At 60.7% G+C, this 110,189-nt stretch carries 117 protein-coding genes and 1 pseudogene (2 of these 118 only partly in view); 36 read left to right on the forward strand and 82 right to left on the reverse strand.

The window, feature by feature from the left end:
* The 12 genes from MK6180000_RS09185 to MK6180000_RS09240 all read right to left on the reverse strand — a co-directional run.
* On the reverse strand, nucleotides 1-1,076 hold the 5' portion of the coding sequence (locus tag MK6180000_RS09185; RefSeq protein WP_138934451.1) for a LysR substrate-binding domain-containing protein. 79 nt of this gene lie to the left of the window's left edge; 1,076 of the gene's 1,155 nt are visible here — the first part of the coding sequence; it begins with the start codon at nucleotides 1,074-1,076; the stop codon falls past the left edge of the window.
* 119 nt (nucleotides 1,077-1,195) lie between these two features.
* Complete coding sequence (locus tag MK6180000_RS09190) at nucleotides 1,196-2,125, reverse strand: LysR family transcriptional regulator (RefSeq protein ID WP_138934452.1); 930 nt, start codon at nucleotides 2,123-2,125, stop codon at nucleotides 1,196-1,198.
* Nucleotides 2,126-2,199: 74 nt separating this feature from the next.
* Nucleotides 2,200-3,357 (reverse strand): acetylornithine deacetylase, encoded by a 1,158-nt coding sequence (gene argE, locus MK6180000_RS09195; RefSeq protein WP_138934453.1) that lies wholly within the window; start codon nucleotides 3,355-3,357, stop codon nucleotides 2,200-2,202.
* A gap of 4 nt (nucleotides 3,358-3,361) precedes the next feature.
* Nucleotides 3,362-4,039 (reverse strand): DUF1028 domain-containing protein, encoded by a 678-nt coding sequence (locus MK6180000_RS09200; RefSeq protein WP_138934454.1) that lies wholly within the window; start codon nucleotides 4,037-4,039, stop codon nucleotides 3,362-3,364.
* A 14-nt stretch (nucleotides 4,040-4,053) separates the two neighbouring features.
* Complete coding sequence (locus tag MK6180000_RS09205) at nucleotides 4,054-4,467, reverse strand: RidA family protein (protein WP_138934455.1); 414 nt, start codon at nucleotides 4,465-4,467, stop codon at nucleotides 4,054-4,056.
* Entirely contained in the window at nucleotides 4,468-5,619 is a 1,152-nt protein-coding gene (locus MK6180000_RS09210; RefSeq protein WP_138934456.1) for an aromatic ring-hydroxylating oxygenase subunit alpha, read from the reverse strand. It abuts the gene before it with no gap.
* A 19-nt stretch (nucleotides 5,620-5,638) separates the two neighbouring features.
* Complete coding sequence (locus MK6180000_RS09215; RefSeq protein WP_138934457.1) at nucleotides 5,639-7,159, reverse strand: 4-hydroxyphenylacetate 3-hydroxylase family protein; 1,521 nt, start codon at nucleotides 7,157-7,159, stop codon at nucleotides 5,639-5,641.
* 273 nt (nucleotides 7,160-7,432) lie between these two features.
* Nucleotides 7,433-9,529 (reverse strand): oxidoreductase, encoded by a 2,097-nt coding sequence (locus MK6180000_RS09220; protein ID WP_138934458.1) that lies wholly within the window; start codon nucleotides 9,527-9,529, stop codon nucleotides 7,433-7,435.
* 250 nt (nucleotides 9,530-9,779) lie between these two features.
* Complete coding sequence (locus tag MK6180000_RS09225; protein WP_246040475.1) at nucleotides 9,780-10,181, reverse strand: YbaN family protein; 402 nt, start codon at nucleotides 10,179-10,181, stop codon at nucleotides 9,780-9,782.
* A 141-nt stretch (nucleotides 10,182-10,322) separates the two neighbouring features.
* A complete protein-coding gene (locus MK6180000_RS09230; protein WP_138934459.1) occupies nucleotides 10,323-11,102 on the reverse strand; it encodes a gamma-glutamyl-gamma-aminobutyrate hydrolase family protein in 780 nt (259 codons plus the stop codon).
* Nucleotides 11,103-11,156: 54 nt separating this feature from the next.
* Nucleotides 11,157-11,324, reverse strand: coding sequence for a DUF2256 domain-containing protein (locus MK6180000_RS09235; RefSeq protein WP_138934460.1), 168 nt, complete (start codon nucleotides 11,322-11,324; stop codon nucleotides 11,157-11,159).
* Between the two features lie 96 nt (nucleotides 11,325-11,420).
* Nucleotides 11,421-11,633 carry a hypothetical protein gene (locus MK6180000_RS09240; protein ID WP_138934461.1) on the reverse strand — a complete coding sequence of 71 codons (213 nt, stop codon included), beginning with the start codon at nucleotides 11,631-11,633 and terminating at the stop codon, nucleotides 11,421-11,423.
* Nucleotides 11,634-11,750: 117 nt separating this feature from the next.
* Here MK6180000_RS09240 and pepN point away from each other — a divergent pair, with 117 nt between their 5' ends.
* The gene (pepN, locus tag MK6180000_RS09245; RefSeq protein WP_138934462.1) at nucleotides 11,751-14,315 is read left to right on the forward strand and encodes an aminopeptidase N; all 2,565 of its coding nucleotides are present in this window, start codon (nucleotides 11,751-11,753) and stop codon (nucleotides 14,313-14,315) included.
* An 8-nt stretch (nucleotides 14,316-14,323) separates the two neighbouring features.
* On the opposite strand, the gene MK6180000_RS09250 is transcribed toward pepN, so the two are convergent.
* A complete protein-coding gene (locus tag MK6180000_RS09250) occupies nucleotides 14,324-15,010 on the reverse strand; it encodes a transglycosylase SLT domain-containing protein (protein ID WP_138934463.1) in 687 nt (228 codons plus the stop codon).
* A 251-nt stretch (nucleotides 15,011-15,261) separates the two neighbouring features.
* Between MK6180000_RS09250 and MK6180000_RS09255 the strand changes: the two genes are divergently transcribed.
* The 4 genes from MK6180000_RS09255 to MK6180000_RS09270 all read left to right on the forward strand — a co-directional run bounded on the left by MK6180000_RS09255 (nucleotide 15,262) and on the right by MK6180000_RS09270 (nucleotide 19,126).
* On the forward strand, nucleotides 15,262-16,536 hold the full coding sequence (locus MK6180000_RS09255) for a hypothetical protein (protein ID WP_138934464.1): 1,275 nt from the start codon (nucleotides 15,262-15,264) through the stop codon (nucleotides 16,534-16,536).
* Between the two features lie 70 nt (nucleotides 16,537-16,606).
* Nucleotides 16,607-18,118 (forward strand): Asp-tRNA(Asn)/Glu-tRNA(Gln) amidotransferase subunit GatB, encoded by a 1,512-nt coding sequence (gene gatB / locus MK6180000_RS09260; protein WP_138934465.1) that lies wholly within the window; start codon nucleotides 16,607-16,609, stop codon nucleotides 18,116-18,118.
* On the forward strand, nucleotides 18,115-18,606 hold the full coding sequence (locus MK6180000_RS09265; RefSeq protein ID WP_138934466.1) for a thioesterase family protein: 492 nt from the start codon (nucleotides 18,115-18,117) through the stop codon (nucleotides 18,604-18,606). Before gatB ends, MK6180000_RS09265 begins: the two co-directional genes overlap by 4 nt.
* A gap of 76 nt (nucleotides 18,607-18,682) precedes the next feature.
* The gene (locus MK6180000_RS09270) at nucleotides 18,683-19,126 is read left to right on the forward strand and encodes a DUF4177 domain-containing protein (protein ID WP_138934467.1); all 444 of its coding nucleotides are present in this window, start codon (nucleotides 18,683-18,685) and stop codon (nucleotides 19,124-19,126) included.
* Between the two features lie 63 nt (nucleotides 19,127-19,189).
* On the opposite strand, the gene MK6180000_RS09275 is transcribed toward MK6180000_RS09270, so the two are convergent.
* On the reverse strand, nucleotides 19,190-19,447 hold the full coding sequence (locus MK6180000_RS09275) for a BolA family protein (RefSeq protein ID WP_138934468.1): 258 nt from the start codon (nucleotides 19,445-19,447) through the stop codon (nucleotides 19,190-19,192).
* 76 nt (nucleotides 19,448-19,523) lie between these two features.
* On the opposite strand from MK6180000_RS09275, the gene MK6180000_RS09280 reads away from it, so the two are divergent.
* Nucleotides 19,524-20,150: a J domain-containing protein gene (locus tag MK6180000_RS09280; RefSeq protein WP_138934469.1), complete on the forward strand. Its 627-nt coding sequence runs from the start codon at nucleotides 19,524-19,526 to the stop codon at nucleotides 20,148-20,150.
* 115 nt (nucleotides 20,151-20,265) lie between these two features.
* Here the strand turns inward: MK6180000_RS09280 and MK6180000_RS09285 are convergent, their stop codons facing one another.
* The 5 genes from MK6180000_RS09285 to MK6180000_RS09305 all read right to left on the reverse strand — a co-directional run bounded on the left by MK6180000_RS09285 (nucleotide 20,266) and on the right by MK6180000_RS09305 (nucleotide 23,356).
* Complete coding sequence (locus MK6180000_RS09285) at nucleotides 20,266-20,688, reverse strand: OsmC family protein (RefSeq protein ID WP_138934470.1); 423 nt, start codon at nucleotides 20,686-20,688, stop codon at nucleotides 20,266-20,268.
* A 114-nt stretch (nucleotides 20,689-20,802) separates the two neighbouring features.
* Entirely contained in the window at nucleotides 20,803-21,285 is a 483-nt protein-coding gene (gene msrB, locus MK6180000_RS09290; protein WP_138934471.1) for a peptide-methionine (R)-S-oxide reductase MsrB, read from the reverse strand.
* Nucleotides 21,286-21,426: 141 nt separating this feature from the next.
* Nucleotides 21,427-21,981, reverse strand: coding sequence for a fasciclin domain-containing protein (locus MK6180000_RS09295; RefSeq protein WP_138934472.1), 555 nt, complete (start codon nucleotides 21,979-21,981; stop codon nucleotides 21,427-21,429).
* A 140-nt stretch (nucleotides 21,982-22,121) separates the two neighbouring features.
* Nucleotides 22,122-22,820 carry an anti-sigma factor gene (locus MK6180000_RS09300; RefSeq protein WP_138934473.1) on the reverse strand — a complete coding sequence of 233 codons (699 nt, stop codon included), beginning with the start codon at nucleotides 22,818-22,820 and terminating at the stop codon, nucleotides 22,122-22,124.
* Nucleotides 22,817-23,356 carry a sigma-70 family RNA polymerase sigma factor gene (locus MK6180000_RS09305; RefSeq protein WP_138934474.1) on the reverse strand — a complete coding sequence of 180 codons (540 nt, stop codon included), beginning with the start codon at nucleotides 23,354-23,356 and terminating at the stop codon, nucleotides 22,817-22,819. The genes MK6180000_RS09300 and MK6180000_RS09305 overlap by 4 nt, the downstream gene beginning before the upstream one ends.
* Before the next feature lie 166 nt (nucleotides 23,357-23,522).
* On the opposite strand from MK6180000_RS09305, the gene cobS reads away from it, so the two are divergent.
* The 4 genes from cobS (at nucleotide 23,523) to MK6180000_RS09325 (ending at nucleotide 28,698) form a co-directional block, all read left to right on the forward strand.
* Nucleotides 23,523-24,509 (forward strand): cobaltochelatase subunit CobS, encoded by a 987-nt coding sequence (gene cobS, locus MK6180000_RS09310; RefSeq protein WP_138934475.1) that lies wholly within the window; start codon nucleotides 23,523-23,525, stop codon nucleotides 24,507-24,509.
* 76 nt (nucleotides 24,510-24,585) lie between these two features.
* Nucleotides 24,586-26,460, forward strand: coding sequence for a cobaltochelatase subunit CobT (cobT, locus tag MK6180000_RS09315; RefSeq protein WP_138934476.1), 1,875 nt, complete (start codon nucleotides 24,586-24,588; stop codon nucleotides 26,458-26,460).
* Complete coding sequence (locus tag MK6180000_RS09320; RefSeq protein WP_138936432.1) at nucleotides 26,460-28,274, forward strand: aminopeptidase P family protein; 1,815 nt, start codon at nucleotides 26,460-26,462, stop codon at nucleotides 28,272-28,274. The genes cobT and MK6180000_RS09320 overlap by 1 nt, the downstream gene beginning before the upstream one ends.
* Nucleotides 28,275-28,356: 82 nt before the next feature.
* Nucleotides 28,357-28,698, forward strand: coding sequence for a DUF427 domain-containing protein (locus MK6180000_RS09325; protein ID WP_138934477.1), 342 nt, complete (start codon nucleotides 28,357-28,359; stop codon nucleotides 28,696-28,698).
* Between the two features lie 100 nt (nucleotides 28,699-28,798).
* On the opposite strand, the gene MK6180000_RS09330 is transcribed toward MK6180000_RS09325, so the two are convergent.
* Nucleotides 28,799-30,487 (reverse strand): chloride channel protein, encoded by a 1,689-nt coding sequence (locus MK6180000_RS09330; protein ID WP_138934478.1) that lies wholly within the window; start codon nucleotides 30,485-30,487, stop codon nucleotides 28,799-28,801.
* Nucleotides 30,488-30,612: 125 nt separating this feature from the next.
* Between MK6180000_RS09330 and MK6180000_RS09335 the strand changes: the two genes are divergently transcribed.
* The 9 genes from MK6180000_RS09335 (at nucleotide 30,613) to MK6180000_RS09375 (ending at nucleotide 39,391) form a co-directional block, all read left to right on the forward strand.
* The gene (locus MK6180000_RS09335) at nucleotides 30,613-31,140 is read left to right on the forward strand and encodes a tellurite resistance TerB family protein (protein WP_342777713.1); all 528 of its coding nucleotides are present in this window, start codon (nucleotides 30,613-30,615) and stop codon (nucleotides 31,138-31,140) included.
* A gap of 70 nt (nucleotides 31,141-31,210) precedes the next feature.
* The gene (locus tag MK6180000_RS09340) at nucleotides 31,211-31,651 is read left to right on the forward strand and encodes a tellurite resistance TerB family protein (protein WP_138934479.1); all 441 of its coding nucleotides are present in this window, start codon (nucleotides 31,211-31,213) and stop codon (nucleotides 31,649-31,651) included.
* A gap of 23 nt (nucleotides 31,652-31,674) precedes the next feature.
* A complete protein-coding gene (locus MK6180000_RS09345) occupies nucleotides 31,675-32,433 on the forward strand; it encodes a phosphate/phosphite/phosphonate ABC transporter substrate-binding protein (protein WP_138934480.1) in 759 nt (252 codons plus the stop codon).
* Between the two features lie 138 nt (nucleotides 32,434-32,571).
* The gene (locus tag MK6180000_RS09350; protein ID WP_138934481.1) at nucleotides 32,572-33,888 is read left to right on the forward strand and encodes a glutamine synthetase family protein; all 1,317 of its coding nucleotides are present in this window, start codon (nucleotides 32,572-32,574) and stop codon (nucleotides 33,886-33,888) included.
* 160 nt (nucleotides 33,889-34,048) lie between these two features.
* Nucleotides 34,049-34,672, forward strand: a complete 624-nt coding sequence (locus tag MK6180000_RS09355) for a type 1 glutamine amidotransferase (protein WP_246040607.1) — start codon at nucleotides 34,049-34,051, stop codon at nucleotides 34,670-34,672.
* Between the two features lie 2 nt (nucleotides 34,673-34,674).
* Nucleotides 34,675-36,033 carry a glutamine synthetase family protein gene (locus tag MK6180000_RS09360; RefSeq protein WP_138934483.1) on the forward strand — a complete coding sequence of 453 codons (1,359 nt, stop codon included), beginning with the start codon at nucleotides 34,675-34,677 and terminating at the stop codon, nucleotides 36,031-36,033.
* A gap of 10 nt (nucleotides 36,034-36,043) precedes the next feature.
* The gene (locus tag MK6180000_RS09365; RefSeq protein ID WP_138934484.1) at nucleotides 36,044-37,348 is read left to right on the forward strand and encodes an NAD(P)/FAD-dependent oxidoreductase; all 1,305 of its coding nucleotides are present in this window, start codon (nucleotides 36,044-36,046) and stop codon (nucleotides 37,346-37,348) included.
* 75 nt (nucleotides 37,349-37,423) lie between these two features.
* Nucleotides 37,424-38,062 (forward strand): hypothetical protein, encoded by a 639-nt coding sequence (locus tag MK6180000_RS09370; protein ID WP_138934485.1) that lies wholly within the window; start codon nucleotides 37,424-37,426, stop codon nucleotides 38,060-38,062.
* Between the two features lie 93 nt (nucleotides 38,063-38,155).
* Nucleotides 38,156-39,391 (forward strand): DegT/DnrJ/EryC1/StrS family aminotransferase, encoded by a 1,236-nt coding sequence (locus tag MK6180000_RS09375; RefSeq protein ID WP_138934486.1) that lies wholly within the window; start codon nucleotides 38,156-38,158, stop codon nucleotides 39,389-39,391.
* Nucleotides 39,392-39,444: 53 nt separating this feature from the next.
* Here the strand turns inward: MK6180000_RS09375 and MK6180000_RS09380 are convergent, their stop codons facing one another.
* The 4 genes from MK6180000_RS09380 to MK6180000_RS09395 all read right to left on the reverse strand — a co-directional run bounded on the left by MK6180000_RS09380 (nucleotide 39,445) and on the right by MK6180000_RS09395 (nucleotide 43,542).
* Nucleotides 39,445-40,416 (reverse strand): LysR family transcriptional regulator, encoded by a 972-nt coding sequence (locus tag MK6180000_RS09380; protein WP_138934487.1) that lies wholly within the window; start codon nucleotides 40,414-40,416, stop codon nucleotides 39,445-39,447.
* Nucleotides 40,417-40,422: 6 nt separating this feature from the next.
* Complete coding sequence (gene phaR / locus MK6180000_RS09385) at nucleotides 40,423-40,983, reverse strand: polyhydroxyalkanoate synthesis repressor PhaR (protein ID WP_138934488.1); 561 nt, start codon at nucleotides 40,981-40,983, stop codon at nucleotides 40,423-40,425.
* A gap of 148 nt (nucleotides 40,984-41,131) precedes the next feature.
* Nucleotides 41,132-41,575, reverse strand: coding sequence for a phasin, PhaP (locus MK6180000_RS09390; RefSeq protein WP_138934489.1), 444 nt, complete (start codon nucleotides 41,573-41,575; stop codon nucleotides 41,132-41,134).
* A 140-nt stretch (nucleotides 41,576-41,715) separates the two neighbouring features.
* Entirely contained in the window at nucleotides 41,716-43,542 is a 1,827-nt protein-coding gene (locus tag MK6180000_RS09395) for a PHA/PHB synthase family protein (RefSeq protein ID WP_138934490.1), read from the reverse strand.
* A 107-nt stretch (nucleotides 43,543-43,649) separates the two neighbouring features.
* Here MK6180000_RS09395 and phaZ point away from each other — a divergent pair, with 107 nt between their 5' ends.
* On the forward strand, nucleotides 43,650-44,942 hold the full coding sequence (phaZ, locus tag MK6180000_RS09400; RefSeq protein WP_138934491.1) for a polyhydroxyalkanoate depolymerase: 1,293 nt from the start codon (nucleotides 43,650-43,652) through the stop codon (nucleotides 44,940-44,942).
* Between the two features lie 18 nt (nucleotides 44,943-44,960).
* Here the strand turns inward: phaZ and MK6180000_RS09405 are convergent, their stop codons facing one another.
* From MK6180000_RS09405 to MK6180000_RS09420, 4 genes are all read right to left on the reverse strand, one after another.
* A complete protein-coding gene (locus MK6180000_RS09405; protein WP_138934492.1) occupies nucleotides 44,961-45,671 on the reverse strand; it encodes an alpha/beta fold hydrolase in 711 nt (236 codons plus the stop codon).
* An 83-nt stretch (nucleotides 45,672-45,754) separates the two neighbouring features.
* A complete protein-coding gene (locus MK6180000_RS09410; protein WP_246040476.1) occupies nucleotides 45,755-46,387 on the reverse strand; it encodes a hypothetical protein in 633 nt (210 codons plus the stop codon).
* Nucleotides 46,387-47,148 carry an alpha/beta fold hydrolase gene (locus MK6180000_RS09415; RefSeq protein WP_138934493.1) on the reverse strand — a complete coding sequence of 254 codons (762 nt, stop codon included), beginning with the start codon at nucleotides 47,146-47,148 and terminating at the stop codon, nucleotides 46,387-46,389. The genes MK6180000_RS09410 and MK6180000_RS09415 overlap by 1 nt, the downstream gene beginning before the upstream one ends.
* Nucleotides 47,149-47,154: 6 nt before the next feature.
* Entirely contained in the window at nucleotides 47,155-47,376 is a 222-nt protein-coding gene (locus MK6180000_RS09420) for a hypothetical protein (RefSeq protein ID WP_138934494.1), read from the reverse strand.
* A gap of 169 nt (nucleotides 47,377-47,545) precedes the next feature.
* On the opposite strand from MK6180000_RS09420, the gene thrS reads away from it, so the two are divergent.
* The 5 genes from thrS (at nucleotide 47,546) to MK6180000_RS09445 (ending at nucleotide 52,279) form a co-directional block, all read left to right on the forward strand.
* Entirely contained in the window at nucleotides 47,546-49,492 is a 1,947-nt protein-coding gene (gene thrS / locus MK6180000_RS09425) for a threonine--tRNA ligase (RefSeq protein ID WP_138934495.1), read from the forward strand.
* A 212-nt stretch (nucleotides 49,493-49,704) separates the two neighbouring features.
* Nucleotides 49,705-50,007 carry a BufA1 family periplasmic bufferin-type metallophore gene (locus MK6180000_RS09430; protein WP_138934496.1) on the forward strand — a complete coding sequence of 101 codons (303 nt, stop codon included), beginning with the start codon at nucleotides 49,705-49,707 and terminating at the stop codon, nucleotides 50,005-50,007.
* A 93-nt stretch (nucleotides 50,008-50,100) separates the two neighbouring features.
* On the forward strand, nucleotides 50,101-50,970 hold the full coding sequence (bufB, locus tag MK6180000_RS09435) for an MNIO family bufferin maturase (protein ID WP_138934497.1): 870 nt from the start codon (nucleotides 50,101-50,103) through the stop codon (nucleotides 50,968-50,970).
* On the forward strand, nucleotides 50,967-51,725 hold the full coding sequence (locus MK6180000_RS09440; RefSeq protein ID WP_138934498.1) for an HvfC/BufC N-terminal domain-containing protein: 759 nt from the start codon (nucleotides 50,967-50,969) through the stop codon (nucleotides 51,723-51,725). The genes bufB and MK6180000_RS09440 overlap by 4 nt, the downstream gene beginning before the upstream one ends.
* Nucleotides 51,722-52,279, forward strand: coding sequence for a DoxX family protein (locus MK6180000_RS09445; RefSeq protein WP_138934499.1), 558 nt, complete (start codon nucleotides 51,722-51,724; stop codon nucleotides 52,277-52,279). Before MK6180000_RS09440 ends, MK6180000_RS09445 begins: the two co-directional genes overlap by 4 nt.
* On the opposite strand, the gene MK6180000_RS09450 is transcribed toward MK6180000_RS09445, so the two are convergent.
* Nucleotides 52,276-52,587 (reverse strand): arsenate reductase family protein, encoded by a 312-nt coding sequence (locus MK6180000_RS09450; RefSeq protein ID WP_138934500.1) that lies wholly within the window; start codon nucleotides 52,585-52,587, stop codon nucleotides 52,276-52,278. The genes MK6180000_RS09445 and MK6180000_RS09450 overlap by 4 nt on opposite strands.
* Nucleotides 52,588-52,802: 215 nt before the next feature.
* Between MK6180000_RS09450 and MK6180000_RS09455 the strand changes: the two genes are divergently transcribed.
* Nucleotides 52,803-53,009 (forward strand): cold-shock protein, encoded by a 207-nt coding sequence (locus MK6180000_RS09455; RefSeq protein ID WP_138934501.1) that lies wholly within the window; start codon nucleotides 52,803-52,805, stop codon nucleotides 53,007-53,009.
* A gap of 84 nt (nucleotides 53,010-53,093) precedes the next feature.
* Here the strand turns inward: MK6180000_RS09455 and MK6180000_RS09460 are convergent, their stop codons facing one another.
* The 4 genes from MK6180000_RS09460 to meaB all read right to left on the reverse strand — a co-directional run bounded on the left by MK6180000_RS09460 (nucleotide 53,094) and on the right by meaB (nucleotide 55,638).
* Nucleotides 53,094-53,540: a copper chaperone PCu(A)C gene (locus tag MK6180000_RS09460; protein ID WP_138934502.1), complete on the reverse strand. Its 447-nt coding sequence runs from the start codon at nucleotides 53,538-53,540 to the stop codon at nucleotides 53,094-53,096.
* A gap of 42 nt (nucleotides 53,541-53,582) precedes the next feature.
* Entirely contained in the window at nucleotides 53,583-53,939 is a 357-nt protein-coding gene (locus MK6180000_RS09465; protein WP_171054588.1) for a DUF2946 family protein, read from the reverse strand.
* Nucleotides 53,940-54,075: 136 nt separating this feature from the next.
* Nucleotides 54,076-54,366, reverse strand: a complete 291-nt coding sequence (rpmB, locus tag MK6180000_RS09470; protein ID WP_138934504.1) for a 50S ribosomal protein L28 — start codon at nucleotides 54,364-54,366, stop codon at nucleotides 54,076-54,078.
* A 264-nt stretch (nucleotides 54,367-54,630) separates the two neighbouring features.
* Nucleotides 54,631-55,638, reverse strand: coding sequence for a methylmalonyl Co-A mutase-associated GTPase MeaB (gene meaB, locus MK6180000_RS09475; RefSeq protein WP_138934505.1), 1,008 nt, complete (start codon nucleotides 55,636-55,638; stop codon nucleotides 54,631-54,633).
* 155 nt (nucleotides 55,639-55,793) lie between these two features.
* Here meaB and hrpB point away from each other — a divergent pair, with 155 nt between their 5' ends.
* The gene (hrpB, locus tag MK6180000_RS09480) at nucleotides 55,794-58,232 is read left to right on the forward strand and encodes an ATP-dependent helicase HrpB (protein ID WP_138934506.1); all 2,439 of its coding nucleotides are present in this window, start codon (nucleotides 55,794-55,796) and stop codon (nucleotides 58,230-58,232) included.
* Between the two features lie 69 nt (nucleotides 58,233-58,301).
* On the opposite strand, the gene gndA is transcribed toward hrpB, so the two are convergent.
* The 4 genes from gndA to MK6180000_RS09500 all read right to left on the reverse strand — a co-directional run bounded on the left by gndA (nucleotide 58,302) and on the right by MK6180000_RS09500 (nucleotide 62,817).
* The gene (gene gndA / locus MK6180000_RS09485; protein ID WP_138934507.1) at nucleotides 58,302-59,702 is read right to left on the reverse strand and encodes an NADP-dependent phosphogluconate dehydrogenase; all 1,401 of its coding nucleotides are present in this window, start codon (nucleotides 59,700-59,702) and stop codon (nucleotides 58,302-58,304) included.
* Between the two features lie 64 nt (nucleotides 59,703-59,766).
* Nucleotides 59,767-60,693, reverse strand: coding sequence for an ornithine carbamoyltransferase (argF, locus tag MK6180000_RS09490; RefSeq protein ID WP_138934508.1), 927 nt, complete (start codon nucleotides 60,691-60,693; stop codon nucleotides 59,767-59,769).
* 67 nt (nucleotides 60,694-60,760) lie between these two features.
* The gene (locus MK6180000_RS09495; RefSeq protein ID WP_138934509.1) at nucleotides 60,761-61,936 is read right to left on the reverse strand and encodes an aspartate aminotransferase family protein; all 1,176 of its coding nucleotides are present in this window, start codon (nucleotides 61,934-61,936) and stop codon (nucleotides 60,761-60,763) included.
* Between the two features lie 77 nt (nucleotides 61,937-62,013).
* Entirely contained in the window at nucleotides 62,014-62,817 is an 804-nt protein-coding gene (locus MK6180000_RS09500; protein ID WP_246040477.1) for an ABC transporter permease, read from the reverse strand.
* 172 nt (nucleotides 62,818-62,989) lie between these two features.
* Between MK6180000_RS09500 and MK6180000_RS09505 the strand changes: the two genes are divergently transcribed.
* Complete coding sequence (locus MK6180000_RS09505; protein ID WP_138934510.1) at nucleotides 62,990-63,598, forward strand: GcrA family cell cycle regulator; 609 nt, start codon at nucleotides 62,990-62,992, stop codon at nucleotides 63,596-63,598.
* Between the two features lie 83 nt (nucleotides 63,599-63,681).
* On the opposite strand, the gene MK6180000_RS09510 is transcribed toward MK6180000_RS09505, so the two are convergent.
* Nucleotides 63,682-65,769, reverse strand: coding sequence for an AsmA family protein (locus MK6180000_RS09510; protein ID WP_138934511.1), 2,088 nt, complete (start codon nucleotides 65,767-65,769; stop codon nucleotides 63,682-63,684).
* 124 nt (nucleotides 65,770-65,893) lie between these two features.
* On the opposite strand from MK6180000_RS09510, the gene rimO reads away from it, so the two are divergent.
* The gene (gene rimO, locus MK6180000_RS09515) at nucleotides 65,894-67,270 is read left to right on the forward strand and encodes a 30S ribosomal protein S12 methylthiotransferase RimO (RefSeq protein WP_138934512.1); all 1,377 of its coding nucleotides are present in this window, start codon (nucleotides 65,894-65,896) and stop codon (nucleotides 67,268-67,270) included.
* A 14-nt stretch (nucleotides 67,271-67,284) separates the two neighbouring features.
* On the opposite strand, the gene MK6180000_RS09520 is transcribed toward rimO, so the two are convergent.
* The gene (locus tag MK6180000_RS09520; RefSeq protein WP_138934513.1) at nucleotides 67,285-67,641 is read right to left on the reverse strand and encodes a YigZ family protein; all 357 of its coding nucleotides are present in this window, start codon (nucleotides 67,639-67,641) and stop codon (nucleotides 67,285-67,287) included.
* Nucleotides 67,642-67,649: 8 nt separating this feature from the next.
* Entirely contained in the window at nucleotides 67,650-68,360 is a 711-nt protein-coding gene (locus MK6180000_RS09525) for a M48 family metallopeptidase (RefSeq protein ID WP_138934514.1), read from the reverse strand.
* Between the two features lie 261 nt (nucleotides 68,361-68,621).
* On the opposite strand from MK6180000_RS09525, the gene MK6180000_RS09530 reads away from it, so the two are divergent.
* The gene (locus MK6180000_RS09530) at nucleotides 68,622-69,194 is read left to right on the forward strand and encodes a nitroreductase family protein (protein WP_138934515.1); all 573 of its coding nucleotides are present in this window, start codon (nucleotides 68,622-68,624) and stop codon (nucleotides 69,192-69,194) included.
* Nucleotides 69,191-69,895 carry an EI24 domain-containing protein gene (locus MK6180000_RS09535; RefSeq protein WP_138934516.1) on the forward strand — a complete coding sequence of 235 codons (705 nt, stop codon included), beginning with the start codon at nucleotides 69,191-69,193 and terminating at the stop codon, nucleotides 69,893-69,895. Before MK6180000_RS09530 ends, MK6180000_RS09535 begins: the two co-directional genes overlap by 4 nt.
* On the opposite strand, the gene MK6180000_RS09540 is transcribed toward MK6180000_RS09535, so the two are convergent.
* Together MK6180000_RS09540 and mce are read right to left on the reverse strand one after the other, a co-directional pair.
* Nucleotides 69,846-70,145 (reverse strand): DUF1467 family protein, encoded by a 300-nt coding sequence (locus MK6180000_RS09540; RefSeq protein ID WP_138934517.1) that lies wholly within the window; start codon nucleotides 70,143-70,145, stop codon nucleotides 69,846-69,848. The genes MK6180000_RS09535 and MK6180000_RS09540 overlap by 50 nt on opposite strands.
* Nucleotides 70,145-70,549 carry a methylmalonyl-CoA epimerase gene (mce, locus tag MK6180000_RS09545; protein ID WP_138934518.1) on the reverse strand — a complete coding sequence of 135 codons (405 nt, stop codon included), beginning with the start codon at nucleotides 70,547-70,549 and terminating at the stop codon, nucleotides 70,145-70,147. Before mce ends, MK6180000_RS09540 begins: the two co-directional genes overlap by 1 nt.
* 212 nt (nucleotides 70,550-70,761) lie before the next feature.
* Here mce and MK6180000_RS09550 point away from each other — a divergent pair, with 212 nt between their 5' ends.
* Nucleotides 70,762-71,478 (forward strand): response regulator, encoded by a 717-nt coding sequence (locus tag MK6180000_RS09550; protein ID WP_138934519.1) that lies wholly within the window; start codon nucleotides 70,762-70,764, stop codon nucleotides 71,476-71,478.
* Nucleotides 71,479-71,651: 173 nt separating this feature from the next.
* Entirely contained in the window at nucleotides 71,652-72,374 is a 723-nt protein-coding gene (locus tag MK6180000_RS09555) for a GNAT family N-acetyltransferase (protein WP_138934520.1), read from the forward strand.
* 54 nt (nucleotides 72,375-72,428) lie between these two features.
* Here MK6180000_RS09555 and aspS read toward each other — a convergent pair whose 3' ends face one another.
* Together aspS and MK6180000_RS09565 are read right to left on the reverse strand one after the other, a co-directional pair.
* A complete protein-coding gene (gene aspS / locus MK6180000_RS09560) occupies nucleotides 72,429-74,204 on the reverse strand; it encodes an aspartate--tRNA ligase (protein WP_138934521.1) in 1,776 nt (591 codons plus the stop codon).
* 354 nt (nucleotides 74,205-74,558) lie between these two features.
* Nucleotides 74,559-75,674 carry an aminodeoxychorismate synthase component I gene (locus MK6180000_RS09565; RefSeq protein ID WP_138934522.1) on the reverse strand — a complete coding sequence of 372 codons (1,116 nt, stop codon included), beginning with the start codon at nucleotides 75,672-75,674 and terminating at the stop codon, nucleotides 74,559-74,561.
* A 223-nt stretch (nucleotides 75,675-75,897) separates the two neighbouring features.
* On the opposite strand from MK6180000_RS09565, the gene carB reads away from it, so the two are divergent.
* On the forward strand, nucleotides 75,898-79,200 hold the full coding sequence (gene carB, locus MK6180000_RS09570; protein WP_138934523.1) for a carbamoyl-phosphate synthase large subunit: 3,303 nt from the start codon (nucleotides 75,898-75,900) through the stop codon (nucleotides 79,198-79,200).
* Between the two features lie 767 nt (nucleotides 79,201-79,967).
* Here carB and MK6180000_RS09575 read toward each other — a convergent pair.
* The 15 genes from MK6180000_RS09575 to MK6180000_RS09645 all read right to left on the reverse strand — a co-directional run bounded on the left by MK6180000_RS09575 (nucleotide 79,968) and on the right by MK6180000_RS09645 (nucleotide 96,428).
* Nucleotides 79,968-81,665: an ABC transporter ATP-binding protein gene (locus MK6180000_RS09575; RefSeq protein ID WP_138934524.1), complete on the reverse strand. Its 1,698-nt coding sequence runs from the start codon at nucleotides 81,663-81,665 to the stop codon at nucleotides 79,968-79,970.
* Nucleotides 81,666-81,671: 6 nt separating this feature from the next.
* The gene (locus MK6180000_RS09580; protein ID WP_138934525.1) at nucleotides 81,672-82,772 is read right to left on the reverse strand and encodes an ABC transporter permease; all 1,101 of its coding nucleotides are present in this window, start codon (nucleotides 82,770-82,772) and stop codon (nucleotides 81,672-81,674) included.
* A gap of 12 nt (nucleotides 82,773-82,784) precedes the next feature.
* Nucleotides 82,785-83,741, reverse strand: a complete 957-nt coding sequence (locus tag MK6180000_RS09585; RefSeq protein WP_138934526.1) for an ABC transporter permease — start codon at nucleotides 83,739-83,741, stop codon at nucleotides 82,785-82,787.
* A gap of 188 nt (nucleotides 83,742-83,929) precedes the next feature.
* A complete protein-coding gene (locus MK6180000_RS09590) occupies nucleotides 83,930-85,540 on the reverse strand; it encodes an ABC transporter substrate-binding protein (protein ID WP_138934527.1) in 1,611 nt (536 codons plus the stop codon).
* Nucleotides 85,541-85,820: 280 nt separating this feature from the next.
* On the reverse strand, nucleotides 85,821-87,431 hold the full coding sequence (locus MK6180000_RS09595) for an ABC transporter substrate-binding protein (protein ID WP_138934528.1): 1,611 nt from the start codon (nucleotides 87,429-87,431) through the stop codon (nucleotides 85,821-85,823).
* A 320-nt stretch (nucleotides 87,432-87,751) separates the two neighbouring features.
* Complete coding sequence (locus tag MK6180000_RS09600; RefSeq protein WP_138934529.1) at nucleotides 87,752-89,068, reverse strand: replication-associated recombination protein A; 1,317 nt, start codon at nucleotides 89,066-89,068, stop codon at nucleotides 87,752-87,754.
* 2 nt (nucleotides 89,069-89,070) lie between these two features.
* Nucleotides 89,071-90,450 (reverse strand): trypsin-like peptidase domain-containing protein, encoded by a 1,380-nt coding sequence (locus MK6180000_RS09605; protein WP_138934530.1) that lies wholly within the window; start codon nucleotides 90,448-90,450, stop codon nucleotides 89,071-89,073.
* Nucleotides 90,451-90,593: 143 nt separating this feature from the next.
* Nucleotides 90,594-91,019 (reverse strand): 50S ribosomal protein L17, encoded by a 426-nt coding sequence (rplQ, locus tag MK6180000_RS09610; RefSeq protein ID WP_138934531.1) that lies wholly within the window; start codon nucleotides 91,017-91,019, stop codon nucleotides 90,594-90,596.
* 122 nt (nucleotides 91,020-91,141) lie between these two features.
* Nucleotides 91,142-92,158, reverse strand: a complete 1,017-nt coding sequence (locus tag MK6180000_RS09615) for a DNA-directed RNA polymerase subunit alpha (protein WP_138934532.1) — start codon at nucleotides 92,156-92,158, stop codon at nucleotides 91,142-91,144.
* Between the two features lie 113 nt (nucleotides 92,159-92,271).
* The gene (rpsK, locus tag MK6180000_RS09620) at nucleotides 92,272-92,661 is read right to left on the reverse strand and encodes a 30S ribosomal protein S11 (RefSeq protein WP_138934533.1); all 390 of its coding nucleotides are present in this window, start codon (nucleotides 92,659-92,661) and stop codon (nucleotides 92,272-92,274) included.
* 15 nt (nucleotides 92,662-92,676) lie between these two features.
* The gene (rpsM, locus tag MK6180000_RS09625) at nucleotides 92,677-93,045 is read right to left on the reverse strand and encodes a 30S ribosomal protein S13 (protein WP_138934534.1); all 369 of its coding nucleotides are present in this window, start codon (nucleotides 93,043-93,045) and stop codon (nucleotides 92,677-92,679) included.
* A gap of 240 nt (nucleotides 93,046-93,285) precedes the next feature.
* Nucleotides 93,286-93,933: an adenylate kinase gene (locus MK6180000_RS09630; protein ID WP_138934535.1), complete on the reverse strand. Its 648-nt coding sequence runs from the start codon at nucleotides 93,931-93,933 to the stop codon at nucleotides 93,286-93,288.
* Nucleotides 93,934-95,301: a preprotein translocase subunit SecY gene (gene secY, locus MK6180000_RS09635; RefSeq protein ID WP_138934536.1), complete on the reverse strand. Its 1,368-nt coding sequence runs from the start codon at nucleotides 95,299-95,301 to the stop codon at nucleotides 93,934-93,936.
* A 113-nt stretch (nucleotides 95,302-95,414) separates the two neighbouring features.
* Nucleotides 95,415-95,888, reverse strand: a complete 474-nt coding sequence (rplO, locus tag MK6180000_RS09640) for a 50S ribosomal protein L15 (RefSeq protein ID WP_138934537.1) — start codon at nucleotides 95,886-95,888, stop codon at nucleotides 95,415-95,417.
* A gap of 156 nt (nucleotides 95,889-96,044) precedes the next feature.
* On the reverse strand, nucleotides 96,045-96,428 hold the full coding sequence (locus MK6180000_RS09645; protein ID WP_138934538.1) for an ectoine synthase: 384 nt from the start codon (nucleotides 96,426-96,428) through the stop codon (nucleotides 96,045-96,047).
* Between the two features lie 97 nt (nucleotides 96,429-96,525).
* Here MK6180000_RS09645 and MK6180000_RS09650 point away from each other — a divergent pair, with 97 nt between their 5' ends.
* Nucleotides 96,526-96,717 carry a hypothetical protein gene (locus MK6180000_RS09650; RefSeq protein ID WP_138934539.1) on the forward strand — a complete coding sequence of 64 codons (192 nt, stop codon included), beginning with the start codon at nucleotides 96,526-96,528 and terminating at the stop codon, nucleotides 96,715-96,717.
* A gap of 61 nt (nucleotides 96,718-96,778) precedes the next feature.
* Here MK6180000_RS09650 and rpmD read toward each other — a convergent pair whose 3' ends face one another.
* The 11 genes from rpmD to rpmC form a co-directional block, all read right to left on the reverse strand.
* On the reverse strand, nucleotides 96,779-96,967 hold the full coding sequence (gene rpmD / locus MK6180000_RS09655) for a 50S ribosomal protein L30 (protein WP_138934540.1): 189 nt from the start codon (nucleotides 96,965-96,967) through the stop codon (nucleotides 96,779-96,781).
* Between the two features lie 3 nt (nucleotides 96,968-96,970).
* Nucleotides 96,971-97,558 (reverse strand): 30S ribosomal protein S5, encoded by a 588-nt coding sequence (rpsE, locus tag MK6180000_RS09660; protein ID WP_138934541.1) that lies wholly within the window; start codon nucleotides 97,556-97,558, stop codon nucleotides 96,971-96,973.
* 112 nt (nucleotides 97,559-97,670) lie between these two features.
* Complete coding sequence (gene rplR, locus MK6180000_RS09665; protein WP_138934542.1) at nucleotides 97,671-98,030, reverse strand: 50S ribosomal protein L18; 360 nt, start codon at nucleotides 98,028-98,030, stop codon at nucleotides 97,671-97,673.
* A gap of 11 nt (nucleotides 98,031-98,041) precedes the next feature.
* Entirely contained in the window at nucleotides 98,042-98,575 is a 534-nt protein-coding gene (gene rplF / locus MK6180000_RS09670; protein WP_138934543.1) for a 50S ribosomal protein L6, read from the reverse strand.
* Between the two features lie 12 nt (nucleotides 98,576-98,587).
* Nucleotides 98,588-98,980, reverse strand: a complete 393-nt coding sequence (gene rpsH, locus MK6180000_RS09675; protein WP_138934544.1) for a 30S ribosomal protein S8 — start codon at nucleotides 98,978-98,980, stop codon at nucleotides 98,588-98,590.
* A gap of 12 nt (nucleotides 98,981-98,992) precedes the next feature.
* Nucleotides 98,993-99,298, reverse strand: a complete 306-nt coding sequence (gene rpsN / locus MK6180000_RS09680) for a 30S ribosomal protein S14 (protein ID WP_138934545.1) — start codon at nucleotides 99,296-99,298, stop codon at nucleotides 98,993-98,995.
* Nucleotides 99,299-99,317: 19 nt separating this feature from the next.
* On the reverse strand, nucleotides 99,318-99,881 hold the full coding sequence (gene rplE, locus MK6180000_RS09685) for a 50S ribosomal protein L5 (protein ID WP_138934546.1): 564 nt from the start codon (nucleotides 99,879-99,881) through the stop codon (nucleotides 99,318-99,320).
* A complete protein-coding gene (rplX, locus tag MK6180000_RS09690; RefSeq protein ID WP_138934547.1) occupies nucleotides 99,874-100,185 on the reverse strand; it encodes a 50S ribosomal protein L24 in 312 nt (103 codons plus the stop codon). The genes rplE and rplX overlap by 8 nt, the downstream gene beginning before the upstream one ends.
* 1 nt (nucleotide 100,186) lies before the next feature.
* Nucleotides 100,187-100,555, reverse strand: a complete 369-nt coding sequence (rplN, locus tag MK6180000_RS09695) for a 50S ribosomal protein L14 (protein WP_076532302.1) — start codon at nucleotides 100,553-100,555, stop codon at nucleotides 100,187-100,189.
* 76 nt (nucleotides 100,556-100,631) lie between these two features.
* Nucleotides 100,632-100,862 (reverse strand): 30S ribosomal protein S17, encoded by a 231-nt coding sequence (gene rpsQ / locus MK6180000_RS09700; protein ID WP_138934548.1) that lies wholly within the window; start codon nucleotides 100,860-100,862, stop codon nucleotides 100,632-100,634.
* 12 nt (nucleotides 100,863-100,874) lie between these two features.
* Entirely contained in the window at nucleotides 100,875-101,078 is a 204-nt protein-coding gene (gene rpmC, locus MK6180000_RS09705; RefSeq protein ID WP_138934549.1) for a 50S ribosomal protein L29, read from the reverse strand.
* Between the two features lie 295 nt (nucleotides 101,079-101,373).
* Here rpmC and MK6180000_RS09710 point away from each other — a divergent pair, with 295 nt between their 5' ends.
* Complete coding sequence (locus MK6180000_RS09710; protein WP_138934550.1) at nucleotides 101,374-101,994, forward strand: TIGR02466 family protein; 621 nt, start codon at nucleotides 101,374-101,376, stop codon at nucleotides 101,992-101,994.
* Nucleotides 101,995-102,372: 378 nt separating this feature from the next.
* Here MK6180000_RS09710 and rplP read toward each other — a convergent pair whose 3' ends face one another.
* The 12 genes and pseudogenes from rplP to fusA all read right to left on the reverse strand — a co-directional run.
* Nucleotides 102,373-102,786, reverse strand: coding sequence for a 50S ribosomal protein L16 (gene rplP, locus MK6180000_RS09715; RefSeq protein WP_138934551.1), 414 nt, complete (start codon nucleotides 102,784-102,786; stop codon nucleotides 102,373-102,375).
* 13 nt (nucleotides 102,787-102,799) lie between these two features.
* The gene (rpsC, locus tag MK6180000_RS09720) at nucleotides 102,800-103,507 is read right to left on the reverse strand and encodes a 30S ribosomal protein S3 (RefSeq protein ID WP_138934552.1); all 708 of its coding nucleotides are present in this window, start codon (nucleotides 103,505-103,507) and stop codon (nucleotides 102,800-102,802) included.
* Nucleotides 103,507-103,887 carry a 50S ribosomal protein L22 gene (gene rplV, locus MK6180000_RS09725; RefSeq protein WP_138934553.1) on the reverse strand — a complete coding sequence of 127 codons (381 nt, stop codon included), beginning with the start codon at nucleotides 103,885-103,887 and terminating at the stop codon, nucleotides 103,507-103,509. Before rplV ends, rpsC begins: the two co-directional genes overlap by 1 nt.
* 3 nt (nucleotides 103,888-103,890) lie before the next feature.
* A complete protein-coding gene (rpsS, locus tag MK6180000_RS09730; RefSeq protein WP_138934554.1) occupies nucleotides 103,891-104,169 on the reverse strand; it encodes a 30S ribosomal protein S19 in 279 nt (92 codons plus the stop codon).
* A gap of 3 nt (nucleotides 104,170-104,172) precedes the next feature.
* On the reverse strand, nucleotides 104,173-105,015 hold the full coding sequence (rplB, locus tag MK6180000_RS09735; protein ID WP_138934555.1) for a 50S ribosomal protein L2: 843 nt from the start codon (nucleotides 105,013-105,015) through the stop codon (nucleotides 104,173-104,175).
* 472 nt (nucleotides 105,016-105,487) lie between these two features.
* Nucleotides 105,488-106,087, reverse strand: a pseudogene (locus tag MK6180000_RS09740) (class I SAM-dependent methyltransferase); the annotation flags it as partial.
* Between the two features lie 263 nt (nucleotides 106,088-106,350).
* Nucleotides 106,351-106,647 (reverse strand): 50S ribosomal protein L23, encoded by a 297-nt coding sequence (locus MK6180000_RS09745; protein WP_138936436.1) that lies wholly within the window; start codon nucleotides 106,645-106,647, stop codon nucleotides 106,351-106,353.
* Between the two features lie 11 nt (nucleotides 106,648-106,658).
* Nucleotides 106,659-107,276, reverse strand: coding sequence for a 50S ribosomal protein L4 (gene rplD, locus MK6180000_RS09750; protein ID WP_138934557.1), 618 nt, complete (start codon nucleotides 107,274-107,276; stop codon nucleotides 106,659-106,661).
* Nucleotides 107,273-108,157: a 50S ribosomal protein L3 gene (gene rplC / locus MK6180000_RS09755; RefSeq protein WP_138934558.1), complete on the reverse strand. Its 885-nt coding sequence runs from the start codon at nucleotides 108,155-108,157 to the stop codon at nucleotides 107,273-107,275. The genes rplD and rplC overlap by 4 nt, the downstream gene beginning before the upstream one ends.
* A 15-nt stretch (nucleotides 108,158-108,172) precedes the next feature.
* Nucleotides 108,173-108,481, reverse strand: a complete 309-nt coding sequence (gene rpsJ / locus MK6180000_RS09760) for a 30S ribosomal protein S10 (RefSeq protein ID WP_138934559.1) — start codon at nucleotides 108,479-108,481, stop codon at nucleotides 108,173-108,175.
* 116 nt (nucleotides 108,482-108,597) lie between these two features.
* A complete protein-coding gene (gene tuf, locus MK6180000_RS09765) occupies nucleotides 108,598-109,773 on the reverse strand; it encodes an elongation factor Tu (RefSeq protein WP_138934560.1) in 1,176 nt (391 codons plus the stop codon).
* A gap of 89 nt (nucleotides 109,774-109,862) precedes the next feature.
* Nucleotides 109,863-110,189: the 3' end of an elongation factor G gene (gene fusA / locus MK6180000_RS09770; protein WP_138934561.1), read on the reverse strand. Its footprint extends 1,797 nt past the window's final position; 327 of the gene's 2,124 nt are visible here — the last part of the coding sequence; its start codon lies off the right edge, out of view; it ends in the stop codon at nucleotides 109,863-109,865.

Raw genomic sequence — 110,189 nt, forward strand, 5'->3', positions numbered from 1 at the left:
AGCACGATACCGCTAGCCTCTGACGCCCCCGCAAGTGGCCGCGTGACCAGCGCCTTGCCATCATAACTCATCGGGGATGCAGGCTTGGTCGCCAATAGGGCGTAACCCATGCCGTGGCCCACCATGGCGCGCACCATTTCCAACGACGATGTGCGATGCGCCACCTTCGGCGTGACGCCAGCACCTGTCATCAACCCGGTGAAATAATCGCGGCTGGGGTCAACATCCAGCAAGATCATCGGCACGTCCGCCAGATCCTCAGGCGATACTTCGCGCTGCGCGGCAAGGGCATGCCCCTCTGGCAGCAGAACGTATGGCTCCAGCGAGGTCAGCCGTTCGGTCGTCAGCCCATCGCCCAGCGCCATATCATAGAGCAGTGCGATCTCGCTCTCGCCCGACGCAAGGCTTTCGCGGATGCGGCGGTGATCGCCCTCGATCAGCTTTACCCTCAGGTTCGACGCATCGCTCAGCAGCTGCGGCATCATGAAAGGCGCGAACGTCTGGAAACAGCCCACCGTTACCTTGGCCGCGCTTGCCTCGGTGGCCAGCTTTAGCGTGCTGGTCCCCTCAATCTGGCTGGACGCGCCATAGGCGCGGTTGGCGTAAATCAGCGGCGATCCCGCGCGGCTGGCGTGGATATCCTGCACCTCGCCGATGAAAATATGATGCGTGCCAATCTGCTGTGACGATTGCAGTGTGCAATCGAAGGCGACCAGCGCGTCCGTCATCCGCGGTGCGCCGCCCTCGCACGCCTCCCATGTGGTGCAGTCGAATTTGTCGTTAACCTCGTCCTTAAAGCGGCCCGCGAATGTGTCAGAAACATAGGACTGATCATCACGCAGCACGTTGACGCAGAATGTGCCGTTGGCCGCGATCCGTTCTGCTGCGAGGCTCCTGTGATGCACGCAGACCAGCAGGGTTGGCCCCGCCCCATCGGCCGATACGGACGACATGGCCGATACCGTGACGCCTGCCCGCCCAGCATCGCCGCCAGTGGTGACAACATTGACGGTGCAAGCCGCGTAACTCATGCCCGACACAAAACGCGTCCGCAGGTCGAGTGTCATGTCGTTCATCGGCTGGGCCCTTTCCGGGGGTTGGTCGCAAAACTACCGCGCCCAGTGTGCCCGCCGCGCAGCTCTGCGCAAAGACGGATTTATCTTGGCTGGCCTTCAGAAATCCCAAAGCAGCAGTATCAGCCGCACATGCCCGGGATCGCGCCAGTGCGCACCGTCCCCTCGCAGTGCTGGCGAAACGCATCCAGCAGCCGGGTCGCCTGCATGTCGCGCAACATGGCGAGGCCCACGGTCATTGAAGCGGCATCATCGCCGATCCGCTCCAGCGGAACATAGGCCAGCGGGCGGTCCGTTTCGGCGCGCATATTCAACGGTTTGGACGTCATTAGCGAAAATCCGATCCCTGCCGCCACGAATGAGCGCAGCATTGACGGATCTGCGCACTCGGCTTTGATCTGCGGCTTTAGGCCCGACTGCTCAAACAGCGAGATGAAGTATTGGCGACTTATAGGCAGATCAAGCAGCACATAAGGCTCCTCCGCTACATCGCTCAGGCTGAGCGAGGCGCGCGACGCAAGCGGGTGGTCCGCCGCTAGCAGCACATAGGTCGGCATTTTTGCCAGCGGATAAAATACCATTTCGGGGCTTAGATGGCTCTCGTAGGTCAGTGCTACGTCGATTTGCGCGCGGCGCAACCCCTCCATCAGTTCGGCCTCGCTGCCTGCCGTCACCTTTAGTGTCACGTCTGGATACAGCCCTGTGAACGAGCTCCAGATTTCCGGCAGGATCAGCGGCGCGAAGGTGTGAAACGTTCCGATATGCAGCGGGCCAGACACCAGCCCTGCCGTCTCGCCCGCCACCTCATAAAGGCGATGGGCGGTGCGCAGCGATTCCTTGGCCGCCTTTAGCATCCGTTTTCCCGCAGGCGTCAGGACGAGCCCTTGGGCGTGTTGGCGGACAAATAGCTGCACGCCCAGCTCTTCCTCCAAATGCGATATCGCGGACGAGACTGAGGGCTGCGAGATGTTGATCGCCTCGGCGGCGCGCGTGACGCTGCCAGTCTCGCCCGCTGCAATGAAGTAGCTAAGCTGGCGCAGGGTAAATCGCATGATGCGGCGGTCCTATCAGGGCAACTGGCCGCACTGTGCCGCATGACGGACGCCGGTATCAATCACAATTGGTGCTAAAGCCCTGCTTCGAGCCGGTCCAGCACCCTGTCCAGCATTCTGTCGCAGGCATCCAGCTGGGCGGCATCGATATACTCGTCCGGCTTGTGCCCCTGCGCCATGTGACCCGGCCCGCAGACCGCCGTGGCAATGCCGAGGCGATTGTGGAAAAGGCCCCCTTCGGTGCCGAACGCAACCTTGATCGCCGGATCATTGCTGCCTGTGACATCGCGCAAAAACGCAACGATGGCGGCATCTTCGGGCGTCTCAAGCCCCGGATAGGTATTAGTTTCGGCAAAGTTAATGGCAACATTCGGGTGGCTGTCGCGGTACGGCGCAACGATCTGCATCGCATCCCCGCGCAGGCCTTCGACGATCACGGCGGGGTCATCGGCGGCAATGTTACGGATCTCGAAATCCAGCGTGCAGTTGTCAGGCACGATGTTCAGTTGCACGCCACCATGCATGATCCCCGCGTGCAGGGTTGTGTAGGGCACCGAATATGCACCATCCTGCGCGCCGTTTGTAGCCAGATCCGCCTGACGGGCGCGCAGGCACGTCATGAAATCGGCCGCCAGATGCAGCGCGTTGACCCCTTCGGGCGCCAGCGCGCTATGGCTGGCATGGCCGGTGCAAGTTGCGCGCAGGGCCGTCTTGCCCTTGTGGCCCGTGGCGATCGCCATGCCGGTCGGCTCACCCACAATGCACAGGCTAGGCTTGATACTACGCGGCTCCAGCGCGTCCAGTAGGCTGCGCACACCGACACAGCCGATTTCCTCGTCATAGGAAAAGGTCAGATGGAGGGGGGTTTTGAGGTCTCGCTGACTTGCCAGCCGGGCCGCGCGGACCGCGCAAGCGACAAAGCCCTTCATATCGGCGGTCCCGCGCCCGTAGTAGCGCGCGGCGTCCCGGCGCAAAATGAACGGATCGCTGGACCAGTTCTGCCCCTCTACCGGGACCACATCGGTATGGCCCGACAGCATAACGCCGGGGCGATCCTGCGGGCCGATTGTGGCGAAAAGGTTGGCGCGGGTGCCGTCCTCGCTCTCCATCAGCTCGCAGGTCACGCCCACTTCGCTCAGAAGTTGGTCGATATAGGCGATCAGATCGCGGTTGGGCGTGCGGCTGACGCTGGGAAAGGCAATCAGCCGCTCTAGAATATCCAGTGTTTGCATCAGCCTACAGGTCCCCGGGCACGCCGTAACTGGGGGCCTCCGACGGGTTTAGCGCGCGCGAGACATAGGCCTCCATCTCGCCCTTCCACCGCTCCCACAAATCCGAAAGTTCGGCGATTGGGCAATCATCGCTCCAGTCAACGCGCAGATCGGCGATAGGCCATTCAACATCCCGCGCCAGCAGCATCCCTGCGGAATGGACGTCGCCCTCTTCGCCGCCCGCATCCAGTGCGGTCTGCATGGCTGCGATCAACCGGTCGCCAAGCGGCTTGCCCTGCATATCCGCAAACGCCTTTACCATCGCCTCGGGTACAGCATTTGAGGTTAGCAGATTGCCCGCCGCGACGACGCCATCGCCAACCACGACATGATGCGTCCCCAGCGTATGCGCACCCGAAAAATGAGCCGTCCCGCCATCTGCATCGACCAGCGCAAGCTGGCGGTATTCCAGATGCGGCGCGTCCTTTTTCAATGCCTCAAGCGCATCTGCTGCAGACATGCCCTGCAACATCAGATCCAGCCCCTTTGGGCCGAGGCGCGGGTCGGTGATATTCTGGGTCGACACCGCGCCCGCGCCCGCGCGTACATGCGCGCAGCGCGCAGCAACACACGGCGAAGATGATGATACGGCGACGCCGAACATCCCCGTTTCGGGGCAGCGGGCAGAGATGGAAAATGTCATATTGGGCTACCTTTTTAGTCGGGGATGACGGCGGTGACTTCGATCTCGACCACCCATTCGGGACGTGCCAGCGCGGGCACGACGATCCCTGTCGAGCATGGATGAACCCCCTTCAGCCACTTGCCCATTTCCTGATACACCGCCTCACGGTAACGGATATCGGTCAGGTACACCACAATACGGCATACATGCGCCATCTCGCTGCCAGCTTCTTTGAGCAGCATGTCGATGTTTTCCATCGTCTTTCGCGTTTGCGCGCCCGCATCGCCCATCCCGGTGCTTTCGCGGCTGTCCAGATCCTGCGCCACCTGCCCGCGCAGAAAGACCATGGTGCCGCGCGCGACGACGCCTTGGCTCAGGTCATTGTCCAGCTTTTGCTCTGGATAGGTTTCCTTGGTATTGAACGGGCGAATTCGCTTGTGGATCATTTAAATCGTTCCTTGAGTGGATGCAGCAGGCGAAATGCGCCCGCTGAGATATTGGGCAAAATCGTAGTTAGGCCGCTCCAGATGCGACAGATGGCCGGGCGCGGCCATGCGTGACAAAAGACCCTTATAAACCTTTTCGGTGCAGTCGCGATCCTCAAGGTTCACGTCGTCGAGGATGGTTTTTAGCGTTTCATTGTATTCAATCGCCTTCGGATCGCCCATGAAATGCGGATCAAACCCACCGCCAAAGATCATGCGCACGCGGCCAACACCCTCAGGCTGCAGGCATAAATACCAGAAGTATCCGGGCGTCAGCGTGACCATGTGGCTGGGATAGATCGAAATCAGCGCCGAGGTTTTGCGCATCACGCCGGTCAAGCGGGTGTTGTCCGGATGCGCGTTGCCGATAGCTAGCTCGGCCTCTTTGGTGAACCAATGGATGTTGAAATGCGGATGTCCCGGCGGGCAATCGACATTCGCCAGATCGGTAAACGGACCTACGGTGCCCTTATGGCAAACCGGCAAATGGTAGCTTTCCATATAGTTCTCGGCCAACACCTTCCAGTTTGTGTCCCAGACATGGACCTCGTTGAACGTCTCGACATAGTTTTCCATGCCGTAATCACCGATCAGATCGGCCAGCGGGCTAAGCTGCTGCGCGACGGGCGGTGTGTCCGGGGCGAGCGTGACATAGACCCAGCCCAGCCACTCCTCGCAGCGGATGTCGCCCAGCTTGTAGTCGGCCTTGCAGAACGCATCGTTGCGGTCCATCTCGGGCGCGCCGCGCAGCGAGCCGTCCAGATTGTAGGTCCATGCGTGATAGGGGCAGACGATAGAGCGCGTGTTGCCGCGCCCCTCCAGCAGGGTCGACATGCGGTGCAAGCAGACGTTGGACATCGCGCGCAGTGCACCGTCGCGGCCGCGAATGACGGCGATAGGCTGACCGGCAAGTTCAATGGTCACGAAATCGCCCGGCTCTTGCATCGTGCTGGCACGCCCGACACAAAACCATTCCTTTGCGAATATATGCTCCTGTTCCTGCTCCAGAAACTCTTCGGAGGTGTAGACCGAGGGCGGCATGGCGCGCGCCGTCTCGAAAGGCAGCGCAGCACTTTTCATCAACTCGTCAATAGCACGTGGCTCGTGTCCCATTATTTTGCCTCCCCGGCGATCACTCGGCTGCTTTCAGCAGCGTCTCGTTGTAATACTGCGCGACGGCGCCATCGCCAGTCTTTTGCTCGATCCCCGCCATTACACTGTCCGACAGATGCGCACCCTTTTTGACAAAGTTCAGCGGGCCGTCCCAGTCAAAATTGCGATAAACAGCGGCGCGCTGCGCGAAGGGGGGCGACTGCGCAAAGAGCTGGAATGTCAGGCGGTGTCCAGCATAGTCCGAATTCAGCAAATCGCGGGCGTAGGCCAGTAGCTTGCGGCGGTCCTCGGCGACCCAATTGTCGTTGATGGAGTAGTACTTATCCATCCACGGCTTCGTCTCGGGGGCGTCAAACGTGGCCGCATTGGGCGTTACGCATATTTGCCCGCCGCACAGCTCGCGGGCGATGTGCATCATCGGGGCGAGGTTGTTCAGCGCGTGGCAACGGCCCGTCATTAGCAGCGATTGGTTTGGCATCATCAGGCCCGCGGGCGAGCGTTCGGCAAGCGCGATGGACGCGGTCAGATGCGCATTGATCCCCTCGCGCCAGATCGCCAGATCGGCCAGCTTTTCCTGAACGGCGGGCTGATTGTCGAGGCCCGTCTGCCGCACGTTGAACAGCGCCGAGCCTATCATCTGGTCCGCCTGCTTCAACGTGCGCTGCACAAAGGCAAAGGCCGAATAGCGGTGCAACGTCGACCGGATGAACGCCGCCGCCTTGGTGTGGCGATAGAACAGCACGTTTTCCCACGGGATCAGCACGTTATCAAAGATAACGATGGTGTCGACCTCGTCAAAGCGCGCCGCCAGCGGATAGTCCCGATCATCAGCGCGCGTGCTGGCAAAGCCGCCACGGCACAGAAATTTCAAACCGGGCGAGCCGAGGTCGCAGATAAACCCAACGGCATAGTCGCTGAGCGCGGCATTGCCCCAATTGGCGATGGTCGGCTTGGTAAAGGCTTGGTTGGCGTAGGCCGCCGCCGTCTCGTACTTGGCGCCGCGAACGATAAGGCCCGCGTCGGTCTCCTTGACCACATGCAGCAACATGTCGGGGTCTTGGTCCTGCGGGGCTAGGCTGCGATCTCCTTTGGGGTCGGTATTGGCCGACACGTGAAAGGGGTCTTCCTTCAGCACTTTATGAATGTGCGTCTTGATGTTCTTAGAGAACTGCGGATCAACCTCGTTCAGCATGTCCTGCCCGTCATAGAGCGACCACATCTCGCCCACGGTTTCGTCGCCAACACGGGTGACGACGCCGCCGATATCCTCCATCACGGCATCGGTTGAGCGGCGCTTGGCCCACCAATCGTCTTGCGTATAAGGCAGTGCGTTGCCGATCGCGTTCGTGTCGGTGCCGTCATACGTGGTCATAACGGCGGCAGTCTCGGGATCGTGCGCCATGTCGTAGATGCGCGCGCGCACGTCGACCAACGGCTTGAACATGGGATGCGCAGTCACGTCCTTGACCCGCTCGCCGTTCATGTAAACTTCGCGGTTGTCGCGGATCGAATCCCTGTATTCGTCGCCGGTTCTCAGCATATCGTCATCCCCTTGGCTGGCTATCTGTTCGGGCGAGGGTAGCAGCGACATTGGATCAGGAAAAATATGCGTTTCCTAGGAGGGCCAGAGGATTTTCTGAGGTATGATCGCCAATAGCCGCAAGAGCGTCTTGGGCCGCGGCAATGTCAAAACTGACGCCCGTCAGCACCTTGACTGCCGAGTTGCCAGCCCCTTAGGTCCTCTGGACATTTCCATCTCGACCGCGGGGCGCGCCCGCTCTGTGATGGGCGGGGCTGCGGTCTGCGCGACCCCTTATCGAAACGCCTCCTTGGGGGCCAATTCGGTCACTTCGCGGCGGAATGGCAGTTCGTCCTGCGCGCGGGTTACATCCAGTTCGCGGGCAAAGCGGTGCCCGGCGTAGGTGGCCCACGCAATTGGCGCGGGCGCATTGGCGTCGCCAATACGCTCAATCTTTTTGATACCTGCGTTCTCCCACTCATCCTCGCGGGCCTTGAGCGCCTGCCACAGATCATCGTTGGGCATCCGGCATGTGACCATCACGGCAGCGTCGCAGTCCACGTTGCTTGTGCGCCCGGTAAAGGCGCAGTTAAGCGTCGCGCCCTGCCCCGTCACAGCAGTGACCGCCTGCGCGGTGACGATATGCACGCCCAGCTCGATCATGCGGGCCTGAATGCGGTGCTGCTCCAGCGTGTTCAGCGTCCATTCGCTGACCAAGTTGGCAGGTGTCACCAGCGTCACCTCCAGCCCCTTTTGCACCAAAAGCTCGGCCAGAACGCCGCCCATGTAGTAGTGATCGTCGTCGTATAGCACGATATGGCCACCCTCCGGCAGATTGCCTGCCATCAGATCATCGGGCGTAAAAATCGGCATCGCGGCGTCCATGGGAATTGGCAGCAGGTTGTGCCGCGCCACGCCGTCGCGGCGCCACGTGGAGCCTGTCGCAATCGCTACATTTTCAAATCCGAAATCGAGAACATCTTGCGCCGATAGCCGCGAATCGTAATAAACCTCGACGTTCGGCATTTGGGAAATCTGGTGCTGGCGATAGTCGCGCACCCGGCCCCACGTTGCCAACCCGGGCAGCTTGCATTCCAGCGCCACGCGCCCGCCCAGTTCGGTCCCGGCCTCGGCCAGCGCCACCTGATAACCGCGTTCGCCAGCGGCGCGCGCAGCCTCAAGGCCAGCGGGGCCCGAGCCGATGATAAGAACCGTCTCGCTCGCGCCCTTTGCATCGATCTCTTCGGGATGCCAGCCCTTGCGCCATTCCTCCATAAAGGTGGGGTTTTGCGTGCAGCGACTGATCGACATGGTCATATCGCCCGTCACGCAGATGTTGCAGCCGATACACTCGCGAATATCCTCAACGCGGCCCTCGTCGATTTTGCGCGGGATGAACGGATCGGCAATCGACGGGCGCGCGGCCCCGATGAAATCCAGCACGCCGCGCTTGATCTGGCTGACCATCGCATCGGGCGAGGTAAAGCGGCCGACACCGACCACAGGCTTGTCCGTCAGCTCCTTAATGCCGCGCACCAGCGGCTCTTGCGCGCCTTCTTCGGTAAAGCGGGACGGCCCCGAGCAATCCTCCCAAGTGCCATGGCCCAGATCCCACAGGTCCGGCAGATCTGCGTTCATTGAGATCATGTCGCGCACTTCGGGGTTCTCCAGCCCGCCGATTTCCTCCAGCGACAGGCGCACGGAGATGGCGATGCTGTCGCCCACCGCGTCCTTGCACTCGCTGATCAACTCGCGAAAAAGGCGCGCGCGGTTTTCTAGACTGCCGCCGTATTCATCGCTGCGCTGATTGGTCAGCGGCGACAGAAAATGCTGGATCACGCCAAAGCCATGCGCGCCATAGAGCTCGATAATGTCATAGCCCGCCGTTTTCGCGCGCAGGCACGCATTGCGGTGCCAACGGCGCAAGTTGCGGATGTCCTCCTTGTCCATCGCGCGGGCGCTGACCGGGTCCTTGTAGAAGGTCAGGATCGGCGAGGTGGAGGGCGCCATCGGCACCTCTTTGGTATAAAGATTGCCGCCGTTGACCCCGCTATAGGCCAGCTCGATCCCGGCCAGCGCGCCATCCGTTTTCATCGCCTCTGCCATACGAGCGAGGCCGGGAATATCCTTGTCCTCCCATAGCCTTAGCTCGATGAACGGCGTGATTTCAGAGGTATGGTGCATCTCGACCTGCTCGGTAAAGATCACGCCCCAGCCGCCTTGCGCCTTGATATTGCGCATCTGCGCTGCTGCCGATGGGTCGCGATAGCCCCCGCCGTTGCAGTGAGGCACCTGGTAAAATCGGTTTTTGGCCGTCACCGGCCCGATCTTGACCGGCTCGAACAGAATGTCATAGCGGGGGTCGCGGGCAGATTTGGCATCTTTGGGCATGTGCAGTCTTCTTTCTTGGGAATGGCCGCGGCGGTGCGCACTAGCCGGTTTTCATATCATACCAGCCAACGTCGACGCTGACGTTCCACCCTTGTTTTTGGTTCGACTCAAGGAAGGCATCCAGCCCCCAGCGGCCCAGCTCGCGGCATATGCCGCTTTCCTTGACGCCGCCCCAAAACGCTACGCGCCATAGGCTCCGGCGGCAAAACAGGGTTTTCCTATCCTTTGCTTTATCAAATCCTATTTCGCCCTAGCGCGATGGTCGGCTCAGGACATAGGCCGCCGCGCAGAGCATGCAGACGGCCTGCACCGCGACTAGCCGCCAAGCCAATCCGCCAAGGACCGACGCCAGCAAAACGGCGGACATTGCCGTGCAAGCCATCGCCTTGTAGCGCGGCGCGATCACCCCGCGCGCCTCCCAATCGGTGATGATGGGGCCAAACGCGCGGTTGCCAACCAGCCACGCCCGTAGCTTGGGCGAGCCGCGCGCAAAAGCGAACGCCGCAAGCAGAATGAACGGCGTCGTCGGCAGCAGCGGAAGGATGACCCCCACCGCGCCCAGTGCCAACGCCACGCTGCCCACACATACCCAGAGCGTGCGCATCACTGCGCCTGCCGTCAGCGGTGCATCGTGATCTGGGCCGGGCTCCATTTCGACTCGCACTCCTCATCGTTGGATTGTCTGGTTCCGCTTGAATGGTCGCAAAGGCACGCCGCACCCCCGGCCGCCCATTGCTATTAGATAATCCAACCTCGAGATTTAGTAGCGGCGCAAGCGCCCGTTTGCCGCGGCCTACGCGGATTTTAGCGCAGGCGCAGGGCCATGCCCCGCCGCCCAGTGCCGTGCGGCCGCGCCGAACGCCTCAAACAAGGGACGCGACACAGGGTCTGCTGCCGCGTTCCATTCGGGATGCCATTGCACGGCCAGCGCAAATCCGGCAGCGCCGCTAACCTGGATCGCCTCGATGGTGCCGTCCGCTGCGCACCCCTCAACGGTGATGCGCGGCCCCGGTACCCGTATCCCCTGCCCGTGCAGCGTGTTGGTCATCACCTCTTGGGCACCCATGAGACGGTGGAATATGCCGCCCTCTTTCAGCTTAACGAGGTGGCGCAAGGCAAACTGCTCCTCCAACGTGCCATCGGGAGGCATGCGGTGATTGTCACGGCCCGGCAAATCGCGGATTTCAGGGTCCAGAGTGCCGCCCATTGCGACGTTGATCTCTTGAAACCCGCGGCAAAGACCCAGGATCGGCTGGCCTGCCTCGACGCAGGCCCGCACTAATGGCAGAGTGATCGCATCGCGCGCCTGGTCAAAGGCGCCATGTGCAGCGCTCGGCGCCTCGCCGTAGTGATCGGGATGCACATTAGCGCGTCCCCCGGTCAGCAAGAAGCCGTCACAGACCTGCATCAACTCCTCGACACTGACCAGCGCGGGATCGGCAGCGATGACATAAGGCATCCCGCCCGCTACATGCGCGACTGCGTCTAAATTCATTCGCCCCACTGCATGGACGGGATAGCGCTCTTCAATGACGTATTGGTTGCCGATAATGCCGATTACGGGTCGTTTCATGAGGGCCTGCGCGCTGCGAATTTATACCCTATTTTGACGTCCAGCCACGAAAGTTCAAGCCCCCGCATTACCAGCGCCCTTGCCGCGCTCTCGGCGGCACCTTTCGCTGCAATGGCGCACATTGTCCCAATCGCGCGCCCATTTACGCCGCCACGCAAAGGACAGACCGCATGTGGCGCAAATCTTGGCGGGCAGATCACTCTTCTTGCGTTGCTTCATCATCCCTCCGGCAGGTGGTGAGGTGAGATTTCGCAGGTATGCTCCGCCTCGATAGGCGGAGCATACAACGATTGAAGTGAATATTCAGGTTGTCGTAACCTACTCGGCAGAGGGCGCGGCTGGCTCGGTCACTTCGGTGCTGATGCCATTCTCAACACCGCCCGCCTCTTCTGGATCGTTTCCTGCAAAGCTAAGCCATGTGACCAGCCCAAACAGCAATACAATCGCGAAAACCACCATGGCGATCATGCCGACAATGGGTGTTTTATGGGCTGGCTTGGTCTTTTCGGTGTTCGTGTCGGGTGCCGACATAGCGCATCCTTCCAAAAATTGTCATGCGGCGCGCAGGCCGCGATAGCCCATTGAAGGACCCTGATAATCTCACTAACTCTGATATCAGCCAAGAGGTTCCGACCAAAAGGACACACCATGTCGCACCCCGCCCTGCACGCGCCCATTCAAGCCATACACCTGTCCGACTACACGCCGCCAAACTGGCTGGTGCGGGACGTACATCTGACCTTCCGCCTTGATCCGACGCGCACGCGTGTTCTGAGCCGTATCACGTTTGCGCCTAATCCCGACGCAGCCAGCCGCGATTTCGCGCTGGACGGCGAGAATATGACGCTGATCCAGGCGGCTATCGACGGGGTCGACGTGACGCCGGTTGTGACCGGAACGGGCCTGACCTGCGACGTTCCGGACGCCGAATTCGTGTGGGAGGCCGAGGTCGAGATCAGCCCATCGACCAACACCGCGCTGGAGGGGCTTTATATGTCCAGCGGCATGTATTGCACCCAGTGCGAGGCCGAGGGATTTCGCAAGATCACATATTACCCCGACCGCCCCGACGTGATGGCCGTCTTTACCGTACGCATTGAGGGCGGCGAGCCTGTGATGCTGTCCAATGGTAATCCCGGCAAGGCCGGCGACGGCTTTGCCGAATGGCACGATCCGTGGCCAAAACCTGCCTACCTCTTTGCACTCGTCGCCGGACGGCTAGTGGCGCATCCCGGCAGTTTTACCACCATGTCGGGCCGCGAGGTGGCGCTAAACATCTGGGTCCGCCCCGGCGACGAGGGCAAATGCGCCTTCGGTATGCAGGCGCTCAAGGATTCGATGCGCTGGGACGAGACTGAGTATGGCCGCGAATACGATCTGGACCTGTTCAACATCGTCGCCGTCGACGACTTCAACATGGGCGCGATGGAAAACAAGGGGCTGAATATCTTTAACTCCTCCTGCGTTCTGGCCTCGCCAGAGACATCGACCGACGCTAATTTTGAGCGGATTGAGGCGATCATCGCGCACGAGTATTTCCACAACTGGACAGGCAACCGCATCACTTGCCGTGACTGGTTTCAGCTCTGTCTCAAGGAGGGGCTGACCGTCTTTCGCGATGCGCAATTCACCGCTGATATGCGCAGCGCACCGGTCAAGCGGATTGAGGACGTGATCGCCCTGCGCGCGCGGCAATTCCGCGAGGATAACGGGCCATTGGCGCATCCGGTGCGGCCCAGCAGCTTTGTTGAGATCAACAATTTCTATACCGCTACCGTCTACGAAAAGGGCGCCGAGCTGATCGGGATGCTAAAAACTTTGGTGGGGGACGATGCGTGGTCCAAGGCGCTTACGCTCTATTTCCAGCGTCATGATGGGCAAGCCTGCACAATCGAGGATTGGTTGCAGGTGTTTGAGGATGTGACGGGCCGCGATCTGGCGCAATTTAAACGCTGGTACGAGGATGCAGGCACGCCGCGTTTATCAGTGACAGATGAGTTTAAGGATGGCGTGTATACTCTTAATTTCAAACAGCAAACACCACCGACACCCGGGCAGGAAAGCAAGCCGCCGCGCGTAATCCCGATTGCTGTGGGACTTTTGGGTCAAAATGGCGATGAAGTGGTGGAAACGCAACTACTTGAGATGAATAAGGCCGAGCAAAGCTTTGAATTTACGGGCCTTTCGTCACATCCAATCCCGTCGATACTTCGTGGCTTCTCAGCCCCTGTGATCCTTGAGCGTGAAACGAACGACGCAGAGCGCGCATTCCTCTTGGCCCATGACACCGACCCCTTCAACAAATGGGAGGCCGGCCGCGCGCTGGCGCGCGCGGGACTGCTGGCAATGATCCAGGATGGCGCCGCGCCCGATGCAGCCTATTTGGCGGCCATCACAACAGTGGCGCAGGACGACAGCCTTGATCCCGCATTTCGCGCGCTGGCGCTAAGTTTGCCCAGTCAGGACGATCTGGCGCAGGCGCTCTTTGATGCCGGTGACACGCCCGATCCGCAGGCGATCTGGGACGCGCTTGAAACGCTTAAGGACGCGCGCGCCAAGGCGATGGAGGGTGCGGCGAAGACGCTTCATAAGCAATATCAAGTGACAGCCGCCTACGATCCCGGCGCCGAGCAGTCGGGCGCGCGCGCTCTTGCCAATGCCGCGCTGGCAATAATCACGCGCCGTGACGGCGGCGCAGCCGCGCAGGCGCAGTATGACACGGCAGGTAACATGACCCAGCAGCTGGCAGCGCTGGGGTGCCTCCTGCAAGCGGGCAAGGGCGATACGGCGGTCCGCGCATTCTATAATCAGTGGCAGACCGACAGGCTGGTGATCGACAAATGGTTTAGTCTTCAAGTCGCCTTTTCGGCGCCGGATCAGGCGGCAAAAACTGCCGCAAAACTGACGCAGCACCCTGATTTTACGATGAAGAACCCGAATCGATTTCGTGCGACGCTGGGCGCGCTGGCCGGATCGCCTGCAGGCTTTCACCATGCCAGCGGCGCGGGCTACAAGCTGCTGGCCGATTGGCTGATCGCGTTGGACCCGCTGAACCCGCAGACAACCGCGCGCATGTGCTCCGCGTTTGAGACGTGGCGTCGGTACGATTCCGCGCGCCAATCATTGATCAAGGCGCAATTGGACCGCATCGCAGGCCAAGCAACGCTGAGCCGCGACACCGCGGAAATGGTCGGGCGCATCCTGCAAAGCTGAGCCGACAGCTAGCGCGCCTTACGGGCGCTCCGCTGCGTTTCAAGGGATTTGGGGCGCAGCGGCGGGCGGGGCGAGCGTGTCAGGGCGCAGTAGTCCTGGCCGCGCAACCATGACGCCATGTCTGCCCGCTTGCCATTATCGCGCATGGGGCCCCAGTCGGCGGCAACGCCGCGCCAACGTCCGTCCTTGACAGCGATCGCATTGTCGCGCGGTACGGTGCGCGCCATAATGCGGATTGCGCAACTCAGATTGTCGCCCCCATCAGTTAGCGCGCCGCCCGACCGCGCCCGGCAGCCATAGCCGCGCGCCGTGCTGGGCAAGATTTGCAGCAGGCCGAACCATAGGCCGCCGCCGCCCACCGCCTTGGCGCGATAAGTGCTTTCATGCTTGGCCAGCGCGGATAGAAATCCGACCCAAAATGCGCGGCGCTGCGCCTCGTCCGCTGCGGCATAGCCGGGGCACCACGCAGCGATGTCGCGCGGGACGCTTTGCACCAGTGGCGTGCCGTGCTGCGAGAGTGCCGATAGTGCGCTGCGTGTCCAAGCCGGGCCGCCCGGCCGGTGGTCCCAGCGGGCGTTTGGGATCTCGACTGCGCGCGACATGGGCCGCGTTGTCGCCGCCTCAGTGGCCGCCGCGCCGTTCAACGCAGGCGCCGCAAGGAGCAGGGCACAAAGGCCAAGGGCAATCCGGTTCATGCCCGCATAATCGTCGAAAACGCCAGGCCAGGCAATGGCGCGGCAGGCGGGCCCCTGTAGGGACAGGTCCGCACCTGCCAAATGCGCCCTGCCGCGGCGCTTGAATCCCTGTCGAAACAGGCGTCCAGCGGCCTTCATCGTTAACGGCGGTTTAACGCTTGATCACCGCTTCTCCCAAGGTGCGACATGATTTGGACAGAATAGGACAACAGAACGGGATCTGAGATTTTCAGCATGAGGCCAGCCCGCACGTGACACATTCACTAACGAAAACCGTACGCTCCCTCGTTGGCCGTGCTGCGGGGCGATTGGCCCGACGTTCGCGAACTGCAGGGCACACAGGTGGCCGCAGCAAATTGCCCGATCTGGACGCGCTGAGCCGCCACATCATACTGCCATCACTGCCCATCACCGACGAGGAAGTGGCGCGCGCCGCGTTTCAGGATCGGGGCCTGCAAATGGCCCGCCAAGAGATGTGGGAGGAGTTGGCCGAACAGATCCGCGATGCCGACCACGCCCGCACCGTCACGCCGGGGGGCGAATCAGCCGCGATCCTGCTGGCCTTCGGCGCGCGCAGCGATGTGGTGTCGGTGGTCGAGGATATGCTGCACGACGGGATCGCCCCGCCCCCGGGCGGTATCGACGCGCTTGAGGCAATTGCAGCCGATTTTCCAGAAGACTATCCTATCCCGATGATTGTGGCGCTGGCGCATATTGATTTGGCGTGGGCGTGGCGAACCATCCCCGGTGCGGCGGCACTAGAGGGGGCTGCGGAATGCTCTGCGGATCATGCGGCGCGCGCCCAGTCGCTACTGTCGCCTCTCTGCGGCATCGAGCAGGATGCGCCGTCGCTTGCCGCCGCGCATTGCGCGCTGCTGGCTGCACTACCCAATCCACAGGACGCGCGAGAGGCCCGCGTCGCCGACTGGTTTGAGGACCTTATCGATTTGGACCCCGTCAGCCCGCGTCATATGCGGGCGCTGGGGGCGGCGCTGCTACCTGCCCGTCTTGGCAGCTACGCTGAGCTGGAACTGGAGGCGCGCCGCACCGCTGCGCGCACCGGTGATTGCTGGGGCGCGGGCGCCTACGCTTGGGTTTATTTCGACGCGCTGGCACTGGACGCAGGCGCGCTGGCCCTGCTTGACCCGGTATTTTTTGTCGATGGGCTGCGTGATATACTTCAGCGGCGCCCAGACCAGCATACCGCCAATTTGCTCGCCGCGTTTTGCGCCGTTACGATGCGCAAGGATGCGGAGGCGCCGCACGCAAACCGCGCCGCATGCGAGGCACTGCATGGCTGCCTTAGCTGGATCTTGCGCGATCACCTGTACGAATTGCATCCGCTAATCTGGACACAGGCGCTACATCATCCAGGTGCCGCGCCCCTGCCCTCGCGCCGCGCGTTGATCAGCGAGGGGCGCCGCACCGCGCTGCGCGCCATCGCCGCACAATTCGCCGACGATCTTGCAGGCGGCCATTCCATCACGTTCTCTCCTGCCGGGATGTATCTGCTTCCAACGCTATAGCGGCGCCCGCCCCTTGCCCAGCCGCGCGGCCTGTCCTAAAAGTCCCGGCATCTGACCAAAGGACGCCGCAATGCTGGACCTGACATACAAAACGCCAAAGCCGAAGGTCATCGCCGGGGCCAAGCACGACTGGGAACTGGTGATCGGCATGGAGGTGCACGCGCAGGTCGCGTCGAAGTCCAAGCTGTTCTCGGGCGCGTCCACCCTCTTTGGCGCCGAGCCAAACTCGAACGTGGCCTTTGTCGATGCCGCGATGCCGGGAATGCTGCCTGTTATAAATGAGTTTTGTATCGAACAGGCCGTTCGCACTGGCCTTGGGCTTAAAGCGCAGATCAATCTGAAATCAGCGTTTGATCGCAAGAATTACTTCTACCCAGACCTTCCGCAGGGCTACCAGATCAGCCAGCTTTACCACCCCATCGTTGGTGAGGGCGAAGTTTTGGTCGATATCGAGCCGGGCATCGCGCGGCTGGTCCGGATTGAGCGTATCCACATGGAGCAGGATGCCGGCAAATCGATCCACGACATGGACCCGAATATGTCCTTTGTCGATCTGAACCGGACGGGCGTCTGCCTGATGGAGATTGTCAGCAAGCCCGACATCCGCGGGCCCGAGGAAGCCGCCGCATACGTGCTGAAAATGCGCCAGATCCTGCGCTATCTGGGCACCTGTGACGGCAACATGCAAAATGGCAATCTGCGCGCTGACGTCAACGTCAGCATCTGCCGCGCGGGCCAGTACGAAAAGTATCAGGAGACGCAGGACTTCTCGCATCTGGGCACCCGGTGCGAGATCAAGAACATGAACTCCATGCGTTTTATTCAGGCCGCTATCGACGCTGAGGCACGCCGCCAAATAGCTATTGTCGAGGGCGGCGGCGAAGTGACACAGGAAACGCGTCTCTATGATCCGGACAAGAACGAGACACGCTCCATGCGGTCCAAAGAGGAGGCGCATGATTACCGCTACTTCCCCGATCCTGACCTGCTGCCGCTAGAGATTGAGCAGGATTGGGTGGACGAAATTGAGGCATCACTGCCCGAACTGCCGGACGCGAAAAAGGCCCGCTTTGTCAATGATTTCAGCCTATCGGAATATGACGCCAGCGTGCTAACTGCCGAGGTCGCCAATGCCGCCTACTTTGAGGCAGCCGCCGAGGGCCGCGACGGCAAGCTGGTGGCCAACTGGGTCATTAACGAGCTGTTCGGCCGCCTAAAGAAAGAGGGCGCCGACATCACCGATAGTCCGGTAACCCCCACGCAGTTGGGCGGGATCGCGGACCTGATCGCATCGGATGCTATTTCCGGCAAAATCGCCAAGGATCTGTTCGAAATCGTCTATACTGAGGGCGGCGACCCGGCGCAGATCGTCGAAGAGCGCGGCATGAAACAGGTCACTGACACCGGCGCGATTGAAACAGCAGTTGACCAAATCATCGCAGACAATCCCGCGCAGGTCGAAAAGGCCAAGGCCAATCCCAAGCTGGCAGGCTGGTTCGTGGGCCAGGTGATGAAGGCGACGGGCGGCAAGGCCAATCCCAAAGCCGTAAACGACATCGTCGCCGCAAAGCTGGCCGAATGAGCAATACCATCGCAGACGGACCGGCCCTGTCGGACTGGATGGTGGTCCGGCCAGAGTGGATCGACTTTAATGGCCATCTGAACATGGCCTATTACAATGTGCTCTTCGATGAGGGCATCGACGATGTTTATCACCTGATGGGCTTTGGTGCGGAGTACGCCCGCACGCGGCAGATGACCACTTTTGTCGCCGATTTCCGCGTGCGATATCTGCGCGAGTTGCATGAGGGCGACCGCGTCCAATGCTCGGTCCAGTTGCTGGATCACGATGCGAAACGTTTTCACAGCTTTCAACATCTGCGTCACGAAGACGGCTGGCTGGCCGCCACCGCCGAGTCGCTGGTGCTGCATATCGATATGACCGGCCCGCGCGTTGCGCCCATGCCCGCTGATATCGCGGCCCGCGTCGCCGCGTTGCAGGCGGCCCATGACAAGCTGCCCCGACCCGAAGGCGTGGGCCTGCCGATGGGTATCGTGCGCAAGGGGTAGCGTCCCCCCGCGCTTTTAACTGTGCCGGCAAGCGACTAAGCTGGCGCAGATCAACATCAATAAACGAGCGAGCCCAATGGCCAAGTACGAATACAAGGTGATCCCCGCGCCCGCCAAAGGCGCCAAGACGCCGGGCATCAAAGCCGGTGAGGCCCGTTTTGCAAACACGATTGAGGCGCTGCTGAACGCACAAGCCGCAAGCGGCTGGGAGTATCTGCGCAGCGATCTTTTGCCGTCGGACGAACGGCAGGGCCTGACGTCTACCCAGACAGTGTACCGCACGCTGATGATATTTCGCCGCATGACAGCGGACGAGGACAGCGCAGCCGACGAGGTGATCGCGGTAGCGCAAGGCGTGGCCGAGGCTATGGCGCCAGACGCGCAACCTCCTCAGCGCCGAGAGCCGGTTTTGACGCCAGTCACGCCTGCGCGCGCCGACCCCGCACCGAGGCCAGAACCAGAGGTAGAGCCTAGCCCGCCCATTGAGCCCGACACACCTGAAACACCGACAAAAGACTGATGCCATAGCGCCACTTTTACCCGGCTCAATTCTTCAATCAGTCCTTTGGAAATCCGCCCGGCATCACACATCCACCTCAATCGCCAGCGCATGTATCCGCGCAATCAGGTCCGGCCCGATGGCACTATGGATCGCGCGGTGGCGCGCAATGCGCGACATTGGTGCCAGCGCGCTAGCCTTAATACGCACCCTGAAATGCGACTGGCCGCCCGCCGGATACCCTGCATGGCCGCGATGTGCCTCGCTTTCGTCAATAACTTCAAGCGATTGCACGTCGAAGCTGCGCGATAGTGCCGCGCGGATTTCTGCCGCCTTATCCATATTTCTGCCCTTCGCCCCCTTCAACTTCCGCGCTTTTAGACTAGAGTATCGGCTTCGACTCGCAAAGGGGTACCCGATGACCAAATCCGATCCGTTCGGCTTCGATATGTCCGTCTCGTCGGCCAAGAAGAAAAACCCCCGCGGGCGTCGCGGCATGTCTGGCGCGTCCGAGACATCGAAACGCCCGTGCGAGCATCAGGGTTGCGAAAATCCCGGCCTCTACCGCGCGCCAAAGGCACCCGACGTGTTGGATGAATTCTTTTGGTTCTGCCAAGAACATGCGCGTGAATATAATCTCAAGTGGAACTTCTTTGACGGAACCACTGAGGCCGAGATGAACGCGCAGATGTCCAAGGACAAGGTGTGGGAGCGCCAGACAAAGGCCTTTACCGACCCAGAGACGCGCGCATGGGCCCGGCTGGGCATTGAGGACCCGCATCAGGTGCTGGGCGTCAATGCCACGCGCAACCCCGGCAAGGACAAGGCCGGCGGCGGCAAACGCCTGCCCCCCACCGAGCGCCAAGCCATCGACATTCTGGAGGCCAAGGATACGATGACCAAGGCCGAGGTGCGCAAAAGCTACCGCGCCTTGATCAAGGTGCTGCACCCCGACATCAACGGCGGCGACCGCAGCCAAGAAGAGCAGCTGCAACAGGTCATGTGGGCTTGGGATCAGATCAAAAATAGCCGGAATTTCAAGTAGGCAGCGGGGTGTTCACGCCTTCCCTGAGAGGCAGGTTCGGCCTGAAGCAGCATTGCGGCCACAAAAAAGCCCCCGGTCGCAAAACCGGGGGCCATTAAATTCAAGACAGCCAGATTTACCCTAGTTTAGCATCCAGCGTGATCTCTGCCGTCAGCAGCTTGGAGATCGGGCAATTCTTCTTGGTCGCTTCTGCAACCTCCTGAAAGTCCTTTTCGCTGATGCCGGGTATTTTGGCAGTGACGTCCAGATGCACCTTGGTGACGGCAAATCCGCCATCGACCTCAGACAATGTCACTTTGGCGGTCGCTTTAATCTCATCCGCTTTCAGATCCTTTTCACCAAGCCCTAGCGACATCGCCATTGCGTAGCAGCTTGCGTGTGCGGCGCCGACCAGCTCTTCGGGGTTGGTGCCGGGGGCGTCCTCAAAACGGGTGTTGAAGCCGTATGGCAAATCCTTGAGTGCGCCGCTTTCGGTGCTGACATGGCCCTTGCCGGATTTCAAATCGCCGCTCCAGACGGCTGAACCTTTGCGTTGCATATCTGTCTCCTTCGTTGGATGAAAGTCGCGCGCAGCTACACGCGAAAAGACCACCTTAGCGGCCCGCTATGGGGACAACGCTAAGATGGCCTTGGAAGTTGCATCGAAGTTTTATCAGGCGGCGGCGAACTTCAAAGAGACGCCGTTCAGGCAGTGGCGCTTGCCGGTTGGTGCGGGGCCGTCGTCAAAGATATGGCCCAGATGGCTGCCGCAGCGGCGGCAGTGGACCTCGGTGCGCACGCCAAAGAGTGAGCGGTCGTCCTTTGTTCCGACGGCGTTATCCTTGGCCTGCCAAAAGCTGGGCCATCCAGTGCGGCTGTCGAATTTCGTGTCCGAGGAATAGAGCGGCAGATCGCAGCCACGGCAGCTATAGGTGCCCGCCTCGTAATTTTTGTCTAGCGGCGAGGAGCCTGCGCGCTCTGTCGATTCCTTGCGCATGACGGCGTATTGCATGTCGGTGAGCATAGCGCGCCATTCCGCGTCGGTGCGCGTCACCTCGAAGTGGCCCTCAGCAGAGGTGGCGGCGCCGACAAAGCGCGCAAATGTGGTAGCCGATCCTGCGGCCAGCGCGGCTGTGATGAAGTGGCGTCTGTCCATTTTATCGCTCCTTGTGCGGTGCGCGGGGCCGGTTGGCGGCGCAGTTATTATCAATGTGAAAGCATCGGGCCCGGCAAGCAAGTGCCGGGCCCGTAAACTCACCGGATCGTGTAGCGGACGTGTGCTACATACGCGCCCGGCTTATTCGGCGGCGGGCAGGATCACGGTGTCGACAACGTGGATCACGCCGTTCGACTGCTCGACATCTGCGATAGTGACGTTGATGGTCTGGCCTTGCTCGTCTTTCAGCATGATCATGTCGCCATCATATGTCGCGTTCAGCATGCATCCACCCAGCGTGGGGACAACATGCGCGCCGCCATCATCGTCGATCATGCCCATGATCGCAGTCGACATCGCATCGGCGCCGACAACGTGGCAGGTCAGGATCTTGGTCAGTTGGTCCTTGTTCTCAGGCTTCAACAGACCCTCAACAGTGCCTTCGGGCAGTTTTTCAAACGCGGCATTCGTCGGTGCGAACACTGTAAAGGGGCCCTCGCCCGACAGCGTCTCGACCAAGCCTGCGGCCTTGACGGCGGCGACCAGCGTGGTGTGATCGGCGGAATTCACGGCGTTCTCAATGATGTTCTTTTCCGCATACATTGCGGCGCCGCCGACCATGGGGTTTTCGGCATAGGCGCCGGTGGCCAGTACAGCGACGGTTGCGGTGGCGGTCATAAGGGTCTTGAAGGTCATATCGGATCTCCCGGGGTTGTGCAGGCGTTTATCGCCTGCTGACCCCCCAACTCACGCAGCGCCCGCGATGAGAGTTTCAGATGCACCGAAAAAAGATTAAATTAACCTTGGGTCCCTTAATTTGCCCAGCGCCGAAACCGTCAGATCGACGTGATCGCGCCCGTCGCCAGTACGCTGCCAGTCGGCGCGCCAGTGGGCGAGCCGCCCGGCGGCTCGTCGCTGATCGCCAGAACGGCACCGAGCAGTTGCGGGCGCAAAAGTTCGGCAATATCAAAGCGCGCTGTTCCGCTATCGGGCAGCACGCCCAGCGAAATAGGCGCGGCGCCGCCAGCAATCAGCCACAACTCCAGCGCGCGGCCCTCAGGCGCGGCGCCCGCCTCGCGCTGAACCAGCAGCGCACCGGCCTCTGCGTCGTAGCTGGCCGCAATCCGCAGCGAGCCGTCTTCGGCGGCAATGTCGGCCGTATAGAGAGGCGCGCTAGGGGCATCGGGTGTCAAAATCCCCGTATCCACGACCAAAAGCAGCGCCAATGTCGCCGCGACCGCGCCGCCCACCAGCCAGCTTAAGCCGCGCCAGCCTGCGAACGGCCGGCGCGCTGTGGCCGCACCAAAGAGCTGCGCGTCTATCCCCCGCTTCAATCCAGCGGGCGGTGCTACCGGGGCGATGTCGTCGGTCAACGCAGCCAGATCGTCCGCCCACGCGGCATAAAGCGCGCGCAAGTCAGGCTCGCCTACCAGACGCGCCTCGAACGCCAGCGCCGCATCCCGCCCCATCAGGCCAAGCGCGTACTCCGCTGCAAGGACGCTGTCGTCCTCGTCATATGGCTGCGCGCCAGTCATCGCGTCAGGCACTCCCTCAATTTTAGCAGACTGCGGCGCAGCCATGTTCGCATTGTATTCAGCGGCACGTCATAATGAGCCGCCAACTCGGCATATGTCTCGCCCTCTAGATAGGCACGGCGCACGGCCCCTGCATGGCCCGCCTCCAGTTCGTCCAGACAGGCGTTTAACTGCCCGCTTTCGCTGGACGCGATTGCCTGCGCCTCAGGGCCGGGAGGCGCGTCGGCCATCGCCTCGGCGGCATCCAGACCCGGTTGGGCCTCGCGCCGCTTGCGGGCGCGGTCGATCGAGGTGTTGCGCGCTATAGCGATCAGCCACGTCATCGGGCTAAGGCCATTGGCGCGATAGCGATCCGCGTGGCGCCAAATCTTGACATATGCCTCCTGCGCCGCCTCTTCGGCCTCGGCCCGGTCATGCAAGACACGCAGGCAAATGCCAAACAGTTTCGCAGATGTGTGTTCATAAAGGCTTGAGAATGCAGCCCGTTCTCCCAGCGCTGTGCGGGCGATTAGTGTCTCTATCTCGTCGCGGGTCACTGGGCGAATACGTCCTGATCGGGAATGGGCACGTTCGCCGCATCTGATCAAAGTATAAGGCAAGCGCGCCGCACGGCCAGCATTTCTTTCCCTTTCCCTTGCCCTTCGGCACGATATATTGCACGACATGCTGCAAACGGCAGACGCGATTTGAGGACCTATTGGAATGGCTGACGGCATGATCGACCCGCACGCGAAACCCACCGAAGATATTGATGTACGCGAGGTATTCGGCATCGATTCGGGTATGCACATTAAGGGCTTTCCCGAGCGGACAGAACGTGTGCCCGACATCGACCCCACCTACAAGTTCGACCGCGACACAACGCTGGCGATCCTTGCCGGGTTTGCACATAACCGCCGCGTGATGATTCAAGGCTATCACGGCACAGGCAAGTCGACCCATATCGAGCAGGTGGCAAGCCGCCTGAATTGGCCCTGCGTTCGCGTAAATCTGGACAGTCATATCAGCCGGATCGACCTGATCGGCAAGGACGCAATCAAGTTGAAGAACGGCGTGCAAGTTACTGAATTCCATGAGGGCATTCTGCCTTGGGCGCTGCGCAATCCGACCGCCATCGTGTTCGACGAATACGACGCGGGGCGTGCAGACGTGATGTTCGTGATCCAGCGCGTGCTGGAGGCCGACGGCAAGCTTACGCTGCTGGACCAGAACGAGGTGATCACGCCGAACCCTTATTTCCGCCTCTTCGCCACCGCCAACACGGTCGGCCTTGGCGATACTACGGGCCTCTACCACGGCACGCAGCAGATCAACCAAGGCCAGATGGACCGTTGGAGCCTGGTCGCGACGTTGAACTACCTCAGCCACGACGCCGAGGTGAACATCGTGCTGTCCAAGAACCCGACCTACAATACAGCGCAGGGTCGGAAGACGATCAGCCAAATGGTGACTGTCGCCGATCTTAGCCGAACGGCGTTTATGAATGGTGAGCTTAGCACTGTCATGTCGCCCCGCACCGTGATCGCGTGGGCACAGAATAACAGCATCTTCCGCGATGTGGGGTATTCGTTCCGCCTGACATTCTTGAACAAATGCGACGAGTTGGAGCGCCAGACAGTCGCCGAATTCTACCAGCGCTGTTTTGACGAGGAATTGCCCGAAAGCGCAGCAAGCGTAAGCATGGCGTAATGGCCCCGCCGCGCCCACCCGTGGGGCGCGGCATCTACAAGACGGCCCGCAAGCCGATCCGCGTTGGAGAACACCAATGAAAAAACCATCCGATAACCCTGCCGATCCGTTCAAGAAGGCCCTCGCCGAGGCGACCAAGGTGCTGGCGGGTGACCGCGAGTTGAATATCAGCTATTCGGTGGACCCTTCGGGCGTCAGCGGGGATGCGATGCGTCTGCCCCAGATCAGCCGCCGCATGACCCGCGAGGAGGTGCTGCATGCGCGCGGCACCGCCGACGCGCTGGCGATGCGTCACAAGTATCACAATGCGAAGACGCACGCGAAATATGCCCCCCCCGGCGCGATGGCGCGCGACATATATGAGGCGATGGAAACGGCCCGCTGCGAGGCAGTGGGCGCGCGAGCCATGCCCGGTACCGCCAGCAATATCGACGCCAAGATCGCCGCAGAGGCCGCGCGCGCTGGCTATGATCAGATCACCGATCCGGCCGATGCGCCGCTGGCCACCGCGGCGGGATATCTTATCCGCCACCTCGCAACGGGGCGCGAATTGCCCGAAGGTGCGCGCAACGTAATGGAGTTGCGCCGGGGCTTTATCGAGGGCGAGGCCGGCGAAACGTTAGAAAATTTGCAAGACACATTGGCCGATCAGAGCGATTTCGCCCGCTTTGCGCGCAAGATCATCGAGGATCTGGGATACGGCGACCAATTGGGCGACGACCCCGACGCAGAGGATGACGACCAAGACGACGAGGCCGAGCAGAACGCCGACGACGAGGAGCAGGACAGCGGGGGCGAGGACGACAGCGATACCGAAAATGCCGACGCAGACGCCGAACAATCGCAAGAAGAACAGCAAGATGCGTCTCAGGCCCAAGTCAGCATGGATGAAAGCGCTGCCGAGGATGCAGGCGACGAGGCTGACATGCCCGATGGCGAGGCCCCAATGGAGCCACCAGCGCCCGCGCCCTTTTCTGATGCGGACCCGAATTATCGAGTTTATTCCAGCACCTTCGACGAAGAAATCCACGCCGAAGATCTGGCCGAACCGGTAGAGCTGGAGCGCCTGCGCGCCTATCTGGACCAGCAGCTAGAGCCACTAAAAGGCGCGGTCAGCCGTCTCGCCAACAAGCTGCAACGCCGCCTGCAAGCGCAGCAAAGCCGAAGCTGGGAGTTTGACCGCGAAGAGGGTATTCTGGACGCTGGACGCCTCGCCCGCGTGGTGGCCAGCCCGACAACGCCGCTTAGCTTTAAGGTCGAAAAAGACACCGAATTTCGCGATACCGTCGTGACCTTGCTGCTGGATAACTCAGGCTCCATGCGGGGCCGCCCGATCAGCATCGCCGCGATCTGCGCCGACGTTCTGGGCCGCACGCTAGAGCGGTGCAACGTCAAGGTAGAAATCCTAGGCTTTACCACCCGCGCGTGGAAGGGCGGGCAAAGCCGAGAGGCATGGCTGGCCGAGGGCCGCCCGCAGCTGCCGGGCCGCCTGAACGATCTGCGGCACATCATCTATAAATCCGCCGACTCGCCCATGCGGCGGACGCGGCAAAACCTTGGCCTGATGATGAAAGAGGGGCTGCTAAAGGAAAATATCGACGGCGAGGCGCTGGAATGGGCGCACCGCCGGATGATGGCGCGCCGCGAATCGCGCAAGATCTTGATGGTGATCTCCGACGGCGCGCCGGTCGACGACAGCACCCTTTCGGTGAACCCCGCCAACTATCTGGAAAAGCACCTGCGCGATGTGATCGGCATGGTCGAAAAACGCAAAGCGGTAGAGCTGCTGGCCATCGGCATCGGCCATGACGTAACGCGCTATTATGATCGCGCGGTGACGATCACTGATGTCGACCAACTCGCCGGTGCGATGACCGAGCAACTGGCAGCGCTGTTTGACAGCGATCCGCGCGCACGGGCACGTGTAATGGGCATAAGGCGCGTGTCATGATGTTTCAGTCGTTCTCGGAAAAATCGAACCCCGAGCAGGGCGCGCCCCGCCTGAAATTGCTGCGCGCTGTTATGAAAACCGCTGAACTCGATGGCTGGCTAGTGCCCCGCGCAGATGTGCATCAGGGAGAATACGTCGCGCCGGGCAATGAGCGTCTGGCATGGCTGACCGGCTTCACCGGATCAGCGGGCTTTGCCGCGGTGACAGAAAATCAGGCTGGCGTATTCGTCGACGGTCGCTACCGGACGCAAGTGCGAAATCAGATCGACGCGGCCGCATATCAGCCTGTCGACTGGCCCGAAACGAAATTAGCAGATTGGCTAAAACATGCCCTGCCCGAAGGTGGCAGACTAGGCTTTGATCCGTGGCTGCACACGGCCAAGGAGATCGCGGACCTATCGGATGCGCTGGAGGGTAGCGGCATCGCGCCCGTCGCGCATGGCAACCTCGTCGACAAGATCTGGCCAGATCGCCCCGCCCCCCCGACCGGGGCGATCACCACCTACCCCAATGCGCTGGCAGGCAAGACAAGCGCCGCGAAGCGCGCCGAACTGGCAGAGACGTTGCGCAAGGCCGGTCATCGCGCCGCGATCCTGACGCTACCCGATAGCATTGCGTGGCTGCTAAACATTCGCGGCGCAGACATTCCGCGCAACCCGGTCCCGCACGCCTTTGCCATCCTGCATGACGACGCACGGGTCGAGATTTACGTCCATCCTGCGAAACTAGATAAACTGCCGGATACCTGCACGGCCGGCGGCGTCACCGCGCACCCCGATACAGGCTTTGCCGCCGCTGTAACGCTCTTGCTGTCGCCAGTACGTGTCGATCCCGCCAGCATCCCGGTGGCCATCGTCGCGGCGCTGGAGGAGGCAGCAATCAAGCCATCCTTCGCCGCCGATCCGTGCATCCTGCCCAAGGCGTGCAAGACAGGCGCCGAAATCGCCGCCACCCGCGAGGCTCACTTACGCGACGGCGCGGCCTTGTGCGAGTTCCTGACGTGGTTCGACGAACAGGCCCCCGGCACGATCACCGAAATCGACGTGGTGACCGAAGTGGAGAAGGCCCGCCGCGCCGCCGGCAAGCTGCTGGATATCAGCTTTGACACCATTGCAGGTAGCGGCCCGAACGGCGCGCTGGCCCATTACCGCGTGTCCGAGGCATCTAATCGAACGCTTGAGGATGGCGATCTGCTGGTCCTCGACGGTGGCGGGCAGTATCTGGACGGCACGACCGACATCACCCGCACGCTACCGGTGGGCAATGTGGGCGATGCAGAGCGCGCCGCCTTTACCCGCGTGCTCCAAGGTATGATTGCCATCTCTCGCCTCCGTTTTCCAAACGGGCTGGCGGGCCGCGACATTGACGCCATCGCGCGCTATCCTCTGTGGCTGGCCGATCAGGATTATGCCCACGGCACCGGCCACGGCGTTGGCGTCTATCTGTGCGTCCACGAGGGCCCGCAACGCATCAGCCGCGCCAGCGACGTCGCCTTGCACCCCGGCATGATCCTATCGAACGAGCCAGGATATTACCGCGAGGGGCATTTCGGCATCCGCATCGAAAACCTCCTCGTTGTGCAGCCCGCGCCGCCCTTGCCCGGTAGCGATCCGGCGGACAGCGCCGAAGGTCGCCTCTCATTCGAGACGTTAAATTTTGTGCCCATCGACCGGCGTCTGATCCGCCGCGATATGCTGTCGCAAGGCGAGGCAGATTGGCTTGACGCGTATCACAAAGCCTGCCGCGAGAAAATCGCGCCCCATCTCACTCCAGCAGCAGCAGATTGGTTAACGCAGGCGGCCGCCCCGATTTAGACCGCACCATCACAGCTATGGCGTTGCTGCGCCAAAAGCGTAATGTTGCGCAAACCGCGTCAGCGAAGGAAGGCACACTATTATGACCAAGATCACCATAGATAAGGCAGACGGTACATGGACCGTCCGCGCGGGCGGGGCCGTCATCGGCGAGAGTCAGAATGCGCTGGAATTGACTGAGGAAGGCTATCCGCCCGTCACATATTTCCCTCGCGCAGACATCGCCACTGCCTTTCTCGATCCCAGCGCGCACGCCACCGATTGCCCGCACAAGGGTACGGCCAGCTATTATTCCATAGTCACCAAAAGCCGCACGATTGAAAACGCCGCCTGGAGCTATGAGGCGCCGCACGCCGCCGTATCGAAAATCAAAGACCACCTCGCCTTCCACTCCAGCGATCTGGTTACAGTCGAGCGGGTCTGACGAGCGGGTCTGACCTCGCCCATTCTTTTTGCCTAAAAATATCCTGAGGGAGCGTTCGAAAATCCTCAGGATTTTGAACGTGGGGGCAAAGCCCCTAACGCTACCCATGTTCTTCGCGCGACAGTGCCGCCAGCGCGAGGTTGTAGGCCTTCAGCGCGTCCACATGATAGAGCACGCCTTTGTAGACCTCCGGCGCGTCCCCCACCCTTTGGGCAGTGATCGGCACGTAATTCACTTCATGCGCATCAAACATCGGCATCGCCGTCTCGAGGGTCGAGCCGATATCGACGTGAATTCCCTTGTCGATCATCGCGCGGCAAATCTCCTCGGTGGGGGCGCTGTCGTCGCTGGCGGCGCGCATCAGGCCCGCCACGCCCGTCATCGACAGCAGATACGCCTGCGGCCCCTCGGCCAGGTGAATCCCCCGCCGTTTCAACTGTGTCAGGAAAAATGAGCGGTTTACCAGCGCGGTGCCCAGCGCGGTCGATGTAGACACTGCGACCATTACGGCCAGCCCGGTCTGCCAGTCGCCCGTAAGCTCGAACACGATCAGCGTGGTCGAAATCGGCGCGCCCAGCACCGCCGCGGCGACCGCCCCCATTCCCGCCAGCGCATATAGGGTGTGCGATCCCGACATATCAGGGAACAGCGGCGTTGCGATCAGGCCAAAGGCGAGGCCGGTTAGCGCGCCCAGCATCAACGATGGCGAAAATACACCGCCTCCCATGCGCCCGCCCAGCGTAATGGCCACTGCCAGCACCTTTATCACCGCAAAGACAACGGCCTCGTGAAGCAGCAACTCGCCGGTCAGTGCCGCTGACGTCGTCGCGTATCCGACGCCGATGATGTGCGGAAACACGATTGCCATCCCGCCCAGCATGGCGCCCGCGATTGCCGGGCGCGCCCAACCGGGGATGCGCAATTGCTGGCAGATGCTATCGCCCACATCCTCGGCAAAGAATATGCTGCGGATCAGCACGGCCGCGACCACGCCGCACAGCAGCCCGAGGATCAAAAACGCTGGTAGCTCGCCATAGAATTCCAGCACAGATGCATCGGGCAGCGTGAACTCGGTGATATCGCCAAATTCAAGCCGGTTGATCACAGTCCCCGCGACGCTGGCGATCACAATGGGCGCAAATGCGTGAATGGCAAAGTGGCGCAGCACCACCTCCAGCGCAAAGAGCGCCCCGGCGATAGGCGCGTTAAATGAGGCCGATACCGCAGCCGCCACCGCACAGCCCAACAGGTCGCGCCCATGCAGGCCGTTGGCGTTGATCCGGTCCGACGCCCAACTGGCGATAACGGCTGCCAGATGCACCACCGGTCCCTCGCGGCCGGACGATCCGCCCGTGCCCAGCGTGATCATCGAGGCGAAGGCCGAGGCGATGCCTGCCCGCTTCTCGACCCGGCCGTCGTCTAATGCTGCTCCCGAGATCACGTCGGCGACAGCGCGCACTTTGCCATCGGGGGTAAAGCGGTTGAGAATAATCCCCACCGCCAATCCGCCAACGATCGGAATGATCAAGATCCAGTACCACGGCAACACCTCGGCAAAGGTGTTCAGGCTGCGCGGATCGTCAACGCCGTATAGCGCGGTCTGAAGCCAATTCACCCCTTTGCGAAAAAAGAGCGCAGCAAACCCCGCCGCGATCCCGATGAACAGCGCGATAAGCCAGAACTGAAATTGGCTGGGACCCCGTGTGCGCAAAACAAGCCACGCACGCTGCGATCCGGCGCGTATATCGGCAATCGTTCGGGCAGCAAAGGAGGGATCGGGCGCGCTCATGTCAGTCCTTCGGGCCAGTTGCAGGCATGTCTGCGCAGGAAGGGCCTTAGTAGCGCAATTCGGCGCGCGCTGGAACGCCTCTTGTGCGAAATATGCCACCTTGGCGGTGTGTCTGCGCCTACCAAGTGCGCAGCGCTTCCGGCCCACAGCCGCCTACCGAGGCCGCCACGTGGAAATCGCTTGCCCTGCCGTCCGCAGCAGGTAAACCTGACAACATGCTGACGCGTATCCTGAACCTTCTCAAGGGGCATCCTTCCGAACCTCTGCCAGAACCTGACGCGCGGCTTGCGCTCGGGGCGCTGATGGTACGGGTGGCCAAGGCGGACAACGATTACCAATTGCGCGAAATCGCCCGCATCGACTTTCTGCTGGCCCGGATGAACGGCCTTGGCCCTGTGGACGCTGCCAAAATGCGCGCCACGTGCGAAAAAATCGAGGCCGAGGCACCCAGCACGCGCAAATTCGCGCTGTTGATCCGCGAAACGGTCAGCTTTGAGGCGCGCATCAAGGCGCATGAGGCGCTGTGGCAGGTTATGCTTGCGGATGGGGTGCCAGACGCGGGTGAAATGGCGATTGTTGGACAGGTCCGCGAGGCATTGGGCCTTAGCAAGGCCGATTGCGACGCCGCTCAGTCCCGCGCCGCACCCCTTTAACGCTGCGACGCCGCGTTCGGTCGGCAATTAGGGATTGGCCCTAACGCACAGTCGCATTATATCCCTTGCCATGATCGCAGATTTTTTCAAACGCCTCACCGCCGCGGATGACCAGCCGCTGACCGAAACCGACGCGCGTCTCGCGCTTGCCGCGCTGCTTGTGCGCGCCGCACGCACAGATGGCGACTACGCCCCCAGCGAGATTGACCGGATCGACCGTATCCTTGTTGCGCGCTATGGCCTTACGCCCGATGCAGCCGCCGCCTTGCGCAGCGACGCCGAGCAAACGGAGGCCGAGGCGCCCGATACGGTGCGCTTTACCCGCGCGATCAAGGATGCGGTGCCATATGATCAGCGCATCGGTGTGATTGAGGCGCTGTGGCAAGTGGTGCTCGTCGACGGTGAGCGTGCCGCGCCTGAAAACGCCCTTTTGCGTATGACCGCCAGCCTTCTTGGTGTTACCGATGTCGAAAGCGCGGAGGCGCGCCAGCGCGTTGCCAAGTCGATTTGATCAAAACCCAAGGATCCGCCCAGATGATTGCAAGCCTGCCCATGTACGACCGGCCAGAGACAGCCGCGACGCTCGACACCCTCTGGGCCGAGACGCGTGCGCGTCTGCCATTCGATGCGCCCGTTCGGCTGACGCGCGAGGGTAATCTGTGGGATCATTGGGCCGACCCGGCGCTGGTTCTGTCGCAGACTTGCGGCTATCCCTACCGTGCCCGCCTAATTGGCAAGGTGCAGGTCGTCGGCTCGCCCGATAATCGCCTGCCGGACTGCCCACCTGGTCATTACAATAGCATCTTTGTTGTGCGCGCGGATGATCCGCGCAGCGCCCTGCCCGACTTTGCCCGCGCGCCCTTTGCGTATAACGAGCCGCTGTCGCAATCGGGCTGGGGCGCGCCGCAGAACCACGCGGCCGGGCTAGGCTTCACCTTTTCGAATACGGTCTACACTGGCGCGCATGTCAATTCCGCCCGTGCGGTGGCCGAGGGGCGCGCTGATATCGCCTGCATCGATGCGCTTACGTGGATGCTAATTCAGCGCCACGATGCGCACGCTTCCGAATTGCGAGAGCTGGACCGCACAGATCCGACGCCCGCGCTGCCATTCATCACGGCGCCCGGTTATGACGCCGCCGCCATCGCCGCGGCGTTGGCTGGCGCACTGGATGCGCTGTCGCCAGCCGCGCGCGACACCATCGGCCTTTACGGTTTGGCGCGGGTCACAGACGCGCAATACATGGCCATTCCCAATCCTGCGGATCCGGGCGCGGCAAGGCCCAGCGCCTAGTACGCCCTCTGCATTTTCGACCTTTACTGCAGGCTTGCGCGCGATTTGTGCGCAGCGCCAGTGTGGCGGTTGCATAAATTAAGGTTGCGCCCGCACCTGATCCGGTTGATCAATCGCCGTAACAGGAAGGGACACCTGATGAGTATCGACAATTTCGCCACGTTCCGCGTGGCCGCCTGCGATCTGAATGGCCAGATGCGCGGCAAACGGATGCCAGCCAGCTATTTTGCCAGTTTGAACGATGACACCGTGCGCATGCCGCTATCGGTGCTGAACGTCGACATCAAAGGCGCCGATATCGAGGACAGCCCGCTGCTGTTCGAAACCGGGGACGCCGATGGCATCATGCGCCCCACCTCGCGCGGGCCGGTGCCGCTGCCTTGGCTGGATAGCGAACAGCCCCTCGTGCCGATGCAGATGTACTTCGAGGACGGCACACCCTTTTATGGCGACGCGCGCCATGCCCTTGGCCGCGTGTTAGAGCGGTATTCTCAGCGCGGCTGGCAGGTTGTGGCCGCGACTGAGCTGGAATTCACACTTGTCGATGACAGTGGCAAGCAGTTGCGCCATGTGCGCGATCCGCGGAACCGGCGGCGCATGGATGCGTCCGAGATCCTGTCGCTTAGCCAAATGGACGCGTTTGATCCATTCCTGTCCGCCCTCTATGAGGCCTGCGAGGCGATGGGCATTGAGGCGCAGACCACCACATCGGAGGCCGGTGTTGGCCAGTTCGAAATCACGCTGAACCATCAAGAGGCAATGCGCGCCGCTGACGACACGTGGCTGTTCAAATCGCTGATCCGGGGCCTCGCCTATCGCTTTGACTGCGCGGCTACGTTCATGGCCAAGCCGTTCATGCAGGACAGCGGCAACGGGATGCACATGCATTTCTCAGTGCTGGACGCCGATGGCAACAACATATTCAACGATGGCGGCCCCAAGGGAACTGATACGCTGCGGCACGCCATCGGCGGTTGCTTGGCGGCGATGCAAGGCTCGACCCTGATATTCGCGCCTCATGCCAACAGTTATGCAAGGATGACACCCGGCGCCCACGCGCCAACCGCCATCTGCTGGGCGTATGAGAACCGCACCGCTGCTATCCGCGTGCCGGGTGGATCGCCAAAGGCGCGCCGGATCGAACACCGTGTCGCGGGCGGCGATATCAACCCCTATCTCAGCTTTGCAGCCATTCTGGGCGCCGCTCTGGTCGGGATTGAGGACAAGATGGAGCCGGGCGATCCCTTGACCGGCAGCGCCTATGGACAGGATCTGCCACAGCTGGCCACGGACTGGACGCATGCTGTCGATCTGTTTGAGGCCGATCATATGATGCCCCGCATCTTTGAGGCAAAACTGATCCGAAATCTGGTCCAGACCAAACGCCAAGAGATCGTCGTCATGGGCGAAATCGACGAATCCGAACATTGGAAAACGTACCTAGACAAGGTTTAAGACCCCTCTTGCCGCATGGGTTCCGCTTTGCTAACCTAAATTTGATCATATTATGAGGCCACCCTTGACCGTCCCGCATCCTTCGCTCAGCCCCAATGATGAGACCACGACCATCGGCATCCTGCTATGCGGTCACGTACCGGACGATATAGAGCCCGATATGGGCGACTATGATGCCATGTTCGTCGACTTGCTGAAGGGACACGGCCTGAGCTTTCGCACCTATGCCGTGGTCGACGACCAATTTCCGGCCAGCGTCGAGGAATGCGATGGCTGGCTGATCACAGGCTCCAAGCATGGCGCGTATGAGCCGCATGGCTGGATTCCCCCGCTTGAGCAGTTTATTCGCGACGTTTATGAAGATGGGCGGCCCATGGTCGGCATCTGCTTTGGCCACCAGATCATCGCGCAGGCGCTCGGCGGCACGGTCGAGAAATATTCCAAGGGCTGGGCCGTGGGCCGGCAGGATTACCTGATCGATGGGCAGCCTGTCGCACTGAACGCATGGCATCAGGATCAGGTGACAAAGTTGCCGCCGGGCGCGACCGTGATAGGGCAAAACGCATTTTGCGACAATGCCGCACTGCTCTACGATCACCGCATCCTGACGGTGCAGCCGCATCCTGAGCACACCGCCGCCTTCGTTGGCCGCCTCGCCGAAAGCCGGGGGCGCGGACTGGTGCCTGACGAATTGCTGGATGAGGCAATCGAGCGCCTTGACCAGCCCACACAACATCAATCCGTGGCCGATCGCATGGCTGCCTTCCTTAAAAGAGGTGCCTGAGAATGGCCGACTGGACCAAAGACCTGCCCGAAGCGGCGCGCGAATACCTCGAAGGCAAGCGGTTGGACGAGGTGGAATGCATCATCTCTGACCTGCCCGGCATCGCACGCGGCAAGGCGCTGCCCGCCTCAAAATTCGCCAAGCAGAAGCATTTTCACCTGCCAGACTCGATCTTTTTTCAGACCATCACCGGCGACTGGGGCGAAGCGGCGGGCGAGACGGGATTCATTGAACAGGACATGATCCTTGTCCCCGACATGACCACCGCCAGCGCCGCGCCTTGGACGGGTGACTGGACATTGCAGGTGATCCACGACGCCTTTGACCGCAACATGAAGGCGATCCCATTCTCGCCGCGCAACGTGCTGAAACGCGTCGTCGCCGCCTATGAGGCGCGCGGCCTGACGCCCGTAGTCGCGCCCGAGATGGAGTTTTATCTGGTTGCCCGCAACATCGACCCGGCCCAAAGCATCAAGCCAATGATGGGCCGCTCAGGCCGGCCTGCCGCCGCGCGTCAGGCGTATTCGATGACCGCCGTGGACGAGTTTGGCCCGGTGATCGACGACATCTACGATTTCGCCGAGGCGCAGGGTTTTGAGATTGACGGCATCACCCAAGAGGGCGGCGCCGGCCAGCTAGAGATCAATCTGGCGCACGGCGATCCGGTAAAGCTGGCCGACGAGGTGTTCTACTTCAAACGCTTGATCCGCGAGGCCGCGATGCGGCACGATTGCTTTGCCACCTTCATGGCCAAGCCCATCGCAGAAGAGCCGGGATCGGCCATGCACATCCACCACTCGGTGCTGGATATCAAAACAGGTCAAAACGTCTTTTCCGACAAGGATGGCAAGGAAACGGACGCCTTTTACTACTTTATCGGCGGAATGCAGCGCCATTTGCCCAGCGCCATCGCCGTGCTGGCGCCGTACGTCAATTCCTATCGCCGCTACGTCAAGGATCATGCGGCGCCGATCAATCTGGACTGGGGCCGCGACAATCGCACCACTGGCATCCGCGTGCCGCTCTCCTCGCCCGAGGCGCGGCGCGTCGAAAACCGCCTCGCCGGAATGGACTGCAATCCGTATCTGGGCATCGCGGTCAGCCTCGCTTGCGGCCTTCTGGGCCTCGAAGAGCAGGAAATGCCTGCACCCGAATGCACCACCGACAGCTATTTGGGCGAAGGCGGCGTGCCCCCTGTGCTGGGCGATGCGCTGGACCTCTTTGACGAGGCGTCCAAGCTGCACGAGGTGCTGGGCCCGGATTTCGCGCGCGTCTATTCCATCGTGAAGCGTGCCGAGTACGAGGAGTTTCTTCAGGTTATCTCTCCTTGGGAACGCGAGCATCTGCTGCTGAACGTGTGACGCCTTGGCGATGAATCTGCTTCACGCTAACGACCGCGCCGGGGAATATCCCGCCAGCTGGTATGCCGCCACATCGGATGCGCTGCCCGAATTCGCGCCTCTGCGCGGCACAGAGCGGGCCGATGTGATCGTTGTCGGCGCAGGCTACACCGGCTTGTCGGCGGCGCTACATCTGGCAGAGGCGGGCATGGACGTGGCGCTGGTTGAGGCGCAGCGCGTCGGCTTTGGCGCGTCGGGGCGCAATGGCGGCCAGCTCGGCAGCGGCCAGCGGATGGACCAGCAAGGGTTGGAACGGCTGATGGGCGACAGCGACGCAGCCAAGCTGTGGGAGCTGGCCGAGGACGCCAAATCTCTGGTCAAGTCTCTGATCGCAAAGCACGAGATTGATTGCTATCTGGCGCCCGGCATTGCCGAGGCATGCTTCTCCGCCTCTGAGGTCGCGCATGAACACGCATATGCGGACCACTTGGCCGACCGCTATGGATACGAACACCTGACAAAGCTGGACAAGGACGCGATGCACGCCCTTTGTCCCTCGCCCGCTTATCACGGCGGCGTTCTGGACATGGGCGCGGCGCATCTGCATCCCTTGCGCTATGCGCTCGGCCTTGCCCGCGCAGCGCAGGCAGCAGGCGTACGGATTTACGAGCGTAGCGAAGTGACAGGCATTGATGAGGGCGCGCGCGCCACTGTGCACACGGCGCAAGGCCAAATCAGCGCAGAGCACATCATTCTCGCCTGTAACGGCTATCTTGGCGGCCTGAACGGCAAAGTGGCGAGCCGCGTCATGCCCATTAACAATTTCATTGCGGCGACCGAGCCGCTGGGCAAGGATGCCGCGCGCGTGCTGACGCAGGACATCGCGATCGCCGATACCAAATTCGTTGTTAACTATTTCCGCCTAAGCCATGATAACCGCCTGCTTTTTGGCGGCGGCGAGAGCTACGGCTACCGCTTCCCGGCAGACATCCCCGCTTTGGTTCGCAAGCCGATGAGCCAGATTTTCCCGCATCTGAGCGACGTAAAGATCGACTATGCGTGGGGCGGCACACTTGCGATCACGATCAAGCGGATGCCGTATCTGGCGCGTGTCGCACCCAATATCCTAAGCGCGTCGGGCTATTCGGGCCACGGCGTCGGCAGTGCGACCCATGCGGGCAAACTGATGGCGGATGCCGTGGCAGGCGAGGCAGCAGGCTTTGACACGATGGCACGGGTTCCGGCCACACCCTTTCCGGGCGGCGCGGCGCTTCGCACGCCGCTGCTGATACTGGCAATGACGTGGTATTCACTGCGCGACCGACTGGGCGTTTGAGGCAGGGCGCGGCAGTCACCCTGAAATATCGCGCCAGTTAACCTCCCGTTTACCAAGTTTAACGAATATCGGCGCATGAGCCGTCTTATTGCCCTGCTGCTCGCCCTCATTATGGGGGCATCGCCTGCAACTGCGGGCGCATGGCTGCGCGCGGAAGGCGACGGTTTCTTGTCCTCGACGATCAAGGTTCAGGACGATGACGACACCAGCACCTACGGCACTCTTTATGCAGAATACGGGATAAATCCCGATCTGACCGTGGGCCTCGATATTGGCAGCGACGAAGGCGGCGATCACAAAGGGCTGGCCTTTGTCTTGATGCCGCTATCGCGCGAGGGGCTGCATATCGTGTTTGAACTAGGGGCAGGAACGCTGGACGAAGGGGCAGCGCTCAGACCCGGAATTTCCGTGGGCCGCAGCCTGAGCATTAACGATCTGAACGGATGGTGGAGCGTCGACACGCGCGCACGCTGGACCACAGACGAAATCTCGCTGGCGATCGACACCACAGTGGGCCTGACATTGCCCAGCGAAACGATGCTGATCGGCCAACTTCAGCAGGGCGGCCCGATAGCAGACCCCGACTTCCTGCGCCTCGGCGGATCGGTCGTATGGCCTATCTCGGCGGGTCGCCACATTGAGGTGGGTCTGACGACCAGTCTCAGGAATGCCGAGGATTTTGGCGTAAAAGTAGGCATGTGGAGGTCATTTTAGCCACATTGCCGCAGTTCGAATAGAATTTTCTCTTTCGGAAATGGCTCCTCTTGTTTATATTTTCCGAAATGTCTTTTCGGAAAAGGTGAAGCAATGTCCGCCAGCGCCCAAATCACAACCTGCCTGCCGCCGAACACCTACGACGCCGAGCCAATCCCAGAGGCCGCCCGCGCAGCCATCGACGCGATGCTGCAAACGGGCGATTTGTTTCGGTACACCGCGCCGCAGGATTCGCCCGTATCGCTGCTAGAGACCGAGTTCGCCGCAACCATGGGATCTCGCTACGCGCTTGCTGTCTCAAGCTGCTCAGCCGCGCTGTTTTTATCACTAAAGGCACTGGGTCTGCCGCGCGGCGCGCGCGTGCTGATACCGGCGTTCACCTTTGCCGCCGTGCCGTCGTCGGTGATCCATGCCGATTGCGTGCCAGTACTATGCGAAGTGGGCGACAATTACCGCATCGACATGACCGATTTTGAGGCGCGGCTGGACAGTGTGGACGCTGTAATCGTCAGCCACATGCGCGGACACACCTCTGACATGGACGCGATTATGGCGCTGTGCGATGCGCGCAGCATCCCGGTGGTCGAGGACGCGGCCCATTCGCTGGGCACGACTTGGCATGGGCGCAATATCGGCACGATAGGGCGCATCGGCTGTTTCTCATTCCAGTCATACAAGCTGTTGAACGCCGGTGAAGGCGGCATCATGATCACGGACGATGCCGATCTGGTGGCGCGCGCGATCATCATGTCGGGCGCGTACGAGCATAATTGGGCCAAACATCTGGCCCACGGTGACAACGCACTGAAGGCTGCATTCGGCCGCTGGCAGAACAAGCTGCCGTTATACAATCTACGCCTAAGCAACCTAAGCGCCGCGCTGATCCGACCGCAGCTGGACGAAATCCCGCGCCGGGTGCGTGACGGGCGCGCGGGGCATGATCACGTGGCAAGCCTGCTAGAACAAAGTCCGTGGCTGACGGTGCCCGCCGCGCTAGAGCCGGAGAAGCGTGCGCCCGACTCAATCCAATTCAACCTGACCGGGATGAGCGATGCAGATGCCCTCGCCTTTGCCAAGGCGGCGGCGGATCGCGGCGTGAAGGTACAGATTTTCGGCCAGAGCCAGGATAACGCGCGGGCCTTCTGGAACTGGCAGTTCATTGAGGGGCCGGTGCCAGAGTTGCCCATGACGCGCGCCATGTTGTCCCGTGCCTGCGACACCCGCCTACCCGCGCGCCTGACGCGTCAGCAGCAGGACGCGATTGCAGCGGCTATTCTGGGCGCCGCCGAAGACGTGATGGGAGATGAGGCGCGCGCCTACGGGACGTGAGGCACTGGCCGGGCCGATCAGCACTCTGAGTATCTCTGCCAGATGCCCACGACCTATAGCACCGTCAGAGCGCCTTTCATAAAGGGGTAGCGCGCGAGCGCTGGCCTGACAATGGCGTCCTGCAGGATTGGCTTCAGCGTGGCTGCCACTTCGGACGGCATCGTGCCTAAAATATCTTGGCGCGCAGTGAGCGCTATCGTGCGCGTCAACGGTGCCAATGGTAAGGGCAGCACGTCGATCAGGTCCGCAAAGCGGCGACCGCGCATCAGCGCGAGCGGCGGCAGGATAGTCCAACCGCTGCCCTGCCCCACTAGCGCGAGAATCGCATGATAACTATCCAACTCGAAACGGTGAGGGATGGGGGCGGCGTGACGCGCGAGGTGCGATGTAATCAAGCGCCCCATGTAATGCCGCGTCGTATACTGGATCAGCGGCAGGGCGCAGAGCTGGTCGAGCGTGGCTGCGTCCGCTTCGATCTGGCCCTTGGGTACAGCCACGACAAAGCCCTCTCGCATAAGAGGATGCACCTCGGCCCAGTCGGCGCCGCCTCCCTCGCCCAGCTGTGCGGCGACCACGATATCGAGGTGCTGCGCGTCCAGTTGGTCGTGCAAAACGTGGCTGGCGCCCGTTTCTAGCAAGAACTGACACGTGGTTAGCTGCCCGGCCATATGGGTCAACAAACGAGGCGTCACGTCGGCCTCGAAATCCTCGATCATTCCAAGCCTGACATTGGTCAGGCGCGCAAGATCGGCCATGGCCAGTTCGGCCTTGGCTTGCGCGGCCTCGGCCAGAATTGTTTGGGCGCGGCGGTGCATAATCTCGCCCGCGCGGGTCAGACGGAGGGGACGTGCGCTTCGATCCAGCAAGGGCGCACCGAGGGCGGCCTCCAGATTGCTGAGTTGCTGGCTAACGGTGGACGCTGACGCGCCAAGGCGACGGGCGGCGGCGGAAATCGAGCGTTCGTCCGCCGCAGCGATAAACACCTCAATCCCCCACAAAGTAATTTTGCCAGAGCTGCCCGCCACAGCGGCTTACTTGCCCATCTTGGCCAACTGGCGCTGGAGCGCGGCCAACTGCGCCTTGATATCGTCCAACTCGCCGCCCTCGCGGGACTCATCTGGCGTCTTGGCTGCACTGGACATCCCGCTGAGGCCGCCAATACCACCAGTCATCGCCTTCATGAACGCCTCCTGCTGGGCGCGCATAGCCTCCATCCCCGGCATCCGTGCCATGGGATTGGATTGGGTCATGTTGGCCAGAACCTTCGATTGGCCATCGCGCAGCATCTCAAAGCTGGCGGCGAGAAATTCGGGCACGACGCTGGTTGCCTGCGTTGTGTAGCTGCGCACCAGATCATTCAGAACGTTGGTCGGCAGAACGTTCTCGCCGCGGCTTTCGTGATCAGCGATGATCTGCAGCAGGTATTGGCGCGTCAGATCATCGCCTGATTTCAGGTCTATGATCTGAACGTTGCGGCCGTCGCGGATGAATTGGCTGATATCGTCAAGCGTCACGTAATCTGACGTCTCGGTATTATAGAGGCGCCGGCTAGCGTAGCGTTTGATCAAAAGGGGTTTGCCGTTGTCAGCCACGTTGCGTGCCTCCCTGAGTTAATGCAGCGGTGCAGCGAGCCTATTCGCTGCGCGCGCAAAAAGAAAGGGCGAGCCGCATAGCGGCCCGCCCTATAGTCAGTCGCGCCCTGAGCCCCACTGGAGGGTCGGCGCGGCTTGTGTCTATCGCTTACTTAACGCCTGCTTTTTTCGCAGCGGCGCCCATGTCGTCGGTCGCTTTCTTGACGGCCTTGGAGGCGTCTTCCTGAAGATCGCGGCCTGCGCTCATCATCAGTTCAACGGTTTCCATCTGGACCTTCTTGGCGACTTCGGCGAAGGCAGCCATGTTCTCGGCTGCGACTTCGGCGTTGGCGGATGCGAAATCGCTCATCGCCTTGGCGTAATCGGCAGGCTCGGTCTGTGCCTTGGACATGTCGGACATCTTCGCCAGCGTGGTCTTGGTCCAAGCGCTGGAGATTTCTGCCGATTTCTCAGCCGCGCTGAGGGCAACGCTGGAAAGCTTCTCGCTAAGAGCGGCTTGGTTTTTGAACGCGTCTTCCATCGACTTCGTGTCGACGGGGAATGCGCCCATCATGTCTTTCATCATCGTGTTCATGTCTTGTGCTTTAGCCATGGTGTAGCTCCTTTTTGATGGGCGGAGTTTGTTCCGCCATTACTGCGTCTGCAAACAATATGGATGCTGCATCGCGGCATTTCAAGTACTTTTTCTGCACTGCAGCATTTTTCGAGCAAGACGTTGACGTAGAGTGATTTTCAGCGGCTGGCGCGGCGGCGAACGTAGGATCCGGGCGCGTCTTCTAACGCCGGATGGTCCGAATCGCCCGGCTCGCGGGCCGGGATCTGTGCGCCTGATCGCGTCCTCAGCCATTCCTCCCAACGAGGCCACCAACTGCCTTCGGTAAAGGTTGCTGCCTCCATCCAGTCGTCCGATCCACCGGACCAGTCGCCATTGGTGTAGTGGCCGTATTTCTTTTTGCTGGGTGGATTGACGATGCCCGCGATATGGCCCGACTGCGACACGATGAACGTACGATCCTTTGAGCTAACCTGCTGCATCCCGCGAAAGCAGTCCTTCCACGGCGCGATGTGATCTGTCTCGCAGGTGATCGCCATCAGCGGCACATTGACATCAGCCAATTTTAGCTTGTGCCCCAGCAATTCGAACCCATCCTCGGCAAACGCATTATTTTGGCATAGCCCGCGCAGGTATTGCCGCGTCATGCGCCCTGGCAGATTGGCCCCGTCACCATTCCAATAGAGCAGATCGAAGGCTGGCGGCGCCTCGCCCAGCATATAAGAGCGGATGGCAGGCGTATAAATCAGATCGTTCGAGCGCAAGAAACTCATCGTGCGGCCCAGAATAAAGGACCGCAGGATGCCTTGCGCTTCGACCTCGGCCTCAATGCCGTCGACAAAATCGTCTTGCAGGAAGGGCGTGAATTCGCCCTGATTATCGAAATCGGTGAGCGCCGTGAAAAACGTTGCGGACTTCACGGATTTGTCCCCGCGCGCCTTCATCAGCGCCAAGGTCAGCGCCAGCGTGGTGCCGGCGATGCAATAGCCGACCGCGTTGACCTGTTTTTGCCCGGTGATCGCTCGCGCCTCGCGAATGGCGGCCAGATAGCCGTCCTCGATATACTGCTCCATGCCGACATCGGCATGGCTGACATCGGGATTGATCCACGACACGACAAACAGGGTATACCCCTGCTCGGTCACCCATTTGATCAGACTGTTTTGCGCTTTGAGGTCGAGAATGTAGAACTTGTTGATCCAAGGCGGAAAGATGATCAGTGGAATCGCGCGCACCTTATCGGTGCTGGGCGCGTATTGGATCAACTCCATCATATCGTTGCGGTAGACGACTTTGCCCGGCGTGGTCGCGATATTCTCGCCCAGCGAAAAGGCGCTCTCGTCTGCGAGGCGCACGACCATTTCGCCGCCATTTGCCTCCAAATCTGCTACCAGATTTTCCAGGCCCTTTACCAAACTCTCCCCGTCAGTCGCGACTGCCCTTTCCAGCGCGTCGGGGTTGGTGCCCAGAAAATTTGTGGGCGCCATCATGTCGACTATCTGGCGCGAGAAGTAGTCGAGCCGCTTTTTCTCGATCGGGTCCAGATCGCCCGCGTCTGCCACCGCCTGCCCGACGGCCTGCGCGTTCAACTCATACTGTTCGCGGACATACCGAAAATAGGGGTGCGTGGCCCAAAGAGGATTGGCAAAGCGTTTGTCCTTGGGGGCACCCACTTCGGGCGTCGCGGTGCCGCCCGTCAGCATCAGGCGCTGCGCTTCGGCGAAATGGCGTACCGACTCGCTCCAATAGGCAATCTGATTCGCGTACAGCTTGGTAGGGTTTTCGACTGCCTCAGACCAATAACTGGCGGCAGCCTTGGCAAAAAGATCATTCCCCGGACCGCTCAGCACCGAGTTGGGCGGATTGCGCGAGGATAACGCAGCTATAAGGCGCTGCGACAGGGCTTCCACGCGGGCAAGATTGGTGGCCATGCGGTCACGGACCTCCCCACCATCTGGGGCATTTTCGCCATTATTTTCGTCGCCAGTTTGCTGATCCGTTGCCATTTTAATCGTTTCACCCTACTTTGCTGCTATGCAGCATTTGCTTGAGGCGCCCAGTGCGCCCAAATGCGCCAAATATATCAGGGGCATAACACCCCAGAGGAGATCCGATGCGCTACATGGCCACGTATGACATGATGGAATCAATGCGCAACGCCAATCAATGGCTAGGGGCCACGGCCTTATCTTTCTCATCCTATCCTATTTTCAGCATGACGCCAAACCCTGCCTTTCAGTGGATCGCGGCATGGGGCGAAGTGACCGAGCGGACTTTCGCTCGCATGACAGTAAAGCCCGATTGGGGCATTCGCACATTCACCTGCGAGGATGGCCGCGATCATCTGGTCAGCATAGACACTGTCGTCAAAAAACCATTCGGCAACCTGCTACACTTTGCCGTGCCGGGCCGCCCCGCGATGAAGCGCAAGATTTTGCTGGTCGCGCCAATGTCGGGGCACTATGCAACGCTTCTGCGCTCGACAGTCAAAAGTCTGATGGTCGACTGCGAGGTCTACATTACCGACTGGCACAATGCGCGTGACATCCCCGTCAGTGCAGGCAAATTCGATGTTGAGGACTACACCCTATATCTAGCTGATTTTATGCGTGAAATGGGACCGGACAGCCATGTTATCGCTGTGTGCCAGCCTGCCCCGCTTGCCCTGGCTGCTGCCGCGTATCTGGCCGAGCAGGACCCGGACGCGCAGCCTGCCTCCATGACGTTGATCGGCGGTCCGGTTGACCCCGACGCATCCCCGACCGAGGTGACCGATTTCGGTCGCCGCGTGACGATGGGCCAGTTGGAGCAGACGATGATCCAGCGCGTCGGATTCAAATACTCAGGTGTTGGCCGCATGGTTTATCCTGGCCTGCTACAACTGGCCTCCTTCATCTCGATGAATAGCGAAATGCACAGCAAGGCATTCAGTGACCAGATCGCAGCCGTTGCACGCGGCGAGGATGGCGATCATGATCGGCACAACAGGTTCTATGATGAGTATCTGGCCGTGATGGACATGCCCGCCGAATTCTACCTCTCAACGGTTGAGCGGATCTTTAAGGGCTTGGAAGTCGCGAAAAACGAATTCACCATTGAAGGCCGCAAGGTCGATATGGGCAAGATTACCAATGTTGCGATCATGACGGTCGAGGGTGGCAAGGATGATATTTCTGCCCCCGGCCAGTGCGTCGCGGCGCTGGATCTATGTACTGGCCTGCCCGATGCGAAAAAAGCCCAGCACCTAGAGCCGGGGGCGGGCCATTATGGCATCTTTGCCGGTAGCAGCTGGCGCAAGAATATCCGGCCTCTGGTCCTCAGCTTTATTGACAAGAACAGCGGTGACGCGGGTACGGCCAAGGTTAAAGCCACCCCAAAAGCCGCTAATAAAAACGCAGCCGCTTAAACAGGTTAGTCGCTCGTCTTAACGTAAGACCAGCGGCTGCCGCATCCAGGCCATCAGCGCATCCGTCGTAGCATCAGGTTGCTCAAGCGTGGGCAACCGGCCGGCCCCTTGAATCACGCTCAGCTCCGCATAGGGAATTAGGTCCGCCAGAAACTGGTGCCGCTTGATTGGGGCCGGGCCGTCATACGCGCCGCATAACACCAGCGTCGGCATCTTGAAACGGCGTGCCTCGGCCTGGTAATCGCGGCGACGCTGCACGGCGCGGGCCTGCCGGATCACCGTATCGGTGCCCAAGTGAGCGGCCATATCACATAGTAGCTCCATCACCTCGGCCCGCTGCGGGCCGGGCGCCAACGTCCCGGGCGGTATGAAACCGGCCACAAAGGCGTCAAGGTTGCCCGCCCTCGCCTTCATGATGATTGGCTCTAGATCGGCGGCGCCCTGCGGCGTCTCGGCAAAGACGCTCGCCCCCATCAACGCGATACGCGTGACGCGGCCCGGCGCGCGGCGCACCAGTTCCATCGCGACGGACGCGCCCAGCGACAAACCGGCAAGCGCAAAGCGGCGCGGCAGCACATCCAGCAGATTCGACGCAATTTCCTCAATCCGGTCGCCGCCGGTCACGGGCGCAACCGTAATTGCATGATCGGCGCTAAGCTCCGCCAGTTGAGGGCCAAAGACGCGCGCGTCGCACATCATGTCGGGCAATAGAACGAGTGGCTCGTTCATGGACGCGTCCTTTCAGATTAGCGGGGCACCCGCTGGCGCGCACACTGGCAGAGAGCGCGCGGGCGTCAACCGCGACTTGGCGCTCAAGGGTAGGTGATGCCGCGGAATGGTGGAAAATCGGCATATCGCGCACGGCGCGTAGCTGCGGGTTCAAGCGGGGCGGCGCCAGCACGCAGCAGCAGACCCTTGGGCGCGATATAGCTCGAAATGGTGCGCAAAGGTTTAGCGCGGTAGCTTAAATTCAAAGCGCAAAGCTTTGGAAAGAAATACATTTCCGAATAGTTCAAATGATCATGCAGCCACCATGCAAGGTCACGCCAATCGCGCCCATCAGCATATCTATCCGCGAACCACGGAATAGCCAGTGACGTACAAGCGCCGCGTTGATCCCCACCGCCCAAGTCCCAGATGTGCGAGCCGATGTTGGCGTCATTCCGCGCACAGTTCAGGCCGTTCTCATTCCCAAAGCGGTTGAGAGCGGGGCTGCGATATCCAGAGCGGATTGCAATGCGCCCAAACGTCTCTTGCAGTGGGTCAAGCAGCGTCTCGCACAGGGCGCGGCCCATCTCGATTGCAGCGTCCGGATTATCGGGAATGTTCGGGATACCATGAAGGCTGCCGATTTCGGAATGGAGGAAGTCGCGCATATAGAAATGACGGCTGAGGCGCACCCGCCCCAACTCCTCCAGACCGCGCATTGATCGGGGGCGCCGCATCAGCGCGCGGCGCTCGCACGCACCTCGGTTATAGCATCGTCTATAAGGCCCAAACATGCCGCGTCCGAGAACCGGTGATCGGCACCAGCCACAAGTGTCAGCCGCATATCCGGGCCACGCGCATGTTCCAAAAGCGATAATGAGACGCCCATATCGACGTCTTTATCCGCAGTTCCTTGCAGAAATCGAACAGGAACGGGTAAATTCAAGGGGCTCCTCAAGACAAGGTTCTGGCGCCCATTTTCGATCAGCTTTCGTGTGATCGTATAGGGTGCATCGTAGTCGCTGGGCAGTGAGATTTGCCCGGCCTCCATCACCTCCGCCCGCTGCGCCGCGGTGAAACCTGCCCACATGCTGTCCTCGGTAAAGTCCGGCGCGGCGGCAATGGTCACGAGGCCGGCAATCCGCGCTGGCGTCAGCCGTGCGATCAGTAGGGCGATCCAGCCGCCCATGGACGAGCCGACCAGGATCTGCGGGCCTTGGGTAAGTGCCTCGATCACGGCCATCGCATCAGCCGCCCAGTCCGATATACAACCATCGGTGAATGCGCCCGATGATGCGCCATGGCCGGAGTAATCAAACCGCAAAAATGCGTGTCCGCGCGCGCGCGCCTGCGCCTCTAGGTGCACAGCCTTGGTGCCTTGCATGTCCGACATGAAGCCGCCAAGGAACACGGCCCCAGGCCCGTCCCCGTGGCTTTGATGATAGGCGATGCGGCGGCCGCCATCTGTGTTTAGATAGCTGGGCTGCGCGTCCGTCATGCCGGCCTAACCGCCCACATACGGCGTTTTACTGGGGCGAAAAAACACCTTTTGATTGTGTAGGCGGCCCAGCAATTCGTCGATTTCGCGCACGCTACGACCCGCGATGGCCGCATTTGCGTCGGGGCCGCCCGGAATCGACAGGCGCTGCTTGGCATGGCGCAAGGCATCTTCGATCAGTTCCATATCGTGGATGCCAAGTTCGATGTTTGGATTGAAATGGGGCATTGGGCGCTCCTTTGGCGGGGTTTCCACGTCAGTCTATCCGCCCTGCCCGCTTGCCGCCAACCTGAATCGCAGCCGGGCCGCTTGACACATTCCAATGGCGGCGGCACAAGGGCCACTCACCCGCAACCGGGCGCACCTGTAGGCGCCAAACCGACGAGGAGCGCCCAAGATGGCCCAAATCTCCCTGACATTTCCCGACGGCAACGCCCGTGACTATGCCCCCGGCATCACACCCGGCGAAGTCGCGGCCGATATCTCAAAATCCTTGGGAAAAAAGGCTATTTCCGCCACGGTCGACGGCCAGCACTGGGATCTGCAATGGCCGATCACCAAAGACGCCGAAATTGCGATACACACCATGCAGGACGCCGCGCAGGCAGATGAGCTGATCCGCCACGATCTGGCACATGTCATGGCGCGCGCCGTTCAGGCAATTTGGCCCGACGTCAAGGTCACCATCGGCCCGGTCATTGAGAACGGCTGGTACTATGATTTCGACCGCAAGGAGCCATTTACACCCGAGGATCTGGGCCTCATCGAAAAGAAGATGCGCGAGATCATAAACGCGCGCGACCCGGTCCGCACCGAGGTGTGGGACCGCCCGCGTGCGGTAAAGCACTATGAGGACGCGGGCGAGCCGTTCAAGGTGGAGCTGATTGAGGCAATTCCCGGCGATGAGCCGTTGCGCATGTATTGGCACGGCGACTGGCAGGATCTGTGCCGCGGTCCGCACCTGCAGAACACCGGCCAACTGCCCGCCGATGCGTTCAAACTAATGAGCGTCGCAGGCGCCTATTGGCGCGGCGACAGCAAGCGCGAGATGTTGCAACGCATTTATGGCGTCGCGTTCAGTTCCAAGGAAAAGCTCAAGGCGCATCTGCACATGCTGGAGGAGGCCGCCAAGCGCGACCACCGCAAGCTGGGCCGCGAAATGAACCTGTTTCACATGCAGGAAGAGGCCCCCGGTCAGGTGTTTTGGCATCCCAATGGCTGGACCATCTACACCGAATTGCAGGACTATATGCGCCGCAAGCAGCGCGCGGGCGGCTATCAAGAGATAAACACGCCCCAAGTTGTCGACCGCAAGCTGTGGGAGGCGTCGGGTCACTGGGATAAATATCAGGACCACATGTTCATCGTCGAGGTCGAGGAGGAGCACGCCCGCGAAAAGGCCGTGAACGCCCTCAAACCGATGAACTGCCCCTGCCACGTGCAGGTGTTCAATCAAGGCCTGAAATCCTACCGCGATCTGCCATTGCGCTTGGCTGAATTCGGTTCATGCTCGCGTTACGAGCCGTCGGGCGCGCTACATGGTATTATGCGCGTGCGCGGCTTCACCCAAGATGATGCTCATATTTTTTGCACAGAGGACCAGATCGAGGCGGAATGCGCGAAGTTCATCAACTTTCTGGCCGATATTTACGCCGATCTGGGTTTTGCTGAGTTTGAGATCAAGTTTGCCACCCGCCCTGAAGTGCGCGTTGGGAGCGACGCGTCGTGGGATCATGTCGAAGCCGCGCTGGAAGGCGCAATCAAGGCGACCGGCCGCGATTTCACGCTAGAGCCTGGCGATGGGGCATTCTACGGCCCCAAACTTGACTTCTACCTGACCGACGCGATTGGCCGGACATGGCAGTGCGGCACCTTTCAGGTGGACCCGAACTTGCCCGAGCGTCTGGGTGCAACTTACATCGCAGCGGACGGCAGCAAACAGCGTCCCTTTATGCTTCACCGGGCCTGCCTTGGCAGTTTTGAGCGCTTTATCGGCATCCTGATCGAGGAACACGCGGGCAAGCTGCCATTTTGGCTGGCACCGCGCCAAGTGGTCGTCGCCTCCATTGTGTCCGAGGCGGACGAATATGTGCAGGAGGTCGTCGCAGCATTGCAAGCGGTGGGCGTCCGCGCCGAGGCGGACGTGCGCAACGAGAAGATCAACTACAAAGTGCGCGAACATTCGGTCGGAAAAGTGCCTGTCATCCTCGCGTGCGGGCACCGCGAGATCGAGGATCGCACCGTTTCGCTGCGCCGCCTTGGTGAAAAGGAGACGCGTGTAGAGGCTCTGACAGAGGTACTGGACGCGCTTTCGATTGAGGCAACAGCCCCCGATCTTCTGTAACAATACGTTAAAAACAAGCGGCGCGCCGCCGAAACATAGCGACGCGCCGCATCTTGCAGCCGAAATTTCCCTTTAATAACAGGTGCGGCGTTCTGACGCGCGTCTGACAGCTTCGTGTCTAACGCATGCTTTACTGGCGATGTGCGGCTGGCTCTCTATGCTTGGTTCATCGCCGATTACCGCGATATCCAGAATCAATGGGAGAAAACGATATGTCCACTATGATCAAGACTTTCGCCATCGCAGGCGCATTTACCGCCGCGTTGGCCGCACAGGCCACCACCGCATCCGCCGCAGAGCAAGTCAAATGCTTTGGCGTGTCGCTGGCTGGCGAGAATGACTGCAAAGCCGGCGCTGGCACCACATGTGCAGGCACGTCCAAGGTCGACTACCAGGGCAACGCCTGGTCGCTCGTCGACGAGGGCAGCTGCACTACGATGGAACTGCCCGCAATGGACGATGGCACGGCGCGCGCAGGCTCGCTGGAAGAGCTGGAGCGTGATATCCCGGCCTAAGCCAGACTGACGCCCAAGGCGCACTGGGGCAAGTCCCCCTGCCCGCGTGCGCCTTGCGGCACCCACTACACGAACCAGACCGGAGAGATCGCCATGCTGGACGATACCGCCCGCCCTTCCGCCCCGCACGGCACGCTGCCACATGGTATCGGCGTCGGCTACAAGGCGCAGCATTACAGCGATCTGATAGCGAACGCCGCCCCTGTAGAATGGCTGGAAATCCATGCCGAGAATTACATGGGCGACGGCGGGCGCCCTCTTGCGCAACTCCGCGACCTGTCTGAGCGCTTTGCAATTTCGGTTCACGGCGTCGGCCTAAGCATTGGTGGCGAGGGTCCGCTGGACCGCGATCATCTAGACCGCCTGCGCCATCTGGTGGACTGGCTGAACCCCGCCAGCTTCTCCGAGCATCTGGCGTGGTCCACACATGACGGCGCATATCTGAACGATCTGCTGCCCCTGCCCTATACGCCTGCCACGCTGACGCGTGTCGCGGATCACATCGACGCGCTGCAAGAGGCGATCGGTCGGCCCATGCTGCTGGAAAACCCGTCCAGCTATCTGGCCTTCGAATCCAGCACGATGAGCGAGACAGATTTTCTGGCCGAAGTAGCCACGCGCACTGGCTGCGGCCTGCTGCTGGACGTGAATAACGTCTTTATCTCCGCCTATAATTTGGGGCTGGACGCGCGCAGCTATATCGACGCCTTTCCGGTGCAGCATATCGGCGAGTTGCACCTCGGCGGTCATGATGAGGACGCAGGCACGCATGGCACGCCCCTGCTGATTGACAGCCACGGGCGCGAAGTGGCGGACCCAGTCTGGTCGCTGCTGGATTATACGTTGGCCCGCTCGGGGCCGCGGCCACTGCTGATTGAATGGGATGCGGACGTGCCAGACTGGCCGGTCTTGCAGGCCGAGGCCGCGCGCGCCGCCGCCGCGCTCGCCCGTGTGCCCGCATGAGTGATCAAACCACATTTCGCACCGCTTTGCTGGACGCGGAAAAACCCGTTCCGCCTGGTCTGGGCGATGGGCGCGGCGGGCCTGCGGGTGCGCGTTTCGACGTTTACCGTAACAACGTCGCCTCCAGTCTGATCGACGCGCTTGAGGCCGGATTTCCTGCCGTGCAAAAGCTGATCGGACCGACAAATTTTCGCGCTATCATGGGCGTATTCGTGCGCCAGCACCCGCCGATCGCGCCGATGATCGCGGTCTATGGCGCGGCGCTGCCCGGCTTTCTGGAGCAGTTCCCGCCTTTGGCGCATCTGGCTTATCTGCCCGATGTCGCGCGGTTAGAGCAGGCTTTGCGCGAATCCTATCACTCCGCCGATTGCGAGCCGCTCGATCCTGCAAGTTTGCAAAGCCTTGCACCTGAGGCACTGCTATCTGCACGCATCACGCTATCGCCGGCGCTGCGCATCATCAGATCGCGTTGGCCTGTTCACGCAATCTGGGCCTACAACATGCAAGCTGATGCGCCCAAACCCACAGGTGCGCCGCAGGACGTGATCGTAACGCGGCCCGCCTTCGATCCGCAGATGGCCGTCGCGGGACCGGGCGGGGCTGCCTTTGCCGCCGGCCTCGCCAGTGGCGCAACGGTAAGTGCGGCGCATGACGCGGCGCTTGCAGAGGCTCCGGACTTTGACCTGCCTGCCATTCTGGGCATCCTCATCGCAGGCCACGCCTTGCATAATCTCAAGTCTGGAGGGGCGCCATGAACTCGCTTATTTCACTATACAACTCAGTCACTGGTGCGCTCGACCGCGCGGACGGGGTGCTCAGCACGCTCGCGCGTTTTCTCTTTGCTGCGATCTTTATGCTCTATTTCTGGACATCGGGCCTGACCAAGCTGGGAGATGGTATTTTGGGCCTCTTTCAGCCGGCCCTTGGTGCATATGCCCAGATTTTTCCCCGCGCCATGGAGGCTGCCGGATACGACGCCGGGCAGCTGAGTTTTTTGCATACCCTCGTCGTGATGGCCGGCACATGGGCCGAATTCATCCTGCCCGCTCTGATCGTGCTTGGCCTTGCCACGCGGCTGGCCGCATTGGGAATGATCGGCTTTGTCACCCTGCAAACACTGACCGATCTAATTGGTCACAATCTCTGGGCCGAGCCTGACGCCGTCGGCGCATGGTTCGACAGGGTGCCGGATGCGATCATCATGGACCAACGCAGTTTGTGGATGTTCCTGCTGATCGTGCTGGTCCTAAAAGGCGCAGGACCCCTGTCGCTAGACCGATTGGTAGAGCGCAGGTTAGACGCGCGTTAGACCAGCGCCGCCTGCACGTCCGCACCCCACCCCAGATAGAGCGTTCCGTCCGCGTCAATCAACGGGCGTTTCATCAGCGCGGGATGGCGCCGCAGCAACTCCATCGGCGCATCTTGCCGCTCTGCCTCGGGCAGACTGCGCCACGTGGTCGAGCGGGTATTCAGCAGCGCCGCGCCGAACTGCGCCATCGCAGCATCTAACAAGGCATCCGGCATTGGATGTGCACGGATGTCGACCAGATCCGCATCCGGCAATGCGCGCGCGGCTTTGCGGCAGGTATCGCAGGCCTTGAGCCCGTAAATCTTCATCTCATCACCCTTTCGTCTGTCCGATCAAAGCGGAATTATTAGCCACTAAGCTGCGTTTTGGCGACCGCGCCAATCCGTATTACGCACTAGTGCTTGATTTTCGCGATGGCCGTGCAAAAATCAATAGTGCAGCGGGGCCAGATGCTTGGCACCTCCCCCCGTCTGATGACCCCGGCTATGGGCCGGACATATACGACACGCAAAGGAGAAGCGGCATGCCAAACGGCACCGTAAAATGGTTCAACACCACCAAAGGCTACGGATTCATCGCGCCCGACGGCGGCGGCAGCGACGTATTCGTTCATATCTCTGCTATCGAACGCTCGGGCCTGCCCGGGCTGGCAGACGATCAAAAAGTCAGCTTCGATATGGAAGAGGGGCGCGACGGGCGGCAGATTGCTGCGAACATATCGCTGCTTTGAGGTGTTTTGGCGCGGCGCGCGCCTGAAAAGGCTAAAGGTGGCCCCATTGCCGGGGCCACCTTCGCAGATGTCACTGGCCGAATATCACTGGCCGGGCATACGCTTCAGATCGACGGGTACGTCGATTGTTATATCGCCGGCCTTCTCGAAGGTGAGGGTGACAGGCACGACGTCGCCCTGCGCCAGCGGCGCGGTCAACCCCATCATCATCACATGCTTGCCGCCGCGCTCCATGCTCAGCGTGGTGCCTGCGGGCACGTCAAAACCTTCTTCGACATGCTTCATCTGCATGACGCCGTCACCGCCCTCGATGTGGGTGTGCAGTTGGACGACATTGGCGGCGGGCGACGCCGCGCCGATCAGGCGATCATCCTCGCCGTCGTTGACGACCTGCATGAATGCCGCGCCAGTCTTGGCGGTAGGCGATGCGCTGCGCACATATGCATCCTCGACGGTGATGCCCTGCGCAAAGGCAGGCATGGCGCAGGCGATGGCCGCAGCGACGGCGATGGAACGAAATGTGAAGGACATAAGTCTCTCCTTTAAAGCGTTGTTGATTGAAAGTCAGTCAGTTCAGGCTGCTACAAAAGGCGGCCCGCGCGCAGACGGAATAGGCGTGCGCTGGGATGCGGCGCGGGCGGCCTGGGTTGTCGCGCGCACAGCGAAGGTGCGGGGGATGTAAATGGGCGCGCGCATCTCAAGCGGCAAAACCCCACTTAACGCTGAAAGCGCACATTCAGGGCAGACATGCACCCGCCCGGTAGGCTGGCCGTCCGCATCCACCACCACGCTCAAGGGCCCGGTACCCGTGCAGATGACCAGCACTCCGGACGCGCCAGTACCACTACGCCCCATTGCCAGCGCAGGCGCTGTCAGGACCAATGTAATCGCGACAAGGGCCGCGAGAAGGCGTCGTGCGCTGATACTCATGACCATAATATGGGCCGCCATCCACACCGAAAAAGGCCAGCAACCTCAAAGGCGTAAAAAATACGGTCGCTAAATTGCAAATGGCCCCGCCGTTTCAGGCAGGGCCATTTGGGATAACTTCGCATACAGGCTGAAATCAGGCTGTTGCGGCCAATGCCTTGGCAATCTCTTTTTTGACTTTAAGGGCGCTTGGCGACAGCTCAACATCCTTGGCCTTGGCCATGAATGCGTCCAGACCGCCGCGATGATCGACACTGCGCAGCGCGTGGGCTGTGATGCGCAGCTTAATCCCGCGGTTCAGCGCCTCTGATTGCAGAGTCACATCATTCAGGTTCGGCAGATACCGACGACGTGTTTTGTTGTTAGCGTGGCTGGAGTTATTGCCAACCATCGGGCCTTTTCCGGTCAATTCGCAGCGGCGCGCCATGGTGTCATCCTCGTCTTACAGGTGAAGGCCAATCGGCCGTTTCATTCGGTCAAAAGACCATCGAGCGCAAACCATAGGCCACGCCCTCAATTCCGTTGGCGCTAGTTAGGCAGAATCGCCCGGCCCGTCAAGGGGCGCGCGATTGATAATGGCCTTGCGACGCAAGAGAACGCGCACCTTTTGAACAGTAGCTTTTCTAGGCGGTCGGCACGCCCTTCTATCCTGTGGGTAAATACATCGCAACACGGGCGCCGCAAAAGCGCCTTACCCGTCCACGGCACCGCGCGCGCCGATCCTGTCCAGCAGCGCGCGGGCGGCGATGGCGGGCGTGGTTTTGCCGTCCGCCACCTGAGCGCCCAGATCGCGCAGAGCGGCCCGTGCGTCCGGCGTGTGCAATTGCGCCAGCAGGCCCTGCCGCACCTCCTCTTCGAACCAGTATTGCGCCTGACTGGCGCGGCGCGCGTCCCAATGGCCGTTTTCGCGGCGCCAATCCAACAGCGTCTGCATCTCGCCCCAAGCCGTCTCCAGCCCCGAATTCTCAAGCGCGGACACCATCATCGCCTTGGGGAATCCGTCGGGATCTTGCGGGCGTTTGCGCAAGAGGCGCAGCGCGCCGGAATAGTCGGCGCAGGTGCGACTGGCCGCCGATTTCAGATCGCCGTCGGCCTTGTTTATCAAGATGATGTCGGCAATTTCCATGATGCCGCGCTTGACGCCCTGCAATTCGTCACCGCCCGCCGGGGCCAGCAGCAGCACGAATAGATCTGACATTTCGGCAACCACGGTTTCGGACTGGCCTACTCCGACCGTCTCAATCAGCACGATATCAAAGCCGGCTGCCTCGCACAGCGCCACCGCCTCGCGCGAGCGACGCCCGACGCCGCCCAGATGCGTCTGGCTGGGCGAGGGGCGGATAAACGCGTTCGGATCGCGGCTAAGAAGGTCCATCCGCGTCTTGTCACCCAAGATCGAGCCGCCCGACCGGGCAGAGCTGGGATCAACGGCCAGGACCGCCACGCGCAACCCCTGCGCCGTCAGCATCCCGCCGAACCCCTCGATAAATGTCGATTTACCGACCCCCGGCGTGCCCGACAGCCCGACGCGCAACGCTTGGCGCGGCACGCCGCCCTCGCCCTTTAGCGCCTCGATCAGTTGGGCGGCCGCCTCGCGGTGATCGGCGCGACTGCTCTCGACCAAGGTGATCGCACGCGACAATGCGCGCCGATCCCCTTTGACAATCCCGCGCTCAAGCTGTGCAATGTCGATGGTCATATCTGCACCCGTTCCTTTCGCCCGCGCCTTGACCGTATTCATGCCGCGCCGCACCGGGACTTGTCCAGACCAGCCATGACATTTGATCTGCACCGGAGAGTTACATGCGCGTCGCCGCCCCCGTTCGATTTGCCGCCGAGATGACGCGCGACTGAATGACAGATCTGCCCATCACCGAGGCGCTGCCGGCGCTATTGGCCGCAATGCGGTCCCATGGCCGCGCCGTTTTGCAAGCGCCGCCCGGCGCGGGCAAGACGACACTCGTGCCCCTCGCGCTGCTGGAGGCGGGTCTGGCACCGGGCCGTATCGTCATGTTGGAGCCCCGCCGTCTTGCCGCTCGCGCCGCCGCCGAACGTATGGCCCAGACGCTGGGCGAGGAGGTCGGGCAGACCGTCGGCTACCGCGTGCGCGGCGAGGCAAAGGTATCAGGCGCCACGCAGATAGAGGTGGTTACAACAGGTATCCTTACCCGCCGCATCCAGTCAGACCCTGAGTTGCGCGGCATAGGCACTGTCATCTTTGACGAGTTTCACGAGCGGAGCCTCGACGGCGATCTGGGCCTCGCGCTCTGCCTCGAAATTGCGGGCGCATTGCGGCCTGATCTGCACCTCCTGGTCATGTCAGCCACGCTGGATGCCGCGCCGGTGGCGGCCCTGATGGACGATGCGCCGTTGATCACGTCGCAGGGCCGCGCATTCCCGGTAGAAACGCACTGGCTGGACCGCCCCCAGCGCAAAGGTACGCGGTTCGAGGCGGCCTTGGCCGATCTGACCGTTGAGGCGCTAAGTCAGACTGACGGCGGCGTGCTGGTTTTCCTGCCCGGCGAGGGCGAGATTCGGCGACTGGAGGGGTTGCTGGCGGGCCGCGTGCCGCCAGATTGCACGATCCGGCCCCTCTTTGGCGCGATGGACTTCGCCGCCCAGCGGGCCGCCATCGCGCCCATGCGCGACGGGCGCAAGATCGTGTTGGCGACCTCTATCGCCGAGACTTCGTTGACCATTGAGGACATCCGCGTCGTGATCGACGGGGGCCGGTCCCGCCGCGCGCGGTTCGATCCCGGATCAGGCATGGCCCGGCTGGTGACAGAGCCTGTCAGCCGCGCCGAGGCGACCCAGCGGCAAGGCCGCGCGGGCCGCGTCGCGCCCGGTATCTGCTACCGCCTCTGGACCCGCGGCGAAGAAGGCGCCCTACCCGCCTTTCCCCCTGCCGAGATTGAGGCGGCCGATCTTGCCCCGCTTGCGCTGGAAATGGCCCTCTGGGGCGCCCTGCCGGATCAGATGCCGCTGCTGACACAGCCCAACCCCGGCAGCTACACCGAGGCGCAGGCGCTGCTGGCGATGCTGGGTGCGCTCGATGCGTCGGGACATATCACCGACCATGGCCGCACCCTCGCTGCGCTGCCGCTACATCCGCGCCTCGCGCATATGCTGGCGCTGGCCGGGCCGGATGCCGCGCCGCTGGCCGCGCTGCTGTCCGAGCGCGATCCACTGCCACGCAGCGCACCCGCCGATCTGGCCCTGCGCCTGAAGGCGATCCGCCAGCCAAAGGGCCAGCACCCCTACCCGCCCAGCCGCGCCGTCCTACAGCGAATTACGCAAGAGGCCCGCCGCTTGCGCAGCGCGGCCACGACCAAAGGCGCCAGCACTCTCACTGACGCCGAAATGGCTGCGCTCGCCTATCCCGACCGGATAGGCCTGCGCCGCCCCGGCGATGCGCCGCGCTATCTGCTATCGGGCGGCAAGGGCGCGGTGCTGGACGCCGCCGATACGCTGGCAGGTCAGCGTCTGATCGTTGTGACGGACACCGACGGCAACCCGCGTGAGGCGCGCATAAGGCAGGCCATCGTACTACCGGATGCGGCGCTGCGCGGTCTCTATGCGGGCCAAATCGAGTGGTACGACACTTGCGCGTGGTCCCGCCGCGAGGGGCGCGTGATGGCACGCCAGCAGGAACGATTCGGCGCGCTGATGTTGGAGGACCGCCAATGGAAGGATGCGCCGCAGGATGCCATCGCGCGCGCCATGCTGGACGGCGTGCGCGAGATCGGGCTGATCTGGACGGACGCTGCCCGCCGCTTTGCCGCGCGTGTGGCGCTGGGGCGGGATGCCGGCATGGATTTGCCGGGAATGGACGATGCGGCACTGATGGAGCGGCTGGACGATTGGCTGCTGCCGTTCCTCGGCAGTGTGAAGACCGCGCAGGACTGGCGGCGGTTCGATATGCTGGAGGCGCTGCGCGCGCAGCTGGATTGGAACCAGATGCAGGCGCTGGATACCTTAGCCCCGCCGCATTTCACCACGCCGCTCGGGCGCCGCATTCCCATCGATTACGGCACTAATCCGCCCGAAATCCAACTGCGCCTGCAAGAGATGTTTGGCCAGACTGCCCACCCCACGGTGGGCCGAACGCCGCTGCGCGTCACGCTGTTATCGCCAGCAGGCCGCCCGGTGCAAACGACGCTGGATATACCCGGCTTCTGGGCCAGTTCGTATGCAGATGTGCGCCGCGACCTGCGAGGCCGCTACCCGCGCCACCCATGGCCCGAGGACCCCAGCCAAGCAGACCCAACATTGCGCGCCAAACCGCGCAAATGATCCGCGATCACATCTTGGCAAAAATTCTTAGGTGCTGAGCATCGACTTAAAACCTATCGCCAGAGGCGATCAATCCCACCAAGGTCCGTGATGCACACCGGCCTCGCCCAGCCGGGCATAACCGTGATGGCCAAAGAAATCGCGCTGCGCCTGAATGATGTCGGCGGTCCCGCGCCCTTGCCGCATCGTGTCATACCATCCGATCGCCGCCGCCATAGCAGGCACCGCGTGGCCGCCCGCGATCGCCGCCGCCAGCACGCGGCGCAAGGCCGGGATCGTCTCGCTCAGCTTGGCGGCCATGGACGGCGCGAGGATGAGCTGCCCGCCCGGCATATCAGCGCTGAACGCGTCTGATATATCATCCAAAAGGGCCGAGCGGATGATGCACCCCGCGCGCCATATCTGGGCGATGCGTGCATAATCCAGCGCCCAATCATACTCAAGGCTGGCCGCTTCCAATATGCGAAATCCTTGCGCATAACTCAGGATCCGCGCAGCCAAAAACGCCGCCTCCAGCACGTCCTCGCCCAGATCCAGAGCTGTGCGGTCGCCGCCTAAGATCACCTCGGCCTGCACCCGCGTCTCTTTCTCGGACGACCAGCTTCGCGCGGCGACAGCGGCGTCAATCATGCTGGCCGACTGGCCCAGTTTCACGGCCTCGATAACGGTCCAGCGGCCGGTGCCTTTTTGGCCTGCCGCATCCTTGATCACGTCAACTGCGGGATGGCCGGTGATGGGATCGTCATAGCCCAGCGCCTTGCCGGTAATCTCGACAAGGTAGGACCTCAGCGGTCCGGCGTTCCAGCCCGTGAACGTGCCGCCGATGCTGTGCGGATCACGCGCGAGGCCGTAGCGCATGAGGCCATAAACCTCAGCGATGACCTGCATATCGGCGTACTCGATCCCGTTATGCACAGTCTTGACGAAGTGGCCCGCGCCATCCGGGCCCAGATGTGCGACGCAGGGATCGCCCTCGTATTTGGCGGCGATGGCGGTGAGGATAGGCTGCAATTGCTGCCAGCTATGTGCGCTGCCGCCGACCATCATCGACGGGCCGTGGCGCGCGCCCGCCTCGCCGCCCGAGACGCCCATACCGACGAAATGGACATCCCGCGTGGCCAGATCGGCGCTTCGGCGGCGGGTGGCATGAAAGTCCGCGTTGCCGCCGTCTATGATGGTGTCGCCGGGCGACAGAAGCGGCAGAATCGCCTCGATCATCGCATCCATTGGCGCGCCTGAGGGGATCATGAAAAGGATGACGCGCGGCTCAGTCAGGCTATCCGCAAACTCCCTGAGTTCGCCATACGGATGCAGATGTGTGGCCAGCGATCCGGCCTCTGTCATGAAGGCGTCCAGCCATTCAGTCTCGCGGTTAGAGACGGCGACGTCGATGCCCTGCTCGGCCATGTTCAGCGCCAGCGCGCTGCCCATCGTGCCCAGCCCGTAAACGCCGATCTGTGCTTTTTGCATCCTGCCGCCCTCTGTCTTGAATACGCAGTTTAGGCGGCGCACCATCAGGTTTGCAAGGCTATGGCTAAAGCCCGAGGCACCAGCGCATGACGGCCTTCTGCGCGTGCAGGCGGTTCTCTGCCTCATCAAAGACGACCGAGTTTGCGCCATCCATCACGGCGCTCGTCGCCTCCTCCTCGCGGTGGGCAGGCAGGCAGTGCATAAAGAGGGCGTCCGGTTTGGCCGACGCCATGAGCGCCTCATTCACCTGATAGGCGCGCAGCATGTTATGGCGCCGTTCCTTGGCCGATTGGCTGTCATGCATCGACACCCATGTATCGGTCACGACCAGATCGGCCCCCTCGACGGCCTTGTGGGGGTCCCGCTCGATATTGATGCGCGCGCCCGCCTTGCGCGCGAGGCCGACGAATTCCTCTTCGGGATCCAGCTGCGCGGGGCCCGTAAAGGTCATGTCGAAACCGAACTGGCCGGCGGCGTGCAAGAAAGACGCGCACACGTTATTGCCGTCGCCGGACCAGACCACCTTCTTGCCTTTGATGGGGCCGCGATGCTCCTCGTAGGTCAGGATATCTGCCATGATCTGGCAGGGATGCGTACGGTCGGTCAGACCGTTGATGACCGGCACGTCTGCATATTCAGCCATCTCGATCAGCACGGATTCGTCGAAGGTGCGGATCATGATGAGATCGACATAGCGGCTGAGAACGCGGGCGGTATCAGCGATGGTTTCGCCGTGGCCCAGCTGCAACTCTGTGCCCGACAGCAGCATCGTCTGTCCGCCCATCTGCCGCACGCCCACGTCAAAGCTGACGCGTGTGCGCGTCGATGGTTTCTCAAATATCAGGGCGACCATCTGGCCCGACAGCGGCTGATCGTCGTCGGGGGCGCCGCGACTGCGGCCTTGGCGCGCGGACTTCATCGTGGCAGCGCTATCAATGATGCCGCGCAAGGCGGCAGGGTCAGTTTTGTGAATGTCGAGGAAATGATTCATAAGGTCGGCTCCGATTGCAGGCGGCAGTGCCGGGGGTTTTCCACCCCCGAACCCCCGGAGGATATTTTCAGCAAGAAGAAAGCGCGGTGGCGGCCTTGTCGAGGCGGTTCAGCGCCTCCGCGATCTCGGCCTCGGTGATGTTGAGCGGGGGAAGCAGGCGCAAGACGTTGTCGGCGGCGGGCACGGTGCACAAAAGCTGCGCATAGCAGGCATTTAGCACGTCCGTATTCGGCATCTTGCATTTCAGGCCCAGCATCAGGCCGGTGCCGCGCACCTCCTCAAAGACGTCCGGATGCGCAGCCACCAGCCCTTCAAGCCGTTGGCGCATGTACCCGGCGCGTGCGCGCACGCCTTGGAGGAAATCCTCATCGGCGATTTCAGTCATCACGGCGTTGCCGACGGCGCAGGCCAGCGGATTGCCACCATAGGTGGACCCATGGGTACCAGCAACCATCGCGCTTGCGGCATGTTCGGTGGCAAGGACCGCGCCAAGAGGGAAGCCGCCGCCGATGCCCTTGGCGACCATCATGATATCAGGCTCGACCCCCGCCCATTCATGGGCAAAGAGGCGCCCGGTCCGGCCCATACCGCATTGCACCTCATCAAGGATCAACAGGATGCCATGCTGATCGCAAAGATCGCGCAAGCCTTTGAGGCACTGGTCAGGCAGCGGGCGGATGCCGCCTTCGCCCTGCACAGGCTCGATCAGGATTGCGGCTGTATCGTCGTCAATCGCGGCCGTCAGCGCGTCGTGATCGCCCCATGGCAGGTGGGTGAATCCGGGCAGGAGAGGACCAAAGCCGTGCGTCATTTTCTCGGAGCCCGCTGCCGCGATCCCGGCGGCAGAGCGACCATGAAAGGAGCCGTTGAACGCAATGATCTGCGTACGCTGGGGCTGGCCCGCGTCGTGGAAGTGGCGGCGCGCCATTTTGACTGCCAGCTCGCACGCCTCGGTGCCGGAATTGGTGAAAAACACCGTATCGGCAAAGGTGGCCGCAACCAGACGGTCAGCCAGCTCTTGCTGGGCGGGAATGGTATAGAGGTTCGACGTGTGCCACAGCTGCTGCGCCTGCGCCGTCAGCGCCGCAACCAGCGCAGGATGCGCATGGCCCAGCGCATTGACCGCGATGCCGGCGCCAAGGTCTAGGAAGCGGCGGCCATCCGCCTCGATCAGCCAAGCGCCCTCGCCCTTCACAAAGCTGAGGGGTGCGCGGTTATAGGTGGGCAGGACGGACGGGATCATGGCAGCGCTTTCGTGTGGGTCAAGGCGACAAGGAGTGACCTAGCGCGCCGTGCCTGTCAATCGGGCCGCGCCCTGCCCTATGCTTTCAACCGGTAGCCGCGCGTGAACATCACCAGTGCGATTGCCGCAACCGCCAGTGTCGAGCCAGTCGCGACGACTGCGCCCAGCGCAGGCGCGCTGTCCGATACGCCCAGCACAGAGTAGCGTAGGCCGTCGATCAAATAAAAGATCGGATTGAAATGCGTGATCGCCCTCAGGACGGGCGGCAACGCGTCGACCGAATAGAATGTGCCCGACAAAAACGCGAGAGGCGTGACAATAAAGTTCGTGATCGCAGCCATCTGGTCAAATCTGTTGGCATAAATGCCCGCGACAATGCCCACTGCCCCCATAAAGGCCGATCCCAGAATAACGTATCCGATCAGCATTAAAGGGTGCTGCGGCATGATCTCAAGGAATATCGCAAGGCCAGCAGAGATAGCGACCGCGACAAAAAGGCCGCGCCCGATGCCCCCCACCAGATAGCCGATAACCAGCTCGGCCGGGCTGAGCGGCGGCATGAGCGTGTCAACGATATTACCCTGCACCTTGCCAATGACGATCGACGACGATGTGTTGGCAAAGGCGTTTTGAATAACAGTCATCATCAGGATGCCCGGTGCGATAAAATGCGTGAACGGCACGCCCATCACATCCCCGCGTGCGGGGCCGATAGCGATGGTAAAGATCAGCAAAAACAGCGCAGCGGTGGCCAGCGGCGCCAGCAACGTCTGCGTCCAGACCGCCAAGAAGCGCTGCATCTCGCGCGAGCAGAGCGTAGCAAGCCCCAGCCAATTGACCCGGCCAAAGCGGCGTGTGCCCATTTGTGCAAAATCATGCATCGCTTGTTTCCTTAGTATTTGCAGCGCGGTGGGCGCCCTCGTGCGTGGCAGCAATGGCACGCCGCCTGATTCGACGTCTTGTAACTCAGGCGTGAGTGATTAGAATAGGGCACTCAGGAAATTTGCGGGTCGCCGCGCCCATTGGCGCCGTCCCAAGTTATAGGAACGGGCCATGTCCTGGAGCGATGAACGTGTCGAGACACTAAAGAAAATGTGGGGCGAGGGCCAATCGGCCAGCCAGATCGCCAAGGAACTTGGCGGCGTCACCCGTAACGCGGTGATTGGCAAAGTGCACCGCCTTGGTCTGTCAAACCGCAATGGCGGCGCTGGTGCGGCAGCAGCAGGGACGAGCGCTGGTGCAGATGCCGCCGCAGCAAAGCCTGCTACAAAGGCCCCGTCAAAGCCGTCCGCCAAGGCGGCCGCGCCCAAGCCTGCCGCCAAGGCGGAGCCTAAAGTCGAACCGGAGGAGGAGGAAGCGCCCGCCGCGCCCGTCACCCGCATCAAGCCGATCATTCCGGCGGGCCAGCCGCTGCCTCCGCAGCCTTCTACAAACGAAATCGACCCCAAGGCGCTGGCGAAAGTCAGCGAGGTCGAGAAGAAGGCCAAGCGGCTGCACCTGATGGAATTGACGTCGCGCACCTGCAAATGGCCGGTTGGCGATCCTGCGACAGAAGATTTCTGGTTTTGCGGCCTGACGGTTCAGGCCGGCAAGCCTTACTGCGAGGCGCATGTCGGTGTCGCGTTCCAGCCAATGAGCTCGCGGCGCGACCGCAGGCGTTAAGGCCTCCTCCATTCATAACTTAGTCAAAAGCCCTGCCAATCTGGCGGGGCTTTTGATTTGCAGGCCTCGGATGCCTGAAGGCGTTATTCGAACAGCTTGAACAGTTCCTTCACGGCTTGTTCCTTGACGTTGTCTTTTATCGCGTCGTCGACCGACTGGCCCTCGCCAACGGTTACGCCCAGTTCCTTTTCGACGAATTTACCAATCTCCTTGTCGACCTCTTCGCGGGCTTTCTTTTCCAGCTTCTTGCGCTCTTCTTTGAAGTTGAGGTCGATCGCCTTTTCCAGATCGGGGCGGATCGAGGGGTTCGACCAAGGCCCACGGATACGCACCGGTATGGCAAGGCCGCGGCTGTTCTCGCCCTGCAGCAGGACAGGGGTAAAGAGATAGTCGATATCGCGCGCCCCCAGCCCAATACGGCCTTCGCCCGTTGCTGTAGCCAGCGGCATCGACATTTTTAAATCGTTGCCGCGCATATTACCGCCAGAGATGGCAAAGCTGGCCGCAACCTCGTCAAAGACGGTGGTCCCGCCGCTGCCATCGCCCGTGCGCATCAGGCGATCCAGATCAAAGCCGCTGATGACGCCGCGCCCTGTTGCCACCTTTAGGTTGCCACTGAGGCTGTTCATGATCGCATGGACGGACTGGCCGACGCCGAGGAAATCAAGGCTGGCGGTGCCTGTGGTAGAGAATCGGGTGATCCCTGCGGCGTCCGTCAACAGACGCTCCATATCAATGCCGCGCGCCATCAGATCACCGCCGACCGATAGGCCTGAGCGATTGTTGGCGACCACTTGGCCCGACAGCGTTCCGCCATACCCCTCCAGCTGTTTTAGCTGGGCCACGGCGCGGGCCGCATCAATGGTCAGCAGGATGCTAGCCGCGCCGAATTTGAATTGCCCCAGATCAATGCTTGAGGCGACCAGCGAGACGTTTGCGTCGACTGCACTTAGCGCGCTTGCATCAATGGCTGCCTGGGACCAGCCATCTACGGCTGGCGCGCCGCTGCTGCTGCTGGTGGTGCCCCCTCCGGTGGTCCCTGCTCCGGTGCTGACCGCGCCGCCGCTTCCGCCACTGCTAGTACTAGCGCTACTACTACCGCCTGTAAGCGCCCGTAGGTCTAACGCGCCCGCGTTCAACTGTGCGGTGATGCGCGGACGGGCGCCATCCGTGACGATATCCGCCGCGCCAGTCAGGGTATTGCCGCCCAGCCCCAGCGTCATATCACGCAGCGAAATGCGGATATCTTTGGTCAGGTTAAATTGCGCCTTGGCTGCAATTTCGCGGCCCAAGCCCTGCGGTAACTCCGCCGCTGGCAGGCCAAGCGCGGCCAGAAATTGGGCGGTATTGCTGATATCGGCGGTCATCTGCCCGTCCACTTGGGGTGCAGTGCTGGCGCGTCCATCAATGTCGAACGTGCCACCCCCGGTGGATACCGTCACCTTCAGCGGGGAAACCGCGCCCTCTAGGAATGGGCCAAACTTGTCGATGTGCCCCGCAATGCGCACGTCTTGCCCGGAAGGCCGCAGGACCACGTCGAAATTCGCCTCGCCGCCATAGCTGGGCCATGTTACGTCCAGACTAACGCCGTTCATTTCGCGCCGCGTGCCCGACTGCGCGTCAATATAGACGATAGATGCATCGGTAATCAGCGCGCGATCCAGCGTGAGGGCCAGCGCGTTAGACCTCGCCTCGGATGTGCCTTGTGTGCCTGTTCCGCTGCCCGCAGCAGCGTTGCCACCAGTGCTGCCCCCGGCAGTGCCTTGTCCGGTTGTGGCGACACCGTCGACGCCGATTTCCCAGTTGCCGCGTCCGGCCTTATCGCGCTCAATCACGATGCGGGGGCTGGCAACCTCCAGCCCGGTAATGCGCACTTCGCCGCGGATCAGCGCGATCGGATCAACGCCCAACTTCAAGCTGTCTGCGGTTAGCATTGGGCCGCCCGTGGCCCAGTCTGCTGTCGCTATGGTCGTCTTGCCGGTGCTGATGCCGAGGACGGGGTAAAAGCTGATCGAGGTGTCGCCAGTCATCGTAACCTCGCGCCCCGTCATGCTGCTGATCCGCTCGGCGGCGATAGAGGCTATCCGCTCGCCAGGCAGGAAAAACAGCGCGCCGACTGCAAGGATCGCGGCGATCAGGACAAAGCCAAGAATTTTCAAAAGGAATTTCATGTGCAGCCTCATTGCCTTTGGCGGCCGTGGATGCCGCCTTTTGCAACGCAGCTTAGGGCCGCGCCTACGGCCCTGCAATAGTTTGCCCCTTTTGCACAGGTCGCGCGTGCCCTATATCGCGCTGATGAGCACCAATCCCCCCGACCTACGCCCCGATCTGGCCCGTGCGCGTCTGACGCCCAGCCCCAAACGTGACGGCCAGCCGCATATCGGCATGGTGTCGCTGGGCTGCCCCAAAGCGTTGGTCGATAGCGAGCGCATCCTGACACGCCTGCGGGCCGAGGGCTATGGCATCTCGCCCGACTATACCGGGGCCGATGCGGTGATCGTGAACACCTGCGGATTTCTGGATTCGGCCAAGGCCGAAAGCCTCGCCGCGATCGGCGAAGCGCTGGCCGAGAATGGCCGCGTGATCGTAACGGGCTGCCTCGGTGCTGAGCCAGAATACATCACTGGCGCGCATCCCAGCGTGATGGCCGTTACTGGCCCGCACCAGTATGAGCAGGTGCTGGATGCGGTTCACGCCGCTGTGCCGCCCCGGCCCGATCCCTACATTGATTTGCTGCCCGCATCCGGCGTTAGCCTGACACCGAGGCACTACTCTTATCTAAAGATTTCTGAGGGTTGTAACCATAAGTGCAAGTTCTGCATTATCCCCGACATGCGTGGCCGCCTCGCCTCGCGGCCCGCTCATGCAGTGCTGCGCGAGGCTGAAAAGCTGGTTGATAATGGCGTACGCGAGTTGCTGGTGATTAGCCAAGACACCTCGGCCTATGGCGTCGATATCAGGCACGCGGAGGAGCGCGGCCACCGCGCCCATATCACCGATCTGGCGCGCGATCTGGGCTCGCTTGGGGCGTGGGTGCGGCTGCATTACGTCTATCCCTATCCGCATGTGCGCCAGTTGATCCCACTGATGGCTGAGGGCCTAGTGCTGCCATACCTCGACATCCCATTTCAGCACGCGCACCCCGATGTACTGCGCCGTATGGCCCGCCCTGCGGCAGCGGCCAAAACGCTGGACGAAATTGCGGCATGGCGCGATGTCTGTCCCGATATTACCCTACGCAGCACCTTTATCGTCGGCTACCCCGGCGAGACGGAGGCAGAGTTTCAGACCCTGTTGGACTGGCTGGACGAGGCGCAGCTAGACCGCGTAGGATGTTTTAAATACGAAAACGTCGCAGGTGCGCGATCTAACGATCTGCCTGACCATGTACCTGAGGAGGTCAAGCAGGAGCGCTGGGACCGTTTCATGGAAAAGGCGCAGACCATTTCAGTGGACAAACTGGCAGCCAAGGTCGGCACGTTCCAAGATGTGCTGATCGACGACATCGACGAGGATGGCATCGCCACCTGCCGCACCAAGGCGGATGCCCCCGAGATTGACGGTAACCTCTTTATTGATGAGGGAACGGATGGCCTGTCGGTCGGTGATCTGGTGCGTGTCGAGGTGGACGAGGCGGGCGAATATGATCTGTGGGGCAAACTGCACGCCTGACGACTGCCAGAGCGCTACCCGGCAAACTCGGCCAGCCATGCGTCCACACAGGTCTGGACGTGACGAAACCGGTCGCCGCCCAGATGTTTGCCGCCATACCAGCGCGTGACGACGATGATCTGGCCGGTTAGCTTCGCCCGCTCAAGCATTCTCACGATAACCATACCGGCCCCCGCCTCGCCGTCGTCGCCCTTTAGCGGGGTACCGTCCGGCAGCAGGACCGCCCATGTATTATGGGTCGCCTTGGCGAACTTCTTGGCCTGTTTCAGCTCTTTGAGAAACGCGTCCACTTCCTCGCGCGAGGTGGCGGGGCCACCGGAGACCGCGTATTTCGATCCCCGGTCGCTGACGATGCCGGTCAGTTGGTGCATTGCTGCACTCAGAGACTGTCGTTGACCCGCCGGACCGTTTCGATCCGCTTGGCGTTGGGCGGGTGCGTTCCTAGGAAACGGTCGCCGGGATCTGCGATCTGGGTAAAGAACGCAGCCCCGCGTACCGGATCATATCCAGCCCGCTTGGTAATAACGGTCCCGAGGGCGTCTGCCTCCAACTCGTAATCCTTGGAATAGGTGCGCGCGCCAAGGCCAGCACCAAGGTCGGTCGCGTTTTGGATCGCGCCCTGCCCGGCGCCAGTGATTGACGCCAGTCCGCCCAAGAGGACCGCGCCAGCCATCGCATTGTTGCGCTGGCGCTCAAGGTGGCCGCTGATGTGGTGCGCCGCTTCATGCCCCATGACAAACGCCAGTTCGTCGCGGTTGCGCACTTCGGCGATCAGCGCGAGGTTGAAGGCCAGAATGGGGCGGCCCTGCTGGTCAACCGTTTGAAAGGCGTTGGCAGGTTGACCGGGCCGGTCATCAACGACGATGCGGAAGTCGCAGTTTAGGTTCGTCGTGCGCGCCCGGCATTCCTGCTCGGCCACAGGCTCGACCGAGGCAACCACGGCGTTAAACTGCGCGATGTTGCCCGATGTGGGAACGCCCGGTGCCTTGGCAGGCTGCACGGCGCGCTGGCCAGAAGGCGCGCCCGTGGATTGAGGCGCCACGTCGCAGGCAGCCAGTGCCAGAACGCAGAGCAAGGTGAGCTTTTTCATCGAATTCCTCCGGGTAATGCGGTTGCCTGCAACTTAGCCACGCCCGCCGCCAAGTAAAAGCGCGATTGCGCGTAGAATTGAGTGCGCGTGCAAGCTACCGCCGATCCGGCGGGGGTACTGCCGCGCGCGAGACAAGTCATCTAGCGCGCCGCGCGGCCTAGTCAAAAGCGTCTCGCACCGCCCCTTTGCACCAAACACTTGACCCCGCGCCGCGCCGGCACGACATAAGGCACCTGTTACCTGACCCCCCGGAGCCTCGCCATGCCGACCCCCCGCCCCGACGTGCTGGATTTTCTGGCCACCCGCCGCTCGCGCCCGGCCAAGACGCTGGGCCTGCCAGTGCCGGACCGCGCCGACCTGATCCCGATGCTAGAGATGGCCGCGCGCAGCCCGGATCATGGCAAGCTGGAGCCGTGGCGCTTTGTTGTGCTTGAGCGCGGCGCGCTGGTGCGTCTGGCGGATGCGATCCCCAGCCATGCGGCGGGCCTGGACGCCGAGTCCGTCGCGAAGGCGCAGAAACAATTTGCGGATGCCCATCTGGCCGTCGCAGTGATCGAGGTGCAGCGCCCCTCGCACAAAGTGCCCCCCATCGAGCAGACCTATTCCGCCGGGGCAGTCTGCCTTGCGCTGTTGAACGCCGCGCTTGCGTCCGGTTGGGGTGCAAACTGGCTAAGCGGCTGGGCAAGCCATGATACAGGCTTTGCCGCAGCCGCACTTGGCCTTGCCCCAAACGAGCGGGTCGCAGGGCTCATCCACATCGGCACCGAAACCAGCGCACCGCCAGAGCGGCCCCGACCCGACATCGCCGCGATCACGACGTGGCTGCCTGAGTGATCTTTACCTCCTTCACCAAAGCGCTGGCACAGATGGGCGATCCGCGATTTCGCCGGGTGCTAATTCTGGGCGTCGCCCTGACGCTGGCGCTGCTCTTTGCGATCTATGTGGCGGTTTTGTTGTCTATTTCATGGCTGACCGGCGACGCCGTCACCCTGCCCCTGCTGGGCGAGGTGCGGTGGATGGACGACCTGCTGGGCTGGACCAGCCTGATCGCGATGCTGGTAATGTCAGTCTTCCTGATGGTTCCAGTGGCGTCTGCCATCACCGGCTTTTTCCTTGATGATGTCGCGGCGGCGGTCGAGGCGCGGCACTATCCAGATCTGCCACCTGTCCCCCGGATGCCATGGATGGATACGCTCCGCGATACGCTGGGGTTTCTGGGTGTGCTAATCGGCGTGAACCTTCTGGCGCTTGTCCTCTATATCGCGCTTCCCTTTGGGGCATTCGCGATCTTTTGGGCGTTGAATGGATATCTGCTGGGCCGGGAGTATTTCCAGCTGGCGGCGATGCGCCGACTGGGCCGGGCAGGCGCGCAAGAGTTGCGGCGCCGTCACTGGCTGCGGGTCTGGGGCGCGGGTGTTCTGATGGCGATCCCTCTTTCGATACCGCTGCTTAATCTGGTAATTCCGATTCTAGGTGCCGCGACCTTTACCCACCTAGTCCACGCCCTTCGACCGGACCGGGGCCGAACCGGCTGAACAGGTCGATATCGTCCAGTGTTATAGCTCCTGACAGGATGCACCACGCTGCAATGGCCCAAATGACAATCGCGACGGCGGTAGTGATCCATGCCTTTTTCTTGAGATCGTGGCGCGCGGGCGATCCGTTATGCGTGCCGGGCACCACGTCGCCTGCCTCGCCTTGGGTTTGCAGGCGAATCGGAATGGCGACAAAGAACGTCATGGCCCAAATCATCACAAAGAGGACCAAACCAGAGACGGGGCTCATCAGACTTCCTCCAACTCAATCAGACACCCGTTAAAATCCTTGGGATGCAAGAAGATCACAGGCTTGCCGTGTGCGCCAATTTTGGGCGTACCATCCCCCAGGACGCGCGCGCCTGACGCGGTCAACTGCGCGCGCGCAGCGGCGATGTCGTCCACCTCATAGCAGATGTGATGAATGCCGCCCGCCGGGTTCTTGTCCAAGAAGCCGCGAATCGGGCTGCCGTCGCCCAGAGGGTACAAAAGCTCGATCTTTGTATTCGGCAACTCGATGAAAACGACGGTCACGCCATGATCCGGCTCGTCCTGCGGCGCGCCCACGTTCGCGCCCAATGCGCCCGAATATTGCGCGATCGCAGCGGCGAGATCGGGCACAGCGATAGCGACGTGATTGAGGCGTCCGATCATGGCTTATCCTTTGTTTTGTGGCGTTCGGGGATAGTTGAGGCCTGTTTAGTCCTGTTATGCGACCCGTGCAGCGCAGAGGCAAGCGGGCGATGCGTCGCACGGGGGTGTGGCTACCCTGCGCAACGCTTGAATTTCGCCGCATGCGTTAACCCCCCGTTAGCCAAGTCTGCGTAACGCTGTTGTCATCAATGCTGCCAACAGGAGAGATGAGCATGGACGATCTGCCGGTACTGACCCCCATCATCAACCCCACCGCCGCCCGCCCGCTATTGGGAATGACGGTGCTGGTGGTCGAAGATAGCCTTTACGCCTGCGATGCGATGCGGCTGATGTGCCTGCACTCGGGCGCACGTATCAGACGCGCGGACTGCCTGCGCTCTGCCCGGCGGCACTTGCAGGTCTACCGCCCGTCTGTGGTGATCATCGATCTGGGTCTACCGGACGGATCGGGCCTGGACCTGATCGAGGAATTAGCCGCCGCCACCCCGCGCGTTGCCAGCATCCTTGGCGCCAGCGGTATGGATGGCAGCGAGGCAGGTGCCATCGCCGCAGGTGCAGATGGTTTTATCGACAAACCACTGACGAATTTGGGCGTTTTTCAGCAGACAATCCTCGCGACCCTGCCCCAAGATCGTCAGCCTACCGGTCCCCGCGTCTTGCGAAATGAGGATGTGTGCCCCGACCCACTGGCCTATCGCGACGACATGGCGCACGTCTCTAACCTGCTGGACGAGCATTCGGACGGCCCGGTGCTAGATTACGTGGCACAGTTTCTGGTCGGCGTCGCACGCTCGGCCGATGATATGCAACTGGCGCAGGCGGCTGATGCACTGTCGAACCAGCGACGCACTGGCGCGGCCCTGAACACACATCTGGCGCAGGTCGCCGGCCTCGTGCAAGAGCGGCTGACCAACCGGGCAGCGATGTAACGCCGAAAGACTGCACTTGCGGGACCCTCGCTTGCGCCATGATGCTGCGCACGAGGGTCCGGCGCGCCACCGGACTCAACATGGCAGGATCCGCGCCTAACCCTCTAAAATTCGCTTTCGCTGCGCCGCGTGCGCCCTATGATGGTCAAAATAACCAAAGCGAGACGCCAAAAATGAGTGATCCCCGCCCCCTCGGCCCTGTTGTGGAGGGTTGGACGCCGCCGCCAGCACCCGCTGACCTGCACATGCAGGGCACTCATGTCCGGCTAGAGCCGTTGGACGCCGAGGCCCACGCGGCGCTGCTATACAGCGCATTTGACGGGCACGATGACGTCTGGGATTACATGCCCACTGGGCCATTCGCCTCATCAGCGCAGTTTCACCGCTGGATGCGCGAAATTACGGCATCGCCTGACTATGTCTTTTTCGCCATCTACGACATCGCGCGCGAGGCTTATGGCGGGTTGGCGTCATTCTTGCGGATCAAACCGCAGGCAGGATCGATTGAGGTCGGCTATATCGCCATGGCGCCGCAGTTGCAGCGCACCGTCGCGGCGACCGAGGCAATGTATCTGATGATGGCCTGGGCATTTCAAGCTGGCTACCGCCGATATGAGTGGAAATGCGATGCGCTTAATATGCCGTCGCGCCGGGCAGCGCAGCGGCTGGGTCTGAGCTATGAGGGGATTTTTCGGCAAGCGGTCGTGGTCAAAGGACGCAATCGCGACACCGCGTGGTTCGCTGCAATCGACGCTGAATGGCCTGCTCTGGACGAGGCCTTTCGCCTGTGGCTGGATGCGTCAAACTTCGATAGCACGGGCCAGCAAAAATCTTCGCTCAGCGATCTGACGCGGCTGGTGCGGGCGTCGGGCGATCCTGCACTGGGGCAAGAATAGCAAAACGGGCGAGGGTTTTGCCCCCGCCCGCCCACGCGGCACCTGATTGCAGGATCACTCCTGCGGAATGACCCGCAGGCCCAGATCCATTAGTTGATCTGATGTTGGCGCGCTGGGGGCGTTCATCATCAGATCCTCGGCGCGCTGGTTCATCGGGAACATGATGACCTCGCGAATGTTCGCCTCGTCCGCCAGCAGCATGACAATGCGGTCGATACCCGCCGCGCAGCCACCATGGGGCGGCGCGCCGTATTGGAACGCCTGGACGAGCCCGCCGAAACGGCTGTGCACTTCGGCCTCGTCATAGCCTGCCTTTTCAAACGCGGCGATCATGATGTCGAGGCGGTGGTTACGGATCGCGCCCGAAATCAGCTCATATCCATTGCACGCCAGATCATATTGATATCCCAGCACTTTTAGAGGATCGCCTTGCAGCGCATCCAGCCCGCCCTGCGGCATCGAAAAAGGATTGTGCGAGAAGTCGATCTTGCCCGTCTCCTCATCGGCCTCGTACATCGGGAAGTCGACGATCCACGCAAAAGCGAACCGGTTTTCATCCGTCAGCTTTAGCTCACTGCCAATCTCGGTGCGCGCTTTGCCTGCCACACGCTCGAACGCAGATGGCTTCCCGCCAAGGAAGAATGCGGCGTCGCCAACGCCAAGGCCCAATTGCTGGCGGATCGCCTCAGTGCGCTCAGGCCCGATGTTCTTGGCCAGTGGGCCGGCGGCTTCCATCCCTTCGCCTTGATCGCGCCAGAAGATGTACCCCATCCCCGGCAAGCCTTCCTTTTGTGCAAATGCGTTCATGCGGTCGCAGAATTTACGCGACCCACCGCCGGGCGCAGGGATGGCGCGGATTTGGGTGCCCTCTTGCTCCAGCAACTTGGCAAAGATGGCAAATCCGGAGCCTGCGAAATGCTCGCTGACGACCTGCATCTTGATCGGGTTGCGCAAGTCAGGCTTGTCAGTGCCATACCAAAGCGCGGAGTCTGCATAGCTGATCTGGGGCCATTCGGTGTCAACAGCGCGGCCCTTCCCGAACTCTTCAAAGATGCCCTGGACGACGGGCTGAATCGTGTCGAAAACATCCTGCTGCTCGACAAACGACATCTCGAGATCGAGCTGGTAGAAATCAGTCGGTGAGCGATCGGCGCGCGGGTCCTCGTCGCGAAAGCATGGCGCAATCTGAAAGTATTTATCAAAGCCCGACACCATGATCAGCTGCTTGAACAGCTGCGGCGCCTGGGGGAGCGCGTAGAACTTGCCGGGGTGCAGGCGCGACGGCACCAGAAAATCGCGCGCGCCCTCAGGCGACGACGCGGTGATGATCGGCGTTTGGTATTCGCGGAATTTTTGATCCCACATCCTGCGGCGCATCGAGGCGACGACATCGCTGCGCAGGGTTATGTTGCGCTGCATCGCCTCGCGGCGCAGGTCCAGATAGCGATGCTTCAGCCGTGTTTCTTCGGGGTACTCCTGATCGCCAAACACCATCAGTGGCAGTTCCTTGGACGCGCCCAGAACTTCTATGTCGCGGATAAACACCTCGACCTCGCCAGTCGGCAATTTGGGGTTCACCAAAGCGGCGTCGCGCGCCTTGACGCTGCCGTCGATACGGATGCACCATTCGCTGCGCACGGCGTCGACTTGGGCAAAGACGGGGCTGTCAGGATCGCAGATAAGCTGCGTCATGCCGTAGTGATCGCGCAGATCAATAAAAAGGACGCCGCCGTGGTCGCGGATGCGGTGGACCCAGCCTGACAGGCGCACAGTGTCGCCCACGTCTGATTTCGTCAGGTCGGCGCAGGTATGGCTGCGATAGGCGTGCATCGGAAATTCCCTCTTAAGCGGGCCTGCCGCGCGGCGCGGTGGGCTGGTCTGGCGTGTGGCCGATACACATGCCCCGCGCGGCAAAGTCAAGGGGCGCGGACGGGCCGCACTGCGCTGGCGCGGGTTTGAAAAATACTGGGCGGCGGGGCAAGGCGTGCGTGCGGGATTGCCTCCGGCGGGGATATTTTCAGCAAGAAGAAAGGATGAGGTCTGCGGGGATCGGGCCGCGGAGCGCGTTGCTAACATAGAATGCCGCGGCACTGGCAGATCCTCTGGTGACAGCCTTGGGAGGTGGGCGATTGCAGGCGTTTGGCACCTGCAGGATTGCTTCGGTCAGGGCAAAGCTGGGGTATATCAGCTCTTCAGTTGCGCGAAGCGTGTTTTCCACAGCGCCTCCTCATACTCGGCCTCTGCCGTGCTGTCGTGGATGACCCCGCCGCCGACGTTCAGCGTGGCATGGCCGCGCTCTAGTAAAAGCGTGCGAATGGCGACGTTGAACTCTGCGCGCCCGTCTGGCGCGGCCCAGCCGATGGTTCCGCAGTATATTTCGCGCGGGGCCTGCTCTAGCGCCGCCAATATCTGCATCGCGCGTAGCTTGGGCGCACCAGTGATCGATCCGCAGGGAAAGAGCGCTGCGAGGATTTCCGCGAGGCCGACGCCTGCCGCCATCTGGCCCGTGATCAGCGAGGTCATCTGGTGCACGGTGCTATAGCTCTCGACCGTGAAAAGCTCTGGCACGGTTACGGTTCCGGCGCTGCAAATGCGGCTGAGATCGTTGCGCAAGAGGTCAACAATCATCAAGTTTTCGGCGCGATTCTTGTCGTCGCTGGCCAGAAACATGCGGCGCCGCGCATCCTCGGCGGCATCAGCGCTGCGAGGCTGCGTGCCTTTCATGGGGCGTGTCTCAATCCGGCCCGCCGCGTCCGTGCGAAAGAACAGCTCGGGAGAGCGCGACAGGATCGAGGGGCCGTCCGCTTGCGTTACCAGCGCGCCAAAGCGGACAGGCTGAAGGACCGCGAGGGCCGCGTAGAGCGCAGCAGGATCGCCGGTCGTCTGCGCGGTGAGTGGAAAGGTGAGGTTCGCCTGATAGATATCCCCGGCGCCGATATAGTCGTGGACAGTGCGGAAGGCCTCGCTATAGCGGGCCTCGTCCCAAGCCGGTGCCAGATCGCTGAGGCTGGCGCTTCCCTGCGGCAAGTCGGGCGCGGGCGTCGGCGCATCATAAACACCAAAGCAAAGCAGCGGCAGGCGGCGGCGCGGTGGCATCAGTGGCGCGAGGCGCGGCTCAAGCGCATAACCCATTTCGTAGCTGGCATAGCCGGCGAGCCATGCACCAGCCGCCCGCGCGCCATCGAGGGCGGCGAGCGCGGCAGGCACGTCCTTTGCACACTTGGCCAAGATCATCCGGCGCGGCGCGGCAAAGAGGCATGCATCCATGCCCCCCGGCCCATGATCGAAACGAATTTCCACCGGCACCTCCCCGCAATGCTAGCCGCACTTCGCTACCTAGAGCGCCGCGCGAGCGAAAAACAGGGGAAATCAGCCCTGCTGATTGAAACGCGCCACCGCTAGCCCTTGCGCCGGGGCGCGGCATGGATATAACCGCCAACACTTTGCGCGCCCGCCACATGGCTGCGTTTTGACGGCATCCGGCGGGCCTGCGCAACCATTGCTGCCAAGCGGGGACACCGGTATGCCGAAGCGCGACGATATCAAATCCATCATGATCATCGGGGCCGGTCCCATCATCATCGGGCAGGCCTGCGAGTTTGACTATTCCGGGGCCCAGGCTTGCAAGGCGCTGCGCGAAGAAGGGTATCGCGTCATCCTCGTCAACTCGAACCCTGCGACGATAATGACCGATCCGGGCCTAGCTGACGCTACCTATATTGAGCCAATCACACCGGAAATCGTCGCCAAGATCATCGAAAAAGAGCGCCCCGATGCCCTGCTGCCCACGATGGGCGGGCAAACCGGCCTGAACACCGCGCTGGCAGTCGCGGACATGGGCGTGCTGGAAAAATTCGGCGTCGAGTTGATCGGCGCGAACCGCGAGGCCATTGAGATGGCCGAGGACCGCAAGTTATTTCGCGAGGCGATGGACCGTTTGGGCATCGAAAACCCCAAGGCGACGATCGCTAACACCATGAAGGAATGCATGGATGCGATTGAATACGTTGGACTTCCTGCGATCATTCGGCCCGCCTTTACCCTTGGCGGCACGGGTGGCGGCGTGGCCTACAACCGTGACGATTACGAGCACTTCTGCAAGACCGGCCTCGACGCGTCACCCGTCAATCAGATCTTGATCGACGAGTCGCTGCTGGGCTGGAAAGAGTTTGAAATGGAGGTCGTACGCGACCGCGCCGATAACGCGATCATCGTTTGCGCCATTGAAAACGTCGATCCAATGGGCGTGCATACTGGCGATTCTATCACAGTGGCCCCTGCCCTGACGCTGACCGACAAAGAGTATCAGGTGATGCGCAACCAGAGCATCGCAGTCCTGCGCGAAATAGGTGTGGAGACTGGCGGATCGAACGTGCAATGGGCGATCAACCCTGCCGACGGGCGCATGGTGGTGATTGAAATGAATCCGCGCGTCTCGCGCTCCTCCGCGCTTGCCTCCAAGGCGACGGGATTTCCCATCGCCAAGATCGCGGCGAAACTGGCCGTCGGCTATACGCTGGACGAGTTGGACAATGATATCACGCAAGTCACGCCCGCCAGCTTTGAGCCCACCATCGATTATGTTGTAACGAAAATTCCGCGTTTTGCGTTTGAGAAGTTCCAAGGCTCCGAGCCGCATCTGACAACTGCCATGAAATCGGTTGGCGAGGTGATGGCCATCGGCCGTACGATCCACGAATCGCTGCAAAAGGCGCTGGCCTCACTAGAGACGGGCCTGACCGGCTTTGACGAAATCGTCATTGAGGGCGCGCCTGATGTGGCCGCTGTCACCCGCGCGCTGGCCAAGCAGACGCCAGACCGTATTCGCGTGATTGCGCAAGCCATGCGCCACGGGCTGAGCGACGACGACATTCACTTGGTCACGATGTATGACCCATGGTTCCTAGCCCGTATCCGCGAGATTGTAGAGACTGAGGCAGAGGTGCGCGCCGCGGGCCTGCCCGGTGATGAGGCCGGTCTGCGCCACCTCAAGATGATGGGCTTTACCGATGCCCGCCTTGCTATTCTGACCGGCCAGACTGAGGTCGCCGTGCGCGCTGCACGCCGCGCCGCTGGCGTTACCGCCGTGTTCAAGCGGATCGACACCTGCGCGGCGGAGTTTGAGGCGCAGACGCCCTACATGTACTCCACCTATGAGGCGCCTATGATGGGCGAGGTCGAGTGCGAGGCACGTCCTTCGGACGCCAAAAAGGTTGTGATCCTTGGCGGCGGACCGAACCGGATCGGCCAAGGGATTGAGTTCGACTATTGCTGCTGCCACGCCTGCTATGCGCTGTCGGATGCGGGCTACGAGACGATCATGATCAACTGTAACCCCGAAACGGTCAGCACCGACTATGACACCTCCGACCGGCTCTATTTTGAGCCGCTGACGTTCGAACATGTCATGGAGATCCTGAGCGTTGAGCAGCAAAACGGCACGCTACATGGCGTGATCGTGCAGTTCGGCGGGCAGACCCCTCTCAAGCTAGCAAATGCGCTGGAGGCAGAAGGTATTCCGATCCTCGGCACCTCGCCCGACGCCATCGACCTCGCCGAAGATCGCGAGCGCTTTCAGGATCTGGTTAATCGGCTGGACCTGAAACAGCCCGTCAACGGCATCGCGTCGACCGATGCGCAGGCATTTGCCATCGCTGAAAGGGTCGGCTTTCCGCTGGTCATCCGCCCCTCCTACGTCTTGGGCGGGCGGGCGATGGAAATCGTGCGCGACATGGCCCAGTTGGAACGCTACATCGCCGAGGCGGTCGTCGTATCCGGCGACAGCCCCGTCCTGCTGGACAGCTATCTGTCAGGCGCGATTGAGTGTGATGTCGACGCGCTTTGTGACGGCGAGAATGTCCATGTGGCCGGCATCATGCAACATATCGAAGAGGCCGGCGTCCATTCCGGTGACAGCGCCTGTTCGATCCCGCCCTACACGCTCAGCGCCGAAATCATCGCCGAGATTGAGCGGCAGACGGTCGAACTCGCTCGCGCGCTCAAGGTCATCGGCCTGATGAACGTGCAATTCGCGGTCAAGGACAAGGATATCTACCTGATTGAGGTGAACCCCCGCGCCAGCCGCACCGTGCCCTTCGTCGCCAAAGCGACTGATTCAGCTATCGCGTCGATCGCGGCGCGCCTGATGGCGGGCGAGCCGCTAAGCAACTTTCCGCATCGCGGCGCCTACCCCAGCGGCGCGACCCCCGGTAGCCTGCCGATGGCCGACCAGATGACGTTGGCTGACTATGCGATGCCGTGGTTTTCCGTCAAAGAGGCTGTCATGCCCTTCGCCCGCTTCCCCGGTGTCGATACGATCCTCGGGCCAGAAATGCGGTCGACCGGTGAAGTGATGGGCTGGGATGTCAGCTTTGCCCGCGCGTTCCTCAAGGCGCAGATGGGTGCGGGCGTGGATTTGCCGACCAGCGGGGCGGTCTTCTTTTCGATCAAGGATGCCGACAAAACAGCGCAAATCGTCGAGACGGCGCAGATCCTGACGGGCATGGGTTTCACCATCGTCGCGACGCGCGGCACGGCGGCCTTTCTGGCCGAGCAGGGCATTGATTGCACCACCGTCAACAAGGTGTATGAGGGCCGCCCAAATATCGTCGACATGCTAAAGAATGGCGAGATTGCAGCTGTCATGAACACGACCGAAGGCGCCCTGTCGGTCGAGGACAGCCGCGAGATCCGCTCTGTCGCGCTCTATGACAAGATCCCCTACTTCACCACTGCTGCGGCCTCTCTGGCGGCTGCACAGGCGATGCAGGCCCGCACTGAGGGCGACCTCACGGTGATGCCGTTGCAGGGCCCGCAGGCCGCATAGTTTGTGGCGCTGCGTTGCAGGGCGGCTCACGACGTGTGACTGTCTTGTCATATCAGCGTGACAGGATAAACTTGAGCGCGGCCACCCGTGTGGAAAAACTTATATTTTCCTGCGACTTCTCAATGACTTGAGGTGGCTCTCCTCATCCATGCGCACTGGGCACATCTGCCATGCAGAAGACGCATATAATTTTAGCGATTTTGCCATTGCTTTATCCGCAAAGATAGATAAATGCGGATCAGAGCTAACGAGACGCTCAGCAGTCGAAAACGCCACATAAAGGAGGCAACCATGACCCGGGATCAACTAAACCGCGAACTTCGCATGCATAGTGCCACCTGGCCTGCTGTTCTTTTTGTCTATGGTCTAATCGTTGGGACCATGGTTTTGTCTGCGATGTCGATGACCTGACACGCAAGACTGGACCGGATATCGCATCCGGTCCTTTACAAGAGTTTCAGCAAATGCAGCGGCGAATGGGACACCCCCCATGCGCCAATTTCCAATTTCGGAACAGGGTCCGGAGTGCCCCTGCCCCCAAGGCTAAAAGCGATATCGCCATGACCAGAGATCAATTGAACCGCGAACTGCGCGCTCACAGCGCTAACTTCCCGACCGTACTTATCGTCTATGCCGTTATTGTCGGCACGATGGTCCTGACCGGGTTGGCGATGACCTGATCCGCTTCGGCAAGGATCAAAACGGCAAGAGGCGGATGGTGCTCCATCCGCCTCTTTTGTTTTCCCAAGGGACTTTTGCCTAGCAGATCACGCGTCCGAAGGCATGATCTTCTTGTCGCCGGGATCGATCTTTTTCGACGCAGCCTCGCCCAGATTTTCTAGTCCACGCTCTTCCAGCAGAGTGGTGAGCCAGTCCGCATCCATCTCGGGAACCGAGCTGAGCAAGAGGTCGGTATAGGGATGGTGCGGGGGCCGGAACATCTCGTCTTTTGGACCCTGCTCCACCACCTTGCCGTGCTGCATGACCACCACCTCATCGGCGATTGATCGCACAGTGGCCAGATCATGCGTGATGAACATATAGGCCAGGTTCAACTCATCCTGAAGGCGGTCGAGCAGGCGCAGGATGCCCTCGGCGACCAACTGATCCAGCGCTGATGTCACCTCGTCGCAGACGATAAAGCTGGGCTCGGCCGCCAGCGCGCGGGCGATGCCGATACGCTGCTTCTGGCCCCCCGACAATTCTGCTGGATAGCGATTATAGTATTTCGACGGCTCCAGCTCGATCAGGTCCAGCAGTTCGTCAACGCGGCCTTTAAGCGCGACGCCCGTCAGACCGGAATAGAACTTAGCAGGCCGTCCGATGATTTCGCTGATCTTGACCTTCGGATTCAGCGCGGTATCGGCCGACTGATAGATCATCTGGCACTGGCGCAACTGCTCTTTGTTGCGGTTGCGATAATCCACCGGGAACGGCTCTCCCTTGAACAGGATTTCCCCTTTTTGCGGCGGCAGAAGGCCGGTAATCACCCGCGCGGCTGTTGACTTACCCGAGCCGGATTCGCCCACCACGGCCACGGTCATGCCCTCGTAGATATCAAAGCTGACATCGTCGAGGATCTTGGGACCGGATGCATAGGATGCGTCGACGTTCTTGACTGAGATCAGGCAATCGCGTCCTTCCCGGCTGCGCTGGGGCGACTCAAAGCTGCGCACGGCCCAAAGGGATTTGGTGTATTCCTCCTTCGGATTGGCCAGCATTTCCTTGGTCGTCGCCTCCTCGACCTCTTCGCCCTTCAGCAGCACCTTGATCGTGTCAGCCATCTGCGCGACGACCGCGAGATCGTGCGTGATGTAGAGCGCGGCAGTATCGAACTGGTCGACGATATCGCGGATCGCGGCCAGAACCTCGATCTGCGTTGTGACGTCCAGCGCCGTTGTCGGCTCGTCAAAGATGATCAGGTCGGGACGGCATGACATCGCCATCGCCGTCATGGCGCGTTGCAACTGACCGCCAGACACTTGGTGAGGATAGCGAAACCCGATTTCCTCGGGATTTGGCAGACGCAGACGGTTATACAGATCAACTGCATCCTCCTGCGCCTCCATCCGCTTTTTCAGACGGTATTGCAGCGGGGCCTCGGTGTGCTGATCGATGATCTTGTGCGCCGGATTGAAGGATGCCGCCGCCGATTGCGCCACATAGGCGATGCGCTTACCGCGCAGGCCGCGCCGCTCGCCCTCGGTCGCGGTTGTCAGCTCCATTCCGTCAAACTCGATCGAGCTGTCCTCGGAGATGCGCGTGCCGTCACGGGCATAGCCCATTGCGGCGGCGCCGATGGTGGATTTACCGGCGCCGGATTCTCCGATCAGGCCCATCACCTCACCGCGGTGCAGGGTCAGGTCGACACCCTTGATGATGTCTACCCACGTTTCGTCCGTGTACCCTTGGATCTTGAGATTGCGGATCTTGAGCAGGACGTCTTTTTTCTTTTTATCGTTCATTGCATTTTACTCCTTCAAACCGGAGGACCGGTGCAGCATCCAGTCCACCACGAAGTTGACCCCGACGGTCAGCAGCGCGATGGCGGCGGCTGGGATAAGCGGTGTAATTTCGCCAAACGAGATCAGCGTCGCGTTTTCACGCACCATAGACCCCCAGTCCGCAGTAGGCGGCTGGATACCAAGGCCGAGGAACGACAGACCCGCAACAAGCAGAAAGACGAAGCAGAATTCGAGACCGAATTCGGCGATCAGTGGTGCGGTCGAGTTTGGCAGGATCTCGCGGCGGATAAGGTATCCGGTACCCTCTCCGCGTAGCTTGGCGGCCTCGATATAGTCCATCACCACCACGTTGCCTGCCACCGCCCGTGTCAGGCGGAAGACGCGCGGCGCATAGATGATCGAAACGGCGATGATGATCACTGGCATCGACGGGCCAAAGATCGACAGCATCAACAGGGCAAAGATCAGCGACGGGATCGACATGATGACATCGGCGAACCGCGCCAGCAGGTTATCGAGCCAGCCACCTTTGGTAGCCGCCAGCAGACCCGCGAACGCCCCCATGAAGAATGCCAGCAGCGTCGCCGTCAGCGCGAGACCGACAGAGTTGCGCGTGCCATAGATCAGACGGCTGAACATATCGCGGCCCAGTTGATCGGCGCCAAGCAGCATATTGCTGTCTGCCGGAGCGAAGGCCGACGAGATAATCTCGGCCTCGCCATGAGGGGCGATCCACGGGGCAAAGATACCTGCAATCGCGTAGATAAAGATCACGAACATACCGAATGCGGCGGTCAGAGGTGCGGTGCGCAATTCCTTGGCCATTTCGGTGGACGCAATCAGGATCAGGAACTCGCGGAACGCATATGAGACCATGGCCGCCATAGCGAGCACGAAAGCGATCATCGCGATTACCCAAAGCGCGTGCACGCCGCCGATGATACCCACGATGATCGACACGAGGGTCAGTGAAAAGATCATCATAAACGGCTGGCGATGGTTGTAGAACGCCGTCACACAAGAGGCGACGATGAGCGCCGTAAAGTAGGTAAGCGCGAAGGTAGAGGGCGTGAGGCCAAAGAATAAAAGGGCCGAAATATCTTCCATGTTTTTTCTCCCTTACTTCGGATGCCGCAGGCGCGGATTGGTCAGGATCGCGCCGACATCTGCCGCAAGATTGAGCAGGATGAAGGTCGCGGCGAAGATCAGGCAGCAAGCCTGCACCACCGGGAAGTCACGTTTGCTGACCGCGTCGACCAGTGCCTGCCCGATACCGGGATAAACAAAGACCACCTCGACCAGCACAACGCCGGTGATGAGATAGGCAAGGTTCAGCGCGACCACGTTGATGATCGGCGCCCACGCATTGGGCAGCGCATGGCGCACGATGACCTTCCAGGGCGGCGTCCCCTTCAGCTTGGCCATCTCGATATAGGGAGAGGCCAGCAGGTTAATGATCGCGGCGCGCGTCATGCGCATCATATGCGCGGTAACGACCAGAACCAGCGTCAGCGCCGGTAGGAATGTGCGGTTTAGCAAATCCCAGAACGACATGCTGTCGTTCAAGCTGGCGATGGCGGGGAACATGCCCCACTTGACCGAGAAAAAGAGGATCAGGATGTAACCCAAGAAGAATTCTGGGCTGGAAATCGACGTCAGCGTCAGCACGTTCGCCACCCGGTCAAAGACCGAGTTACGCAAAAGCGCGACGATCACACCGAGGATGATGGCAAAAGGAACGGCGATAACGGCGGCGTAGGTGGCGAGAAACAAGGTGTTGCGGAATCGTTCGCCAATTACGCTCATCACGGTTTCCTGCGTTACGATAGATCTGCCGAAATCGAGCACTACTGCCCCTTTCAGCCATTCGAAATATCTAAACAGTGCCGGATCGTTCAAGCCCATCTGCTCGCGCAGAACCCTGACGTTTTCCTCGGTCGCTCCTTGGCCCAGAACCGCTTCGGCGATATCGCCGGGTAGCAGTTCAACCATAAAGAAGATGATGACTGAAATGATCAGTAGAATCAGCAGTCCCATACCGAGCCGTTTTGCAACGAGCCCAAGAATGTCTCCCATTTATCCCTCCTGCTTTTTTATATTATCTGCCTATCGCTAGCATGGCGCGGCGCAATTTAACAGATACTTGCCCACATGATGCCCACTCAGGAACCTGCATGCCACTGTTTTAACCCATAGTTCACCGCAGGTGCGGCAAGGGGAAACGAAGGCCCGGCGCTACTGCGCCGGACCTGATTTTGCCTCGATCAGCTCTTGAACCACCAGCGGCTGGCGGCGCGGTAGCCGTCCATGTGCCAGCTGGCCGCATACTCACCCGTGGTGCCTACATTGGTGCGGATGCCGTAGACAAAGTTCGGGAAGAACGGAATGATCGTGCCACCGTCATCTTTGGCCAAAATCGCCATGTCACGGTACATTTCCGCGCGCAGGGTGTCGTCCAGCTCAGCCTTGGCTTGCAGGAGCAGCTTGTTGAACTCTTCGTTCTGCCAGTGCGATTCGTTCCAGGCCGCGTCGTCCTTGTACGCCAGCGAATACATCACGTCGGGTGTGGGGCGTGCGCCCCAGACGACCATGCACCACGGTTTCTTCAGCCAGACGTCCGAATAGTAGCCATCGCTCGGCTCGCGCAGCACTTTGATGTCGATGCCTGCCGCCTTGGCCTGCTCTGCGTAGAGGATTGCCAGATCGACGGCGCCTGCCGTAATCGAATCCGCCACGCTGAAACTGACCGATAGGTTTTCCGCACCGGCCTTTTTCAACAGCGACTTGGCCTGATCGGGGTCATACTCGGTCTGCTCGATGTCTTTGGGATAGTAGGGCATGGCAGGCGAGTGGTGGAAATCGTTGCCGACCGTGGCCGCACCAAAGGAGATCTTCTCGACCAGCTCGTTACGATCCATCGAGAGTTTCAGCGCCTTACGGACGTCGACATTGTCGAAAGGGGCAGTGTCGCAGAACATCGGCATCGTGATCGCCTGCGCCGATGGAATGTTGATGACCGTAACGTCGGGCTGACGCTCTAGCAGGCCCATCGTTTTGTTTTCCAGCAGGCTGGTCGCGTCAGCGTCGCCGGTCACAAGTGCCGTCTGGCGCGCGTTCGGGTCGTTGATGAAAGTAACCTGAATCGCGTCAAAATATGCGCCCTCACCATGCCAGCCATCAAAGCGGCTGAGTGAGGCGTTTACGCCCGGCTCCCAGCTGTCCAGAACGTAGGGGCCGCAGCCGTCGCCGGATTGCCAGTTGGCGGTGCCATCCTCGTTGCGGGGCAGAATGACCAGATGGTAGTCAGTCATCAGCCACGGCAGGTCGGCATTGCCGGCGTCCAGCTTGAACGTCACGGTGTTTTCGTCGTCTGCGACGATATCAGTGACAGAGCCCAGCAGCGCCTTGGCCGCCGAAGTGGTGTCCTCGCCGCGGTGGAAATTCATCGAAGCGACGACGTCTTCTGCCGTCACTTTTCCGCCTGAATGAAACGTCGCCTTGGGGTTCAGCTTGAACGTCCACTCGGACGCATCGGGTGTCGCGGACCATTCGGTCGCAACGTCCGCGCCCAATGTGCCGTCGGTGTTGATCTGCGTGAGGAACGCGCGGAACGTGTGTGCCAGCAGGATCTCGGCGTTGGATTCGTAGATGCCCGGATCATGCGTATCGCCCGAGTTGCCGTCATGCTGCGCGATGCGGAACGTGCCGCCGCGCTGGGGTTCCGCCTTGGCGGCGGTGGCCCAGAGGCCCGTAGCGGCGCTGGCGGTAACGCCCGCAGCCATCGAATAATTCATGAACGAGCGGCGCGAAACGCGCCCCTCGCGTGCAGCGTCGGCCAAGCGATCCAGCATCTGCTGGTTTTTCGAATCTGTCATTTCTTCTCCCTGAGAGTCGATATCATTAAGATATTTCTATCTGATTTTGCGCGCTCGCATCTCTCCGTACGGCGCCTATACAGTGTTGGCGTAACGCCCGACCTCGGGGGGCCTGAAAGCGACGCATTGATAGCAAAACACGAATGATAGCCTGCATCCACACATTTATGCGCAAAGTTTGGCTTTTGTTGCGCGGCGCTGGGGGGAACGTCTGCCGCCCGGCACCACTTTGGGTCCGGCGCAGTGCCGGACCCAATCTTGCTCATCTCTTGGGTGCGTTTTATGCGGCGAACCACCAGCGGCTGGGGCCTCGCGCGCCGTCCAACTCCCAACTGGGAGCCAGGTCTTCGCCGACCTGCACATTGTTCCGCACGGCATAAACGAAGTTGTTGAAGAACGGGATGATCGTCCCGCCATCGTCCTTCGCCAATATAGCCATATCGCGATACATTTCGGAGCGCAGCTCATCGTCCAGCTCGGCCTTAGCCTTGACCAGCAGCTCGTTGAACTCCTCGTTCTGCCAGTGCGACTCGTTCCAAGCGGCATCTGACGCATAGGCTAGGCTATACATGACGTCTGGCGTGGGACGCGCGCCCCAGCTCACTGCTGTGAACGGCTTTTTCAGCCAAACATCCGAGTAGTAACCATCGTTCGCTTCACGGACGACATTCACGCTGATACCCGCGGCCTTGGCCTGCTCGGCATAGAGAACGCACATATCGACGGCTCCAGAAAACACCGAATCGGCAGTACTGAGGCTTACTTTCAGACCCTCGGCGCCTGCCTTTTTAAGCAGAGATTTGGCCTGATCGGGGTCATAGCTACGCTGATCAATGCCTTCGGGGTAATAGGGCATCGCCGGGCTGTGGTGGAAGTCATTGCCCATTGTAGCCTCGCCAAACGCGATCTTGCTGATGATCTCGTCGCGGTCCATCGACAGCTTAAGCGCGTTGCGCACATCAACGTCGTTGAATGGCGCAGTGTCGCAGAACATCGGCATCGTAATCGCGGCCGCAGAGGGGACCGACAGAATTTGGATGCTTGTGTCGCGTGCCAGTAGCGACTTCGTCTTGAGATCGACCAGCGACACCGCGTCTACATCGCCTGTCACCAGCGCGGTTTGGCGCGCGTTTGGATCGTTCAGGACCAGCATCACCAGATCGTCGAAATAAGCGCCTTCCAAATGCCAGCCCTCATGGCGTGACAGGCGGAATTGCACACCCCACTCGCCGCTGTCGATCTTGTAGGGGCCGGACCCGTCGCCCGACTGCCAGTCAATGGTGCCGTCCCCATTGCTGGGGCAAATCGCGAAGTGATAATCGGTCATCAGCCATGGCACGTCGGCGTTGCCGCCCGACAACTCCACTACGACGGTAAAATCGCCGTCCGCGCGGATATCGGTCACCGACGTCAGCAGCGTTTTGGCCGCCGACGATGAATTCTCGCCGCGGTGGAAGTTTAGCGAATCAACGACATCCTGCGCCGTTACAGCCTTGCCGCTATGAAAGCTGGCGTTCGGATTGATCTCGAACGTCCAGACAGAGGCGTCGTCATTAGGCTCCCAACCCGTGGCCAGATCGTTGCCGAGGCTGCCGTCCGGATTGATCAGCGTCAGATAGCTACGGTATTGGTGCGCCAGATAGATCTGCTGGCGGCTGACATACGTGCCGGGATCGTGCGTATCTGACGAGTTGCCGTCGTGGATACCAAAACGAAATGTGCCGCCCTTTTGCGGGGCCGCGTTCGCCTTGGTCGTCCAGAGACCAGTCGCGGCAGAGGCGGTAGCGCCCGCAGCAATCGAATAGTTCATGAACGAGCGGCGCGAGATGCTCCCGTCTTTGGCGGCAGCGCCCAGACGTGTCATCATTTCTGTGTTCGTTATCTTGGTCATGCGGAGACCTCCCGTAAACTTTGTTAAGTGAATTTCGTGCAATCAGGCGCCCTAATGGGCGCTGTCCAAACCTGCGACCCGCACAGAGTGAGAGGCCATGGAAAGGCGATCTGCAAAAATTTTGCTCGATTGCGACATTCGCGTATTAGAACATAGGTCATGCTGCGCGGCTACCCTACAATCCAAAAAACTCTTTATTTTCAATGTTGACATGGCCTACGAAGGTAAGAGACTCACCCATTAGTATCTCAATCTACGGCTAAACTACGCGTATGCGGTATCAAAATCTTGCGACTATGCCGTTTTAGTCTGGTCAGATTTCAATTCCGCTTTGCGCGCAGCTTGGCAAAATAATCCAACCGCTTCTTTAACTCACGCTCGAATCCGCGCTCGACCGGTTGGTAGAGGACGGGGCGTTTCATCGTCTCGGGAAAGTAGTTCTGGCCGGAAAATCCATCTTCTGCATCGTGATCATAGGCATAGCCCGCGCCATACCCCTCATCCTTCATCAGCTTGGTCGGAGCGTTCAGGATATGCTTGGGCGGCGGCTCGGAGCCGGTCTTTTTCGCCTCGCGCATGGCGGCCTTGAACGCCGAATAGCCCGCGTTCGATTTTGGTGCCAGCGCCAGATACGTCACGGCCTGCCCCAGCGCCAATTCGCCCTCTGGACTGCCCAGCCTCTCATACGTCTCCCACGCGTCCAGACAAACGCGGTGCGCATGCGTGTCGGCCAGCCCGATATCCTCGACCGCCATGCGTGTGATGCGCCGGGCCAGATATCGAGGGTCCTCGCCCCCGGTCAGCATCCGCGCCAGCCAATAAAGTGCGGCGTCAGGATCAGACCCACGCACGGATTTATGCAGGGCCGAGATCAGGTTGTAATGCTCATCGCCCGATTTGTCGTATTTCGCGGCGCGGCGCATCAACCGGGTGGACAGGCCATCAACACCCAGCTTCTTGCCCTCTACTTTCCAAGCGGCGATCTGCTCGATCAGGTTCAGCAGGGCGCGCCCGTCGCCATCCGCCATTTCCAGCAGCGCCTCGCGGGCGGGGCCGTCCAACGGCAAGGCGCGGTCCATCTCACGCTCGGCCCGCTGGGCAAGGCGCTCAAGGTCCGACAGCACCAACCGTGTCAGCACAAGCACTTGGCTGCGGCTTAGCAAAGCGGCGTTCAGCTCAAAACTGGGGTTTTCGGTGGTGGCGCCGACCAGAAGGATCGTGCCATCCTCCATGTAGGGTAGAAACCCATCCTGCTGAGCCTTGTTGAAGCGGTGTATTTCGTCGACAAACAGCAGCGTCCCCTGCCCGTTCTGGCGGCGGTGGCGCGCCTCCTGAAACACTTTCTTGAGGTCCGCCACGCCAGAGAAAATCGCGCTGATTTGGACGAAATGCAGGTCTGTTTCATCTGCCAGCAGCCGCGCGATCGTCGTCTTACCCACGCCGGGCGGCCCCCAGAAGATCAAGCTACCAAGGCTGCCCGCGGCCAGCATCACGCCCAATGGTGCCTCATCGCCCAGCACCTGTTCCTGCCCGATTACGTCGCCTAAGGATTTAGGTCGCAAGCGGTCGGCGAGCGGGCGATGGCCCTCTGCTTGGGTTTTGGGGGCAGGATCGCCGCTATCGAACAGATCGGCCATGGCTACAGCCTGAACCGCATGGTCAGCCGCCGCTGCCCGCGCTGAATATCCAAACTGAGGCGCCGGGTCGCTGCTTCCAGTGCCGCGCTGGCACCGGCGCTGTCGGTAACGACCGCGCCATCAATGCCCAGTAGGATATCGCCCGGACGCAGCCCGGCCCGCGCGCCAATGTCGCCCGGGTCCTCGACCAGCACGCCAGAGGCGGTGAGTGGCAGATCATATTCGGCCATCACGGCAGGATTAATCGTACTCAGCGTCACACCCGGCACGGCGGCGCGGGGACCAGTGACCTGCGTGTCGCGCGGCGGTACATCAGGCGCGCGCTGCATGGGCACGGTAATCTCGCGCGTCTCGCCATCCTGCAGCACCGTCACTAGCACGTCCGCCCCCAGACCTGCGATGCTCATGCGGTAGATCATCTCGGCGGGGCCATTCACCTCTTGGCTGTCGACTGCGAGGATGACGTCACCCGGCGCCAGTCCCGCTACGCCAAAGGGGCTGGCTGAGTGCATGTCCGACAAGATGATTCCGCCCGCTCGCGGCAGTCCTAGCCCCTCGGCCATGTCGTACGTCACTGGCTGGCCGCTGACGCCTGCCCAAGGGCGCTGGAACGCCGTCTCGCCCGCGCGGGCCTGCGCGACGAACTGCTCCACCAGCGTGGCAGGGATGGCAAAGCCAATGCCGTTTGAGCCGCCCGACCGGCTAAGGATAGACGTATTGATCCCAATCAACTGTCCTGCGGTATCGACCAGCGCCCCGCCTGAATTGCCGGGGTTGATTGGCGCATCGGTCTGGATGAAATAGCCCCTAGTATTACCCGTTGCAGCGCCGGACCGCGCGAGGCCCGATACGATGCCACTGCTTACGGTCTGCCCCACGCCAAAGGGGTTGCCCACGGCCAGCACCAATTCGCCTACCTCGACGGTATCACTGCTGCGCAGGGCCAGCGCGGGCAGGTTATTCGCATTCTCCAGCTTAAGGATTGCCAGATCGCTTTCCTCATCGGCGAGCAACACACTCGCGTCGTACTCGCGTCTGTCATTTAGCACGACGCGAATGTCGGTCGCCTGCCCTACAACGTGGTAATTCGATACAATGATGCCATCCCCGCCGAGGATCACGCCCGATCCAAGCGAGTTTTCCACGCGAGGGCGCTCTGCACCAAAATTCTGGAAAAGCTGGCCAAAGAACGGGTCATTCGCAAACGGACTGGTGCGCCCTTCTATCACACGGCGGGCGTAGATATTGACCACCGCTGGTGTCACCGCTTTTACCACAGGAACAAAGCCCATCTGAATTTCAGTGCGATCCTGCGGCACCTGCATATCGGCCAACGCGGGCGCGGCGAGCATGATCAGGGCGATGGCAACGGGTTTCAGCATCTGAGCCTCCGGGGGGAATCCACACCTTGGCGATATGCGCGCCCATGCGTGCAATTGCAAGTTTGCCGGCGCTCTGCCCTCAAACGCAAAAACCCCCGCCGGATGTGGCAGGGGTTTCAGCAAACAGCCCGTGCGGGCGGTCTTTATTCTTCTTCGATGTCCGCCATTTCGGCAGCGACGCGCTCTTTGTCGGCCTTGCCCTTGGCAGCGGGATCACGGTCAACAAATTCGATTATCGCCATCGGTGCCATGTCGCCATACCGAAAGCCAGCTTTCAGAACGCGGACGTAGCCACCTTGGCGGTCCTTATAGCGCGGACCCAGAATGTCGAACAATTTAGTGACATACTGGTCCTGCTTCAGCTGTGCCGCAGCCTGGCGGCGGGCGTGCAGATCGCCGCGCTTGCCCAGCGTGATCATCTTGTCGATGATGCGGCGCAGTTCTTTGGCTTTTGGCAGTGTTGTTTTAATTTGCTCATGTTCGATGAGCGAGCCGGCCATGTTCGCCCACAGCGCCTTGCGGTGCTCATGGGTGCGGTTCAGGCGGCGGTATCCTCTTGCGTGACGCATTGTCTAACTCCTAAACTTATTTTGCTTTGTCCGGCGGCGTGATGCGTGTCAGGCCACTCTCCTTGGGGGCCGAAACCCCGGTCGTATAAGCAGGCCGGGCGATAGGCCCGACCTGCAAATTCTTAAAAGGCGTCTTCGAACTTCTTCGCCAGATCCTCGATGTTGTCGGGCGGCCAGTCCTCGACGTCCATACCCAGATGCAAGCCCATTCCCGACAGCACTTCCTTGATCTCGTTCAAGGACTTGCGACCGAAGTTCGGCGTGCGAAGCATCTCTGCCTCGGTCTTCTGGATCAGATCGCCAATATAAACGATGTTGTCGTTCTTGAGGCAGTTTGCCGAACGTACCGACAGTTCCAGCTCGTCGACTTTCTTGAGCAGGAGCGGGTTGAATTCCAGCCCATCGTCGTCGTCCTGACGGCCAGCAGACTCAGGCTCATCAAAATTGACGAAGATGCTCAGCTGGTCCTGCAGAATACGCGCAGCATAAGCCACGGCATCATCGGGTGTGATCGAGCCGTCGGTTTCGATTTTCATCGTCAGCTTGTCATAGTCCAGCACCTGGCCCTCACGGGTGGGCTGCACGTCATAGCTGACACGGCGGATGGGGCTATAGATCGCGTCCACGGGGATCATGCCAATCGGCGCGTCCTCGGGCTTGTTCTTGTCTGCGGCGACGTAGCCTTTGCCGGTGCCGACAGTCAGCTCCATGAACAGGTCTGCACCATCGTCGAGGTGGCAGATCACATGCTCGCGGTTCAGAACCTCGATGCCTGCGCTGTCCGAGATGTCACCAGCAGTGACAACGCCGGGGCCTTTTGCGCTGATCGACAGACGCTTGGGGCCTTCGACTTCCATACGGATGGCGACGCCTTTGAGGTTCAGGATGATGTCGGTGACATCCTCGCGAACGCCCGCAACGCTTGAGAATTCGTGCAGCACGTTGTCGATTTGCACGGATGTGATCGCGGCACCTTGTAGCGACGACAGCAGCACACGCCGCAGCGCGTTGCCCAGCGTCAGACCGAAACCGCGCTCCAGCGGTTCGGCGATGACTGTGGCCTGACGCGTTGGGTCATTGCCCGGCTTAACGTCCAGCTGTGTTGGCTTAATCAATTCAGCCCAATTTTTGTGGATCATGTGTCCCTCCATACCAGTTCTGTCCGCATGTCCGACGGCCAGAACGCCCGAGGTTTAAAATGACGGAAAATGGGGCCGCGCGGACATGCGCAGCCCCACTTTACATAGCGGTCTTAGACGCGGCGGCGCTTAGGCGGACGGCAGCCGTTATGCGCCATCGGTGTCACGTCGCGAATGGACGTAATGTTAAAGCCAACGGCAGCCAAGGCGCGCAGCGCGCTTTCACGGCCCGAACCGGGGCCCTGCACTTCGACTTCGAGGGTGCGCATGCCGTGATCCTGAGCCTTCTTGCCTGCGTCTTCTGCAGCAAGCTGAGCAGCATAAGGCGTCGACTTGCGCGAGCCCTTAAAGCCGCAGCTGCCAGCCGAAGACCATGCAATCGCGTTGCCTTGAACGTCAGAGATCAGGATCTTGGTGTTGTTGAAGGACGAGTTTACATGCGCAACGCCGGTGGCGATGTTCTTGGAAACCTTCTTCTTCGTGCGTTTGGTATCGCGTGCCATATCAAATGCCCTCCCTTATTTCTTCTTGCCGGCAATGGCCTTTGCGGGGCCTTTGCGGGTGCGGGCATTGGTATGGGTGCGCTGGCCGCGAACCGGCAGGCCCCGGCGGTGGCGCAGGCCGCGATAGCAGCCCAGATCCATCAGACGCTTGATATTCATCTGCGTCTCGCGGCGCAGATCGCCCTCGACGGTCAGGTTGGCGTCGATATACTCACGCAGGGCAACCGCTTCGGTATCGCTCAACTCATTCACGCGGCGGGTGGCGTCGATGCCGACTGCCTCGCAAATGGTTTTCGCGGTCGAGTGACCGATTCCGGTAACGTAGGTGAGGGCGATGGGTACCCGTTTATGCGTCGGGATATTGACGCCGGCGATGCGTGCCACGTGCGTATTCCTTTTCGTTGCGGGTCCGTAATGCCGGGCCCTTTTTTCACAACGCAGGCCCGAGGCAAATAGCACCCGGACCGCAGCTGAATTCAGGTAATCGATTCGGTATGGGACTGGCCCATATGAATCAGGGTCCCTTACGGGATGGTGCTGGTTAGGGGGAATTACCGGGGGCGTCAAGGGCGGCAGCGAAACTTTGGCATGCCGCCGTCCCTAGTTGCCCGGCGGAGCCGCCAATCAGGCGTCTAGGACGCCCGCAATACTATCGCGCACATCCTCGATCGCACCCAGCCCGTTCACGCTGCTTAGCATGCCCTTGGCATAGTAATAACCGATCAGCGGAGACGTCTTTTTGTAGTATTCCATAAGACGGTTGCGCAGCGCCTGCTCGTTGTCATCCGCGCGGCGAATAAACTCGTGCGGCTCGCCGCAATTGGTGCAGACGCCATCCGCCGGAACAGGCTTGGTATTGTCATTATAGACCGCACCACAACCCGCACAGGTAGAGCGCGCGGTAATGCGGTCGACCAACGCATCGTCATCGACCTGCATTTCGATCACAGCATCCAGCCTCTCGCCGCAATCGGCCAGCAGCTGGCCTAACGCGTCGGCCTGCGGCAGCGTGCGCGGGAAGCCATCAAAGATGAATCCCCCGCCCTTGTCGCCTTCTAGCTTCTCGCGGATCAGGCCGATCACAATGTCGTCCGTCACCAGATCGCCGCGCGCCATGACTGCGGCCACGCGCTTGCCCATCTCGGTGCCAGAGGCCTTGGCCTCGCGCAGCATGTCGCCGGTGCTCAGCTGGATCATACCACGCTCATCAACCAGATGATGCGCCTGAGTGCCCTTGCCCGCGCCCGGCGGTCCGAGAAGAATGATGTTCATTTATTTCCGTCCTGTACCCTTGCGGCGGGCGCGACGCTTACCTTTGCCGCCCAGCTGCGATTTTTCGATCAAGCCCTCGTATTGATGCGCCAGGAGGTGAGATTGCACCTGCTGGATCGTATCCATCGTGACCGACACAACGATAAGAACCGATGTGCCGCCAAAATAAAAGGGTATCGCGAATTGTGCGCGCAGAATTTCGGGCAAAAGGCAGACCAAAGCGAGATAGCCAGAGCCGAGGACCAGCACACGGCTGACAACGTATTCCAGATATTCCGCCGTCCGCTTGCCCGGCCGGATGCCGGGGACAAAACCGTTCTGGTTCTTGAGGTTTTCGGCGACCTCATCAGGCTTGAACGACACGTTGTAGGTGTAGAAATAAGCAAAGAAAACGATCATGCCGGTAAAGAACAGCAGGTAAAGCGGCTGGCCGGGGCCAAAATACGCGAGGATAGTCGACATCACAGCGCCGGACCCCTGCCCGCCTGAAAACGCGGCGATCGTGGTAGGCAGCAGCAGCAATGACGAGGCAAAGATCGCGGGGATCACGCCCGCCGGGTTCACCTTGATCGGCAGGTGCGACGAGCCGCCGTCATAAACCTTCATCCCCACTTGGCGGCGCGGATACTGGATATGCACCTTGCGAAGCGACCGCTCCATGAACACCACGAAGGCGATGATGGCGATGACCATGACGATAACGCCGATGATGACCGCAGGGCTGATTGCCCCCGACCGCCCGCTGGCAAAGAACTGCGCCAGAGCCGCGGGAACCTCGGCAATGATTCCAACAAAGATGATGAGCGAGATACCGTTGCCGATGCCGCGCGCGGTAATCTGCTCGCCCAGCCACATCAGGAACATTGTGCCACCGATCAGCGTGATCATGCACGAAACGATAAAGAAACCACCGGGATTAGTAACCAGATCGCCCGATTGCAGACTAACGGCAAGGCCGTAGGATTGCAGCGTCGCCAGAAACACAGTGCCATAGCGCGTATATTGGTTGATCTTTTTCCGGCCGGACTCGCCTTCTTTCTTCAACTGTTCCAACGCAGGAACCATGGCGGTGAGCAGCTGGATGATAATCGAGGCGCTAATGTAGGGCATAATGCCAAGGGCAAAGACGCCCATCCGCCCCAGTGCGCCACCGGTAAACATGCTGAGCATGCCGCCGATACTGGCGCCTGCATTTGACATGAACTCGCGCAGCTCAACTCCGTCGATGCCGGGGACCGGGATCCATGTGCCGAGGCGGTACACCACCAGCAGCATCAGCGTAAAGACGATGCGCTTGCGAAGATCTGTGGCCTTGCCGAGCGCTGCCCAGCTGGTGTTGGACGCCATTTGTTCTGCTGCAGATACCATTCGGCTCACTTTCGGAATGACAAACGCCGCCGACTGCTGTTTTCCAGCGGCCCAGCGGCGCAGTTTTGAAAACTAGGAAGTATGTAAGCGGCGAGGTAGCCGCTCACAACCTTTTATTCGGCCGCCTGCGCACTTGTGACCTTGAGCGAGCCACCCGCCTTCTCGACTGCCTCGACGGCAGACTTTGACGCGCCTGTGACTTCCAGCGTGATTTTGCCGGTGATGTCGCCCTTGCTCAGAACGCGAACACCGTCCAGCTTGCGGCGCACCAGACCCGATGCGACCAGCGCATCTTCGGTGATCGCAACCTTGCCGTCCAGCTTGCCAGCGTCGATGAATTTCTGGATCAGGCCCAGATTGACGACTGCGTATTCCTTGCGGTTCGGCTTGGTAAAGCCGCGCTTGGGCAGACGCTGATAGAGCGGCATCTGGCCGCCCTCAAAGCCTTTGATTGCCACACCCGAACGGGATTTCTGACCTTTGATACCACGGCCAGCGGTCTTGCCCATGCCCGAACCCGGGCCACGGCCAACGCGCTTGCGCCGTTTTGTTGCGCCATCATTATCGCGCAGTTCATGCAGTTTCATGTCGCTTCTCCTTATGCCGGATGCGACCCCCAGCGACGGGAGCGGCCGAACGCGGCTTGCGTGGGTTTTCGAGTCGGCACAAGTGCTGACATGGGGGCGTATAGCGGGCGGGGTTCAGCGTTGCAAGGGCGGCATTTATGGAGGGGCGCCGGGCGCTTAACCCGGTGCGCTGTAACTGCCATCCTTGTCATGTGTCTCTGCCCCCGTGAGCGCGGGGGTAAACACGCAAAGGAGGCGCAGATCAGTCCGGGCCCGAATAACATGCGCGTCATGGCGGTCCAGCACATACATCGTTCCAGGTCGCAGCGGCCAAGTTTTGCCTGTGGCAATCTCCTCGACCTCGCCGTCACCTTCGATGCAATAATTCGCCTCTACATGGTTTTTGTACTCTAACCGCTGCGTACTGCCCGCCTTTACCAGCGTGTCATGGAATGAGTATCCCAGCCCGTCGCGGGCGAGCAGGATCCGGCGGCTTTCAAAACCATCACCGACGACGTGATCAGCCGTCGTCAGCGTCTCTTCAAGCGTTTTTACAATCATGGCTCCAATCCCTCTTTGGCTAAGCGGCTTGGATGAAGCTTGACTGCGTTAACCTTCGTTAACAAGGTGGCGTGATATAACAATCAGGCGAATATTCATGATTAAGAAATTTACTCTCGTTTGCACGCTCGTCGGAGCGTCGACCGTACCGCTGTCCGCAGGCTCCAATGGAATTGCGCTGATAGATGGATTGCGCGATCAAGTCACAGCCCATAGCGGCGGATGCCGCAAGAACTCGCCCCCCGGAAAATGCTGCCACGCCGGGTCCAAGCCGCTGCACTGCCACTGAAACGCAAGACGCCCCGGCCATTGCTGGCCGGGGCGCTTCTATCTCAAGACCAAGGTTGCCCTCAGCCCTTCTCTTCCAAGATCTCTACCATATGCGAGATCTTGTTGATCATACCGCGGACACTAGGCGTGTCCTCCAGTTCGCGCACGCGGTGCATTTTGTTCAGGCCGAGGCCGACCAGCGTCGCGCGTTGCTCTGCGGGGCGGCGGATGGGGCTACCCACCTGCTTGATGACGATTGTTTTGGCCATGTTTTAACCCTCCTGCGCGACGGGCGCTTGTTCGCCCTTCATCTTGGGCGCGTGTTCAGTCGTCATGATATCGGCGACCTTCTTGCCACGGCGCTGCGCGACCATGCGTGGGCTCGACTCTTTGGTCAGGCCGTTCATGGTTGCACGGATCATGTTGTAGGGGTTCTGGCTGCCGTTCGACTTGGCGACAACGTCCTGAATACCCAGCATCTCGAACACGGCGCGCATCGGGCCACCGGCGATGATGCCAGTACCCTGTGGGGCAGTCCGCATAACGATTTTGCCGGCGCCATGGCGACCTTCCATGTCGTGGTGCAGGGTGCGGCCCTCGCGCAGCGGTACGCGGATCATGCCACGTTTTGCAGCTTCGGTGGCTTTGCGGATGGCCTCAGGGACCTCCTTGGCCTTACCTTTGCCAAAGCCGACGCGGCCTTTTTGGTCGCCTACAACGACCAGTGCGGCAAAGCCGAAGCGCTTGCCGCCCTTGACGGTCTTGGAAACGCGGTTGATCGCGACCAGGCGATCGGCGAATTCGGGTGTCTCGTCGCGCTGATTGCGGCGGCCTCCCCCACGGTTGTCATCTCTTGCCATGCGGCATGTCCTTTCAAGTGCGGCGCGCTCGCGCCAAATGTATCAATCCAAGTGAGCAAGCCGCCCCCGGATCATCGAGACGGCCCCGGATCAGGGGCCGCCTACGCTGTCTTTAGATCTTCAGACCGCCTTCGCGGGCGGCGTCGGCCAAGGCCTTAACCTTGCCGTGGTACAGAAATCCGCCACGGTCGAAATAAGCGGTTTCGATGCCGGCTTTCTTGGCGCGCTCGGCAATGGTGGCGCCCACTTTGGTGGCCGCTTCCATGTTGCACTTGCCGACCATGCCCAGATCCTTTTCCAAGGTCGAGGCCGATGCCAGCGTCACGCCATTTACATCGTCGATCAGCTGAACGCTGATATTCTTGTTGCTGCGATGAACGCTGAGGCGCATGCGCCCTACATTCACTTTGCGAAGTTTGTTCCGAACGCGCAGGCGGCGTTTCTGAAACAGTTGTCTTTTGCTGTTTGCCATCTACCCGTTCCTTACTTCTTCTTGCCTTCTTTCTGGAAGACGTACTCATCTTTGTAGCGAATACCTTTGCCCTTGTAGGGCTCTGGTGGACGCCAGTCGCGAATATTCGCTGCGACCTGACCGACGAGCTGCTTGTCCGTACCCTCAACCGTAATCTCAGTGGGCTTGGGAACAGTAACAGTCACACCTTCCGGAACTTGAAAATCGACGTCATGCGACAGGCCGAGGTTCAGTTTCAGGGTAGTGCCCTGAAGCTGTGCCCGGTAACCAACGCCGCGAATTTCAAGCTCTTTCTTGAACGTTGCATTGGTGCCGTGAACGACGTTGGCGACAACAGTGCGGGTCATACCCCACTGCTGGCGCGCGCGCTTGGACTTGCCACGCGGAGTGATCGTGATCTTGCCATCGTCGATGGTCAGCGTCACGTCATCCGTCGCGGTAAAGCTCTTGGTTGCCTTGGGGCCTTTGACTTCAAGCGTCTGGCCGCTGAGCGACGCAGTGACACCATCAGGCAGGGACACAGGGATTTTACCGATACGAGACATTATATGGCCTCCTTAGAATACGGTGCAGAGCACTTCGCCGCCAACATTCTGGCTGCGCGCGCTTGCATCCGACATCACACCCTTGGGGGTGGAGACAATCGACACGCCCAAGCCCTGACGGACCGACGGGATGTCCTTGACGCCCAGGTAGACGCGACGACCGGGCTTGGAAACCCGCTTCATTTCGCGAATGACAGGGGTGCCATCGAAGTATTTCAGGCTGATCTCGATAGCCGGGTGGCCATCCTTGCCAGTCGCAGCTTCAAAGCCGCGAATGTACCCTTCGTCTGCCAAAACACCGAGCACACGCTCGCGCATTTTAGAGGCTGGGGTGATCACTGTGGATTTGCCGCGCATGGATGCGTTGCGGATCCGTGTGAGCATATCGCCGATAGGATCATTCATATCAAATCTCCCTTACCAGCTGGATTTCACGAGGCCAGGTGCCAGGCCGGCTTGGCCCAGTTCCCGCAGCGCGATACGCGACACTTTGAGCTTGCGATAATACGCATGCGGACGGCCCGTCAGTTGGCAGCGGTTGTGCAGACGTGTTGCACTGCTATTGCGGGGCAGATCCGCCAGCTTCAAAGTTGCGCGGAAGCGCTCCTCCATCGGCTTGCTCTCGTCTTGGATGATCTCCTTGAGCGCGGCACGCTTTGCCGCAAACTTGTCGACCAACTTCTGGCGCTTCTTCTCGCGCTCGATCATTGCTTTCTTAGCCATAACTCTCTCTCCCGCTGCTTCAGCTGTTGAAGGGCATGTTGAAATGCTTCAACAGCGCCTTGGCTTCAGCGTCGGTCTTCGCCGTGGTTGCGATGATTACGTCCATGCCCCAAGCCTCGTCGATTTTGTCGTACTCGATCTCGGGGAAAACGATGTGTTCCTTGATGCCGAACGCATAGTTGCCGTTGCCATCAAAGGATTTGCCCGAAACGCCGCGAAAGTCGCGGATCCGGGGCATCGCGACCGTGACTAGACGGTCGAGGAAGTCATACATGCGGGCACCGCGCAGGGTGACCTTGGTCCCCAGCGGCATGTCCTCGCGAACGCGGAAACCGGCGATGGAAACCTTGGCTTTGGTTACGACGGCCTTCTGACCAGCAATCGTTGTCAGGTCATCCTGAGCCGACTTGGCCTTCTTGCTGTCGCGGACGGCCTCGGCACCGCAGCCGATGTTCAGGACAATCTTGTCCAGACGCGGGATCTGCATGTCGTTGGTATAGCCGAACTCTTCTTTCAGCTTTGCCTTGATCTCGCTGTCGAACTGCGTGCGCAGACGCGGGGTATAGTCAACTGTATCAAGCATCGATCACATCCCCCGTGGTTTTGGCGATACGCACTTTCTTGCCGTCCTTAACGTCAAACCCGACGCGGGTCGGCTTGCCCTTGGCATCCAGCAGCGCAATGTTGCTGAGGTCGATGGGCATCGCTTTGGGCAGGCGTCCGCCCTGTGCGGTCTGGCTCTGGCGTGTGTGGCGGATCGCCATGTTCACGCCATCGACGACGGCCTTTCCGGCCTTGGGATCAACGGAGGCGATCGTGCCCTCTTTGCCCTTATCCTTGCCAGCGAGCATGACGACTTTGTCGCCCTTTTTCAGTTTGGCAGCCATATCACAGCACCTCCGGGGCGAGCGAGATGATTTTCATGAACTTCTTGGCGCGCAATTCGCGGACCACCGGGCCAAAGATCCGCGTACCGACCGGCTCACCTGCGTTGTTCAGGATCACGGCGGCGTTGCGGTCAAAGCGGATGGCGGTGCCGTCTTCGCGGCGCACTTCCTTGGCCGTGCGAACGACGACAGCCTTACGGACGTCACCTTTCTTCACGCGGCCGCGTGGGATGGCTTCCTTGACCGAGACGACAATGATGTCGCCGACGGATGCGTATCTACGCTTGGAACCACCCAGAACCTTAATGCACTGAACACGGCGAGCGCCGCTATTGTCAGCAACATCCAGGTTTGTCTGCATCTGGATCATTTGATTACTCCCGACCTACCGGGGGGCGATGCGGCCCTTGCCCCGGGGTTTCGATTGAACTGGATGCTCTGCAGGCTTACGCCGGCAGAACCTCCCAGCGTTTCGTCTTGGAACGTGGCGGGCATTCGATGATGCGCACCTTGTCACCCACCTTGAACGTATTGTTCTCGTCGTGGGCGCGATATTTCTTGGACTTCCGAATCGTCTTTTGCAGAACCGGATGCTTGAAGCGGCGTTCGACCGAAACCGAGATGGTCTGCGCGTTGGCGTCGCTGGTCACGGTGCCGGAGAGGATACGTTTGGGCATCTTGCAGGCTCCTTATTCTGCTGCCGCAGCTGCGGCTTTCTCGTTGAGAATGGTCAGCACGCGGGCGGCGCTGCGACGTGCAACGCGCATCTGCGATGCGTTTTCCAACTGGCCAGTGGCGGCCTGAAAGCGCAGGTTAAACTGTGCCTTTTTCAGGTTCGCCAGCTCTTCGCGCAGCTGGTCGGGTGTCTTTTCACGTAGTTCCTTGGCGTCCATCGCCGTATTCCTTTCAACATCACTGGAGGGCCCGCATGTATCAAATGGTCCGATACATTAGGTCACCCTGATTCCGGTGGAGATCCTTGTGATCTGGCGCGTATAGGGCTGTTGGCTCATGGGCGCAACCCCTTAGGTCAGCGGCGCCGGTCGCTGGGCTAAAGGTCCGGGATCACGGACGCGCCCGAGAAGCGTGCCTACATACATCACCCCGGACCGCATCGACCTGATGCAGGCCTGACGCGGGCTTCGATCCTCTCTCGCCACGCGCGGCGCGCTACGCTATGACGCGGCCATGTCAAATATATCCTCGCTCTTTGTCACCCGCCTTTACCGCGCGCATCTGCGTGAGCTGGGCAAACCCCTTGACCCATCCGAGCTGGAGGCCTCCTGCTGGTCCATCGCCGAAGACGACGAGGCCGGCCAGACATGGTGCGAGGAAAACAGCTATGCCGGTTACACCAGCTATGCATCACTCGACGACCTGCCCTACCGCTTCCCAATCTTTCGCGATCTGGTGAAGGTTTTGGACAAGCATGTCGCAGCGTTTGCTGATGACCTACAGTTCGATCTGGGTGGCAAGAAGCTGAAACTGGACAGCCTCTGGATCAATATCCTGCCCGAAGGCGGCACGCACTCATCGCATATCCATCCACATTCGGTAGTATCCGGTACGACCTACGTCACCATGCCCGAAGGCACCAGCGCGATTAAATTCGAAGACCCTCGCTTGCCCATGATGATGGCGGCACCCGCAAGGGTGAAGGACGCGCGGGACGAGTTGCGAACGTTCTCCTATGTCACGCCCGAGGCCGGCGAAGTGCTGCTGTGGGAGTCGTGGCTGCGGCACGAGGTGCCGATGAACATGTCAGAAGACGACCGGATAAGCGTTAGCTTTAATTACGGGTGGGGGTGAGTGCCCTCCACATTTAGAGCAATTTCAGCGAAGTCAGATAAGCTACGATCTCATCAGGGCTCTTAATGGAAGTCATATCGAGTTCTGATAACTTCACAGAATGTGTCTGAAAGTCCTTTCTATTCTGTGCTACAAAAATGTCCCGCTTGGCGTGGACATGCGAATAAGCATAAATCACGTATCATCACGAATTACGCCACTTCGAGGATTCTTTTGCTTGAATCGCGCCTTCGCCCACAGCCTGCGTTGGCTAAAGTTATTCTCATTGAATCCTCTCAAAAATAAAGCCCCCGCTGATTTCTCAGCGGGGGCTTTTCTCAATCTCTAGCGTTGGTCCAGCTCGCACATTGCTGTGCAATCGGCTGCGCCGAAACGCTGTTACCAGTCTTCGCGCGTGACGACCCGTGTCTTGATCGGCAGCTTCATCGCCGCAAGGCGCAGGGCCTCGACCGCGATTTCTTCGCTGACGCCGTCAAGCTCGAACATGATCCGGCCCGGCTTGACCCGTGCGGCCCAATAATCGACCGAGCCTTTACCTTTACCCATGCGGACTTCGGTAGGCTTGGACGTAACTGGCACGTCCGGGAAAATCCGGATCCAGACACGGCCCTGACGCTTCATGTGACGTGTCATCGCGCGGCGAGCCGCCTCGATCTGACGTGCTGTCACACGCTCGGGCTGAGTCGCCTTCAATCCGAAGGAGCCGAAGTTCAGGTCAGAGCCACCTTTGGCCTCACCCTTGATGCGGCCTTTGAACTGCTTGCGGAATTTAGTGCGTTTTGGTTGTAGCATCTGTCATTCCCCCTTAGCGACGGCCACCAGCACCGCGAGGTGCCGGACCGTCCTGAAGTTCCTGAGCCTTCCGGTCACGCGCGGACGGGTCGTGATCCATGATCTCACCTTTGAAGATCCAGGTCTTGATCCCGATAATGCCGTAGGCAGTCAGTGCCTCGACATGCGCGTAATCGATATCGGCCCGCAGCGTATGCAGGGGCACGCGGCCCTCGCGGTACCATTCGGTCCGGGCGATCTCGGCGCCGCCAAGGCGGCCGGCGAGGTTCACACGGATGCCAAGGGCACCCATACGCATGGCGTTTTGCACAGCACGTTTCATCGCACGGCGAAAGCTGACCCGGCGCTCCAACTGCTGGGCGATGCTCTCACCCACCAGCGCAGCATCCAACTCGGGCTTGCGCACTTCGACGATGTTCAGGTGCAGCTCGCTTGCCGTCATCGCCGCCAGCTTCTTGCGCAGGGTTTCGATGTCTGCGCCTTTCTTGCCGATGATGACGCCGGGGCGCGCTGTATGAACAGTAACGCGGCACTTTTTGTGCGGGCGCTCGATGATCACCCGGCTTACGCCGGCCTGCTTGCACTCGGTCTTGATGAACTCGCGCATGGCCAGATCTTCGAGCAGCAGATTACCGTAATCTTTGGTGTCCGCATACCAGCGGCTGTCCCAAGTACGGTTGATCTGCAGGCGCATGCCAATCGGATTTACTTTATTACCCATCAGGCTTGCTCCTCGACTTGACGCACAATGATCGTGATTTCCGAGAACGGCTTGCGCAGCGCGCCAAACCGGCCGCGAGCACGCGGGCGACCGCGCTTCATGACCAGGTTCTTGCCGACATAGGCCTCGGCCACAACTAACTCGTCCACGTCGAGATTGTGGTTATTCTCGGCGTTGGCGATGGCAGACTGCAGGCACTTGCGCACATCGTCCGCGATCCGCTTTTGCGAGAACGTGAGCTCTGTGAGGGCCTTGTCCACCTTCTTGCCACGGATCAGCTGTGCCAAAAGGTTCAGTTTCTGCGGGCTGGTGCGAAGCATCCGGAGTTTGGACCGGGCTTCGTTATCGGCCACGCGGCGGGGGTTCTTTTCCTTGCCCATGACTTACTTCCGCTTCGCTTTTTTGTCGGCGGAGTGACCGGTATAGGTCCGTGTCGGTGAATACTCACCGAACTTCTGACCGATCATGTCTTCGCTGACGTTGACAGGGATATGCTTGCGACCGTTGTAGACGCCAAACGTCAAGCCCACGAACTGGGGCAGGATCGTCGAGCGGCGCGACCATATCTTGATGACTTCGTTACGACCGCCCTCACGCGACGCTTCGGCCTTTTTCAGGACGTAGGCGTCGACAAAGGGGCCTTTCCATACAGAACGTGCCATATCTTAGCGGCCCTTCTTCTTGGCGTGACGCGAGCGGATGATCAGCTTCTGCGACGCCTTGTTCTTATTGCGGGTACGGTAGCCTTTGGTCGGCTTGCCCCATGGGGTTACCGGGTGACGACCGCCAGATGTCCGGCCTTCACCACCACCATGCGGGTGATCGACCGGGTTCATGACGACACCGCGCACAGATGGGCGAACGCCCTTGTGACGCATGCGGCCGGCCTTACCGTAGTTCTGGTTCGAGTTGTCGGGGTTTGAAACCGCGCCAACCGTCGCCTTGCACTCTTGGCGGACCAGACGCAGCTCGCCCGAGCTGAGACGGATCTGAGCGTAGCCACCATCACGGCCAACGAACTGAGCATAGGTGCCTGCCGCGCGTGCGATCTGGCCGCCCTTGCCCGGCTTCATCTCGATATTGTGGATGATCGTACCGATGGGCATGCCCGAGAACGGCATGCAGTTGCCGGGCTTGATGTCGACCTTGGTGCCGGAATAGATCTTGTCACCAATCGCAAGACGCTGAGGCGCCAGGATATAGGTCTGCTCGCCATCGTCATACTTGACGAGAGCGATGAATGCGGTCCGGTTCGGGTCATATTCGATCCGCTCGACGGTGGCCGCCATATCGAATTTGTTACGTTTGAAATCAACGATCCGGTAGAGGCGTTTGGCCCCACCCCCGCGACGACGCGATGTGATACGTCCGGTGTTGTTCCGGCCGCCCGATTTCGACAAACCCTCAGTGAGGGATTTGACGGGACGTCCTTTATACAGCTCCGAACGGTCGATCAGCACCAGCCCGCGCTGGCCCGGCGTCGTTGGCTTATACGACTTGAGTGCCATGCTTCCTGTCTTCCGTTTAGCAAACGGCGGATGTGTGTTCCGCCTATGTAGGGTGGGACTTGCCCACCATGGGTATAGGGCCCCGAAGGTCCCCGGCTATATCGTCATTCAAGACGAAAACGAAGCCCCGGACGAATCCGGGGCTGCGTTGATAGGGTCGTGTATGGTCTGCGCGCGGTAGGGTCAAGTGGATGATGAAGGATTTCGGGGTGCCGGACCCCTGCCCCGCATAAGCGCTACATATGCCGGGCGGGCGCCTGACCGGGGGCTGGCGCTGCAACGCTGCGGCGAAGCGCTCTATCCCCGCCAAGTCCCTCCACCCTTCATTGGGCAGCGCCCGACCGCCAAAGCGCCAGACCGCGGGCCGGTCAGGCGCTCGCCCGGCGCGCTGCGCGCGCTATTTGGGCAGGTGTTGACAATTTTATACGCATAGTTTCTGTCAGCAAGTTACACTTGGTATGCACAACGATCTCTATCCGACGCGAGCCGCCAAAATATGTAGTGGGAGAGTAAATTTCTGAGGCTCATCCTTGAGGCTCGATAATGCCTCTAACTCAATGGCCGCCAAGGCACCGGCGTGTCCATCAACTGCCGCTTTTCTGTAAGCTGACCAAGACTGCACATATGCTGCAATTTGCGAGGGACGCCAGTTCAGTTCACATTTAAATTCCGGAGTCTCAAGTTCTTGAAACGGCATATCTAATTCATTCGCTGAATAGCCCCGCCAGCTTAATCGATTAGCGTCAGACCAGTAAGGTTCCAGAACTGCATTCATAGGGTCAAGCAGCGCGGTCTGTGTATCGTCACGCGCATCCGCTCGATGATAAGTCCAAGCACACAATATCGCGCCATTGCATGCCACACGGCTGACTTCCGCCCAGAACTTGGCATGGTCGAACCAGTGCAGCGCTGTTGCTACTGTTATCGCTCCGACCAAGTTATCCCCGAGACCGGATTGATCTGCGGGTGCTGTTGCAAATGTCACTTTAGAGTCTGAGGGAGCTTTAGCCAATTGCGCCGGATCGATGTCCGTAGCGTGCACGTGCGAAAAACTCTTAGTCAGAGAAAACGCCGCTTGCCCTGTTCAAGTCCCAACATCCCACGCGATTTTCTTGCAGGGCGCGCGATCGGCGATCCAATCAAAAAGATCGTTCGGGTAAGTGGGACGCGCTGACGCATACGCACGGGCCTGCAACCCAAAGGTCGTCGCGTTATGCATAATCTCACCCAAGCCCAATTTGACTAGAATGATAGCGTAGAGACATTAAACAATCTTGCAAACGAAAACCCCGGCCACCACAGCCGGGGTTCCTAAACCTTCAAGCCAACCTGACCTCAGAGACCGGTGGTCACGTCGATTGTGTTGCCTTCTTCCAGCGTCACATACGCCTTCTTGACGTCGGCGCGCTTGCCCAGACGGCCGCGGAAACGCTTGGCCTTGCCTTTGGTGATGGTCGTGTTCACGGCCTTTACCTTGACGCCAAAGAGTGCCTCAACGGCCTCCTTGATCTGCGGCTTGTTGCTTCCGATTGCGACCTCGAACACCACTGCGCCATTCTCGGACGCCATGGTGGCCTTTTCGGTCACGACGGGCTTGCGCACCACGTCGTAATGCTCGGGCTTCGCTTTCATTTCTGACTTGCTCATTTCAGTCGAGCCTCCAGTGCTTCGATACCCGCCTTGGTGATCACGAGCGTGTCACGCTTGAGGATATCATAGACGTTTGCGCCCATCGTCGGCAGGACGTCCAGACCGTCGATGTTGCGCGCGGCCTTGACGAAGTCGGCGTTGACCTCGGTGCCGTCGATGATCAGCGCGCGCTTCCAGCCCAGATCCTTGATCTGCTTGGCCAGTGCGGAAGTCTTCGACACTGTGCCGAAATCCTCGATGATCACCAACTCGCCTGCGCGCGCCTTGGCGCTCAGGGCGTGCTTCAGACCAAGTGCGCGGACCTTCTTGGGCAGGTCATGCGCATGGCTGCGCGGTGTCGGGCCCTTGTAGATACCACCCTTCCGAAAAATCGGCGCCGAGCGTGCACCGTGGCGTGCGCCACCGGTGCCCTTTTGGCGATAGATCTTCTTGGTCGAGTAGCTGACTTCGGACCGTGTCTTGACCTTGTGCGTACCGGCCTGCGCCTTGTTACGCTGCCAGCGGACGACGCGGTGCAGGATGTCGGCGCGAGGGTCCAGGTCGAAGATGTCTTCGCCCAGATCGACCGAGCCGGCCTTGCTGCCGTCCAATTTGATCATGTCGATTTTCATGCGTCATCATCCTTCTTGGTCTCGTCCAGAGTCTCGCTCTGGTCGCCGGCCTCTGCCTTGTCAGCTGCGATCTCGGCCTCGGCCTCTTTCTCGGCTGACGCTTCCTGAGATGCCTGCAACTCGGCGGCTGCCTTTGCTGCTTCGGCCTCCTCGGCTGCTGCGGCTGCGGCTGCATCATCGGCGGCCTTGGCTGCGGCTTCTGCGTCAGATTTCAACGCGGCGGGCATAATTGCGTTCTCGGGGAACGGCTTTTTCACCGCGTCCTTGATCGTCACCCAGCCACCTTTGGAGCCGGGAACAGCGCCTTTGACCATGATCAGTCCACGATCTGCGTCCGTTTTGATCACCTGCAGGTTCTGCGTGGTGATACGCGCGGCACCCATGTGACCGGCCATCTTCTTACCTTTGAAGACTTTGCCCGGATCCTGGCACTGGCCAGTGGAGCCATGCGAACGGTGGCTGATAGAAACACCGTGGGTCATTTCCAGACCCTTGAAGTTGTGACGCTTCATAGCGCCCTGAAAACCTTTACCGATAGAGGTGCCGCAGACGTCTACGAACTGGCCCTCAAAGTAATGGTTGGCAGTGATTTCCTCACCAACAGCGATCAGGTTCTCAGGCGCAACGCGGAATTCCGCGATCTTGCGCTTGGGCTCCACGTTGGCGGCGGCGAAGTGGCCGCGCATTGCCTTGGAGGTCCGCTTAACCTTGGCCGAGCCTGCGCCCAGCTGAACAGCAGAATAGCCGTGGCTATCGGCCGTACGCTGCGCGACGACCTGAAGTTTGTCCAATTGAAGAACGGTGACAGGCACCTGCCGTCCGTCTTCCATGAAAAGACGGGTCATGCCCATCTTCTTTGCGATAACGCCAGAGCGCAACATACTCTTTGCCCTCCCTTAGACCGAAATCTGCACGTCGACACCGGCAGCCAGGTCGAGCTTCATCAGCGCGTCCACAGTCTGCGGAGTCGGATCAACGATATCCAGCAGGCGTTTGTGCGTGCGGATTTCCCATTGATCGCGGGATTTCTTGTTTACGTGGGGGCCACGCAAAACGGTGAATTTTTCAATCTTGTTCGGCAACGGAATCGGGCCACGGACGTCTGCGCCCGTGCGCTTCGCGGTGTTGACGATTTCCTGCGTGCTGGCATCCAGTACGCGGTAATCGAACGCCTTAAGCCGAATGCGAATGTTCTGGCTGGACATGTATTTAGCCTTTCGCGGCATTGGAGTTGATAGGAGGGAGGTCGGACCATCCGAACTCCCTCTTCGAACCCTTGGGGCGGGCTATGCAGCCCGCCCGGAGTACTTATTAGTCGTAGTTACTCGGTGATTTTCGAAACCACACCAGCGCCGACAGTACGGCCACCTTCGCGAATAGCGAAACGCAGGCCTTCTTCCATGGCGATCGGTGCAATCAGCTCGACGCTGAAGCGCAGGTTATCACCAGGCATCACCATTTCCGTGCCCTCGGGCAGCACAACCGTGCCAGTCACGTCTGTAGTCCGGAAGTAGAACTGAGGACGGTAGTTGGCAAAGAACGGCGTATGACGGCCACCCTCTTCCTTGTTCAGGATATACGCCTCGGCCTCGAACTTGGTGTGGGGCATAACCGACTTCGGCTTGCACAGAACCTGACCACGCTCAACACCTTCGCGGTCGATACCACGCAAAAGCGCGCCGATGTTGTCGCCCGCCTCACCACGATCCAGCAGCTTGCGGAACATTTCCACGCCCGTGCAGGTCGTTTTCTTGGTGTCTTTGAGACCGACGATTTCAATCTCGTCGCCAACGTTGATAACACCGCGCTCGATACGGCCCGTGACAACAGTACCACGGCCAGAGATCGAGAACACGTCCTCGACCGGCATCAGGAACGGCTGATCGATGGCGCGCTCGGGTGTCGGGATATACTCGTCGACAGCGGCCATCAACTTGCGGATCGACTCTTCGCCGATTTCGGGCTGTGTGCCGTTCATCGCGTGCAGAGCCGAGCCGGGGATGACGGGGATGTCGTCGCCAGGATAGTCGTACTTGCTCAGCAGCTCGCGGATTTCCATCTCGACCAGTTCAAGCAGTTCGTCGTCGTCGACCTGATCAACCTTGTTCATGTAGACGACCATGTAGGGGATACCCACCTGGCGGCCCAGCAGGATGTGCTCGCGCGTCTGTGGCATGGGGCCGTCAGCGGCGTTCACGACCAGAATCGCGCCGTCCATTTGGGCGGCACCGGTGATCATGTTCTTAACGTAGTCAGCGTGGCCGGGGCAATCGACGTGCGCATAGTGACGCGCGTCTGTTTCATACTCGACGTGGGCCGTCGAGATGGTGATGCCGCGAGCTTTTTCTTCGGGCGCGCCGTCAATTTGGTCATACGCCTTGAAATCGCCGAAGTATTTGGTGATTGCGGCCGTCAGCGTGGTCTTGCCGTGGTCAACGTGACCAATGGTCCCGATGTTCACGTGCGGTTTGCTACGGTCAAACTTTTCCTTGCCCATGATATGGCTCCTCTTTTTACAAGTCAGGTGATGGGCGTGTTGCCCACCCTACAGTTTGGGTAGGGCGGGGATATTCCCCGCCACCCGGTTTAGGCGTATTTGGACTGGATCTCTTCCGAGATGTTGCTCGGAACCGGCTCGTAATGCGAGAATTGCATCGTGAACTGGGCGCGGCCAGACGACATGGACCGCAGCGTGTTGATATAGCCGAACATATTTGCCAGCGGCACGGTGCAGTCGATCGCGATAGCATTACCGCGATTTTCCTGACCCGAGATTTGACCGCGACGTGAAGTCAGATCGCCGATGATGCCGCCCGTATAGTCCTCGGGCGTAATCACTTCGACCTTCATCACTGGCTCAAGCAGCTTGGCGCCAGCTTTGCGCAGACCTTCGCGCATACCCATGCGGGCTGC

The sequence above is a fragment of the Roseovarius arcticus genome, from assembly GCF_006125015.1.
Classification (GTDB): Bacteria; Pseudomonadota; Alphaproteobacteria; order Rhodobacterales; family Rhodobacteraceae; genus Roseovarius; species Roseovarius arcticus.

Bases quoted from the DNA above. Each gene is read 5' to 3' on its own strand.
- rplF (WP_138934543.1), bottom strand. From the start codon at position 98,575: ATGTCTCGTATCGGTAAAATCCCTGTGTCCCTGCCTGATGGTGTCACT.
- rplE (WP_138934546.1), bottom strand. From the start codon at position 99,881: ATGCTTGATACAGTTGACTATACCCCGCGTCTGCGCACGCAGTTCGAC.
- MK6180000_RS09630 (WP_138934535.1), bottom strand. From the start codon at position 93,933: ATGAACATCATTCTTCTCGGACCGCCGGGCGCGGGCAAGGGCACTCAG.
- rimO (WP_138934512.1), top strand. From the start codon at position 65,894: ATGAGCACCAATCCCCCCGACCTACGCCCCGATCTGGCCCGTGCGCGT.
- MK6180000_RS09325 (WP_138934477.1), top strand. From the start codon at position 28,357: ATGACCAAGATCACCATAGATAAGGCAGACGGTACATGGACCGTCCGC.
- MK6180000_RS09605 (WP_138934530.1), bottom strand. From the start codon at position 90,450: ATGCTGAAACCCGTTGCCATCGCCCTGATCATGCTCGCCGCGCCCGCG.
- MK6180000_RS09275 (WP_138934468.1), bottom strand. From the start codon at position 19,447: ATGGATAAGGCGGCAGAAATCCGCGCGGCACTATCGCGCAGCTTCGAC.
- rplP (WP_138934551.1), bottom strand. From the start codon at position 102,786: ATGCTACAACCAAAACGCACTAAATTCCGCAAGCAGTTCAAAGGCCGC.
- mce (WP_138934518.1), bottom strand. From the start codon at position 70,549: ATGATCGGACGCCTCAATCACGTCGCTATCGCTGTGCCCGATCTCGCC.
- MK6180000_RS09585 (WP_138934526.1), bottom strand. From the start codon at position 83,741: ATGGGAGACATTCTTGGGCTCGTTGCAAAACGGCTCGGTATGGGACTG.
- rpsQ (WP_138934548.1), bottom strand. From the start codon at position 100,862: ATGCCCAAACGTATCCTCTCCGGCACCGTGACCAGCGACGCCAACGCG.
- rplC (WP_138934558.1), bottom strand. From the start codon at position 108,157: ATGTTGCGCTCTGGCGTTATCGCAAAGAAGATGGGCATGACCCGTCTT.
- rplV (WP_138934553.1), bottom strand. From the start codon at position 103,887: ATGGGCAAGGAAAAGAACCCCCGCCGCGTGGCCGATAACGAAGCCCGG.
- MK6180000_RS09600 (WP_138934529.1), bottom strand. From the start codon at position 89,068: ATGGCCGATCTGTTCGATAGCGGCGATCCTGCCCCCAAAACCCAAGCA.
- rpmC (WP_138934549.1), bottom strand. From the start codon at position 101,078: ATGGACGCCAAGGAACTACGTGAAAAGACACCCGACCAGCTGCGCGAA.
- MK6180000_RS09465 (WP_171054588.1), bottom strand. From the start codon at position 53,939: ATGAGTATCAGCGCACGACGCCTTCTCGCGGCCCTTGTCGCGATTACA.
- MK6180000_RS09615 (WP_138934532.1), bottom strand. From the start codon at position 92,158: ATGATCCACAAAAATTGGGCTGAATTGATTAAGCCAACACAGCTGGAC.
- rplX (WP_138934547.1), bottom strand. From the start codon at position 100,185: ATGGCTGCCAAACTGAAAAAGGGCGACAAAGTCGTCATGCTCGCTGGC.
- gndA (WP_138934507.1), bottom strand. From the start codon at position 59,702: ATGCAAAAAGCACAGATCGGCGTTTACGGGCTGGGCACGATGGGCAGC.
- bufB (WP_138934497.1), top strand. From the start codon at position 50,101: ATGCTGGACGATACCGCCCGCCCTTCCGCCCCGCACGGCACGCTGCCA.
- thrS (WP_138934495.1), top strand. From the start codon at position 47,546: ATGGCCCAAATCTCCCTGACATTTCCCGACGGCAACGCCCGTGACTAT.
- rpsH (WP_138934544.1), bottom strand. From the start codon at position 98,980: ATGAATGATCCTATCGGCGATATGCTCACACGGATCCGCAACGCATCC.
- MK6180000_RS09495 (WP_138934509.1), bottom strand. From the start codon at position 61,936: ATGATCCCGTCCGTCCTGCCCACCTATAACCGCGCACCCCTCAGCTTT.
- MK6180000_RS09285 (WP_138934470.1), bottom strand. From the start codon at position 20,688: ATGCAACGCAAAGGTTCAGCCGTCTGGAGCGGCGATTTGAAATCCGGC.
- MK6180000_RS09220 (WP_138934458.1), bottom strand. From the start codon at position 9,529: ATGCCCAAAGATGCCAAATCTGCCCGCGACCCCCGCTATGACATTCTG.
- MK6180000_RS09580 (WP_138934525.1), bottom strand. From the start codon at position 82,772: ATGGAAGATATTTCGGCCCTTTTATTCTTTGGCCTCACGCCCTCTACC.
- rpmD (WP_138934540.1), bottom strand. From the start codon at position 96,967: ATGGCCAAAACAATCGTCATCAAGCAGGTGGGTAGCCCCATCCGCCGC.
- MK6180000_RS09370 (WP_138934485.1), top strand. From the start codon at position 37,424: ATGAGCCGTCTTATTGCCCTGCTGCTCGCCCTCATTATGGGGGCATCG.
- MK6180000_RS09215 (WP_138934457.1), bottom strand. From the start codon at position 7,159: ATGCTGAGAACCGGCGACGAATACAGGGATTCGATCCGCGACAACCGC.
- rpsK (WP_138934533.1), bottom strand. From the start codon at position 92,661: ATGGCACGCGATACCAAACGCACGAAGAAGAAGGTTTCCAAGAACATC.
- MK6180000_RS09225 (WP_246040475.1), bottom strand. From the start codon at position 10,181: ATGGAGCCCGGCCCAGATCACGATGCACCGCTGACGGCAGGCGCAGTG.
- MK6180000_RS09455 (WP_138934501.1), top strand. From the start codon at position 52,803: ATGCCAAACGGCACCGTAAAATGGTTCAACACCACCAAAGGCTACGGA.
- MK6180000_RS09575 (WP_138934524.1), bottom strand. From the start codon at position 81,665: ATGAACGATAAAAAGAAAAAAGACGTCCTGCTCAAGATCCGCAATCTC.
- rpsS (WP_138934554.1), bottom strand. From the start codon at position 104,169: ATGGCACGTTCTGTATGGAAAGGCCCCTTTGTCGACGCCTACGTCCTG.
- MK6180000_RS09650 (WP_138934539.1), top strand. From the start codon at position 96,526: ATGATTAAGAAATTTACTCTCGTTTGCACGCTCGTCGGAGCGTCGACC.
- MK6180000_RS09365 (WP_138934484.1), top strand. From the start codon at position 36,044: ATGAATCTGCTTCACGCTAACGACCGCGCCGGGGAATATCCCGCCAGC.
- pepN (WP_138934462.1), top strand. From the start codon at position 11,751: ATGTCGCACCCCGCCCTGCACGCGCCCATTCAAGCCATACACCTGTCC.
- MK6180000_RS09320 (WP_138936432.1), top strand. From the start codon at position 26,460: ATGTTTCAGTCGTTCTCGGAAAAATCGAACCCCGAGCAGGGCGCGCCC.
- argF (WP_138934508.1), bottom strand. From the start codon at position 60,693: ATGAATCATTTCCTCGACATTCACAAAACTGACCCTGCCGCCTTGCGC.
- MK6180000_RS09550 (WP_138934519.1), top strand. From the start codon at position 70,762: ATGGACGATCTGCCGGTACTGACCCCCATCATCAACCCCACCGCCGCC.
- MK6180000_RS09510 (WP_138934511.1), bottom strand. From the start codon at position 65,769: ATGAAATTCCTTTTGAAAATTCTTGGCTTTGTCCTGATCGCCGCGATC.
- tuf (WP_138934560.1), bottom strand. From the start codon at position 109,773: ATGGGCAAGGAAAAGTTTGACCGTAGCAAACCGCACGTGAACATCGGG.
- msrB (WP_138934471.1), bottom strand. From the start codon at position 21,285: ATGGACAGACGCCACTTCATCACAGCCGCGCTGGCCGCAGGATCGGCT.
- MK6180000_RS09300 (WP_138934473.1), bottom strand. From the start codon at position 22,820: ATGACTGGCGCGCAGCCATATGACGAGGACGACAGCGTCCTTGCAGCG.
- MK6180000_RS09295 (WP_138934472.1), bottom strand. From the start codon at position 21,981: ATGACCTTCAAGACCCTTATGACCGCCACCGCAACCGTCGCTGTACTG.
- rplO (WP_138934537.1), bottom strand. From the start codon at position 95,888: ATGAAACTGCATGAACTGCGCGATAATGATGGCGCAACAAAACGGCGC.
- rplD (WP_138934557.1), bottom strand. From the start codon at position 107,276: ATGAAAATCGACATGATCAAATTGGACGGCAGCAAGGCCGGCTCGGTC.
- rpsC (WP_138934552.1), bottom strand. From the start codon at position 103,507: ATGGGTAATAAAGTAAATCCGATTGGCATGCGCCTGCAGATCAACCGT.
- MK6180000_RS09590 (WP_138934527.1), bottom strand. From the start codon at position 85,540: ATGACAGATTCGAAAAACCAGCAGATGCTGGATCGCTTGGCCGACGCT.
- MK6180000_RS09445 (WP_138934499.1), top strand. From the start codon at position 51,722: ATGAACTCGCTTATTTCACTATACAACTCAGTCACTGGTGCGCTCGAC.
- MK6180000_RS09395 (WP_138934490.1), bottom strand. From the start codon at position 43,542: ATGGCAACGGATCAGCAAACTGGCGACGAAAATAATGGCGAAAATGCC.
- gatB (WP_138934465.1), top strand. From the start codon at position 16,607: ATGCTGGACCTGACATACAAAACGCCAAAGCCGAAGGTCATCGCCGGG.
- MK6180000_RS09505 (WP_138934510.1), top strand. From the start codon at position 62,990: ATGTCCTGGAGCGATGAACGTGTCGAGACACTAAAGAAAATGTGGGGC.
- MK6180000_RS09460 (WP_138934502.1), bottom strand. From the start codon at position 53,540: ATGTCCTTCACATTTCGTTCCATCGCCGTCGCTGCGGCCATCGCCTGC.
- cobT (WP_138934476.1), top strand. From the start codon at position 24,586: ATGAAAAAACCATCCGATAACCCTGCCGATCCGTTCAAGAAGGCCCTC.
- MK6180000_RS09355 (WP_246040607.1), top strand. From the start codon at position 34,049: ATGGGCGACTATGATGCCATGTTCGTCGACTTGCTGAAGGGACACGGC.
- rpsE (WP_138934541.1), bottom strand. From the start codon at position 97,558: ATGGCAAGAGATGACAACCGTGGGGGAGGCCGCCGCAATCAGCGCGAC.
- MK6180000_RS09200 (WP_138934454.1), bottom strand. From the start codon at position 4,039: ATGACATTTTCCATCTCTGCCCGCTGCCCCGAAACGGGGATGTTCGGC.
- MK6180000_RS09405 (WP_138934492.1), bottom strand. From the start codon at position 45,671: ATGAACGAGCCACTCGTTCTATTGCCCGACATGATGTGCGACGCGCGC.
- MK6180000_RS09410 (WP_246040476.1), bottom strand. From the start codon at position 46,387: ATGCGGCGCCCCCGATCAATGCGCGGTCTGGAGGAGTTGGGGCGGGTG.
- MK6180000_RS09265 (WP_138934466.1), top strand. From the start codon at position 18,115: ATGAGCAATACCATCGCAGACGGACCGGCCCTGTCGGACTGGATGGTG.
- MK6180000_RS09415 (WP_138934493.1), bottom strand. From the start codon at position 47,148: ATGACGGACGCGCAGCCCAGCTATCTAAACACAGATGGCGGCCGCCGC.
- carB (WP_138934523.1), top strand. From the start codon at position 75,898: ATGCCGAAGCGCGACGATATCAAATCCATCATGATCATCGGGGCCGGT.
- MK6180000_RS09440 (WP_138934498.1), top strand. From the start codon at position 50,967: ATGAGTGATCAAACCACATTTCGCACCGCTTTGCTGGACGCGGAAAAA.
- MK6180000_RS09235 (WP_138934460.1), bottom strand. From the start codon at position 11,324: ATGATGAAGCAACGCAAGAAGAGTGATCTGCCCGCCAAGATTTGCGCC.
- phaZ (WP_138934491.1), top strand. From the start codon at position 43,650: ATGCGCTACATGGCCACGTATGACATGATGGAATCAATGCGCAACGCC.
- rpsN (WP_138934545.1), bottom strand. From the start codon at position 99,298: ATGGCTAAGAAAGCAATGATCGAGCGCGAGAAGAAGCGCCAGAAGTTG.
- rpmB (WP_138934504.1), bottom strand. From the start codon at position 54,366: ATGGCGCGCCGCTGCGAATTGACCGGAAAAGGCCCGATGGTTGGCAAT.
- rplN (WP_076532302.1), bottom strand. From the start codon at position 100,555: ATGATCCAGATGCAGACAAACCTGGATGTTGCTGACAATAGCGGCGCT.
- MK6180000_RS09645 (WP_138934538.1), bottom strand. From the start codon at position 96,428: ATGATTGTAAAAACGCTTGAAGAGACGCTGACGACGGCTGATCACGTC.
- MK6180000_RS09350 (WP_138934481.1), top strand. From the start codon at position 32,572: ATGAGTATCGACAATTTCGCCACGTTCCGCGTGGCCGCCTGCGATCTG.
- MK6180000_RS09375 (WP_138934486.1), top strand. From the start codon at position 38,156: ATGTCCGCCAGCGCCCAAATCACAACCTGCCTGCCGCCGAACACCTAC.
- aspS (WP_138934521.1), bottom strand. From the start codon at position 74,204: ATGCACGCCTATCGCAGCCATACCTGCGCCGACCTGACGAAATCAGAC.
- MK6180000_RS09230 (WP_138934459.1), bottom strand. From the start codon at position 11,102: ATGAAACGACCCGTAATCGGCATTATCGGCAACCAATACGTCATTGAA.
- MK6180000_RS09525 (WP_138934514.1), bottom strand. From the start codon at position 68,360: ATGAAAAAGCTCACCTTGCTCTGCGTTCTGGCACTGGCTGCCTGCGAC.
- MK6180000_RS09270 (WP_138934467.1), top strand. From the start codon at position 18,683: ATGGCCAAGTACGAATACAAGGTGATCCCCGCGCCCGCCAAAGGCGCC.
- rplB (WP_138934555.1), bottom strand. From the start codon at position 105,015: ATGGCACTCAAGTCGTATAAGCCAACGACGCCGGGCCAGCGCGGGCTG.
- MK6180000_RS09340 (WP_138934479.1), top strand. From the start codon at position 31,211: ATGATCGCAGATTTTTTCAAACGCCTCACCGCCGCGGATGACCAGCCG.
- MK6180000_RS09390 (WP_138934489.1), bottom strand. From the start codon at position 41,575: ATGGCTAAAGCACAAGACATGAACACGATGATGAAAGACATGATGGGC.
- MK6180000_RS09450 (WP_138934500.1), bottom strand. From the start codon at position 52,587: ATGAAGATTTACGGGCTCAAGGCCTGCGATACCTGCCGCAAAGCCGCG.
- MK6180000_RS09595 (WP_138934528.1), bottom strand. From the start codon at position 87,431: ATGACCAAGATAACGAACACAGAAATGATGACACGTCTGGGCGCTGCC.
- MK6180000_RS09345 (WP_138934480.1), top strand. From the start codon at position 31,675: ATGATTGCAAGCCTGCCCATGTACGACCGGCCAGAGACAGCCGCGACG.
- secY (WP_138934536.1), bottom strand. From the start codon at position 95,301: ATGGTATCTGCAGCAGAACAAATGGCGTCCAACACCAGCTGGGCAGCG.
- MK6180000_RS09210 (WP_138934456.1), bottom strand. From the start codon at position 5,619: ATGGGACACGAGCCACGTGCTATTGACGAGTTGATGAAAAGTGCTGCG.
- MK6180000_RS09745 (WP_138936436.1), bottom strand. From the start codon at position 106,647: ATGAAAGCGAAGCCCGAGCATTACGACGTGGTGCGCAAGCCCGTCGTG.
- MK6180000_RS09420 (WP_138934494.1), bottom strand. From the start codon at position 47,376: ATGCCCCATTTCAATCCAAACATCGAACTTGGCATCCACGATATGGAA.
- rplR (WP_138934542.1), bottom strand. From the start codon at position 98,030: ATGGCAAACAGCAAAAGACAACTGTTTCAGAAACGCCGCCTGCGCGTT.
- MK6180000_RS09330 (WP_138934478.1), bottom strand. From the start codon at position 30,487: ATGAGCGCGCCCGATCCCTCCTTTGCTGCCCGAACGATTGCCGATATA.
- MK6180000_RS09530 (WP_138934515.1), top strand. From the start codon at position 68,622: ATGCCGACCCCCCGCCCCGACGTGCTGGATTTTCTGGCCACCCGCCGC.
- MK6180000_RS09360 (WP_138934483.1), top strand. From the start codon at position 34,675: ATGGCCGACTGGACCAAAGACCTGCCCGAAGCGGCGCGCGAATACCTC.
- cobS (WP_138934475.1), top strand. From the start codon at position 23,523: ATGGCTGACGGCATGATCGACCCGCACGCGAAACCCACCGAAGATATT.
- MK6180000_RS09280 (WP_138934469.1), top strand. From the start codon at position 19,524: ATGACCAAATCCGATCCGTTCGGCTTCGATATGTCCGTCTCGTCGGCC.
- rpsJ (WP_138934559.1), bottom strand. From the start codon at position 108,481: ATGTCCAGCCAGAACATTCGCATTCGGCTTAAGGCGTTCGATTACCGC.
- MK6180000_RS09240 (WP_138934461.1), bottom strand. From the start codon at position 11,633: ATGTCGGCACCCGACACGAACACCGAAAAGACCAAGCCAGCCCATAAA.
- MK6180000_RS09205 (WP_138934455.1), bottom strand. From the start codon at position 4,467: ATGATCCACAAGCGAATTCGCCCGTTCAATACCAAGGAAACCTATCCA.
- MK6180000_RS09190 (WP_138934452.1), bottom strand. From the start codon at position 2,125: ATGCGATTTACCCTGCGCCAGCTTAGCTACTTCATTGCAGCGGGCGAG.
- rplQ (WP_138934531.1), bottom strand. From the start codon at position 91,019: ATGCGTCACGCAAGAGGATACCGCCGCCTGAACCGCACCCATGAGCAC.
- MK6180000_RS09500 (WP_246040477.1), bottom strand. From the start codon at position 62,817: ATGCATGATTTTGCACAAATGGGCACACGCCGCTTTGGCCGGGTCAAT.
- MK6180000_RS09520 (WP_138934513.1), bottom strand. From the start codon at position 67,641: ATGCACCAACTGACCGGCATCGTCAGCGACCGGGGATCGAAATACGCG.
- MK6180000_RS09540 (WP_138934517.1), bottom strand. From the start codon at position 70,145: ATGAGCCCCGTCTCTGGTTTGGTCCTCTTTGTGATGATTTGGGCCATG.
- hrpB (WP_138934506.1), top strand. From the start codon at position 55,794: ATGACAGATCTGCCCATCACCGAGGCGCTGCCGGCGCTATTGGCCGCA.
- MK6180000_RS09250 (WP_138934463.1), bottom strand. From the start codon at position 15,010: ATGAACCGGATTGCCCTTGGCCTTTGTGCCCTGCTCCTTGCGGCGCCT.
- MK6180000_RS09710 (WP_138934550.1), top strand. From the start codon at position 101,374: ATGTCAAATATATCCTCGCTCTTTGTCACCCGCCTTTACCGCGCGCAT.
- MK6180000_RS09555 (WP_138934520.1), top strand. From the start codon at position 71,652: ATGAGTGATCCCCGCCCCCTCGGCCCTGTTGTGGAGGGTTGGACGCCG.
- argE (WP_138934453.1), bottom strand. From the start codon at position 3,357: ATGCAAACACTGGATATTCTAGAGCGGCTGATTGCCTTTCCCAGCGTC.
- meaB (WP_138934505.1), bottom strand. From the start codon at position 55,638: ATGACCATCGACATTGCACAGCTTGAGCGCGGGATTGTCAAAGGGGAT.
- MK6180000_RS09430 (WP_138934496.1), top strand. From the start codon at position 49,705: ATGTCCACTATGATCAAGACTTTCGCCATCGCAGGCGCATTTACCGCC.